This window comes from Thiomicrospira sp. S5 (genome assembly GCF_003991075.1).
Taxonomy (GTDB): domain Bacteria; phylum Pseudomonadota; class Gammaproteobacteria; order Thiomicrospirales; family Thiomicrospiraceae; genus Hydrogenovibrio; species Hydrogenovibrio thermophilus.
Map to the genome: position 1 here is coordinate 284,972 of NZ_CP014470.1, position 115,343 is coordinate 400,314.

Consider the following 115,343-nt stretch of genomic DNA (forward strand, 5'->3'; position numbering starts at 1 on the left):
CCGTTTTAAAAACTTTGCACTATACCCAACCAGACAAGGATGCATATCGAGCGATTGGTAATTACATCGAGCGGTTTTTATTAAAAAAGCCGTTTACCGAAAGAGGCAAAAGCACTGGGAAATCGACTCCTAGGAATCAAAATCCTTTCTTAGGTCATGGCTGGGGGTATGTTGATGAAACGTTTAGAACTCTGCAATTAACGGATAGTTTGGATGAGGATAATATTTCGATATTATCCTTTGATCCAAACCTTTCCCGAACATTGGACAACGAGCCTGTCAAAGCAAGCGACTTTGCTCAACAACGGGTACTGGTTGAACGACACTTCCCGAATTTTGAATCCGTCTTTATCGGCAGAAGAGGGGCTGAAAACTATATCCGACTCTATAACCAGTTTCTTTACGATAATTGCGATGAATCAGAAATCAAACAATTGATAACTTTTTTAAAGAATACCCCAAGAAGTATGCGGTACGAGGAGTTCCGTGCCTGCATTTACATCGTTTTATGTTTAATGACGGGCTTTCCGTTAGATGGTAATGCCAGTATCCATATTCACGAATGCGAATACCAAAAAGAAAAGATACGCATCGGTAATATGAATATCTTCATTCAAACAAATGAAATGGAAATATTTAACTACACGGTGACATTAAGTATCCCCGTACTATCGCCAGGACAATCCAATGCCTATGCCAAAGCCCCATATCTCTATGAGACTGTTGATATCAACCATCTTAAGGTCATCCTGCATAGTGATGTATCCGACCTGATTATTCGCTTTTACAATCAATTTAAGGACAAAGCAAAAACAATCAAGTTTGAAGGTTATCAAAAACCAGCATTAGTCACAGCCTTTAAATCGGTACTGGAAAAGGCTGGTCTAGACCCTAGAGTAACTCCAGCTTACCTTACACATTATGTACAGGGGTTGGCTATCCGGTACAGCCGTGGAGATCTCTGGCAAGGACTGGCGTTATCCAATAAAGACAAGTCGCTAACCATTGCGCAAAAATTCTATTCAACAATTAGGCATAAAACGTTGTATGAATTAGTACAACAGCTTTCATTGAAACATTTTGCCATCCACCATAATCTAGTCGCACATCATCCAAACCTACGAGACTATTATGGAAGTGACTTACTTCCTAAAAAGTCTTATTTGATAAAAATCACGAACGCTTGCTATAGCTTCCTGGCTCGACGACAAGCCCTTGAAAAACTATCCATAAACGATCTTGTCGATGTTATTAATGTCATGGGGTTCTATACACAGTGGATCATTTCATTTTCAACCGCTGCACGAAATAGCAAAGTCTCTAAACCCACATTAAATTGTGTCAGTTCTCAGGGCTATTGTCGATTGAATGACAAAAGTCGACACAATGGTTATCAAGCCAAAATCCTGTATTTATCGATAATCGCGCGTCAACAGATAACTGCCTATGATTTGTTTATTCAAAAGCTCTGTAAACTTGAAAATATTAAGATAGATTTCAAACGTACCGATGAATACTTGCTCGTCGATAAATACACTTCCCGAAATGGTAAATATCGCCTGGTTACCATGCCCTTTTCAATGCGAGTGGCACAGAGCTTAGTGTCCAAAATTGAACAATTAAACTTGCCTTTTTTAAACGAGCTCATCCCCAACGCTGCACGCCATTTCCTTCGTTCCAAAGCCTTAAATGATGGATTGCCGCCTGAAGTCATTGATGCCTTATTGGGACATTGGCATATGGGTTCAGAACCTTGGTCCAGTTATGGACTTTTTGATTTTCAAGGATTTCGCTCAGCCCTTGAGCCCTTCATCGAAAATATCCAAAAAGAACTTAACATCCAATCCACAATGTGGGAGAAGTAATATGGCACATGATGAAACCCTAACGCTTATTCAACAATTTTGGGAAGGTAAAACGACAAAAGGCACACTTTCCAAAGAAGAACTTGACCAGGCTAGACGTCTCATTGAACAGCATTTCCCCAGCGTTAAAAAAGGGAGTACGATGAAATCACATCGCTTACTAAGGCTTTATACCTCACTACTTTTAGGGCAAGTTTTTCCGGACAAGAAAGAACTCAGAAATCAAATTGAACGTCATCGTGTCCTATCAGAGCACTTGAGAAATCATAAAGAACTGACGCCTGAAAACAAAAAACTCATTGCTGATGTGCTTAATCACCTAATAGATTATGGTGTGACTCGTGGAATCTGGAAAAATAAGTACATACTTAACATAGCCATTATTCGTGGAGAAAAGAATCCTTTCGCAACGCAACAACAATGGCAAGACTTTCTGCTCGCTGAGAAACTGGTGCTCGCCTTCCGCCAAGACCAATCTAGCCATGACAATGAAAGCGACAAAATCATTGCCAGGATTATCTTTAGCCTAATGATTGACAGTTTTCTTATCCAAGAAAAACATCTCAAGAGCGTATTGAACGCCTTAACAAATAAATCCAATATCCATTTTCTGGCGGGTCTGCCTTTTGTGGAGTTTCCTTTTGATGGTTTAAACGCCAGAACCAAATGGTTTATTGCACCTCAAACGGTGCGACTATTTGTGCCTCTAGAGGTCATGATGCCTCTAGAGGACAACCAAAAAATCGTGGCACTACTAGCGGATTACTTTGTACCGCTAGTGGCCTTTCCTAAACAACTCCCCACCAGGTTATCGGGCTGGATAAAACTCGCCAGTCAATATCTACGAATGCAACTTCCCCCATTCATTCATGCCATTGCACGTGGACAGTTCGAAAGCCACTCTCTTTTTGCACATGCCTCCAACCGTATTTTCAGAACGGATCTTGAGACACCACAAAGCGGTTTCAAACAGTTTGAAATCGCAAAAGAAAAGCGGCCGGAAAAAAACACTAATCACTTCTGGCGTGAGATTCGCGCTTTCTTTAATCATGCTGCGCGAGACAAACAATTAGACAATATCTATCAAGCAGGAGCAGCATTACTCAATGCACCGTTACCGGATATAGAACAAGATATCGACGTGCCAGGACATCCTTATGACAATTACCTGCTAATGCTGGAATGGGGGTTACACCAATTGCCCTCCTTAAATTCGAAGACTTCATCGCCATCTCCCACTAAAGTACTTAGTTACATGGATGCGATAGCTGGAAAACTTTTTGCCTTGGCGGAAAACGCGCCCATTGAAAAACTCTCATCAGATGCCAGATTTGAACTTTATACAAGTGTCGTCGAACTCGCCTGTTCACCCATAAATCGCAAATCCATTTTGTATTCATTGAAGAAGTTTGATAATTGGCTGGTGTCTCATAAAAATGCCGAGCCGCTAGAGGATGCAGAGGAACTTTTCGCCGAAGCCAAATCAACGCAAAATGCCGTCAACGCAAACTTGATTACCTTTGATGAGTACCAAGCTACTAAAAACCTACTTCTTGAAGCTTCATCAACATGGCCTCAAGGTCATTTTAATTACCCTAAAGCCGCGCTTATTTTCTTAATCTTAGGGTTTAAATTAGGCCTTCGCCGTTCTGAAATCGCTCAAATAAAAATCAATGATTTGATTATCGAGGAACCAGAAAAAGATAAATATGGGTATGAATTAAAGCTAGGATGTGTGAAGCAAATTGCTATTCGAGAAAGTCATCTTCGACAGCTAAAGAACGCTAATGCAAAACGTTTTCTCAATGTTGCTGATTTTTTAGATAAGTCAGAAATTGAGCAAATCACTTCATGGTATAACGAAGCTGCTAGAGGCAATAGAATTGACACAGGCAAAGGGTTTCTGTTTTCTCTTGATGAAAACAAGCAAAGAGCAATATCTAGCAGTTTGGTGACGACACCTTTACTAGATGTTATCCACCAAGTGACGGGAGATAACACTTTAAAGTTTCATCAACTTCGACACTCCTTTGCCAGTTGGTTGATGCTATCGGCTATCGGTGCTGAGAGCAACATCGATTTTTCTGGCTACTTTCAACACTTACCCAAGACAAAAGAATGGCTATTGCCTAAGAACGTCGAAGATCGAAAGAAACAACATTTTGGGCATCATGATTTGTCCAAAAAATACACTTACTGGTTACAAAAAAAGATAGGTCATGCGAGTATTCAAACAACGCTGGTGAATTATATTCACTTCATGGATATTGCCATTTCTGGCTACCAATGCCGTTCATGGCTCAACTCCCTTATCATAGCTGAAGAGCTCATGATGCCTTACAGTACTTTAGCGAAGAAAAAAGGCGTGGCTAGGATTCAAAGCATGCTGAACCATTTTAAAAAACAAGCGAATCATGGGAATTGGTTATTCCAACGTAGTCACTATCACACGCCAAAACGAGATTGGGAAATACCAAAAAATGTCCATTTCCCAAAAGTAGATTTCCTCCTGGAATACCCGTTTATGCAATCCTACCGCATTTATGAAATGATAAAGAATGACGACAAGATAGCGCAGAGAATAGCGCACATAAGTTCATCGCTTAAAATCCCTATGCTTCACATTGAGACCATTCTTGAGGTGTACGAGAATGATGAAAATATCCCTCATATGCGAGGAAAAGTCCCGGATAAGGATTTATTCGAAATTTTACAGAAGATTAATGCTTGCTTTCCTGAAATGTTGGAACTAGATACCAATGTCAACGTCGCAGACGTATTGGGTGAATACCCAGATTGGTATGAGTTTACTTTAATAGTAGCCGATCTCCTTTATTTTGAAAATCGTTCAAATGCGTCAGAATCCAACATGTCTCACCTGTTGCTTTCTTCGGGCAAAGCTAAAGAATATGGCAGACCACTTGTAGAGATACTAAACCAGATGAAGCTACCGTATGAAGTCATTTTGAGGCACTCTACAATAAGGACAAAAAAAGAACTTCGAAATTTTAAGCTGTTTTGGACTACAGCCCTTAATCTCCCCAGTGACAAGATGATTACCCTTCGTCGCGATGGAGAAAAGAAAAAAGGTGAATATGATAGAGTGGAAATCAAGGTTAACAAACATAATGGGCGTCGAAATGCTGCTTTTTACTTTATTTTTATTCAGCTGAATGCTCATTTTGGGGCCATGTACAAAATTCAGGAAAAAGAAGCCGAAATAGCTAAAAAGAACTCTTACTATCTTTGAGGTTACTAGCTTTGTGATCTCTCAATCTACACAAATAAAAATGCCTGCTCATAGCAGGCATTTTAAACAATCTAGTCTTCTTTCTTAAGCGAATCCAATTCTTCTTGGGTTGGCTTGATTTGATAAGCAATCCAAATCCAGAGCGCAAAAAAACCGATTGCAAATAGCAACACCATTAGCTTGATCATTCTCCCTCCTACAACTTAAAGCTTGCTTCATTTTATTCAAATTATCAATATCAGTTTAGCACCTGATTACAAGAAATTTGCTTATTTTTAGATGGGAGATTTACCAACTTTTTCTTATTCATGGTTATGCAAGAGTAAGCACTCAGGATCAAAGTTTAAACTCTCAGCTCGATGCTTTGAATGCAGCTGGCTGTGAACAAATCTTTGAGGAAAAAATTACTGGTAAACAAAAAGACAGGCCAGAATTAAATGTTTGCCTGCGTACTTTGCGAGAAGGTGATGTGCTTGTTGTTTGGAAATTAGATCGACTTGCACGTTCGTTAAAAGACCTTGTGGAAATTATTTCTGATTTAGATGAGTGAATAAAAAATCGTTTATTAAATACAATTTTTATTTGACAGGTCGTAGCTTTTCCTGTTTAATGGAAATCGTACAAACAAAACGAATAATAAATTAAAAGGAGTGGCATTAATGAAAACTCAAATCCAAAACTTATGTACTTTTACCGCAGGCCTACCAAATTCTAAGTTTGATAAGGGTGCTTCAACTGAGCAAGCTTCCACTCTACTTGTCACTGGTTCTGCCATAGGCGCTTTAGGTGAAGTGCTTACAGCGGAGCTTCAGTCTGTAACTGAAAAACCAGACCAAAATTACAATAAGTACTACCTTAAAGCTGGAGATGTATTAATCCTCTCAAGAGGCTCTTCAATTCGTGCTGCATTAGTGACAGATGAACTTGCCTCTTCTCGCTTACTTGCTAATGCAACCATTACGGTTATTAGACCAGACTCAACTAGGTTACTTGGTGAGTTGTTAGTCACGTTTTTTAACTCAGAATTAGGACAAGCCACTTTAACTTCCTTACAACAAGGAGCGGCGATTCCTAGCCTGCCTTTAAAAGACTTAAAGCAACTAGAAATCTCTGTACCAGACTTGAACACTCAAGAAAAGATTCAGCAACTCTTTCATGCCAATATCACCGCTTATCAAGACACGATTGCTTTGGCAGAACAACAAAAGAAAACTTCAACCACCGTTATGCTACAGATGATGCAAGGAGCCTAACCATGAAAGACATTTATCTAAAAACAATTTCGTCAATTATGGAAACGCTTAAAGGTGTTATGACACCAGAGCAAGAACTGGATTTAATTTCGGTTATCGCCTTTGTTAAATCGCAAGATGAAGAAGCCTTTGCAAGATTGTTAAATGTTGGCAAATTTTCATTGGTGGCAGAGTTTAGAGAGCTTATCCATCAACTCTCCAAAGCACATGCTAATTGCCTAGATGCTGTCCATTTTGAAATTGATTCTGAAGCACTCTCGAAACTGCTCATAAAAATGAACGAGCTTTCAACCTTGGATGGCTTTACCGAAGTCTACCGCAATGCAGTGCAAAAAACTCTTGGTATGCGGGGTGGCGACAATGTTTCTAATTCCAATGAGGCACATTTAATTCAAGCACTGCTTGGCGATGTAAAAGATAAAACGATTTATGACGGTGCTGCTGGTCTAGCCAGCACGACATCATTACTAAATGCAAAACAGTTATGGTTACAAGACATTAACATTAATACGGCTCAAGCAGGCTCAAGATTGCTCAAAATGGAGGGTCAAGCTTTTACCTACTCAGTCGGAAACTCACTTGAACACCCTTCTATAAAACGGTCTAGCTGTGATTTAGCGGTCATGTCTCCACCATTTGGTATGCGACTAACATCATTAGAGAAAATAGAAAATCAACCCTATTTACTGCCTGACATTTCTGCCAGAGTACCCACTAGTGGTTCAGACAGTCTTTGGTTGCAGTTAGCACTTTATAGCTTGAACAAAACAGGTAAAGCATTTATTACCCTTGCTCCTGGCTGGTTATTCAGAGGCGGCTACGATGCTAAGGTCCGTGAATATTTAATTGAACACGAATTAATAGAATCGATAATCATGCTGCCACAAGGCTATTTTAGTTATACCCAAATTCAGGGTGCGTTAGTTATTCTGCAAAACAACAAACCAAAAGGCACGCCGATTAGATTGATTGATGCTCGTGATCTAGGAAGACAATCCCGAAAAGAACTTATCTTGGAGCGCAAAGATATTTCTCTGATTGCTGACCTTTATGCTGCAAAAGCCCATAACGAGAATATTTGTAAAGACATTCCGTTATCTGAAATCCGAGCCAAAGACTATAACTTAAGCTTTGGAAGCTATTTTGTGAAAGCAATCGAAGAGATTGAGTTAAACCCTGAAAAAGAGCTTCAAAAACTGGCTGAGTTAACTCTTAAACATCAACAATCACAACAAAAACTGATGCAACTTTTAAATGAGTCAAAAGGTTAGTAAAAATAGAGCGTCCCCCTCCGGAGGGGAAGGCCGGGAGTTCGAATCTTCTCGGGCGCGCCATCTATTTTTCGAACTTAGTTCTCAGTCCTGATTTTTACATCGGTGGCCGTCTTGCGCCAACTTTGGTGACATCAAGTTCAAAAAAAGTGACTGTATCTTTTTGTACTTGCAAATTCTAATTTCTCTTTATTTTCGATATCAGAAGCTGCGGAGCGGCAATAATATAGTGTGCAGACAATGATGGTGTGTATAGCTATAATTCGACACTTAAAAATGAGTCCACAAAAGCTTGTTGGTAGGGGGCGAGAATTCTTTTTTTCAGATATGCGCAGTAGGTTGTCGAATGGCTGAGTTCTTCGCTTAGAAAATGTGATTTCAAGAGTGGTTTGTCGTTTTCCTCCAGCGCCATCTGGGCGATAATTCCGATGCCAAATCCTCGGCGGACATAGGTTTTGATTACATCTGCATCGGAAGCGACGATTTCGAATTCAAATGTAGGATCGATTCGTTTTAATGCATGAGAGACTTTGTCGCTATGGCTGAACCCTTTTCTATAGGAAAGTATGGGGAATTCCAACAAGCTTTTTAAACTAAGGTCGGTTTTCCATACGGGATGAGTTTGAGGGGCGACCAGCAGGTGGGACCATTGATAACCTCTGATAGCTTCAAGTTCTTCTTTATTGGACAGTACTTCGGAGCAGATTGCGATATCGATAATATCTTTTCTGAGCATGTTGTATAGGTTTTCCGGAAAACTCTCTTCAATATGAAATTTTGTTTTTGGATGGTTGCGTTTAAAGATCGAGAGTACATGCGGCAGAATATAGCGTGCTTGAGTATGGGTAGTTCCAAGTCGAATACACCCTTTATCTGGTTCCTTTATAGCTTCACTGATCGTGCGAATGTTTTTCTGAGCCATGCAGATGATTTTTGCCTGTTCGAGAACCTGTTCTCCTGCCATAGTAAAAGATACCAGTTTTTTTGAATGGCGTACAAATAGCGGAAAACCAAGTTCGTCTTCCAGTAGCTTGAGTTGTCTGCTGCCCGCTGACTGGACGATGTGAAGGTTCTGAGAGGCTAGTGAAAGATTTAAACTGGTTTTGTTCAATTCAATCAGAAGTTTAATCTGTGTCAAATTCATTTTTATATCTCTAAATTAGATAGACAGTTCTATTAATATCATTTAATTAAATATGTTGCAATCGATAAAATGACCTTCAAAGTATTTTGGGGGTTTTTATGTTTTTTACTATTTATCATTCCGGTGTGCGAAGCCGGAAAGCCAAAGAATTTGTTGTTGTTTTATTCGTTTTGAGCGGTCTGACCTGGCTTGTAAAATCGGTTGGAAATGTTGGTTTGTTAGGGCTTGGTATTGCTTTAGGACTTGTTTTTCATTATTTCAGTTTTGGCTTTGCAGGTTTTTGGCGGCAGGCAATTCTCGAGAGAAAAACGCGGGGTATGCGTTCGCATCTGCTTTTACTTGCATTTGGAGCTGTGTTGTTTTTCCCTTCGCTTGCTCTCTTGCCGGGGATGGGGTATGACGTAGTCGGAGCGGTGCGGCCTTTGGGGTTGAACGTGTTAATCGGTGCTTTTATTTTTGGGGCGGGAATGACTTTGATTGGCAGTTGTTCTTCTGGGACTTTAAGGCAAATGGGGGCGCTGAACTGGCGTTTCTACTATGTTTTTCTATGGATGGTTGTTGGAGGAACTCTGGCAGCATCGCAGATGAGTTTCTGGCTTGAGCTTCCGGCTTTTGGTACCTTTTCAGCTGCGACCGATATTTCCTGGTACCTTGGCCTGGCGATGCATTTAGCATTTATTCTTTTGCTTTATAGTCTGTTGTTGCGCTGGGAACGAAGCAGTGATGATGTGGTTGAACCGCTGGTCAATCGAAATCGCGTATTGCTATCCTCTCCTTTGGTGTTGGCAGTATTTTTGTTGGCTATTTTGAATTATTTGGTTTTATTGGTCAGTCAATATCCCTGGGCGATTAGTTGGATATTTCCTAAATTAGGTATTCTTGGTATTCAGGCATTTTCATTGCCGGTTGATTGGGAGTTTTGGGAGTTCACTGCGCAAAACGAGGTCGGATTATCTAAAAGTGTACTGAATGATTCGATTATGCTGACTAGCCTGGGAATGGTTATAGGTGTCTCCCTGGCTTTTTGGGGGCAGGCATTCTGGAGTAGAGATGAATCAGCGAAAATTCACGAACCAAAGCCGCTCTGCAGTGGCTGCGAATGGATGAAACGATTGATTTTAACTTCGGTTACCGGAGTTCTGATGGGCTATGGTGCTGTCATTGCATTCGGTTGTAATGTAGGTGGATTCTTCAGTGGGATTATTTCTGGTAGTTTACATGGCTGGTTATGGATGTTTTCTGCTTTGCTGGGAATGAGTTTTACTCTGTTTCTAGGCCGATGTTTTCGCGGTTCTCCAATATTGAACACATAAATATTAATTTTTTCTTTTCGGTTGAAGAAAAATGTTTTTCAGCCGAAATCCAATCTTTATTTATCCCTTCTTGATATCCGTTTCGTACTTTATTTTTAACCGTTCTTTCCGTATCTCTATTATGAAGTCAATTTTGTTCGTTTGCCGTTTGTTGGATATTGTTCAGATGATAAAAAGGCCCGGTTGAAATGATGAGCCTCAAAAGGAGAAGCCGGGCCGAAACGGGGTATTAAATCAGCAGAGTCGATAAGAAGGGTTCAGGGCTTTGAAAAAGTTTGTATTTGAACGAGAAGTAAATTGTTCTGTAAGATGGTTGTCGTTCCGTAATTAACTTTCATCTTTCCAAGTATTTTGTTCAATCTCTCCTTTTTTCATCGGGTAAACCCACATTTGATACAGAGAAGTGAAAAGCATGACTGCTGATGCCATGCTATAGCCGAATCCGCCAATAATGACAAGCCAGGCGAAGTTAGGATTGATTTTGGTCAGCCACCAGGCACTGATGTCCATAATCAGAAACAAAAACGGAAAGATGATCAGTCCTGCTTTAAGCCACCTGTTGAACCCTACACTCATAGAAAAGATAAAACCGACGAAAAAGAAAATGAACGAAATCCCGAAAAGATGAATATGGGATACCCGTGTCAGGTTCTCTATCGAAGCGCCTTTATCGGCTTGTGCCAGTTCTGAGATGGTTTCATATTGGCTGATATTTGGTAGTGTTGGCATATGGGCGTGGCACATGGCACAGCGCTTTTCGACAATGGGTTTTATATTGGCTTGCCATTCTGTTTTATTTGCACCCTCGCGAGCCCATTTAATTAGGGCGAGTCGCTCTTCGGGAGGAGCTTTATCCTTCATTGAACCGTTTAATTTGCTTTCAATTTTTGAACCGGTCGGATTGCCGTAATAGCTGTATACAATGTCGTCGACCGAGATTCCCCATTTGCCGTCGGCCATTCCATGTGTGAGCATAATCTGCAAGCCTGCCATTAGCAGGCCGAGTCCTGCTACCAGAATATAGCCGGTGAACAATGATTTGACGGGAATAGACAGGCTGGGAAGGTTGAACCAGGAAAGTTTTTGTTTCATTGAATTAGAGTTCCTTTTCACTTTTGAACGTTTTACATAAAAAAAGAACATTCATGGCTTAATCGTGTGTTTAAGCCGTGAACGTTCAAGGGGTCGCCGAGGAGGAGGATATCGGGACAACGTAGAAATTGTTTTGAATGGTTTATTTGTGTTATTGGGTCTTGTTATCTTTTGTCTTTAAAGAAACGCCAGCCACTAATCATTGTGCTGACCATCGATTGGCGCGACATTATGTCTTCGCGAATTGCAACATAGACGTGAGCAATGACGAAAACGGTAATGATCCATAATCCTAGTCTGTGCCATGAATGTACGTCCTGGCTTTGCCCGAATAGTGGAATCACCCAACCGAATAGTGCATTTGCCCAGCTTCCCGGACCGGTGCCTTCTCCGTATAGTGCGAAACCTGTAAAGATCATTAGGATCGAGCCAAGGACGAACATAAAGAACATCGCTAGTTGCGCCATAGGGTTGTGACCTTCATGTTTTGCAGGTTCGCTTTTCAGGAAAAGGTACCATTTCAGTTCGTCGATGAAGCCCTGCCACCATGTTGAGCGCCAGACGGGAACATAAAATAATTCGCGGGAGTGATGGTTCCCGAAAAAAGCCCAATAAATGCGACCGGCGAAGCCGATAGCAAAAATATAAGCTGCGCTGAAATGCAAAAAGCGAATGGTTCCCATTAGATAATGGTCGGAAGCTTCTCCGCTCATCGTCGGCAAAGGGTTGCCGATAAAATAGCCAGTTATGCCCAGCACGAGGATGGCAATCATATTAATCCAATGCCAGATTCGTACGGGAGCTTCGTACACATAAACCTTTTCGATACCTGTTAAGTTTGTGTCGCTCATTAGAGTTCTCCTGTTTCGTTATGTGTCTGCGCCCGACGCTTGCATCGAGCGCAGACTTTTTTCCGTTATCGAATTTTAACGGTTGCCATTTCTTCGCCTTCCTCACTCATAACATGCGTCGAGCAAGCTAGGCATGGATCAAAGCTGTGAAGGGTTCGGAGAACTTCAACAGGCTCTTCAGGTCGTTCCATTGGAGTTCCCATAAGAGACGCTTCAAAAGCGCCTATATTTCCTTTGGCATCCCGTGGAGAACCGTTCCAGGTTGTCGGTACGACGCACTGATAGTTTTTAATTTTGCCGTTCTCTATTATGATCCAATGTGCAAGAGCGCCTCGAGGAGCTGCGACGGTTCCTACGCCTTTGGCATGCTCTGGCCAGCTGGAAGGATCCCATTTTTCCGTGTTGGCTGTGCTTGTATCGCCGTTTTTAATATTGCTGATCAGCTGATTGAAATCATCCCGCATCATGTCTCCACAATATTCTGATTCCAATGCACGGGCTAAAGTTCGACCGATTGTCGATCCTAAGAACGCTTTTAGATTTGTTATGTCTTGATGGTTTGGGTCGAGAAGACGACAAACGGCATTGAAGCGTTCTAAGCTGCTGTCTACTTGAGTTCTTACATATTTCACATTTTGTACATATGCGAGGATGTAGCGAGCTAAAGGACCAACCTCAACGGCATGACCGCGCCAGCGAGGTGACTTAATCCATGAGTATTTGGCTGATTCATCGAGTTCACGAATATCTGTCTTAGTTCCCTTGGTTCCTGAACCAAGCTCATAATTCGGTTCGGTAATACCGTCCCACGGATGAAGTCCTTTGGTTTCGTCCGGGTATGTGTACCAGGAGTGGGTAACGAACTCCTGAACCTGATCGGGGTCTTTTGCGTCAACAGGATGAACTTTTGACCAGTCGCCATTAATGATGGCGCCACCAGGAAGTTGATCGGTTGATTTGTCGTAAGGAACTTTTGGATAGGCACCGTAATCCATAACATCAGTAGCCGATAGACCGCCGCCATATAACCAGTCTCGATAGAATGCTGCAATCGCGATAACATCGGGTACATAAACGTTTGTGTTAAAGGCGCGGGCTTCTTCGATGCGAGCTTTGACGAAATTTAGACGTTCCATGTTGATAGGCGCGCCTGCAGACATATCGCCGTCCATGTTAATTGCACAGGGAACCCCTCCAACCATGTAGTTCGGATGCGGGTTTTTACCGCCGAAGATGGTATGAATTTTGACAACTTCCTTTTGGAAGTCGAGAGCTTCTAGATAGTGAGTAACCGCCATAAGATCTGCTTCAGGAGAGAGTTTATAGGCCGGGTTATCCCAGTAACCGTTTTTGAAGATACCAAGTTGTCCCGAGTCAACGAATTTTTGGACTCTCGTCTGAATATCTTTAAAGTAGCCGGGGCTGGATAGAGGGTGGTGTGGTGACACCAGTTTTTGTAATTCCGAAGTTGCTTTTGGATCCGCCTTCAAAGCATTAATCGGGTTGACCCAGTCAAGAGCGTGAAGGTGGTAGAAGTGTACAACGTGATCGTGAACTTGAAGCGTTTTAGCCATTATTTCCCGAATTAAAGTCGCGTTATCGGGGATTTTAATATCAAGAGCGTCTTCAACCGCTCGAACTGATGCTAAAGCGTGACAACCTGTACAGACTCCGCAGATGCGCTCTACGAATGCCCATGCATCGCGTGGATCTCTGCCGCGCAAAATTACTTCCAAACCACGCCACATTGTTCCAGTAGAAACGGCATTTTGGATGACATTGTTTTCGTCGACGTTGATTTCGCAACGCATGTGACCTTCGATACGGGTGACAGGATCAATGACCACACGGCGTCCGGAGTTGTCCATTTTATAGTTGTTTGGTGTATTTAATACGCTCATTGTTATTTATCTCCTTTCTTTTGAGCAGCTTTTACGGCGCTCATTGCAGCGTGGGCGACGGCGGCTGCGCCGACAATGCCGACAGCAGTTTTACCAACATCATCGGCTGTTGCTTCAATACCAAATGCGTTCATATCCGTGTCGCGCGAATAGAAGGATCCTTTGTCCCAGAAACCGTCTTCGGAACAGCCGATACAACCATGTCCAGCCTGAATCGGGAAGGAGGTTCCTTCGTTCCAGCGAACGGTTGAGCAGGCGTTGTAAGTTGTAGGGCCTTTGCAGCCGACTTTATAAAGGCAGTAACCTTTACGAGCGCCTTCGTCGTCCCACTCTTCCACGAATTGACCGGCATCGAAGTGAGGGCGGCGGTAGCATTTGTCGTGAATACGCTGCGAATAGAACATTTTCGGACGACCTTGACGATCCAATTCCGGAATGCGGTCGAAAGTGAGCATGTAAGTAATAACGCCGGTCATAACCTCGGCAATAGGAGGGCATCCCGGTACTTTGATGATTGGTTTGTCGTAACCGCCGCCAAGGAACTTGTGTACCGGAGTGGCTTGCGTTGGGTTTGGCTTTGCTGCTTGAACACATCCCCAAGATGCACATGAACCCCAGGAGATGATCGCTTTGGCATCTTCGGCCATCCATTTCAACTGTTCCGAGAAAGGACGTCCGCCGATGATGCAGGACATTCCGTCCTGATTAAGTGGAGGGTTCCCTTCGACGGCAAGAATGTAATTTCCTTTGTATTTTTCCTTGATCTCTTTCAGGATCGCTTCTGCCTGATGACCTGCGGATGCCATGAGAGTGTCGTCATAATCCAGAGAGATCATTGATAGCACTACGTCTTTTGCCAGAGGGTGGGCTGAACGGATGAATGATTCCGAGCAGCAGGTGCATTCCAAACCGTGTAGCCAGATAACCGGTGTGCGTGGTTTGGTTTCCATCGCATGAGCGATTTTATTCGCATAGGCGGGACCAAACCCCAGTGCTGCCGCGGTGAGGCTGCAGTATTTCAGAAAGCTGCGACGGGTAATTCCCTGACGTCGCATGACTTCGTAGAACGTTTCAACTTGTGATGACATAGAGATCCTCATTATTTTTTAAATTGAAATTGATTAGATCTAACTGACATAAGCCAGAAGCAGATACTTTCTGAGCATATGTTGATTGTTCGTTGTTAGCACCGCTGATGCCAAGGTTGAAAATATTCTTGTTTTTCAAAAGTTAAGCGTAGTTTTTTAGTCAAATTGATGGAGTCTTTTTGGAATCTTTTATTCCGGTTTCATTCTGTTTTGGAAATAAAGTTGCCAAAAAATAAACAGTTAATCGTTTTCTTTTATAAGCGGCTATAAAGGTTGCATAGATTTTTTTGATTTTTTGTTTTTGCGAAAATAGCTATGATTTTAAAAAAGTGAAAATTAAATTACCGATTTGGAATGAAAATGAAAACTTTAGTTTTAGGGATAGGCAATTTGCTATGGGCAGACGAAGGGTTCGGTATTCGTTGTGTTGAATATATGGACGCGGCTTATTCTTTTGATCACTCTGTGGAGCTTATGGACGGAGGAACTCAGGGGATCTACCTGGTTCATCATGTACAGGAAGCCGATAACTTGATTGTTTTTGATGCGATTGATTATGGCATGCAGCCCGGGGAAATCCGCGTCGTCGTAAATGATGCGGTTCCAAACTTTATGGGGTGTAAAAAAATGAGCTTGCACCAAACCGGCTTCCAGGAAGTTTTATCTACAGCCAAATTAATGGGGGGCTACCCTAAGAAACTTGCCTTGATAGGTGTTCAGCCTAAATTACTGGAAGATTTCGGAGGTTCTTTAACTCCTGAAGTCGGCGAGCAGATAGAACCATGCGTAGACATCGCCGTGCAATTTCTCGAAAAATGGGGTGTGAAATACCGGAATAAAGAGAAACTTGAAGAAGGGTTGGTGGCCAAGGAGCTGAATAAAGCGAAGTATGAATCCGAGCGTCCTCCTGAATGGATGGCGAACCGGGTCGGCGATGAAAGAGTTCTATCTAGTGAACGTTATCGTCTGCGAGATGCCCCCCTGTATGAAGGAATCAGCAATGTGAAGCCTGTTCCTGTAGATGGGCGAAAGTTATTTGAAGGATCGGAGTGATGTGTATTGGTGTTCCGATGGAAGTTTTGTCCTGTGACGGTCTTGTTGCGTATTGTCGTAACCAAGAAGAAGGGCGCGAGCAGGAAGTGGATATGTCACTGCTTGGTGAGCAGCCGGCCGGTACTTGGGTGCTGGTTTTTTTAGGTGTTGCCAGAGAGGTGATAGAAGTGGATGTTTTAGATCAGGTTTTGCGGGCGAGAAAGGCGATGAGCGTTGCTCTTGAAGGGGGCAACGTAGATGCCTTTTTTGCCGATTTGATCGATCGAGAGCCCGAATTACCCGATTTTCTAAAAGAAGAGAAGAGAGAAAGCTGTGCCAAGAACCTTAATTAACAAAATTATCGAAGATCAGGGGTTGAAACGCCTGACTGAAGTCGAGTATCAGGATTTCATCGATTCCAAGCCGGTCAGTATGATCGTTTTTATTGGTGATCCGAAGCGTTATCAGGAGGCAAATGATTTGATTGTTGTTGTACCTGAGTTGATCAGAGCTTTTCCCAACGCCTTTGACGTCGGAGTGGTTGACGAGACGAGCGAACGTACACTGGCGCAGAAGTATGGAATCACCATGTGGCCGGCTCTGGTCTTCCTGAAAAACGGGAAATACGTTGACATGATTACCCGAATTCAGGACTGGTCTGATTACATGGATGAAATTCCTAAAATTTTGGATAAGGTGCCGACTTTTGCACCTTCCATTGGTATTGGTATAGAGGTGAAGTGAAATGTCCCAGTATAGAGAGTTAAGCATTCCGGTTTCCGTCGTTGGTCCGGGTTCTCAGCCAGACAGCGAGGATGGGATGGTTCTGGACTATATGCCCATGCCTAATGATATGAGTGTGTTTCATGCTCCGGTAATCATGGACGATAGTTTGCACCACTATCCTCTGGCAGAGAAGGTGATTGAGCAGGTCAAGGCATCTCTGCTGCAGGTTCAGGATACGGGAGAACCCGTATTGTTAGATTTGGGATCTTTGCCGGCAGATGATCTTGATTTTATTAATCGTTTCTTTGGAGAAGGGGAGGTTTCTTTGATTTTCAATCAGAGAGACGGCGAATACCGAATTCAAGAAACCGTTCTAGCCGGAGTCTGGCGAATAGCAGGCAGACATTCAGGGAAGCCGTTTCAAGCGATTGAAATTGGTTTGATTCCCGAAATTGTTTCCAAGCATACATTTGAGGATGCGAAAAGCTCAGCGAATCTCCCTGATGTTTTGCCGGAAGGCATTATTAACGCACCTTCTTTGTTAACCGAGTTGAATGAAAAATCTAGAGAATATGAGGACGGAAATGCAGCACACATCGTCAATTTGACCTTGTTGCCGCAATCCCCCGAAGACTTGCAGTTGTTGGGCGATACTCTTGGTGAAGGTCCGGCGATTTTCCTGAGCAGGGGTTACGGTAGTTGCCGAGTTTCTTCGACGGGCTTGAAATACGTTTGGTGGGTTCAGTATTTCAACTCCGAGGACAAAATGATCCTGAACACACTTGAAGTCGTTGATGTGCCGATTGTGACGCAGGCGTCGCTTGAAGACATCGAGGACAGTCATGAACGAATCGCTGAGATGTTGGAGTCGGTCCGTGTTACACAATAACCCGAAAGGATTTGAAGGTTCTTATCTGGGGGATGATTCCCAGATTAATGAGAACACGAGGATGGAGTGCAAAATCTGTTGGTATATTTACGATCCGGCAATTGGAGACGATTTCTGGCAGGTTCCCCCTGGGACGCCGTTTTCGCAACTGCCTCCTGAGTGGCGCTGTCCGGATTGCGACGGTGATAAAGACCAATTTATGGTCCTGGCTGATGAGGATGCTTGACAATGAATACTCGAAACCTGACGAACAGCAATAGCCAGCCAATTCAATTCTCTCCGACGGAGAGTTTTGATGCCCAGCTTTGGAAAGAGCGGGTCGAGGGACATTTTGAGAAAGTCTATCAGGGAGCAATGAAGGATTTACCAATCGTTAATCCAAGGTTATCTGTCGGTTTTGCAAGTTTAAAAGAGATCTGCACCAATATTTATTTAGGAACGATGGTCTCTCCCTGGTTCGTGAATCTGATTTTTAAAATTGTCGATGAAGAAGGTAAGGACCGGCATCATCAGCTATACGATGCAGGGATGGGAGAATCGGTTCTCGTCAAGTTTCCTTCCGGAGATTATGACTTTATTGTCAATTATGAAGATGAGCTCGGCTATTTTTATACTTGTTCTTTGGTTTCGGATACCCATGTCTTCGAAAATCAGGAGGTAGCGGTATCTCTGGCTGATCAGTGTTTAAAGCTTGTGTTTGACACTGCTGCCAAAGAACCGAATCTGTTTAAACCGCAGAAAGAAGAAAAGCCGGTAAAGCAGAAAAATACAGTCGAAAAACCGGAAGAAAAAAGAGACTCCGTGATTTCCAGACGAAAACTGTTCGGGCTGGATGCATTAGCCGATGAAGCTGCAGAGAGTGTCTGATGCAGGGTGAGGTACATATCAGGAAAGCGCCTTTGAGTGTAGAGTCAAAGAGACCCTTCCAATTGCAGGCAATGTGTGCCAACCGGGAGCCCCAACAAGTGATCCAGTTTGTCGGATTGGTCTACCAGCTATGCAGCCAAGCGCAAACATTCGCTTCGCAATTGGCATTGTTACCTATGAGTTCCCTGTCATTGAATGAGATGCAAAGAGCAGTAACGGTTGAAGCACTGAAAGAGCATTACCTGACATTGATTCAGTTGCTGCGTCATTTTCAGATCTGCGATGCATCCGAGACCGGTCGCTTGCTGCAAGGAGTCGGTCAATGGCAAATCAAACTGGAAAATAAAAAACTGTTGGCCGGTTTGATTGTCGATGCTTATGCAAAATGCGGTATCGACCTTTGTCGAGTTTCCGGTGCGATTGTTTTGCCGGGTTCGTGGGCAGAAAAACTCATGGAACGTTTATTTAGAATAGAGGAATCGACTTTTTGTTTTAATCAGGCAAGTTTGCCGCCGGGGCTGCATGGTTTTCTGTCCGGGGAAAAGGCTAACGGGCTGATTGAGATTGAACGCAGAGAGTGGCAGGAGTGGGTGAAATCCCCGGCCTGCGAGAGAAGAGTATATGAAAACAGCGCCTTCTCCAGAATTGAAGCTGAAAATGAATCGGCTGATTTTATAACCGGTTTGCCAATGACTGATCGAGTTCAAGCTAAATGGTTCGATGCCGCTGCTTTTTGGAGGTCGTTCGAAAGTGAGAAAAATGAGTATGGACGCCTTGTTTTCGGTGTAAATCGGTCTGAAGAGGTTTGCCAAAGCTGGGTCGAAACCGCGCGAGGGCGTCTTTATCATTCGGCATACGTGGTATCTGGAAAGGTAAAGGATTATGCAATTTGCGCTCCGACGGAATGGAATTTCCATCCGGAAGGTTTGGCAAAAAAAATGTTGAGTGAACTTTCAAGTCAGGTCTCCGATGCCGAACTCTGGAAAGAGTGTGCCACTCTGTGTGCTCAGGTGGTTGACCCTTGTGTGCCGGTTCGATTCGTTACGTAGGGATAAAAAAGTATAAAGACAGGGGGGCGATTGTGCATGAAATGTCTATTTGCGAAGGCGTTGTTCTTTCTTTGGAAAGCGAAGCGGAGAAACAGCATTTTCAAAAGGTAAAAAAAGTATGGTTGACGATCGGAGCTTTTTCCGGTGTGGAAGTCGATGCGTTACATTTTGGGTGGGATGTGGTCACCCGAAATTCAATTGCAGACGGAGCCGAATTGATTATTGCTACCGAGCAAGGTCAGGCATGGTGTCTGGGATGTTCTAATCATGTTCAGATCGAAAACCGTTATGATGATTGTCCCGCCTGTGGTAGCCATATGTTGCAAGTTACAGGCGGAGAAACGCTGAGTATCAAAGAGATAGAGGTAGAGTAAATATGTGTACAGTTTGCGGTTGCGGGGACGGAGAAGTTTCCATCGAGGGCGGGCATGCCCATACTCACGAGCATAGCCACGATCACGATCACGAGCATAGCCACGATCACGAGCATGGTGAACATGGCGATCTCCATTACGGTAAAGGCCCGGCGCATGCGCATGCGCCTGGGTTGAGTCAAGGCAGAATGATTGAGATCGAACAGAATATTCTGTCGAAAAATGACAAATATGCTCATGAAAATCGTCATACATTCGGACATAAGGGATTGTTCGTGCTGAATCTGGTTTCTAGTCCGGGATCAGGTAAGACGACTTTGTTGACTCAAACCGTCGAACGTTTGAAGAATAAATTACCAGTCGCAGTGATCGAAGGCGATCAGCAAACGGCTAACGATGCCGACCGAATTAGAGCTACAGGAGTGCCTGCGATTCAGGTCAATACCGGCAAAGGCTGTCACCTGGACGCTCATATGGTCGGGCATGCAGTTTCTCACCTTGATGTAGAAGATTACGGTGTTCTGTTTATCGAAAATGTCGGCAATCTGGTTTGCCCATCGGCATTTGACCTTGGAGAAGATCATAAAGTGGCGATTCTTTCGGTGACTGAAGGGGAAGACAAGCCGATTAAATATCCGGATATGTTTGCGGCTGCAGATTTGATGGTACTCAATAAAGTCGATTTACTGCCTTATTTGGACTTTGATGTCGATGCCTGCATCCAGTACGCGCAAAAAGTGAATCCGAATATCGAGGTCCTTCCGGTTTCTGCGAAAAGCGGTGAAGGAATGGATGAATGGCTAAACTGGCTGGTTTCTCGCCGAAATGGAAAGTTGAACAGTTTTGCCGAACGTATTCAGTCGCAGGTAAGTGCAATCGAGTCAGCATTGGATGTCAGTCTATGATTATGGAAAAACCAAGTGTGTTAGTCGTTGACGACGACGAAAAATCGGTTGCAACCCTAAAGCGAACTTTACGCAAAGATTTTAAGGTTTATACAGCTTTATCGGCAGAGGAAGCGGAAGAAATTCTGCGTTTCGAATATATACAAGTGCTGGTGTGTGATCATCGGATGCCGAAAGAAACAGGCGTGTCGTTTTTAATTAGAGTCAAAGAGCAATGGCCGGATGTTATTCGGGTTTTACTTTCTGGGTATTCCAGTCTTGAAGATACCATTCGTGGCGTGAATGAAGCCGGTATTTACCAGTACATTGAAAAACCGTGGCAGCCGGAACAGTTGATTCATACCTTAAAAAATGCGGTCGAATTGTTTGAGCTACAGCGCGAAAACCGTCTGTTATCGGTTGAATTGAAAGTCGCTCCGAGTGCGCTTGAAAAAGAAGTCAAGCAGAAGAAAGAGCAGTTAAAGAAAACCTACGGTTGCGATGAGATCGTACGAACTCAGGATGGTTTGTTGGATAAGGTGATTCAACGGGTCTGCCAGATTTCGTCTTTCGATTTCCCGGTTTTGATTACCGGTGAATCAGGGACAGGAAAAGAGCTTTTCGCCAGAGCGATCCACTATAACTCGCCGAGATCGGATGGGCCTTTCCTGGCCGAAAATTGCGGTGCCTTGCCGGATCAACTGCTGGAAAGCGAGTTGTTCGGTTATAAGAAAGGTGCTTTTACCGGGGCTTATATGGACCATGTAGGCCTGTTCGAACAGGCCAGCGGGGGGACTTTGTTTCTGGATGAAGTCGGCGAAATTTCCCAATCATTTCAAGTCAAATTGTTACGTGTCCTGCAGGAAGGTGAAATTCGTCCACTTGGCCATTCAAAACCGCGCAAAGTGGATGTCCGTATAGTGGCGGCGACGAACCGAAACCTGGAAGAGGAAGTCAAAGCCGGACGTTTCCGCGAAGACTTGTTTTACCGTCTGGTTGGCTACGTGGTCCAGTTGCCTTCCTTGCATGAACGCAAGGAAGATATCCCGCTGTTGGCGAATGCATTTTTGAAGCATTTGTGTGAACAGTACGCACGTCCTTTCTGCGGCTTTACCGACGAGATGATCCAGTGCCTGATGGACTACCGCTGGCCGGGAAATATTCGTGAATTACAGAACGAGATCGGACGCAGTTTTATGATGACGCCGCAAGGTGAACCACTTCGTGCTGAATTTTGTTCTCCACGTGTTTTACGGGCTGCTCCGGAAGACATGGAAATGGAGTTGGAATGGGTATCGGGTGTGAATGGTTCCCTGAAAGAAAAAGTGGCGCAGATTGAAGAGCAGATTATTCGTGAGGCCTTGATTCGTCTTCGTTGGAATAAGACTAAAGTGGCTGAAGAACTTGGTCTGTCCCGCGTAGGTCTGCGTCAGAAAATGGAACGTTTTGGAATCACCGAAAATCTCTCGGGCGAGGCGGTCAGTGAAAAAGCCGGGTAAATATCGAATTGTGATGTGAAACGGCTGAGTAATCAGAGCTCGTAAATAGAAAACAGAAGAGTGGGAGGAGTTGATATGTGTTTAGGAATTCCCGGACAGGTTGTCGAAATAACCGACCCGGAGCGCCAGCTAGCCATGGTTGATGTTTCTGGAGTCAGACGTGAAGTGAATGTCGCTTGCGTGATCGAACCAGACGCACCGGTGGACAGTTGTGTCGGATATTGGGTTTTGGTTCATGTCGGTTTTGCCATGAGTCGAATCGATGAAGAAGAGGCGGCCAAAACGCTGGCTATCTTGCGTGAGCTTGGAGAAGTCGAAGAAGAGTTGGATGCAATGAAGGAAAGCGAGCAATCGCTCCGTCAAACGCATTCGGGAGCAGAACGTCATGCAGGATAAATCAACCGACAGCATTCTCAGTGGATTTTATCCCTTTACGGGAGACAACGCCGCTGGTCAATCGCCAGCCGACGCTTCGGCCAACATAGACGTCGCTCCTTTTGGTCTGTCTGACGAAACACTTGCCGCTTCCATGCAACAAAAAGTTCAAGAGAGCGTTCAGGTCAAACTTGCCTACTTCAAATCGCAGGAAAGCAAACTGCTGATGGCGGCCAAATGCATTGCCGATGTTTACCGTCACGACAGCAAAATGTTCTCAATGGGGAATGGCGGTTCCAGTTGCGATGCCTCGCATCTTGCCGTGGAATTTCTGCATCCGATCACAGCAGGCCGGCCGGCGCTTCCGGCTATCAACTTGGGCGCGGATTCGACCATGATTACTGCTGCAAGCAACGATCTGGGATTTAACAATGCCTTTGTCAGACAGTTAATTGCACAGGCAAGAAGTGGTGACGTTCTTGTTGGATTTTCCACCAGTGGCTGTTCCGAAAACCTGATGCAGGCCTTTGCTAAAGCGAAAGAGCTGAAAATGCACACCATTGGTTTTGCCGGAATGGATGGTGGTGATATGGCAAAAAGTCCGGATGTGGATATTTGCCTGGTCGTCGAAAGTATGAGCATTCACCGAATCCAGGAAAGCCATCTGACGACGTACCACATTTTATGGGATCTGGTTCATTCGCTTCTGGCTGATGACCGCAAAAAACAGGTTGGGAAATAAGATGAAATATGTCGATGAATTCCGTAATGGCAAGCAGGCGACGGCGATCGCCAAAAGAATCGCCGAACTGGTTAAGACACTGAATGTTTCCAAACAGCGCCCGTTACAATTTATGGAAGTGTGTGGGGGTCATACGCACTCGATCTTCCGCTACGGTCTGGCACAGTTCTTACCCGAAGAAATCGAATTTGTTCACGGGCCGGGCTGTCCGGTGTGTGTGCTGCCGATGGGAGTTGTTGACGATTGCATTTCGATTGCCGAGCAGCCGGGCGTGATTTTCACGACCTTCGGGGACGCCATGCGCGTTCCTGGATCGAAAAAAAGTCTGCTGCAGGCAAAGGCCGAAGGGCACGATGTCAGGATGGTTTACTCGCCGCTGGATGCCTTGCAGATTGCCAAGCAAAACCCGGATAGTGAGGTGGTGTTTTTTGGTTTAGGTTTTGAAACGACCATGCCGAGCACGGCTCTGACCATTCAGCAGGCGGCAAAAGAACGGGTGAAAAATTTTTCCCTTTTCTGCAACCACATCACGATTATTCCGACCATTAAAGCGATGCTGGATTCACCGGATATGAGACTGGACGGTTTTTTAGGACCGGGGCATGTCAGTATGGTGATCGGCTCTCAGCCCTATGAGTTCATTTCCAGAGATTACCATCGTCCGATGGTGATCGCCGGCTTTGAACCGCTGGATATTCTTCAGTCGGTCTACATGCTGGTCAAGCAATTGGTTGACGGGCGTTGTGAAATTGAAAATCAATACGAGCGGATCGTTCCGAAAATGGGGAATGAGGTGGCCTTGCACTCGATTGGTGACGTATTCGAACTTCGCGAGTTTTTCGAGTGGCGCGGCATGGGCTCAATCGATCACTCCGGTGTGAGGATTCGCGAGAAATATGCCGATTTTGATGCCGAACGTAAATTCGCCATGCCGAGACTGAAAATCGCCGATCCGGATGCCGCTCAGTGCGGTGAAGTGGTTACCGGAGTGATTAAGCCTGAACAGTGTAAGTTGTTCGGTAAATCCTGCACGCCGCAAACCCCCATCGGTGCATTGATGGTTTCGACCGAAGGTGCCTGTGCAGCTCATTACCATTACGGACAAATTGAGATTCCTCTTTCCCAGGTTGTAAATCGATGAAAGCTATAGAAACCCTTAAACAGCAGTTGGTCGAACGCTTCGGTGATCAGGTGATTACTTTGGCCCACGGTAGTGGCGGTAAAGCCATGCAACAGTTAATTGATCAGGTGATTTTGCCGTTTTTCGGCAAGCCGTCGAATTCACCTCTGGAGGATCAGGCCAGGTTGCCGCTTCCGGCAAGCGGTCGCCTTTGTATGACGACGGATTCCTATGTGGTGACGCCGATTCGTTTTCCCGGCAGCAGTATCGGGCATCTGGCCATCAACGGAACGGTGAACGATCTTGCTGTATCCGGAGCGAAGCCGTTGTACTTGAGCTGCGGTCTGATCATCGAGGAAGGACTGGCGTTTGCGGAGCTGATTGATATTTTGGCGGACATGGCAATCGCGGCGCAAGTAGCCGATGTGCGGATTGTAACCGGCGATACCAAGGTGGTAGATCGCGGCAGTTGCGACAAATTGTTTATCAATACTGCCGGTGTCGGCATTCTGGATATTGGTATTGAGTCCGGTATCACACATATCCAGGTCGGAGACAAGGTGCTGATCAATGGCGATATTGGCGATCACGGCGTTGCTATTCTGGCGGCGCGCGGCGAATTGGCGCTGGAAACGACGATCGAGTCCGACTGTGCTGCCCTGACAACCCTGATTCAGTCACTGCTTGCAGAAGGCATTCCCGTACATGCAATGCGCGATGTGACCCGCGGTGGCCTGGCGACGGTGTTGAACGAATATGCTCAGGGGGCCGGAGTCGGCATTCTGATTGACGAAGGGCAAATTCCGATTAAACCGGAAGTTCGTGGCGTGTGTGAAGTGCTGGGTCTGGATCCTTTGTATCTCGCTAATGAGGGCAAGGTCGCACTGGTTGTTCCGGCCGATTTTGCCGAGCAGGCGTTGCAATTGATGCGCACCCATCCGGCAGGCATGAATTCGGCGATGGTTGCCGAAATGGTTGCCGATCACCGAGAACGGGTGGTTATGCAGTCCGATTTCGGAGGCAAGCGAGTGGTCGATATGCTGGTCGGTGAGCAGCTTCCGAGAATCTGTTAAATCCGGTCTGGACAGACCGGTTCGATTACCCTTCAGATTGAAAAATCTGTTTAAAAAAAGAGAAACTGAGCATGGAATTCGGTTTACTGATTATTTTTTATTATGGCATTCTGCACGCATTCGGGCCGGATCATCTGATGGCGATCGCCGATTTTTCGATTGGGCAGAATCGCAGAAAAACCCTGATCTATACGGTGGGCTTTGCGGTTGCGCATGGCCTGACCCTGTTCCTGTTTGCGAAAATTCTGCAGCAGATGGACATCCCGGAAGAGATTCTGGCTTATGGTGATGTGATTGCATCGGCAGTGATTATCGGCATCGGAGTGTATCTACTGTTTCTGGTCGCGACCAAACGCATTCAGTTGCATCAGCATCAGCACGAAGGCGTCACTCACACCCATATCTGGTTTGGTCGTTCTCATTCGCACGAGATGCAGGAACAGAGTATCGAACAGAAAACGCGTCTGGCCTCGGCAATCTCACTTGGCACTCTGATGGGAATCGGCGGCATTCGGGGGATGCTGATCACTTTGGCTGCCATCTCTGGCCAGTCGGTTTCTTTGCTCATGGTCGCCAGTTTCTCGTTGGGTGTGTTGCTGGTCTTTCTGGTCTTCGGGCTTTTGATTGCATTTGTGAATGAAAACCTGCTAACGACCAGACGCAATGTCTGTACCGCTTTCTCTATTGCCGGGGTCGGTTCGATTCTGATAGGCAGCAATTCGTTGTTCTTTTAGGCGGGAGCAATTCACGATTCTTTCAAAACGTCTACATAAATAAAAATACCTTAAGGATACTTTATGAAAAGCTTGAATTATGTGCCGATTGCCTGCTTGGCAATCTCGGCTCAGGCTTCTGCGCACGAAATAAAAGAGCCGAAACCTCTGGAACTGGAAGCGATCGAGGTTGACGGTCACTATCAATCCTATATCGGCGAGTCGCTTTCGACCTCGGAAGGGGTGATCGGTGATGGTGAAATCAAAAAGCGTCCGCTGTTGCGAGTCGGAGAGATTCTGGAGTTTGTTCCGGGCATGGCGGTCACCCAACATAGCGGCAGCGGCAAAGCCAATCAGTATTTCTTGCGCGGTTTCAATCTCGATCACGGAACCGACTTCAGCATTACCGTTGATGGCATGCCGCTGAATATGCGTACCCATGGCCACGGTCAGGGGTATATGGACATGAACTTCATCATCCCCGAGATGATCAAGCGCATGGATTACCAGAAAGGGGTCTATTATCCGCAGAACGGCGACTTCTCCAGTGCCGGTGCCGCACATATTTATCTGCCGAATGCATTGGAATCAGGAAGTGCTACAGTTGAAGTTGGCGAGTACGGCTATAAACGCGCCCTGCTGATGGACGACTTCAAAACCGCTTCCGGCAATCTGGTTCTCGGGCTGGAAGGGCAGACTTACGATGGCCCCTGGAGCGATGTCGAAGAGGGCGTCGAGAAAAAGAACTTTCTGGCCCGTTACCATGGTCATACGCCACAGGGAACCTACTCTGTCACCTTTATGGCCTACGACAATCAGTGGGACTCCGCTGACCAGATCCCACAAAGAGCCGTCGATCAGGGAATCATTGATACTTACGGTTCTCTGGATACCAGCGTCGGCGGGAAGTCCAGCCGTTACAGTTTGTCGGGGCAGTGGTCGGGTAACGATGGCTGGTCGGCCAATCTCTATGCGATTCAGTCGAATATGAACTTATGGTCGGATTTTACCTACTATCTGGATAACCCAGCACAGGGCGATCAATTCGAACAGGTCGATAAACGCTGGATTTACGGCGGTGAAGTCAAACGGGTTCTCCTTTTCGGCGGCAACTACTCGGGACAGGCCCAGTACGGAGCACAGTTCCGCTATGACGATATCGGTGAAGTCGCCTTGTATAACACACAGGACCGCACCAGGTTCAACACCATCCGTAAAGACAAGGTATCGGAAAAGTCGATCGGCTTATATGCCATGGCAGATGTTGATCTGACTCCGAAACTGAGTCTGATGGGCGGGGCGCGTTACGATTACTTTGCGGCCGATGTCGAGAGTGATTTGAGTGCCAACAGCGGCAGTGCCGGAGAAGGCATCGCCAGCCTGAAAGGCGGTTTGAGCTATGCCTTTAACGACGCCTGGGAAGCTTATCTGAATGCCGGGCAGGGCTTCCATTCAAACGATGCGCGCGGCGCGACCATCGAAATCGATCCGCAATCCGGAACGCCGGTAGACTCGGTCGATCTGCTGGTTCGCAGTGTGGGTGCCGAAACCGGGGTACGTTTTTCGACTCCGGGATTGTTCAATGCCTCTCTGGCCTTCTGGTGGTTGAAACTGGATTCAGAACTGCTGTTTGTCGGCGATGCCGGGAATACCGAAGCCAGCCGTCCGTCGGAACGCTATGGGGTTGAGTTCGCCGGCTATTATCGCCTGCAAAAAAATGTGAACCTGGACTTTGAAGCCTCCTATACCGAATCGCGCTTTACCGATACGGTTGCCGGGGAAGGAAAATATATCGATGGTGCGCTTCCTGTTGTCGTTAGCGCCGGCATCAGTCATATGCCCGACCTTGGCTGGCGTCAGTCTTTGCGAATTCGCCATCTGGGCGCGAGACCTTTAACCAGCGATAACAGCGTGAAATCCAAAGACAGCACGATTCTGAATGCGGCGATGGGCTATGCCTGGAAGAAGTGGCGCACGGAACTGGAAGTGTTCAATCTGTTGGATAGCCGCGACCACGATATCGATTACTACTACACATCGCGCTTGAGTTTTGAACCGGCGCAAGGTGTTGATGACATCCATTTCCATCCTGTTGAGCCGAGAGCATTGCGCTTTAAAGTCAGTTATCTGTTTTAGAGGTTTAACCGAATGCAAATCCCATTAACTAGAACGTAAACCTAACTAGTTAATGGGCTATTTGAGTTCTTAAAATCAAAGGAGGAAAAAATAGGGTGAGTTGTGTGGTTCCTTTAATGAGAGTAGATGAGGTTCAAGCCGACTTTGTCAGGCGTTTCACGCATTTTAGTCGCTCCAAAGATCGTTATCGCTATTTGATTGATATGGGCAAGCAGTTACAAAATTTGAACGCTTCTTTTTTAACAGAAGAGAATCGAATTCATGGCTGCCAATCGCAAGTCTGGATTCATATCGAAAATAAGAACGGCTTACTTTTTATAAAAGCAAAAAGGGATGCTGCAATTGTTTCCGGGCTAATTGTGTTACTACTCAAAATTTACAATGGTCGATCTCCTGAGGAAATCGTACATACCTCTCTAGATTTTTTAGCTAGAACAGGATTATTACAAGAGCTTTCTCCAAATCGTTCGACTGGGCTATATCACATGATAAAGCGTATCAGAGATGAAGCGAAAATGTATCTATCTATTTGATATTTATGCTATATCATCTTCTTGCCGTCAATCGGGTAATCCCTGCTTCTTTTTATTTAATACCTTGTGTTTTCAATTTTATATCTTTCCTGAAAAGTAACTTTTCCAATCGAAATTCGTTGATTTAGATTAAGTAAAACTTCTAGTAGAAAGCTGGGGAAAAGTGAATATCTCACTATTTTTCTTATGTTTTTATATCTCAAAATTAGATTTAATAATCAATATATATCATTTTATTTAATATTGAATAGAAAGTAATCTGTGCCTCTACAAACAGGAACAACCATTATTTTTTAGGATACACAGGTTATGTCAAATTACACGGACCCGGCTTTATTACTATTTGAGCCGCACGAGAGAGACGGGATTGAAAAACTGGTGAATGGGGCTTCTCCTTTCAAACTGGCATGGTTAAGCGGTTATTTGGCCGCCAGAGGATGGGATGGCTTCAAGCAGGAAAATTTGCCTTCTATGGCGGCTGAAAAATCGTCGGTTTCCGACATACAACCGGTGAGAATCCTGTTTGCTTCGCAAACGGGAAACGCTCAAAGCCTGGCGGAGCAGCTGCATAACAGCCTGTGTCAGGCTGGCCTGGCAGCGGAATTGACAAACATATCCGATTTCAAACTGAGCCAGTTGAAAGAAGAGAGCAGGCTGGTACTGATCACATCCACTCAGGGCGAAGGTGAACCGCCGGAATCGGCGGAAAGCTTTTTCAAACTTCTGTCCGGCAAACGTGCGCCGGATTTAAAGCATCTGTCTTTTGCGGTATTGGGTCTGGGAGACCGTTCTTACGAATTCTTTTGTCAGGCCGCGATTGACGCCGATCGACGTTTTTCCGATCTGGGCGGCAAGGCATTTTTGCCTGTTCAGGCGCTGGATGTCGACTATGAACAAGAGGCAAACGTCTGGAGTGAGCAGCTGGTGAGTGTTTTGAAGGCGCAACAGCCAGAGGAATCTTCCTTTGCGATCGCTTCGGATCGGAATGTACCTGCAAGCACAGAGTACAGCAAACAGACGCCGTTCAAGGCACAGCTGCTGGTGAATCAGGCCATTACGTCACTGGGTTCTGCCAAGGATATTCGCCATTATGAAATTTCTTTAGAGAATTCCGGAATTCAGTATCAGCCGGGCGATGTTCTGGGGGTTTATTTCCGGAACAATGCGGCTTCGGTGGACGAGTTGCTGAAAACCCTCTCTTTGAAAGGGACGGAAACGGTGCAACTTGATGGAGAGGCGGTCGAACTGCGCCACGCATTGCTTGAAACGTTCGAACTGACACAGAGTTATCCGAAGTTTGCCAAGGCCTACGCCGAACACACCGATCAGATGCAAGCAACCAGCCTGTTACGAGAGGCCGTTGCAGACGCCGCAGCTTTGAGAGCCTATCTGGCGGAACGGCAGATCTATGACATTGTTGCCGAATTCCCGTGCCGGCTGGAGGCACAGGATTTGGCGGACATGTTGCGTAAGCAGCAACCGCGTTTTTACTCGATTGCTTCGGCGCAGTCGGAAGTCGGCGAAGAAGTGCATTTGACGATCCGTACCGTGGAATATGACGCTTTCGGCAGTACGCATTACGGTGGCGCCAGCGGTTTCCTCGCTTCTCTCAAAGAGGGCGACGACATTCGCGTGTTTGTCCAGCCTTCGGAATTCAAGTTGCCGCAAGACCCTCAAACGCCGGTGATTATGGTCGGTCCGGGAACCGGTATCGCTCCTTTCCGCAGCTTTTTGCAGCATCGTGAGCAGGTCGGGGCTCAGGGAGAAAACTGGCTGTTTTTCGGCAATAGCCGTTTTTGCGAGGATTTTCTCTATCAGCAGGAGTGGCAGGAATGGCTGCGCAGCGGGCTGCTAACACGAATGAATACCGCTTTCAGCAGAGATCAGGCGACGCGGATTTATGTTCAGCATCGCTTGAAAGAAGAAGGCAAAACACTTTTTGAATGGCTGCAGCGCGGAGCCTTTATCTATGTGTGCGGCGATGCTTCGCGCATGGCAAAGGATGTCCATCAGGCTCTGATCGATGTGATTGCCGAACATGGAAACCGCAGCCGGGAAGAGGCCGAGGCTTACCTTGACCAGTTAAAACAGGAAAAACGCTACCAGAAGGACGTGTATTGATGACTCAATTAAGCGATAACGAACGTATCAAAAGCGAATCGAATTATTTACGCGGCACAATTGCCGAGGCGCTGAACAGTCAAGTGACGGGAGCCTTTTCGGAAGACGATCAGCAGTTGATCAAGTTTCATGGGTTCTATCAGCAGGATGACCGCGATCTGCGCAAGGATCGCAAGGAACGCAAACTGGAACCGCTTTATTCGGCCATGCTGCGGGTGCGGATTCCCGGCGGAATCGTTTCTCCGAAGCAGTGGCTGGCGGCCAATGAACTGGCGCTGCAGCTGACCGAAAGCGGCACCTTGCGTCTGACGACACGCCAGACGTTTCAATATCACGGCATTTTAAAACGCAATATCAAGCCGTTGATTCAGGGGTTGGACAAGATCATGCTGGATTCCATCGCTGCCTGCGGCGACGTGAATCGTCAGGTTTTGTGCAATCCGAACCCTGTCGAGTCGCGCCTGCATCACGAGGCTTATGCCTATGCCGTGCAGATTTCCGAGCATTTGCTGCCGTCGACCCGGGCCTATTATCAGATCTGGATGGATGAACCGAATCCGTCCGGCGCTGAGGACCGGGAACCGATCTATGGCAAAACGTACCTGCCGCGCAAGTTCAAGATTGCCGTTGCGGTTCCGCCGCACAATGACGTCGATGTGCATGCCAACGATCTGAGTTTTGTCGCGATTGCCGAACAAGGCGAGTTGATCGGTTTCAATGTCCTTGTCGGCGGCGGCATGGGCAGCACGCATGGGGATAAACAAACCTATCCGCGCATGGCTTCGAATCTCGGTTTTATCCGCAAGGAACAGGTGCTGGACGTCGCGACGGCAGTGGTTACGGCGCAGCGCGATCACGGTAATCGCAGAGAGCGGCGTTTTGCGCGCCTGAAATATACCGTTGATCGTCTGGGAGTGGATGTTTTCAGGCAAGAGGTTGAAAGCCGTTGCGGAGTGGTCTTTGCAGAAGGTCGCCCTTACGAATTCACTCGGCATACCGATCGTTTCGGGTGGGTTGACGGGGTGGATGGTTTGCGGCATTTGACGCTGTTTATCCCAAACGGACGGATCAAGGATGGCGAACATGGCCGCTTGCAAACCGGCCTGGCGGAAATTGCCAAAATTCATCAGGGGGATTTCCGGATCACCGCCAGTCAGAATTTGATTATTGCCGGGGTGCCGAAAGCCGATTGCGCGCGTATCGAAGCGCTTGCCCGCGAATATGGATTGCTTAAGGATGGGCTGGCACCCCAGCATCTGCATTCCATGGCGTGTGTTGCTTTGCCGACCTGCACGCTGGCAATGGCCGAAGCCGAGCGTTATCTGGGAAGTTTCGTCGAGAAGTTCATCACTCTGCAGCGAAAACACCAACTTGAATCTCAACCGATCGTTCTGCGCATCACCGGTTGCCCTAATGGTTGCGCTCGCCCGTTTCTGGCAGAAATTGCTCTGGTCGGTAAGGCTCCGGGGCGTTACAACCTGTATCTGGGCGGCGATGGTAAAGGAACCCGTTTGAATAAGCTGTACCGGGAAAACATCACCGAAGAGCAGATTTTGGCGCTGCTTGACGCATTGCTCGGAGCCTATGCAGCGGAAAGGATGAACGATGAAGCGTTTGGTGATTTTGTGATTCGTGCGGGGCACATCAAGGCCACGCTCGAAGGACGTGATTTTCACGATCACCTGTCTTAAGGAACCGATGATGGACTATTTGCCGATTTTTGTCGATTTGAAACGCCAGCCGGTATTGGTGGTTGGCGGGGGCGACGTTGCCTTGCGAAAAATTCGTTTATTACGTCAGGCGGGGGCGCAGATCAATCTGGTTGCACCGCAATTGTGTCCCGATCTGGAAATCCTCTGTTCCGAAAAGGAATTGGTGTGGTTTCAGGGAGATTTTCATCCCGATCAGCTTGCCGGCATGCGCCTGGTGATCGCCGCTACGGATCTGAACAGCGTCAATCGGCAGGTTTTTCTCGCTGCCGAATTACAGGGCGTTCCGGTGAATGTGGTGGACGATGCCGAACTGTGTCGTTTTATTTTCCCGGCAATCGTCGATCGCAGCCCGCTGATGCTGGCGGTTTCCAGCGGAGGTCATGCTCCGGTGCTGGCTCGTCAGACTCGTGAGCAACTGGAGCGGATATTACCGCAAAGCCTGTCCGGGCTCGGTCGCTTGGCGCAGCATAACCGAAGCCGGGTGAAATCGGCTTTGCCGGATGTCGGGCAACGCCGGGCTTTTTGGGAACAGACGTTTCGGGGCGAGATCGCTCGTCGAGTGGAAAGCAACGATCAGGAGGGCGCACAGAAGCTTTTGGATCACAAGCTGCAGGCATTTGCAGCGGATCGGGGTTGTGTCTCACTGGTCGGCGCCGGGCCGGGTGATCCTGAGCTGCTGACCATTAAGGCTCTGCAGGCGATGCAGCAAGCGGATGTGATTGTCCATGACGGCCTGGTTTCAGCGGAGATTCTGGAGCTGGCACGCCGTGATGCGGAACGTATCTGCGTGGCCAAAAAGGCCGGTTGTCATTCGATGTCGCAGGAAGAAATCAACCGGTTATTGATTCATCTGGCGCAGCAAGGATTGTCGGTCTGCCGTCTGAAGGGCGGCGATCCGTTTATTTTCGGGCGCGGCGGAGAGGAATGTGAAGCTTTAAAAGCGGCCGGTATTGATTATCGGATTGTCCCGGGAATCAGTGCTGCGGTCGGATGCGCGGCTTATGCCGGTATTCCACTGACACATCGCGATTATTCGCGGACGGTTCAGCTGGTAACCGGGCATTGCAAGCCGGGCGGCGAAACTCCGGATTGGCGCGCTTTGGCTCAATCCGAACAGACGCTGGTGATCTATATGGGGCTGATTCGGAGTTCGGACATTCGTGACGGACTCCTGCAGTTCGGTCGTGAAAAGCAGACGCCGGTGGCGATTATCGAAAACGGCACTTTACCGCAACAGAGGGTGGTGCTGACCTGTTTGGAAGAACTGACCCGCACGGTTGAAGCGGAACAGATCAAGAGCCCGGCTTTGCTGATTGTCGGCGAAGTGTGCGCTCTGGCGGAAAAGCTCGCCTGGCGGGGCACATCGCATGAATTAAACAAGGATATGGAAAATGACGCACTTAGAACAGCTTGAAGCAGAAAGCATTCATATTTTGAGAGAAGTCGCCGCGGAGTTTAAAAAACCGGTGATGTTGTATTCGATCGGCAAGGATTCTTCGGTTCTGCTTCATCTGGCCCGCAAAGCATTTTATCCCGGGAGCATTCCGTTTCCGTTATTGCATGTCGATACGGACTGGAAGTTTCGGGAGATGATCGAATTTCGCGATCGTCAGGCTGAAAAACACGGTTTTGATTTGCTGATTTATCAAAATCCGCAGGGGCTGGAAATCGGCATAAACCCGTTTGTTCACGGCAGTTCGAAGCATACCGATCTGATGAAAACCCAGGCATTGAAGCAGGCTTTGTCTCTGCATGGTTTTGATGCGGCGATCGGTGGAGCCCGCCGAGACGAAGAGAAGTCGAGAGCCAAGGAGCGTATTTATTCGTTTCGCGATCGGCACCATCGCTGGGAACCGAAGGCGCAACGTCCGGAATTGTGGAATATCTACAACGGAGCGCTTGATGAAGGGGAAAGCATTCGCGCGTTTCCTTTGTCCAACTGGACCGAGCTGGACATCTGGCTGTATATCCTGCAGGAACAGATTGAACTGGTTCCTCTGTATTTTGCCAAGCCGCGTCCAGTGGTTCGTCGCGATGGCATGTGGATCATGCGCGACGATGAACGCCTGCCATTGCAGGCAGACGAAGAACCGGAAGAAAAATGGGTTCGATTTCGTACCCTGGGCTGTTATCCGCTGACCGGGGCTATAGCGTCGCGGGCGACGACTTTGGAGGATGTCGTGGCGGAAACGGTGGGAGCTACGACTTCGGAACGGCAGGGACGGGCGATCGATCAGGATCAATCTGGAATGGAACAGAAAAAACGGGAGGGCTATTTCTAATGAACGAATCACAGGCAATCGATATTCGGGATTATCTGCAACAGCATCGCAGTAAATCGCTGATGCGCTTACTTATTTGCGGAAGTGTCGATGACGGAAAAAGCACGCTTCTTGGTCGTTTGCTGTTTGACAGCCATCAGCTGTATGAAGATCAGCTGCAGGGGCTGCATCACGATGTGAAAGGCAAAAATGCCGAAGGCGATCTGGAGCTGGCGATGCTGGTTGATGGCTTGCAGGCCGAGCGTGAGCAAGGGATTACCATCGATGTTGCGTACCGCTTTTTCTCAACCGACAAACGTAAATTCATTATTGCCGATACGCCGGGGCATGAGCAGTACACTCGAAACATGGTGACGGGCGCTTCGACTGCCGAAGCGGCGATTTTATTGGTGGATGCGCGTTATGGCGTGCAGCGCCAGACCCGTCGTCATGCTTTTATCTGCCATGCGCTGGGTATCCGGAACTGGATTGTCGCCATTAATAAAATGGATCTGGTGAACTACGACGAGCAGGTGTTCGATGCGATTCAAAGAGAACTGAAGACCATCGCCCAAACGCTGGGAGGCGTCAGCAGTTACTCGATTCCGGTATCGGCCTTGAAAGGCGAGAATACGTTGGAAAAAAGCGACAAAATGCCCTGGTATCAAGGGGAAGCGCTTTTGCCGTATCTGGAAAATCTCTCGGTTGAAGCTCTGTCTGAAGCGGCTCCGAACCGTTTCTGCGTGCAGTGGGTGAATCGACCGAATGCTGATTTTCGCGGCTACAGCGGTACGGTGCAATCCGGTTGCCTGCAGCTGGGTCAGGCGGTGAAAATCTATCCGGGAGAGCAACGTTCGTGCATCAAACGTCTGGTGACTTTCGATGGCGATCTTGACGTCGCGGAAGCCGGTCAGGCCGTTACCGTCGTTTTACAGGATGAACGCGATATCAGTCGCGGAGACTGGATCATTCCGGAAACCGAAGAGGTCGGGTTTTCAAACCGCTTTGATGCGCATCTGGTCTGGTTTGACGAGCAGGCAATGCAGGAAGGACAGAGTTTCTATATTAAGTTTGCCGCCCGTCAGACCGAGGCTTGCGTGAGCAAAGTCGATCACAAGATCGATATCAATCGATATGAAAGAGAGCCGGCGTCGGGATTACAGATGAATGAAATCGGTCTGGTTTCTATCGAACTGGCCGAATCGACCTTGCTGGATTGTTATCGGAAAGGCATCGGAGCTTTTATTTTGATCGATCGCTTCAGCAATGCGACGGTTGCCGCGGGGATGATTCGCGAAATTCAGCAGGAAAAGCAGCAGCGGTTTTCCGATTTTGAACTGGAACTGAATGCTCTTATGCGCAAGCATTTTCCGCATTGGCATATTCGTGACCTGCCGAGATTGGCGGGTGAATCCGATGATTGAGTGGCAGGCAGGACTGACTCTCGGCATGGTTATTCTGGTGTTACTGGCGATGGCCGTGACGAATATTGCCGCCGACGTATTGATGATGTTCGCGCTGTGTGTACTGCTGGTCAGCGGAATTTTGAGCCCGGTAGAAGCCTTTGCAGGGTTCGCTAACCCCGGAGTAATGACAATCGCACTGCTGTACGTGGTTGCCGCGGGTTTAAGAGAAACCGGTGCCGTTTACTGGCTCGGACACTGGTTGTTGGGGCGGCCGGCTTCCCAGCGTGGAGCCATCGGCAATATGGTCGTTCCGATCGCGGGTCTGAGCGGGTTGATGAATAACACCGCCATCGTGTCGATTTTCATTCCGGTGATTCAGCAGTGGGCGGTCAGATTGCGTATTTCTCCTTCGCAGTTGTTAATGCCTTTGAGTTTTCTGGCGATTATGGGCGGCAGCCTGACGCTGATTGGAACCAGCACCAATCTGGTCGTGGACGGGTTGTTGCAGGCCGACAAGCATTTTTCTCTGGGGATGTTTGACATTGCCTGGGTCGGATTGCCGACCTTGGTGATCGGCAGTCTGTTTCTGTGGCTCTTTTCCGGCAAGCTTTTGCCCAAACGTAAAAATCCGATTGCCATGCCCGCGGATGCGCGGCTTTATCAGGTTCGGGTTGAGATATTGCCGTCGGCGCCCTGTATAGGCAAACCTCTAGCTCTGACCGATCTGAAGCATTTGCAGCATGGAAAGTGGCAGGGAATTCAGCGCAACAGAGAGTGGATTTCCGAAGACCCGGAACAGGTGATTCTACAGGCCGGCGATGTTTTATGGTTGAAAGGTCACCCGCTTGCGAGTCAGAGGTTGCGTCAATATCCCGGGCTGAAACTGCTTGGCGAAGCACCGACGCCGCTTTCGGCGCCGCATACCAGTTTGATTGAGGTGATTCTGAGTTCGGATTTTCCGGGATTGGGTGAACCCTTGAAAACGCTGAAATTCTGGGAGCGATACCAGGCTCGGGTTTTGGCGATTTCCCGGGGCGGCAATCACCTGACTCAAGAACTGGACGAAGTGAAATTGGCGTTGGGGGATGCCATGCTGCTGGAAGCCGGGTCGAGTTTTGTCGAGCAGTATCGTTTCCGCAAAGATTTCCTTCTGGTCAGCACTTTGGCCGACGAGCCGCCGCCGAACTTTCGCAAAGCGCCGTGGGCGATGAGTATTTTGTTTTTGATGCTCTTGTTGACGGCGTTTTCTTTTGTACCGATGCTGGAGGCTGCGCTTCTGGCTGCTGGAGCAATGCTTGCCAGTGGTTGCGTGAACATTGTCAAAGCGCGTCGTTATGTGGATTTGATGACGTTGATTACGATTGCCGCTTCTTTCGCCCTGGCGGTGGCGATGTCGAAAACCGGCGTCAGCCAGTGGCTGGTTGAATCGCTGCTTGGGATCGTTGGTGCGACGCCGTTGCTGGCATTGGTTCTGATTTATCTGATCACGGCGCTTTTGACCGAACTGGTGACCAACAACGCGGCGGCCGTGTTGATGTTTTCGGTGTCCACCGAGCTGGCCGGTCAGCTGGGGGTCAGTTTTCTGCCTTTTGTGATCGCCGTCATGATGGCGGCTTCGGCGAGTTTTCTGACGCCGATCGGCTATCAGACCAACCTGATGGTGGCAGGTCCCGGAGGCTATCGGTTAGTGGATTTTCTGCGTCTGGGCATCCCGCTGAATTTAATTTGTGCAAGTGTGTCGCTGGCGGTCATTCCGCTAGTCTGGCCGTTTTAACAGGGAGTTTGAAGAATGTTTAAAGAACTGAAGCGGGCTTTGGAAGATTTGGAAGCCGATGATATTGAGGGCTATCTCACGCAACTTTGCCGTTTGACGGAAGGACAAAAAATCGTGTTTTCCAGTAGTCTGGGGCTGGAGGATCAGCTGATTACCCATGTGATTTTCCGTTGTGAATTACCGATTGAAGTTTTCACATTGGACACAGGCCGTCTTTTTGCGGAAACCGAGGCATTGATTGCGGCGACGGAGGCGCATTACCAACGCAGGATTTTGCGTTTTGCTCCGCAACCCGATGCGGCAAAGAGCTATGTGGAAGCGCATGGCATGAACGGCTTCTACCATTCGGTCGAGAATCGCAAGTTATGCTGTCATATTCGTAAGGTCGAACCCTTAAATCGGGCTTTAAGTGGAGCGGCGGTCTGGATCACCGGCCTGCGCAGCGAACAATCTCCATTCCGTCAGGGGGTGCCGTTGCTGGAAGAGGATTTGGAGCGCGGGTTGATCAAGTTCAATCCTTTGTTGGCCTGGACATCGCAGCAGGTAAGAGCTTATATCGATGCACAGGGTATTCCTTATAATCCTCTCCACGACAAAGGATTTCCGAGTATCGGCTGTGAACCCTGCACACGAGCGATCAAACCGGGAGAAAACGAACGCGCCGGCCGTTGGTGGTGGGAGCAGCAGGATGCATTGCATCAGGAGTGCGGCCTCCATCTGCGCGAATGAATAGACTGGAAGTCAAGCCATTTCCATCATGACTAGTGAACAGTGCAAACCATACATGGGTCAAACGAACGCACGATATGCTGAACATTGACAGGATCAGTCTCTCCATCGTGCAGCGGAGTGTTTTCCAAAGCTTTTTCTAGAGCGCCGGGCGTGTTTTGTTGATCTCTCGGGGAGAAATTCCAAGTGGTCGGGGCGATGATCTGGTAACTGTAAATTCGGTTGTTTTTGACTTCCAGCCAGTGACCGAGACTACCGCGGGCCGCTTCGATCAATCCTACGCCGCGCTGGTGAACAATGTCGCCCGGTTCGGTGAAAAAATGGCCGGTCTCTGAAAATCCCTGCTGCAACCAGGATTCCACCTGTACGGTCAGTTTAACCAGTTCAAGCGTTCGCGCCAGAATTCGTGAATAAACGCAGCTGCCGTAGCGTTGCATCAGGTTGAGAATCAATGGTTGCTTTGCCATCACTTGGCGGGCCAGCGAACCGGTTTCGGCGACTTCTCCTTTTAAGCGCGGAGCTTTGCACCAGCTGTAGGCATCCGGGTTGTCCAGATGAGGCGTTTGAGCCTGATGCCAAGGCGACGAATGGAGATCACCCTGATAGTTGGCATGACTGATGTCTTCCTGAATATGTGATGGATTCAGGAGCTGGAACTCGCCGTTGCGATAGACTCCAGAGGGGATCAGCCGTTGCCCGCCGGATTCGGGAAAGCTGCCGTAACTCATTAGCAAAGCATCGCTTTTACCCAGTTCGTGCAATGCCAGATCGGCGGCGATGGAGAGGAACAGTCCGAGATCGGAATCAGCGTGCTGCTGTTGCCAGCTTTGCAAATCCGTTTCGTTTTCCAGAGATAGGAAGTTTTCCAGCCGGTCATGGAGCAGAACGGTTTCCAGAAAATGGCGCAGCTTCTGCGCGTAGAGCAACATTTGCATGACTTCCGCATCGTTGAGCGATCGGCTGCAACCGCCGGGTTGAATGGCAAGGGTATGCGGCCAGTGGCCGGCAAGAGTCCCCATCATCTTCAACCAGTGGCTGCGCGCCTCTATTGCTCGGGCAGAGGAAAGTCCCTGCATGGCTTTGAAGCGTTTCTGACTTTCGGCAAACCATGGACGATCTTTGTAGATTCCTCGCGCAAAGTCGGGCATGAAAAACAGATAAAAGTGCGTCAGCAGATCGGCGGCGTTCTCGTTGGCGAGCATTAAATTGATCGCTCTCTGACCGTTTTCCGGCGGTGTGATGCCATAAATCTGGCTCAATGCCTGGGCAGCCGCGACCGATTGAGAAACCGAACAGATGCCGCAAATTCGGGGGGCGTACACTAAAGCATCGCTCGGTGGACGGCCTTGCAGCATGCTTTCAAAGCCTCTGAAAAGCGTGGAGTTCACGCGTGCGGAAGTCACTTTCTGTGCTTCGATTTCCAACTGAACTTCCAGATCGCCTTCAACCCGGTTAAAGGGCCCGACAAGAATCCGGCTCATAGTTTTTTCCTTTTGATTTCCGGGCTGATTTCAATGCGCTCGGCCGTTGCGTTGACTTTTAAGCGTTTCGGAGTGGCGGATTTTGCCAGAGTCGAGAGTGCAATGAACCAGGCTTTCGGCATATCGCTGGGCAATCCGACGGGAATATTACCGATTTTTGGTGTTTCCTGATAGGAGTGATTGAGGTGACCGAAATCCGGGGAGGTGCAATCCACACAGGGGTAACCGCCTTTGGTGCAGGAGCCGTTGCCGTTCCAGGGACGTTCGTTGCAGTCGGCATGCGCGACTGTACCGACGCATCCCATATGTTCCATCATGCAGCCGAGATCGGAGGGTTTGACGGCGCTGGCCTTGTATTCGTAATATTCGTTTCTGGAACAGCCGTGATGCACCAGTTTATCGGCGTAGAAACGGGGGCGGTTGTAAGGATCAAGGTGTTCGGTTTTCAATTTCTGGAAACGGATTAGGCCGATGGTTTCGGCGACCCAGCCGGGATGAACCGGACATCCTGAAATGTTGATCACCGGCAGTCCGGCTCGACTTTTGAAGTTTGCCGGTAACAGGCTTCCGGCGAAATTCTGGTCGTATTGCAGCCCGGTTGCCTCGACGGTATTGGGCGGTGACGCCGTGATACCGCCGAAGGCGGCGCAGGTGCCGATGGCGAGAACATAATCGGCTTTTTCGCTCAAACGCTCGATCAACTCCTTGGCAGGTGTTTCGGTTCCGGCAAGCATATGAAAGCGTCCGCTGCCGTTCGGTCCCATGATAACCGACCCTTCAAGGCAAAAAATATCCAGTTTGATTTCGTCTTTCAACACGGCGTCGAGCATCGCCTGAGTTTCCGAACCGCTGTGTTCGGTCAGAGAGGGATGCCAGAGCCAATTGAGTTGCATGGATCGGGACCATTCGATCAGATCCATCTCTTCCAGACCGAGAAATGAGAGGGTGCAGCCGCTACAGCCGCCGGATTGGAACCAGAGAATATTCATGCTCAAGCCTCCTGGGCGTGATCGGAAGTCAGGGTTTGGATTTCTTCGCTATCGGCTAGGTTTTCGTCGCCGGGAAGCAGGATCTGGAAAGCGGCGCCGCCTTCCGGCCGGTTCCAGACATTGAGTTCGCCGTGCATGGATTGGATGAGTTGATGGCTGATGCTTAATCCCAAGCCGGTTCCTTCGCCGACATCCTTGTCGGTAAAGAAAGGGTCGAAAATTCGTTCGAGCTGTTCTTCCGGGATGCCGGGCCCGTTGTCTTCAATCAGAATTTCCACCCATTGCTGTTTTTTGTCGAGATGAACCGCGATCTGTTTGTTGAGTGGATCTGCAATTTTTTTGCTGCTCAGGGCGTCGAAAGCGTTTTGTACGATATTGATCACGACCTGTTGCAATGCTTGCGGATTACCGTGAATCCAGAGGTTCTCGGAAGCGGAAAAGGTGATGGTCGGCGAAGTGAGTTCCTTGCTGTTGGCCTGCACCCAATTCGTAGCGGTTTTCAGAATCGGTTTGATTTCGATGAGCTGGTTGGCTTTCTCCGAATGCGGCTGGCTGAAGGTTTTCAGGCTTTTGACGATATCGGCGATGTGCTTTAACGCTTGCTGCGAATCGGCAAACAGATCCGGGGTGTCTTCAAGAATCTCTTCGTTTGACGCACGAACAAAGGGTCTGACTTCGTCAAAATAGCTCTTTAACGACCATAGGTTGCCTTTCAATACGCTGATCGGGGTATTTAGCTCATGCGCCACACCGGATACCAGACGCCCGAGTGCAGCCATTTTTTCCGAGTGCACCATCTTTTCTTTGGTTTGGGCCAGTTCCTGGTGGGCTTTCTTGAGAGCCTCATAAGCCGTTAGCAGCTCTCCGATCGGCCTTGCGACGATCACTTTTCCTTTGAAGTCGCACTGATCCGGGTTCAGACAGCTGCAACTCATACTGATCGGGATGTTACCATGCAGAGTGTGTAGGCTGCCTTGTAAGTCCTGCAGACTGATGCCCTGCTTCAGTAGACTGTCTTTGATCGGTTGAGGTGTTTGAACGAAATCGAGTATCGAGTGGTGAATGACGCTGTCTTCGTTCAGGCCGGTTAATTCCAGAAAGGCGGGATTAACCTGCGTAATATTGTGTTCGTTGTCGATGACGATCAGCAAATCCGACATGGAGGAAACGATGCCGAAGATAAACTGGTGGGCCTGGTTAAGCGCCAGATTTTTTTCTTCGATTTCAGTCTGGTATTGCAGGGATTGGGTATAAGCCTCTTCCATTGCCTGTAAAACTTCCAGCCATTCACCTTCTTCGAAGGGAGAGGGTGCCGAAGACTTCAGGGATTCCGAATGAGCAGCTTGAACCAACTTTGTCATGGACTTATCCTAACACAGATTTACTCTGTTGTGCAGCGAGCGCACACAGCTGTCCGACCGCAATGGATTGGTCGTTTGCAGGCAGTCTCCGGTGGGTTAATAAAGTGATTTCCGGCGGTGTCATTTGCCTGAAAATCCAGATCAGCCAGCCATTTTGGCAAACGCCTCCGCTCAGAGCGATCAGTTCGAAAGGATGAGTGTTGCGCAACAGCAGGGCACTCTTGAGCAGAGCTTTGACCAGACCGAGATGGAAACGGGCCGAAACCTGGCTGGCGGATAGATGCTGATTCAAGTCTTTCAGTATTTGAGAAAGCAGAGATGCCGTGTCCAGAAGTTGCCGTCCGCTTTGCGGATCGGTTTCGACTTGCAGGACGTAGGCGTTTTCCCACTCTTGGCGGAGTAATTTTTCACTTAGCAGGCTTTCAAGCTGCATGGCGGCTTCGCCTTCGTAACTCATGCCGTCAAAACAGAGGTCGCAAACCGCTGCGACCGCGTCGAACAGACGGCCTGTCGACGAAGAAAGAGGACTGTTGAGCCCGGATTTTGACATGGAATCCAGTAAACCGGTCGGTTTAGCCTGCAGTTGCCGTAGACTCTGCACTTGCGGATAGCGCTGGATCAGGTTTCCCAAAGAGTCTTGAGTGCGAACGAGTGCATACAGATTCCTCCAGGGTTCTTTATTTGCTTTGTCTCCGCCTAGTAGCGGACGGGGAGCGAGATTGCCCAGACGAATGAAATGATCGTAGGTTCCGTAAAGAATTTCTCCGCCCCAAAATGTACCGTCTTCTCCGAATCCTAATCCGTCCAGAATAATTCCTAAAACTGGCGGAGAACCCAGTGGAATAGCGTTCTCAAACAGGCAGGCGTTCAGGTGGGCATGATGATGCTGAATTTCGGTTAGAGTCGCTGCCGGAGCATGTTTTTCCCTGTAGCGGAGGATTGCTTCTTTAACATAATACCCAGGATGTTTGTCGGTGATAATGTGCTCAGGTTTGAGTTGGTAAAGTTGTTGTAAATCCTGCAATGCCTCGCCGTAAGCTGTTTGGATATCGAAATTTTCCATGTCGCCGAGAAAATGCAAAAGAGTGATTTCGTTGCCTTTCTGAAAGGCGATGCTGTTTTTCAAATCGCCTCCTGATGCTAGGGTATTTAAAGAAGGAAAGCCTTCCGGCATCGTGAAGCGCAACGGGGCAAAACCGCGTGATTGGCGCAGGGCTTCGCAGTCATTTCCCTCAACCGAAGTTTTCATTACCGAATCTTCAAGACGGCGGATGATCGGGCGGTTGTGGGTCAATACTGCATCGGCGAGCTGAATAAGTTCGGCTTCCTTATCATCCCGGTAGATCTGCGGATGTCCGCTCAAATTGGCGGAGGTAAAAACCAGGAGTCTGTCGGGACAGGTCTTCGCCCATGTTGACATCAACATACTGTGTAAGGGGGTATTCGGAAGCATAATTCCCAAGCGTGACTGGTTCGGGGCAACCAGTTCCGATAGTTCGGAGGGGGGTAATTTTCCCAGTTTCGGCAAAAGGACAATCGGGGCTTGCGTCGAAGTCAGTCTCTCTTCGGCCGCTTTACTGACCTTTGCATAGCGTTTAACAACATCCATATCCGAAGCCATTAACGCAAAAGGCTTTTGAGGGCGGGATTTTCTTTGCCGAAGTGTTCGGCAAGCGGAGTCGTTGCCAGCATCACAGACCAGATGAAAACCTCCCAGCCCCTTGATTGCAAGGATCAGTCCTTTTGCCAGATAGTGGCAGACCTGTTCGATCATACGCCAGTTATCCGGTTGCGATAGGCCGTTTTCCTGCGTATGTGATGTTTCCGAGCTTGGATGGAATTGCGTTAATCTCAGCTGAGGGCCGCAGGCAGGACATGCGTTCGGTTGAGCATGGAAGCGTCGATCAGACGGGTTTTGATATTCCCTTTGGCAGACGGGACACATATTAAAACCGGCCATGCTTGTATATTCGCGATCGTACGGCATCGATCGGATAATCGAGTAACGGGGGCCGCAGTGAGTACAGTTGGTGAAGGGGTAGCCGTAACGACGGTTTTCGGGGTCAAAAACGTCCCGCAGGCAGGCGGAGCAGGTGGCGGCATCGGACAAAACGGCAGTTTGCATAAGTCCGGAACGGCTTTTTTGGATCGTAAAGTCGCTGCAAGCTTTTAGTTCGGCAAGTTCGCTGTGCGCAGCGTTTGGGTCGATCCATTCCCAGAGTACCCGGTCAACCTGTGCGAGAGCAGGAGCTTGTCCTCTGAGTGCTTCAACAAATTGCTTCTCGGCTTCGGGGTTGTTTTCTCTGTTAATTTTGAGAAGTATTTCCACGCCGGAAGCATTGTTCAGAACCCAGCCGTTATGACCAAACTGCTTGGCTAGCTGCCAGACAAATGGACGAAATCCGACTCCTTGAACCACTCCGGTAACGGTAATTTGCGCATAGGCATTCATTCACTCTTGTCCTGCCGACACTATTGCCGGGTATTTTGCATGGCTTCAATCATGCCTTTCACCGCTTGGGATTTTTCATCCTGTTGCAGATTTTCCGGAAGTTGTTCAATCAATTGCAATGCCGCCGGGATATTGTTCATCTGAACCAGAATTGCCAGCTCGACCAGCATGGCTTCATCATCGCGCGGATGCTTCTGTCGAAAGACCTCGACCAGCTCCATTGCCATGTCGAACTGTTCGGAACTCAGCAGTAACTCAACCTGTTTCTGCAACAGGCTCAGGCGGTGCTGAGCTTCCGTCAGAACATGTGGTTCAATCAGGCGTTCAAATTGCTGTTTGTCCAGCAAACCTTTGGCCTGGGCAACGATCTGTTTCTGGTGAAAAACTTTAATATCCGGAATGGATTCGACTTTACAATGTTCCAGAATAGGTTCGATTTCCTGATCTTCGACATCCACAACCGCAATATGTAGGCGTTCTTCGTACTCGGGTGCAAGTTCGGTTAATGTCTGCAGAACGCTATCACATGGCACACATCCTTTTGCGGTAAAAAACACGGCTACCGGCGTATGCCAGGAGCTGGTTAAAACCGCCACATCAAAGTCTTTTACGGGTATTTTTTTCAGGCTCATAATCCATATAGCTCTTATGGTTTTTTAAAATGGTTACAAGATTATAAATAGGATGATTTGAGATAACCAGTTCATAAGAAATCGCTAATTTATGATGTCTTTATCAACCATAAAAACTTCCCGCTTTCAGAACGGATTCTATGTTTGGAATTTTCAATGGAGATGGAAGGAAATTTACCTTGTTTCAATAGATATTAAGTAATTTCATTAGTAGAGAAAATATCTGAATGGAGCAGGGGAATCGAGTATTTTTTCTTGCTCTATGGCAAGGTTTCTAATCTGGATTTTCGATTCTTGTTTTCCCTTTTTTTCCTTTTAAAGTTAACCTTGTTTGATCCGTTTCTGGTGTCGGGGGTTTGTCTTTGTGAATTTCATCACGACTTTTTCAGCAGTTTTGCAGTTTGTCCATAAAGTTGGCTTATAAGTAAAGCTTCGAGTCTCTGTATATAAGTAATTGATGTTGAAGATTTTGTTGATCGATATATTCCGCAGAAAATGATGCAGCCATTGGTAATTTATATGAATGTCCTCTCGGTTCTGGGGTAAGCTGGAAGTTATTGCCTTTATTGTGACGAATACTTGCCTATGCGCCGCTTTTTCTCCCCAAAACTCTCGATTGTCTCTCTGGTTTTTATCGCCTTCAGTTTCAGTATTATCCTGTCGGTTTTTATTGTCGATACGTTGCTGTTTTCCGACCGTTCCAAAAGTGCGGCTCTGGATGAAGGAAAGCACGAGCTTTTGCTGCATGAGAGCGTTTTTCAGCAATTTTTTACCGAAAGCAGTAATTCATTGAAGGCTTTGCAATATTCGGAGAGTTTTCATCGTTATCTGAACGGTCAGTCTTCGGATATCAAAAGTGTCTTTTTGGCGTTGATCAACAGTAACTCGCAGATGATGCAGCTGCGCTATATCGACAAAAACGGTGTCGAACGCCTGAGAACCGAACGCTTGAGATTTCCGGGAGAAACCCCGGCGTGGATAGACGGGGCCGATTTACAGAATAAGGCACACCGATATTATTTTTCCGAGTCAAAGAACCGACCTCTAAATAAAGTCTGGTTTTCGGAACTGGATCTGAATATCGAGCACGGTGAAGTTGAAGTGCCGTTCCGCCCGACGGTGCGGGCTATGTTGCCATTGGAGAAAAACGGCCAGTTCGACGGCATTTTGATTATCAATTACTTTGCACAGTTTCTGCTGGATTCCCTGAAAGATGCCTGGGTGTTTGAGCATACTTTAGTGGATTCCAAAGGCTATCCTCTGGTGTATGACAAAGACATGAATCGCCACTAATTTACTAGACACTTCTTTGCCATTAGGAAAATGTCTTTTGCTCATTTTTAGCCAATCGGATTTCCAGTTTTTTATGGGGAATTAGGCAAAATAAGGTAAATTTTCTCCAATTTTCAAATGCGAGAATTGTGAAAAATTTGTTTATTTACGTCGGTTTATCTATGGTAATACAGGAAGAGCAAGGAGTGTGTGAAAAGATTTTCAATCGCTCTACCGACTGAGCTATGTGGCCGTATTTTGATTCGGCGTATTATAGAGAGGGGGTTCCAGGCTGTCAAATCTTATTTCAAAATTCTTCAAAAATATCTTGGGTGCCCAAATGGTGCCCATCCTGTGCCCAGTTTTTTTCGAATACGCAGAAAATGACATAAAGACCATTTTTGCGTATTTATTACTCAATCCTCATTATTCTCACTTTTTTCATAATGAAGAATGTCATTAGGAGTGCAACCAAATAAATCGCAAAGCTGATCTAATAAATCAATATCAATCCTCTTTGATTCATCCTTATATAGTAGATCAATGGCATTACGTTTTATACCTAGCTCTCTGGCGACATCAATCACTTTCATTCGCCTTTCACCCATTAAAACTGACAGTTTAGATTGGATCATAAATAACTCCAAATCAAATAAAGTTTGATAAAAGCATACTTTTTACATAAAAAACATACAAAAACTGTTGCAAATAAACTTTTAAGCACATAAAATCTGTTTTAAACGAACGTTGTTTGTTTTTTGAGCACTAAATTGCTTTTTATTAAACTGGAGATATTAACATGAATTTCACATATTTAACTACTGAAGAATTATCCGAACGCATTAAGTACAACGCAAGAACCATTCGTAATGAATTGAAAGACAGCGTACTTCTCGAAGGACGTCATTACATCCGACCATTTGGACAACGCAAGATTCTATTTATTTGGGAAAACATTGAAGAAGATATGGCCATGGCATCTTCTACTTCAGCTTTCTCTGTACCTATGGCTAGCGGCGGATACTGCATTTCTCATTAATTGAAGGAGTAAAGCATGGGTAGTATTAGAATGCGTAAAGAACAACTATTCTTTGATTTTAGATATCTTGGTATTCGTTGCCGAGAACAAACAACCCTTCCCGACACAAAAGCCAACCGTAAAAAGTTGACGATGATTATGGATCGTATCGAAGCTGAGATTACTTTGGGCACTTTTGTTTATGGCAAGTATTTTCCGAACAGTCCAATGGTGGAGAAGCTGGCTAAGTTGGAAGCTAAACAGGCTGGGAATTATAGGGAAACACCTTTATTCAAGGACTTTTGTGAGGAGTGGTTTTCTGAGATGGAGCCTTCCTGGCGGCAATCGACAGTATTTGGATAAACGGCTAAAACCGCATTTTGGAGAAATGGAGGTCAGCCAAATCACTAAGGCCGATATTCTTAAGTACCGTTCCAGCGTCGCCAAACAATCGGACGGTAGCTTAAAACCCAAAACCATTAATAAGTTCATCAAGTGCTTGAATATGATCATGAGCGAAGCGGCTGACCGTTTCAATTTTACGCCACCTCATTTGAATATCAAACCCCTTAAAGAAGAGAAGGTTCATATTGAACCTTTCTCTATTGATGAAGTGAACCTGATTCTGCAAAAAGTTCGTCCTGATTGGCGGGACTATTTATTGGTGCGGTTCTTTACGGGGATGCGTACCGGTGAGATAGATGGACTTAAGTGGGAGAATGTGGATTTCACTCGTAGTGAGATATTGGTTAGAGAAACCTATTCTTTAGGTAAGTGGGAATACACCAAGAATGATGGTTCAATCCGTTACCGAGGAGGAAGCCCTACTTGAATTAGATAAGTTTGAACAAAAATGGAAGGCTAAGTTTCCAAGTATCAGTAAGTCTTGGAGAAGAAAATGGGATAATGTTGCCACTTTATTCCTGTATCCAGAAGCGATTCGAAAAGTGATTTATACCACCAATACCATTGAATCACTTAACTCAGTAATTCGTAAATCCATTAAAAACCGTAAGATTTTCAATCATGACAATTCGGCATTTAAAATTGTATTTTTGTCGATTGAGTTAACCTCTAAAAAGTGGACAATGCCAATTAGAGATTGGAATTCTGCTATGAACCAGTTTATGATTATTCACGAAGATAGATTAGATAAGTATCTGTAAGAATTATAGCGAAGGAGACTAGTATGAGCTGTTGTTCCACGAGTGACGATTCTTGTTCAAAGCGGGCTGATAAGCTTACATGCCCTGTAAATAATAAGCTGTATCAAAGCGTATCTCCACTTACAGTACTTCATAACCTGCTAGCGCCTTGGAAAAATTTTTCCGCAGAGGTAACTTATTATTTTTGTGATGACCCTGACTGTGAAGTTATTTACTTTTCTGACTCGGGTTCAATTTTCAAAAAACCAGATATTCGAAGTCTGTTCAAGAATACGAAAGCAGATACTAATGATGACTTGATATGCTATTGTTTTGGAGTGTCTAAAACAGACTATTTAGATAACCCAGGAACTAGAGAATTTGTAGTTGAGCAAACTAAATTGAAACATTGCGCTTGCGAAGTTCAAAACCCTTCAGGAAAATGCTGTTTAAAAGATTTTCCTAAAGGAAGCTAGTTTTATTTTTTAACGGTGAGCATTTACACAAAATTATTTACAGGTTCGTATGAAAAACCCCACAATAAAAGGTTTTTAGAATCTTGTTACACTTTTCAATTGTCTTTTTTGATCTTAAAATCATTGTAAAGTGATGTCACTACAGCTGAAAATAAAAACTGGCTGTAATCTTTGTTAATACTCACAAGTGATGAAGTTATTCTGGCAGCTGTATCGGCAACAAACAACTCAATTAACTTACTTTGTTTGTACCTGCTAAGTTTACTTTTTTATAGTGCTATCTTTAAATAATTTTAGTTATCTAGGGCAACCCCGTATTTTTTAGATAAATATAAAAAATAAAACATATTTAAAAAATTAATTAGCATTTATTAGTTTAAACAACTAGAATCAAACCATATTTATCAAATAAGCGTTGCAATAAACATCATGTTTAAACGGTTTTTCCTTATCATTTTTATCTCACAAACTCTGGCATCAACTGCCTGGGGTGGGGTTTCTATGTCGGATTTTACCCATGTTGAAAAAACAAGAATGCAAATCATGCATCAAATGATGGATATAAACCCTGAAACAATGCAAGTTAATGCTGGCAAAATGAGTTCCATTGACAGTAGTATTATGCCTGCACAAATAAACGTTTCTGGAATGGATTGTTCCAATTGTGATGACAGTCAATGTCATAACTTACTTTGTTATTCCATTCACGCTGCGCCAATTTATTATTTTAATAACATTCCACAATGGCAATCTAGCCCCAATATTCAAACCGGTTACCCTACCTTGACAATCGCTGTTCGCGATTACGCAATAAAACCAGAAACCCCACCACCATCCGCTTAATCTCGGCAACTTTATTCACTAGAGCTCTCTTCAAAAATTTGGAAACGTTTATTGTTACGTATTCAATGACATATTGAAAAAACTCAGTCAATGACTTTGCCAAAACACTCAACTGCAAAACAAATCTGTTTTAAATTAATTGAATGTTTTAAGAGGTTAATCATGAATACATCAAATAAAAGCGTACAACCGCAACTGGGCCGACGCCAGTTTGTAAAAGGCATTGCTTTAAGCACCATTTCAGCTGCCATAGGATCTCATCTGCCTTCAGCTTGGGCTAAAGAAGAATTTTCAGCAATCGGTACAGGGAATTTGAACCCTAAACAGCCCGTTTTAATTGGACCTGAATTTGATTTAACTATTTCAGAAACCCCTGTCAATATTACAGGTTCTCCTGTCAAAGCAACCTTAATCAACAACTCTTTACCCGCCCCAACATTGGTTTGGCGTGAGGGAGAGACTGTAACCATTCGCGTAAAAAATACTTTGTCGGTTGATACGTCAATTCACTGGCATGGCATTATTCTTCCCTTTCAAATGGATGGTGTGCCGGGCTTAAGTTATGACGGCATCAAACCTGGTGAAACATTCACCTATCAATTTACTGTGCAGCAACATGGGACCTATTGGTATCACAGTCATTCCGAATTTCAGGAGCAAACCGGATTGTATGGAGCACTGGTTATTTTACCCAAAAAAGCAGACCCACTGGATTACAACCATGATTTCGTGATTCAGCTGTCAGACTGGTCAGACAGTGCGCCCGAGACCCTTTATTCAAACATAAAGAAAATGGGAGACTATTACAATTACAGCCAAAGAACGGTGGGTGACTTTTGGCATGAAGTCAAAACCTACGGCTTCTCCAAAGCATGGGAAAAACGGAAAATGTGGAACCAAATGCGCATGACAGACCGTGATTTATCCGATGTCACGGGAGCAACCTATACCTATTTAATGAATGGACTGTCGCCTAAAGCGCATTGGCGTACCGTCATTGAATCAGGCAAAAAAGTGAGATTACGATTTGTAAACAGCTCTGCAATGACTTTTTTTGATGTCCGTATCCCGGGCTTAAAAATGACAGTGGTTGCAGCAGATGGAAATTTAGTCCAACCGGTTGAAATTGACGAATTCCGTATTGGCGTTGCCGAAACTTATGACGTCATTGTCGAACCGGATACGTCGAAACAGGCTTATGCAATTTTTGCACAAGCAATTGACCGCTCTGGCTTCGCTATGGGTTCGATCACATCGGATCCGACTCAATTAGCCGACACGCCTGAAATGGACCCTTTACCCATCTTAAGCATGACCGATATGGGCATGAAAATGGACATGGGTTCCACGTCACACCCAATGAATATGGATGGTGAAATGGAAGGAATGAACCCTTCATCTCAATCAATGGACATGAGTAACGGTTCCCAGAGTATGAAACATTCTGATCATAATTCGATGAATGGAACGAAGCATGATATGAGTTCCATGCAACAACAAGACTATGGCCATGCTTTGGCTATGGAGAAAAGCCAAATGGGGATGGATGTCAGCAATGTTGACCATTCCAAGCATGCTCATGGAATGGATAACATGAACGTGAATCTGGATGATATTACGATTCCGATGGACATGAACCCTCAGTTACCTCAAATAAAAACACCTTCAGCAGAGGGTGCTCAAATTGGTATGAGAGCAATGGCTCCTCAATATAGGCTGGATGATCCGGGGGTCGGACTTAGAGAAAATGGCCGGAAGGTTTTGACATATGCCGACCTAAAAAATCGCTTCCCGACCCGTCATGACCCGAAACCGACCAAGGAGCTGGTTATGCATTTAACCGGAAATATGGAGCGTTACATGTGGTCGATAAATGGCATTCCTTTTGAAAAGGCCGAACCACTTAACTTTCAATATGGTGATCGAATTCGTATTACCTTTATTAATGACACGATGATGAATCACCCTATGCACCTTCATGGCGTTTGGAGTGACCTTGAAACGGGAGATGAAAACCATATTCCCCGTAAGCACACAGTCATTGTCCAGCCTGGCTCTAAAATAAGTTATCGAGTCACCATGGACGCAAAAGGCGACTGGGCTTATCACTGTCATTTGCTTTATCACATGATGGGAATGTTCAGAAAGGTACAAATCCGATAATCATGTTTAAAGAACCAACCCTATTTGAAGGAAGCATCATGAATACACATATTAAGAAATTACCGATAGTATTATTACTTTTCACATCAACTTACAGCCATTCCTCTTTTGCGCTAAGCGAATACGATCCTTTGTTGGCGGGCTTAAGAGTCAATCAGCTTGAAAAATCCACCCAACAAGGTGAGCCGTTATCCTGGGATGCATCAGCCTGGGCTGGAAAAAACTGGCATAAGGTTTACCTAACCTCGGAAGGGGAATCATCAAATGGTTCGACCGAATCCGAAAATCAGTTGTTATACAGCACCCCTGTTGAAAGGTTTTGGGATTTGCAGGCGGGGATAGGCTATGACGAAACCCCCGAAAACAGCCAAACTTGGGGAGTAGTTGGTTTTCAAGGCTTAGCACCTTACTTTTTTGAAATAAATTCAAGATTACTTGTTAATGACAAGAATGCAGGGTTCCGCTTGGATGCAGAATATGAAGCGCTATTCACACAACGATTGATTTTAACTCCTAGTCTTAAATTGAATGCCTATACATCAGATGATAAAAAAATGGGGATTGGGTCAGGCTTATCGTCTACAGAATTGGGGATGCGGCTACGTTATGAATTTAGTCGAAAGTTTGCACCCTATATTGGTGTGAAATGGAACCAGGCTTATGCAACAACGGCTGATTATAAAAAAGAGGAAGGTGCTAAAACATCAGAGACCAGCCTTGTGGCAGGACTGCGTTTTTGGTTTTAACACTTAACAACAAGAGAAAGTCAAAATAGACTTTCTCTGTTTTAAATCAAGGAATATGACATGAAGTTATTGGTTTTAATATTAACAAGTTTGAACCTATTTGCTTGTTCTTCCAAAGACGATCTCTCTGAAGCCAGCCAAAACACAAAACGTTGGTATTCATCAAGTGATGTCAAAATAGGACAGCACCTCTTCAAACAGCATTGTGCTGTCTGTCATGGAGAAGAAGCTCAAGGGCTGGCCGCCGACTGGAAGCAACCACTCGTTGATGGCAGTTACCCTGCTCCACCTCTCAACGGAACCGCGCACGCATGGCACCATTCTCTCAACGGACTTAACAGAACTATTTTACAAGGTGGAATTCCACTTGGCGGAACAATGCCGGCTTTTAAGAATAAATTAACACCGGAAGAACGGCTACAAGCCATCGCTTATTTTCAAAGTTTCTGGTCGAATAAAATCTACCAGGCCTGGCTAGAAAGAGGAGGGTTAAAAAATGACCGCTAACAATCAATCCTCACAGCGTACGACAGGAGAAAATATGAACAGACGACAATTTATCCAAAAAAGCCTGATTGGGCTGACGCTCCTTCCTCAGGCAGGCAATGCCATGGGAACGTTACTTGGCGGGGTTGGACAGGACGATTTTATCCATCCTGTTTTTCCTAAAGTGGACTTTTACCTTCCGGATTTAGAACAGGGTCAACCTCTTAATGGAAAGCAGCGCTTTACATTAACACTGCAACAGGGAAAAACGAAGATCCTGCCCGATGTCACGACTCAGACCATTGGCATCAATCAAGATTTTTTAGGCCCCGTCATTCGGATCAAAAAAGGCCAAAAGCTTCGCATGGAAGTCACCAATCAACTGAATGAAGTGGCGGCACTTCACTGGCATGGCATGATTTTGCCTGCAACAGAAGATGGCGGGCCTCACCAACCCATCTCCCCCGGAAAAACCTGGATAGCCGAATGGGACGTGATTAATGAACCCTCCACATTATTTTACCATTCACACACGCACCAACATACCGGATCCCAAGTTTGGCGTGGTTTAGGCGGACAGATGCAAGTGGTTGATGAAGAACGCGATGCCGAACTGGGGCTGCCTCATGAATATGGAATGGATGATTTCCCGGTCATACTCATGGATCGCGCTTTTGACGAAACCGGAGAATTCATCTACAGCAATGAACGGATGAACAAAATGCAAGGCATGCACGGCGACACCATGCTGGTGAATGGCCGAGCCAACTCCGTTTTACGTCCTCAAAAAGATCGTATTCGTTTAAGACTGCACAATGCTTCCAATGCACGTTTTTACGATTTGGTGTTTTCAGACAAGCGTTCTTTTCAAGTCATTGCAGGAGACGGCGGTTTATTGGAAACACCACAAACCCTCAACCGCCTTCGATTATCGCCAGCAGAACGCGCCGAAATTCTGGTTGATCTTTCCGATCACCAACCCGTCTCACTAAAAACCCTAGCGGGTTATGGAAACTTATCGATGGGGATGGGCGGCATGATGAGAGATACATCAAAGCTTGATCAAGACTATGATTTATTTCACATCGACCCCAGAAAATCCGAAGCAACTAAACCCTCGATGATTGAGCGTTTAATCCCATTACCTGACTGGTCCAATGTCGAAATAGCGCAAACGCGAACCATGAATTTAGAAATGCAAATGGGACCTAGAATGATGTTTGGTTCAGGTGGTTTTACAATCAATGGACAAGCTATGCAAATGGAGGTAATAAATGAACGTTTAACCGCCAATAGCTTTGAAATATGGCACCTTAAAAACCCATCAATGATGCATCACCCTTTTCACATTCATAACACTCAATTCAAAGTCTTGGATCGAAATGGCCAAGCGCCTTATCCATGGGAACAAGGATTAAAAGATACAGTGACTGTTCATCGCGATGAAACAGTTCGCATATTGTTACCGACTGGTCCTTATTATAACAATCAAGAACCTTATATGTACCACTGTCACATCTTAGAGCATGAAGATGCGGGAATGATGGGACAATTTATCGTAACAACTTAAAAGGAGAACACTATGTTTAATTACGATCATACTTGGGGATTCATGGGAGGCGGAATGTGGTTACTCTGGTTAATTTTCATTATTGTTATATTTTTACTAATAAAAAACTTCAACACATCTTCCAATTCTGCTTCAGAACAAAATGAAACCGCTTTGGATATTTTAAAAAAACGATATGCCAAAGGCGAAATAACAAAAGAGGAATTTGAAGAGCAGAAAAAAACACTGCACTCTTAGAGCGGAATCAAATCCAAATAAAAATCCAGGTCGAATTTAAGCAGGCCTGGTCAATATTTAGATTTCAATCTAATAATCGTTAGTTAAGGTTCAATATTTTATTAGGTACATTTTAGACAAAGGAAGAGATATGTTTTTTCAAGTAGAAAGTCACAAAACATTTGAGCAGGCAGTGGTGGATTTGGAAGCCGCTGTTAAAAATCATAATTTTGGTGTGTTACACATCCATGATTTAGGAGCCACTTTACGAAGTAAGGGTATTGAGTTTAAGGATGAATGCAAAATTTTTGAAGTATGTAACCCTGTTAAGGCCGTGGAGGTTTTAGCAATCGATATGCGTTTGAATATGGCACTCCCCTGCCGTATCTCTGTTTTTACAGAAAACAACAAAACCTTTATTGGCATGATTGAACCCTCCGAAATGCTCGGCTTATTATCAACAGATGAGGCCTTAAATAAAATCGCAAAAGAGGTTGAAAAGCAATTAATCCAAATGATTAATGAAGCGAAATAACATCATTGATTAGAGAGTGTATATCATAGTGGGATAGACACTCTAAATCGATATATTGGAGATAGAATGACAAATCAAGCCTTAAAAGTAACTGAATCGCCACTAATTTAGAGTGCTGCTATAAGTAAAAAATATACGGGGCCTTTAGAGGATACTTTGCCATTGGAGATAAGTCTTTTGCTCATTTTTTACCTTATTAAATTTCCATTTTTTATGGTGAATAAGGTAAATCTAAAGCAATTAATGCAAAACATTAAACGCAAAAAGTCAGTATAAGATGTTGATTTAAGTAAGTTTAAATAAGCTTAGGTAAGGGAGGAAAGGAGTGTGTGAAAAGATTTTCAATCGCTCTACCGACTGAGCTATGTGGCCTGAATTAATTCGGCGTATTATAGAGATGCCCCAAGGCGCTGTCAAACCTTTATTTTAAAATTATCGGTGTTGTTTCGATTATTTGGGTTTTCGGCTGAAACGGCTTGCGGTTTGGGCATTTTTTCAGGCATCGAGTTGCACGAATTGATGGCGGTTGATGGCCAATTTTTTGAGGCGCGATGTCAGGGTGGTGGGTTTCATTTTCAACAATTTGGCGGCGCCGTCATCACCGAACACTTTTCCGTTACAGCACTTCAGGGCTTTGATGATGTTCTGTTTTTCCAGTTCCAATAATTCGTCACGGGTTTGAATGACAATCGGGGCGCCGTCGGAATCGTTCGGAGTGTTGGTCGCGGTGTCGTTCAAGCGCGGTAGGTTGAGTTCCAGTTTCTGGTCGTGACTGAGAATGACGGCGCGTTCAATGACGTTGACCAATTCGCGAATATTGCCAGGCCAGGCGTAACCTTGCATTTTCTGGATGTGCCCCAGTGTTAGCTTGCGTTCCGGTTTGCCGAATTTCTGGCAAGCGATTTTCAAGAAGTGATTGGACAGCAGAGGAATGTCTTCAATCCGGTCGCGCAACGGAATCGATTCGATGGGGAATACATTGAGCCGGAAATAGAGGTCTTCGCGGAACGTCTGGTCTTGAACCGCCTGTTTTAAATCCCGGTTGGTGGCGGCGATGATGCGAACGTCCACGGAGCGAGTTTTGGAATCGCCGACGCGCTCGAATTGCTGTTCTTGCAATACGCGCAACAATTTACTTTGCAGTTCCATCGGGATTTCCCCGACTTCGTCGAGAAACAGTGAACCGCCGTCGGCCAATTCGAAGCGCCCGGCGCGGTCGTTGACGGCACCGGTGAAGGCACCTTTGATGTGGCCGAAAAATTCGCTTTCAAACAGTTCCCGTGGAATGGAAGCGCAATTGACGCGAATCAGCGGACGGTTTTTGCGGCCGCTGGCTTCGTGGATGGCGCGGGCAATCAGTTCCTTGCCGGTACCGGATTCGCCGCTAATCAGGACGTTGGCGTTGGTGGGGGCGACCAGGTCGATTTGCTGGATGATTTTGTGGATGGCGGCGCTTTGGCCGACGATTTCTTTGTAGTTGTGTTCGGCGCGGTACTCTTCCTGTAAATAGGCATTTTCCATTTCCAGGCGCTTTTTCAGGGTTTGCACTTCGTTGAGTGCGGCGTGCAGCTTTTCTTCCGCCAGTTTGCGTTCGCTGATGTCGCGGAAAATCACCACCGCGCCGACCAGGCGGCCATTGTCGATAATCGGCGTACTGGTGTATTCCACCGGAATGGGTTTACCGTCCTTGCGCCAGAAGAATTCGTTTTCGATATGACGCACTTCGCCGTCGCGAAAAGCGGCGTAGATGTGGCAATCCTGACCTTCGTACTGGCTGCCGTCGCTGTGGCTGTGGTGAATCATGGCGTGCATGTTCTTGCCGTTCAGTTCGCTGGCCTTCCAGCCGAGAATGCGCTCGGCGGCCGGGTTGACGAAAGTGGTGTCGCCTTTGGCGTCGACGCCGTAAATGCCTTCCCCGGCGGCTTGTAAAATCAGTTGGTTTTCGCGTTCAAATTCCCGGAAGACATTTTCGATGGTCTTCCATTGCTCCAGGCCTTCACGGTGCAGTTTGTTGGCTTCGGAAAGCTGTTGCTGTTCGCGTTTTTTCTTGCGCAGAATCAAGCTGATGGTGACCGGCGAGTTGTGTCGAATCAGAACGGCGGTGGTTTCCAGGTCCAGGCAGTCTCTCCCGTTGATCAGCAGTTGCAGTTCATCGCTCCAGGCCTGGCCGTTTTCGAGGGTTTCTTCGGTAAAGACCACCAGTTTGGCCAGGCTGGGACGAAACAGTTCGGAAACCGAGGTTTTTTGCAGGGATTGGAAGCTTTGAGCCAATAATTCGGTCGCGGCGCGATTGCTGTGCAGGACACGATTGTTGATGGGGTCAATCAACAGCATGGCATCCGGGCTTTGATGAAACAGGGTCTGGTATAAAAACGGCGAAATCATGGATTCAGCAGTCCAATTGGGTTTGATAAGGGCTTATAAACAATAAACAGACCAAAGTACGAAATATCGTATTTAAGGGTATGAAATCTCGTAATTGAACGAAATTTAATCGCATTTTTTTGTTAGGGAAATGGTGCTAAAAATCTGTTAAAACAACTGGTTATTTCAGTTTTGTGTGAATGGCATGACCGATGCTGTAATAGCGGTAACGTTTCTGGGTCATCTGGGCGACGTTTGTCGGATGCACTAATAAAGAACATTCTTCAACTCAAAATCGTGCGAGGTATTTTGTATGTCATTTAAAAGCTTGAGTGATCCGTTTAACCCGAATAAAAGTTTATTGCATAAGTCCGATTGCGACTGCCCGGTCTGTCAGACGGAAAAGTCTGGTTCGTATCTGTCCGATTACGAAAAACAGGAGATGATCGAACGCCGAGTCGATGAGGAATATGGTGCCAGCACGTCTCACAGTGGCCATGTCGAAGCGCAAGATCCGGCCTTGACGTCGTCCGAAGACATTATCGACCGAGCGGTAGAAAGTGCCGTAGTGCGTGAAGTGTTCGGCCACAACGAATTCAGCCGTCGCTCGTTTTTGAGCATGATCGGCGCCGGTACCGCCGCCGCGGCCTTGAGTTCGGTTTTCCCGATGGAAGAAGCCAAAGCCGCCATGAAAGAAACCATGGGGCTGGGCAAGTTGGAGAAGAAAAAACTCAATATCGGTTTCGTGCCGATTACCTGTGCGACGCCGATTATCATGGCGCATCCGATGGGATTCTATGAGCGTTACGGCTTGGATGTGGATGTCATTAAAACCGCCGGTTGGGCGGTGGCGCGTGACAAGTCTCTGGCCGGGGAATACGACGCTTCCCACATGCTGACGCCGATGCCGTTGGCGATGTCGATGGGGGCCGGTTCAACCGCCAAACCGTTCCTGATGCCGACGGTCGAAAACATCAACGGTCAAGCCATCGTGCTGCACAACGACCACAAAGACAAGCGTGACCCGAAACAGTGGAAAGGGTTCAAATTCGGGGTACCGTTTGAATACTCCATGCATAACTTCCTGCTGCGTTATTACGTGGCCGAATTCGGGTTGGACCCGGATAAAGACATTCAAATCCGTGTGGTGCCACCACCGGAAATGGTGGCGAACCTGCGTGCCGGTAACCTAGACGGTTATTTGTCGCCGGATCCGTTCAACCAGCGTGCGGTTTGGGAGAAAGTCGGCTTTATCCACATGTTGACCAAAGACATTTGGGAAGGGCATCCATGCTGTGCTTTCGCGTGCAGTAAGGAATTCGCAATGGAGAATCCGAATACATACGGCGCTTTGCTGCGCTCCATTGTCGATGCCACCGAGTATTCCGCCAAACCGGAAAACCGTAAGGAAATCGCCGAGGCCATTTCGCCGAAAAACTACCTCAACCAACCGGTGCCGGTGGTGAATCAGGTCTTGACCGGGCGTTATGCCGACGGCCTGGGATCCGTCATGGACGTGCCGGATCGTATCGACTTCGACCCCTTCCCATGGCATTCGATGGGGGTCTGGATTCTGACGCAAATGAAGCGTTGGGGCTACGTCAAAGGCGACATCGATTACAAGAAAATCGCCGAAGAGGTCTATCTGGCGACCGACACCGGTAAGGTCATGAAGGAAATGGGGTATGAGCCGCCAACGGAAACTTATTCCAACTACATGATCATGGGGAAAGAGTTCGACTACAACAGACCTGAAGAGTACATCGAAAGCTTCAAGATCCGTCGAACTTAATTAGAAAGAACAAAGGTGTTTTTATGCTGACTGGATTAAGAGTCAAATCAATACTGTTATCCATCGTGATTTTGGTGGTGTTGCTTGGCATCTGGGAATGGACTAACCAGGCACCAACCGACACCAAGCCACTCACGGAGTACGAACTGCTGATGGGCGGTGCCTCGCAAGAGGCGCGGGTGCCGCCGCCGTCGGAAGTCATTAAGCTGGGCTATGAAGAACTGAGTGACCCGTTCTACGATGCCGGGCCGAATGACAAGGGCATTGGCATTCAGTTGGGGTATTCCATTTACCGGGTGCTGGTCGGCTTCTTTTTTGCGGCCCTTATAGCGATTCCGGTCGGGTTCCTGATCGGGATGTCCCCTTTGATGTACAACGCCTTGAATCCGTTTATTCAAGTTCTTCGACCGATTTCGCCGCTGGCGTGGATGCCTCTGGCGTTGTTTGTGATTAAGGATTCCGAAATCTCGGCGATTTTCGTGATTTTCATTTGTTCCATCTGGCCGATGTTGCTGAACACCGCCTTCGGTGTCGCCAATGTCCGTAAAGACTGGGTAAATGTCGCGAAAACGCATGAACTGAGTCCGCTGAAAACCGCCTGGTTGGTGATTTTGCCGGCCGCCGCGCCGACGATTCTGACGGGGATGCGTATTTCCATCGGGATTGCCTGGTTGGTGATCGTGGCCGCGGAAATGTTGGTCGGTGGGACCGGTATCGGTTACTACGTCTGGAACGAGTGGAATAACCTGGATTTATCCAGCGTGATTTTCTCGATTCTGATGATTGGCGTGGTCGGTATGGTGCTGGATATGATTCTGGCCTATGCCGGACGCTGGATTTCATACCGGGAATAGGAGGACTTAATGGGACATTTTTTAGAAGTACAAGGGTTAAAGAAAAGTTATCCCGGTGAAGGAAAAGCGCCGGATGCGGTGATTTTCGATCACGTCAATTTCAATATTGAAAAGGGTGAGTTCGTTTGCGTCATCGGTCACTCCGGTTGCGGTAAATCGACCATTTTGAACATCCTCGCCGGTCTGGACGAGGCGAGTGACGGTTTTGTGTTCATGAACGGGCGCGAAGTGGCCGGGCCAAGTTTGGACCGCGGCGTTGTGTTTCAGAACTATAGTCTATTGCCGTGGCGCACCGCGCTTCAAAACATTATGTTTGGGGTGCAGGCACGCTGGAAAGACTGGTCGAAAGACAAGGTTGCCGAACACAGTCGTAAATATTTGGAGCTGGTCGGTTTGAAAGGGGCGGAAAACCGTAAACCGGCGGAGTTATCCGGCGGGATGCGTCAGCGGGTCAGTATTGCTCGCGCCTTCGCCACTCAGCCGCAGTTACTGTTGTTGGATGAACCTTTTGGGGCGTTGGATGCTCTGACGCGTGGCGTGATTCAGGAAGAGCTGATCAAGATTTGGAGTGAATCCAAACAGACGGTGTTCATGATTACGCACGACGTGGACGAGGCCATTTTATTGTCGGACCGCATTCTGTTGATGTCGAACGGGCCGAAAGCTCGAGTGGCCGAATCGGTCGAAGTGACGATTCCGCGGCCGCGGAACCGCACCGACATTATCCATCACGACGATTACTATACGATTCGTAACCACCTGGTCGACTTTCTGGTCAACCGTTCCAAGGAACTGTCCGGCGAGAAGGTCGATGCGTCCGAACAGGATCAGCCGACGGTGGTGAATTTAGCCAGTTAAAAGAGGAGAAAACTGATGATGACAAAAATCGAAATGACCGAGGCCATTATTCTGGCCAAAAGCGAAAAAGGGGCTTCCTGGGGCAGTATTGCGGAAGCCGCCGGTTTGAGTGAAGTGTTTGTTACGTCCGCCTGTTTGGGGATGAACAGCTTGAAACCGGACGTTGCGGACAAGGTAGCCGCTTATCTGGGATTGGACGCCAGTGTGTCGGCGGCTTTGCAAGCGTTTCCAATGAAAACCTGGGAAAAGGCGGTGCCGACCGATCCATTGATTTATCGTTTGTATGAAATCGTGGGCGTTTACGGGCCGACTATGAAAGAGTTGATTCACGAAAAATTCGGTGACGGCATCATGAGCGCCATCGACTTTTCCATGGACATCGATAAGGAAGTGAACCCGGCCGGTGATCGCGTGGTGATTACCATGAACGGGAAGTTCTTGCCATATAAGGCTTGGTAAGTTTCGTTTTTACTGTTTGTTTATTCTTTCCATTATAAAAAAGCCCGGAATATCCGGGCTTTTTTCGTTGGCACCAATGTTTTTACAGTTTGATGGCGTTCATGGTTTTTTGCAGTTCTTGCGCTTTGCCGGTCATGGTTGCACTGAGCTGCGCTGACTGGTCGGACAGTGCCGCGTTTTCCTGCGTGAATTGGTCCAATTGCGACACCGCTTGATTAACCTGTTCGACACTGCTCATTTCTTGGTCGGCCGCGGCACTGATTTCGGTGACGATGGTCGCCAACTCGTCAATGGTTTGGTTGATTTCGTTTAACGATTGCGCGGATTGTTCCGAGAGCTGTTGTCCGCGGTTAACCGAGGCCAGGTTTTTCTCCACCAGTTCTTTAATGTCATTGGACGATTGGGAGGCGCGTAACGCCAAAGAACGCACTTCACCCGCCACCACGGCAAAGCCGCGGCCATGCTCACCGGCACGGGCCGATTCCACTGAAGCGTTCAAAGCCAGCAGATTGGTTTGGAAGGATATACCGTCGATGATTTGCACAATGTCGGCGATTTTCTGGCTGGCCGCACTGATTTCATTCATCGCTTCCTGGCTTTGATTGGCAATGTCACTGCCTTGTGCCACGTGTGATTTCACCTGGTTCCCCAGTTGCATCGCGGTTTTGGATTCTTGCGCCGTGTTGCGGATGGTGTGGGTGAGTTCTTCCATGCTTGAAGCGGTTTCTTCCAAGGAAGCCGCTTGCTGTTGGGTGCGGGCATTCAGGTTCTGGTTGTCTTGGCCGAGCGCTTGCATATTATCGACCACCGAGTCGGCGGTTTCGGCGGTTTGAATCAGTATCCGGTGGAGGTTGTCCATCGCCTGGTTGATGCCTTGTTTTAGGCTCTCCAGGTCGCCACTGTACTGGTTTTGAATCTGCTGGGTTAAGTCGCCTTGTGAGAAAGCGTTCATGCTTCGGTTGATGTCGCTGAAAGCCTTGTCCAAAGCGGAGACCGAATCGTTGACTGTGGCTTTCAGTGCTTCTAAATCGCCCGGCAGGGTTTGGTCGACACGATACGAAAATTGCCCATTGGCCATAAAGAACATCACGCGAGTGACTTCGGCCAGCGCGCTTTTCAATGTCATCATCGCTTGAACGCTGTTTTGCACGATTTTTTGATGCTGCGGCATCAGATTGTCGGACAGGGCGTCTAGGTGCTGAGACAAGGAAATGTCGATCCCCACCACCCCGACGACGGTGCCGTTATCGATGATCGGTGTGACCACACTGGTGATGAGGAATTCGTCGTCGCCGACCGGGTACATATAGGGCTCGACAATTTGCGGCTGGCGTGTCTGCAAGGGTTGCAGGTAAAAATCGCCCAGGCCTGAGACTTCGTAATCCACCAGCGGTTCCAACGCCATCTGGTCGCCGGAACGCCCCCAAAACGGCATAAAGCGTCCGGTGGCATCGTGCCAGTCCTTGGATTGAAATTTTGTGTCCTGGCCGTCGTAGGCATTCGGCTCCCAGCCGCTCCAGCAAGCCAGAAACGTCGGGTTGTCTTTCAGGTGTTCCTGAATGCGGTTCAAGGCGGTTTCGCGGTCGGCGCCTTGTTTGTGCAAGGCCAGCAAGTCGTCCGCCATCTTTGCCACCACGGTTTGGGCGGTTTGGATATCTTTTTCCGCTTTTGCCAACGTCAATTGCCCGCCAAAGTCGGCGGATTGGATCGCTTCAATGACGTCGCTCATGACCTGGTCGGCGCGTTGGTTTTGTCGGGTCAGGTCATTCAGTTCGGTGACAACCTTTTCCGGCAAGCCCTGTTCAGCGAGAGTGTCGGTTTGACCCGTCTTGAAAGCTTCCAGCAAGACTTCGTAATCCTGATTGGAACTCGGCACTTCGACGAGCGCGCGTAGCTGGTTCTGCAAACCGCTGGGAAGGTCCGCGGAGGCCTCCCGATCTTTCAGTAAATCAGCGATAAAAGCTTGTTGGTGCGACAGGAGTTTTTGATAAAAGATGGCGACCGACACCAGTCCGACGGCCAAGGCTGCCGGTACCAGTCCCCAGGGGCTGAGGTCAGGATTATTGACATACAAGGCCGATATCAAGGCTCCGAGTAGAAGGTTGATGAAGACGATTCCAACAAACGTTATGCGCATTTCAGTTCCTAATAAAAATGTTAGACAGATTTCAAGAAAGTTCCTATGGGTTAAAACAAGTTCTTTGTAGTATAAAAGCAATTTTTGTTCTGATTAGGAAAAACAGTTAAAAATAAAAGAGATAGTGATGTTATCAAGCAAAATGGATTTTTATTTGTTACAGGGTTGCACCAATTTTGGGTGAACGAATGATGGACGAAAACGGCCAGGCCTGGTCATTTTTCGGAGATGAATTGGTCGGTTTTTGAGGGTGTTTTTAGAAAAAAAGATGCGAAATTTTCTGAATGAGGCCTTAAAAGCGCCCTTAAGATTAGAATACTCTTATATAAGAATATTATTAAATTAAGTTATCTTATGGTGATAAAAAATTAATATTTATTAGTTATATCAATTGGTTAGTTGGTTTTTTTTGAAGCTAGAAAACCTATTAAAAAACGCTTATCTTTCTATTAAAAGTTTTGCTTATGAAAAGTTATTAATTTTATTGCATGGTAAAAGTCCTTACGTTTAAATGGAAAAACGCCGAAATCGGCAGCACTCTAAATTTGACAAAAAATCAAGGAAGATAAATATGTTAGTAAAAACCAATACGTCAAAATCTACGATTGAACAATCATTGAATAAAAAGCTCAAAAAACAAAAAGGCGCTACCATGATTGAATATGCCGTTGTTGTGGCGGCTGTGGCCGGCATCGCGGCCCTAGTCTTTCAAGCTGATACTTCTACAGGCATGGGTAAGGCGGTTAATGATATTGTCACTGAAGCGGCAACACAGGCTAAAAATTCAATGGGCGGCGGCGACTAAGCGGCTTGCATGAAACCGCTTAAATTTCAAAAAGGGGCTTTGATGATTGAGGCGGCTTATCTGCTGCCTTTTATGATGATTGCGTTGTTGGCCGTGGTGGATTTGATCGGCTATGTGGCTGATCGACTGTCGGCCAATGATGTCATGGCCGATGCCTATCAGTTGATGATGAATCAGGCCAATGCGCAGGCGATTGACCCTGATCTCACATTGAATACGGTGACATGCCAAGCTCACAAAGTCGAACTGAATTCAGGTGGGGCCGAAACCTTCATTAAGGATGGCTTTACCGGGCTGTTTGACGGCTTGGATAAAAGCGCTGTGAATGTGGATATTCAAAAGCAACCGGGCGAGTCGCCCTCAACCTATATCTTCAAAGCCCAATTTCCCTCGCAAACGTTATTCCTGCCGGAGGCGTTCGCTCAGAGCTTTCCAGTGAAAGCCAAACTGATTATCAGTTTTGATTTGAGCTGCTAAAAGACATTTGTCTGTCTGATTGAATCGGTTTGAGATTCAAGCGGAGGTCTTTTGGTGCAATACAGAGATTCTAACCATTATGAAAATGCAACGAAGCGATTTCGTGCTGTACGGAACCTCGCTTTTGGCGGCCGTATTGGCGATTGGCCTGGTGTACGGTTACGTTGAAAGCCGGGTTTCGGAAGCGAAATCTCAAGCCAAAGTCAAAACCATTACCGTGGTTGAAAAGCCGGATATGCGCTCGGTCGTCGTGGCGAATCGGGAGCTGTATCGCGGTGAAAAAATCGAAGCCGACGACATTAAAGTGCTGATGGTGCCGACAGAAGGTTTGTTGGTGAATGGCGTGGTCACGCAACCGGAAAATGTGGTCGGACGCGTGGCCAAACAGCACATTTATGTGGGCGAATGGCTTTTGGATCAAAAGGTCGGGTTGGAAGGCCAGTCCGATAAAAGTGTGGAAGCCATTCTGGAGCCGGGACGACGTGCGATACGCTTGCCGGTTTCCGCGGAAAGCGGTCTGCTGGGAATGTTGAACCCCGGCGATCACGTGGATGTCATCAGTGTGTTTGAAAGCGCGGACGGCAAGCGCATGATCAGTCGAACCATTTTGCAAAACATTGAGGTGCTGTCAATTGGGCAAACCAACCGAATGGGGTATCTCAAAGAAGAGCAAGCTCAAAAAGAGCAAAAAAATCATCAAGGTGAGGCATTTGTCAAAGAATCGATGGTGGCCCTGAATGTGGATACGCTCCAAGCGGAACAATTGACGCTCGCCATGAATGTCGGTGCGGTGCATCTCGCTTTGCGGGGCGCGGCAGACGTTAAATTGGTGGAAACCGACGGCGTCAATGTCAAAGTCATCGAGCGCAGTCGTCAGCGTCCGCCTAAGTTTAAACCGAAATCACGCCGTGAAGTCATCCAAATTATGCAGGGTGATCAGGTGCAAGAGGTAATTACACAATGAAACCGAGAAGCGACTATGGCTTTTTGAAGACAGGCGTTTTAGCGGCTTGTTTGGGGATGATGATTTTTCCATCCCAGTCCCAATCTGCAGCCTTGGCTAAGACCTATGATTTAACCGAAACCGACAGTCAGATTATCAAATTTGATAAGAGTTTGAAACGCGCGTTGATTGCCAACCCGGATTTGGCCACCGTTAAGGTGCTTAGCAAAAATGAGTTGCTGATTACCGGACGAGGGGCTGGGCGAACGCAATTAATTGTCACCTATCGGGATACGCCGAAAGTAGACCATAAGGTGGTCTTGAATGTGGCCCCGGATCAATCGCGTCGAGAAGAAATTGAATCCACTTTGACGGGGTTGCTAAAAGATTTGAACCCGGAAGGCGGGGTGCGTTTTCAACTGAAAAATGTCTGGTTGCAACCGGAAACCGCCGTGCGCCGTCAGGTGGATGAAATCGGCACTCAGTTGGACGAGGATGCCTCGGCACCGAATATGCGCCGTCAGGATCAAGAAGTGCTGCAAGCGGCACAAACCGCAGGCAGTTTCGGTGCCCAGCCGTTGGCCGGAAATTATATGGTGCTGTTAAGTGGTGAAGTGCCGAATGACGCACAACGAAGCCGTATTCAATCGGTGGTGTCGGCCTTGGGGTTGAGTGTGGTGAATATGATTAAGGTCACGGGGCCGCAGCAGATTAAGTTGTCGGTGCGTGTGGCTGAAGTGGTGAAGGGCAACCCCTTCCGCAGTGGCGTGGCCATGCGCAGTAAAAAAGATACGTTTGGCTTATTTCCACCCGGTAACCTGGGAACGAATGCCAACTTTCTTCTGAATGTGGATAAGGTGGCTTCCGGCACGCCCGCCAGTTTGGCCTTTCCATTTTCGGATGGTTTTCAAATTGGGATCAACCCACGTAACGGGAATATTTTCGGAGTTTTATCCCTTTTGGAAGGCAATAACCTGGCGCGCGTTCTGGCCAAGCCGGAGCTGATTGTGCAATCGGGTGAAACGGCCGATTTCCTGGTCGGTGGTGAAGTGCCGATTCCGGTGTCCCAAAACGAAAACACCATCACGGTGGAGTATAAAGAGTTTGGGGTGCGGCTACGTTTCAGTCCGGTGATTACCGAGTCTGGCCTGATTCAAATGACGGTGGCACCGGAAGTGAGCAATATCGATGAAAGTGCCGGCTCGCAAAATGGTTCCATTATTGTCCCCGGTTTTCGATCGCGCCGTGCTTCCACAACCATTACGCTGGCGGACGGTCAAAGCTTTGTCATTGGGGGCTTAATTCAAGACAACTTGCGCACGTCCATTAATAAGATTCCGTTATTGGGCGATATTCCGATTCTGGGCGCTTTGTTCCGTTCAACAAGTTACGACAAAGATCAGACGGAGTTGGCGATACTGGTGACACCGGAGTTTGTTCAGCCGATTGAGAAAGGTCAAAAGGTGTCGTTACCGGGCGAGCGTTTAACCCGCCCAAGCGCCACTGACGGTTTCTTTATGGGCAAAGTGGCTGACTTGTTGCCGGAAGGTGAAAGCGCTTTACCGGAATTGGATGTGAAAGTTGGATTGGAGAAGCCCTAATGACAAATTCAATAACAACACACGGCATTGCGCAAAACCAAGCCATTTACATTGGGTCTGATGAGGATATTTTGGAGGCGGTTAAGGTCTCGATTGCCTCGAAATATTCATTGGAGGCGGTCAGCGAAGTGCCGCATGTGTGGCCGGAAGATGTCAGTTTGGCGTTATTGGAATTTGATGGTGATGTGGACGTGGCTTTGGAGCGTATTAATAGCGTATTGACTCTCGGTAAAGGGGTGTCGCTTTATGTGCTGTTAAAGCGTAAAAATGTGGACTTTATCATTGAGGCAAACCACCAGGGCGTGCAAGGGTTTATCGAGTGCCCCGGTGAAGTGTTGCATATTCTGTCCATTCTGCATATGCAGGATCGACGTCGGCAGGGAAAAAACGGCAATGTATCGTCTTTTTTCAGTTTAAAAGGTGGCGTGGGCTGTACGGCACTCGCCACCAATCTGGCGTCGCACTTGACAGAGTTGACTGATGGCCGAACCGTCCTGGTGGACTTGAATATGCCGTTGGGGGATACGTCTTTGTATTTGAATATGGAAAATCAACGTCTCTATTCTTTGACGGACTTTGTCTATAACCTGAATCGTTTTGATGAAAATCTGATTTATAAATCCTTATCCCGTCATGAATCCGGGTTATATGTGTTGTCGTTACCGTCGGAAGTCAGTGAGTTGGATAATCTGAATGGTGAATTAATCAAGACCATCATTCATTCTTTGCGACGCTATTACGACCATGTGGTCATTGATTGCGCCAGTGATTTGTCGGATTTGACACTGAGTTGTTTGGATGAGTCCGATAATATCGTATTGGTTGCAGAGCCGTCACTGTCCTCTTTCCGCGCCGTAAACACCGCCATTAAACTCACTCAGACACTGGGTTATTTAAAAGACTCTTTAAAATTGGTTTTGAACCGGAGTGCCAGCCAGCAGGACGAAATGTTGGAGGAAATGGTTAAAGATATGGATGTGGATACGGTGGTGCGCGTATCCAACGATTATCGCGCTTTTAATGATTCGTTGAAAGAAGGGCGTTTACTTAAGGATTCTCACGCGGATTCGATAGCCAATTTTCAACTGCACAGCTTGGCTAACCTATTACATAATGGTGCGTCTTTACCTGAAATGGAAGCTCAGGCCGAAAATGTCAAACGGTCAAAGCAAAACCGTTGGTGGCCAGTATTGAAACAGCGCATGTTCAAACGAATGGGTGAGCCGAAAACAAACGGTAGCTTAAATGAAAAGTCAGTGGTGTCGTAAATGGGAATTCGAGAGCGTTTACACCAAGCTGAGCAGCACCGGAAGTTGCAGAATGAATTGGCCACCAAGGAATCGTTACCGAAAGTGCGGCCAAGTGGATTGAAAAAAGACACAGACCTTAAACAAAGCAATAGCTTTCAGGAAATTAAACATCGTTGCCAGAAAAAAGCCACCGAAGACGATGCTTTTTATCAGGCGGATAGCCAGGAGACTCGTCAGGAATTGCGCCCGCGTTTGGAAGAGTTGGTGCGTGAAGTGGCGGCGGATATGGGGTATCCCTTATCGGATGTCGAAGTGCGCCAGCTCGGTGTGGAATTGCTGGATGAAATCTATGGTTTGGGGCCAATTGAACCCTTATTGGCGGATAGCTCTGTTTCGGATATTTTAATAAACGGCTATAACCAGATTTATGTGGAACGAAACGGACAGCTGGAACTCACGGATGTGCGTTTTATCAGTGAAGAGCATTTGCGCAACAAGGTGGATCGGATGCTTTATACCACCGGTCGACGTGTGGATGAATCCTCGCCGTTAGTGGATGCCCGTCTACCGGATGGCTCACGTATTAATATCATTATCCCGCCTTTGGCGGTGGACGGCATTAGCGTGTCGATTCGACGTTTCCCCGAAAAGCATTTGCGTGCTAAAGACATGATTGCGTTTGGCGCCATGACGGAGCAGATGTTTCTGTTTTTGGATTATGCCGTTAAAGCGGGTTTGAATGTTTTGGTGTGTGGCGGAACGGGCTCGGGTAAAACCACCACCTTGAATATGCTCTCGGGGTTGATTCCGGAAAATGAACGCACCGTGACCATTGAGGACAGTGCCGAATTGCGTATGCAGCAGTCGCATGTGGTGCGTTTGGAAACGCGTCCACCGAATGCCGAAGGCGCCGGGGAAGTAACACAACGCGAATTGTTGAAAAATGCGCTGCGAATGCGGCCAGACCGGATTGTTCTGGGGGAAGTGCGTGGCGGCGAAGTGCTGGACATGCTTCAGGCGATGAACACCGGGCATGATGGTTCGTTGGCAACCTTGCACGCAAACAGTCCGAGGGACAGCATTGCACGTTTAGAGCTGATGATTAACCTCAGTGGGGTCGATATTCCGGCGCAGTCGATTCGAAAACAGATTGCCAGTGCCATTGATTTGATTATTTATGTTAATCGCGGTAAGGACGGTAAGCGGCGAATGGAATCCGTGACCGAAGTGGTCGGAGTGGAAGAGGATAATGTCGTTCTGCAGGATATTTTTGTCTTTGAAAACCAAATCGATAAAGGAACGAATCAAATCAAAGGCGCTTTCCGTGCCACAGGGTTGCGTCCAGGGTGCGGTAAGAAATGTGAGGCCATGGGCTTGGCTTTACCGGCGGAATGGTTTGAATTCCGTCAAGAGGTGGTGGCATGAGCTGGGGGTTTGTCGGCGTTGCGCTGGTGTTGATGTTGCCGTTTATTTTATTTGTGGTGGCGAAACAGACGGAGCGTCGCCAGGAACATCAACAGGCGCTTAATCGACTTAAGTTTCGGGTTGGATTTGAATTGGCGACCAAAGAGGAACAGAACCTTCCTTGGTGGCAGGCTTCCGACAATGGTTTGTGGCTTTGGTTAAAAAGCCAATTTAAAAAGGCCGGGTTGACGGATCGAAAAGCGTTTATCAGTTTAGTGGCGTTGCAGTTTGTCTTGCTATTTGTCAGTGCCTTTTTCCTGGCGACGCAATATTCGGTGTTAAATGAAAAAACGTTGTTTGTTCTTTTGCTATTGCCGTTTCTGCCGGGAATTTATCTCTTGTTAAAAATACGTCAGCGTCAAAAGCAATTGCGGAGCGACTTCCCTGAAATGTTGGATAACACCGTTCGGGCTTTGCAATCGGGTTACAGCATCGACGGGGCTTTAGCGTCGGTGGCTGAAGACATGAAAGGCCCGTTGGCGGACGAGTTTCAAGAAGTCAACAAGCAACTGCAGTTAGGCATCAGTATGCGGGATATTCTGCGAGAGTTTCAATCTCGTGTGGCCTTGCAGGAAGCGCAGTTTTTTGTGATTACGTTGATTATTCAGCGGGAAACGGGTGGGCAGCTGTCGGCGATTTTGACCGAGTTGTCACGTCTGATGCGCCGGCGGGAGCAATTTCAGGCCAAGCTGAAAACCATGACGGCCGAGTCGCGCTTTACCGCTTGGTTTATCGGTGGCGCTCCGGTCGCATACATTCTTTATAAATATTTGTTTGATCCTGAATCCATGACGTTTTTTTTGCAGGATTCCTTGGGGATTAAATTATTTATTTTGTCGCTGGCGTTGATTGGCACAGGCACCTTGATTTTAAAGCAGATGCTGACCATGAGGTTTTAACGGATGAATTTAGCGATATTGCTGATTTTGGTCGCCACCTTGACGTTTATCGTGACGTTGATGGTGGTGCGTCATTTGTTGCGCGCTCAGAACAGGCAGTTGGCGGTGGAGCACTTAAAGGTACGTGTTGGGCTGATGCAAGTGTTTAAAACGCGCAAAGAAGACGGCTATCAAGGGTGTGGTTGGTGTGCGTTGGGCAGGGCTTTGGGCCCGAAAACGTCGAAAGAAATGGAAGCGGCTCAGCAGCAATTGTCTCGCGCTGGTTTTCGTCAACCCAATGCGTTTGGGGCTTATTTTTTCATTAAATATGCCCTGGTGATTGGGGCGGCTTTGCTGATGGTGGTTTTGTGGAGTTGGTGGGCGATTTCGCCGATTTGGATGCTTGCGGTGCCGGCGGTGATGTTGCTGTTGCCGGAACGGGTGTTGATTTATCTGGGCAATAAACGTTTGGCACGCATTAATATTCAGTTACCGGATTTTTTGGACATGAGCAATATCTGCATGAATGCGGGGTTGAGTTATATGGTGGCGATGAAACGGGTCACTCAGGAATTACGAGAAATTGCGCCCGAAGTGTGCGGCGAGTTTGATTATTTGTTGGACCAAATTCAACTGGGCGTGCCTCGAACCGAAGCATTGCGGCAGTTTGCCGAGCGTAACCCGACCAAGGACATTGAGAGTTTGATTCAAATGTTGATTCAAAATGAAAAACTGGGAAGTTCCATCAGTGAAGCGATTAATGAGTTTTCGCGCCGTATGTATTTGAACCGTGAACAGTTGATGCAGGAAAAAGCCGCGAAAACGTCTGCCAAAATGGCCTTGGTGATTATGCCGTTCTTGATGATTCCGTATTTGATTTTGCTGTTGGCGGAACAAATGGTGCAGTTTGGAAGGAGTTTTTAATGTTAAGAAACACTCGTAACCATTGGACGGGAAGGTTTGTTTTTGTCTTAAGCACCTTTTCGCTATTGGTGCTGCTTTCCGGTTGCAGCAGCTTGGACGTAAATGAACCAACCCGCCTGGATTATGCCAAAAGCGCTCAGGAAGACAAGCCTTTGGCGGAAAACTTGGGGGTCGAAGATGAGTATAAGTTTGCCCTCGATATGGCCAGAATGCAAATCAAGGATGAGCGTTATCAAGCGGCGGAAAACCTGCTGCAAAAAATGCGCAAGTTTCGGCCACAGGATATCGACGTCTATCGTCTGCTAGCGCAAAGTTATGAAGGCCAAAAGAAATATGGACTGGCGTTGTCGGCTTGGAAGCAGGCACAGGGCTTGTCCGGTTTTTCCAGGGATGATGAGGGAGAACTGGCTCGACTGGCGTTAATGAATGATGACTATGCATTGGCGGAAAAAATATACCAATCCTGGCTGGATGATGATGGGGCTTCCAACAGCGAACAAGTCAGTGCGCTGAATAACCTGGGGTTCAGTGCGTTATTGCAAAAACGCTACCCTCAGGCCAAACAGTATTTTCAACAAGCCTTACAAAAAGATCCGCTCAATACCAAAGCGGCCAATAATTTAAACCTGCTCAAAACCGTGGAGGGTGTATGAGACAGCGTCAGAAGTTGCATTCACAAAGAGGCGCGATTTCGATTATCGGAATTGCCATTATGTCCATTGGGTTTACCGGCTTTTATACGGCCTTGGAGTTGGGCAATAAAATGATTATGGATCGTAATTTCGATAATTACGCACAAGCCATCGCACCGGTGGCCCTTCGCACTGAAATGTCTTTAACACGTGAAATGGTGGCCAATGGTCAGGGGGATTTGGTGCGTGAAAAATTATCCGATATGCTCAAGGGTTTGGGGCATCAGGTGGATAGTAATGTGAATTTGACGGTCAAGTTCGGCAATATGGTGCCGCTGGATTCGCCGGTGACTTATACCGATCCTTCCAGCGGTATGGAGTACACTTATCACGAAGAATTCGAGCCGTTGGAACATAATGCGGAGAATCCTAAGTTCGGTTTGGCAGAGGACGAAATGCCGCCGGATTTCAGTGCGGTGAGTATTGAGATTAAAGAAAGCAGTGCTACGTCGCTTTTGCCGTTTTTTCGCCCGACCGGGCGTGCGGTTTACGGTTTATCGGCCAGTGACATTGACTCGCCGGATATGGCCAGTTGTTACTGTGACGCCCGTTACAACGCTTGCTTGGTGGCGGAAGAAACGCAAAGCGTGATGGGCGCACCGAATTCAGGGGATCGGAAACGTTATTGTGAAACCGGGATTGCCCCTTCTGTCGGGGGTGGCATGATGGGGATGTTTTTTGGTGGTGATGCGGAATACTATCAGGCGGATACCGTGCAATTCTCGCCGCAATGGGTGGCGAAGCCTTATGAAGGGATGAATCCGACGGATAAAACCAGCCAGACCTGGCAAGCGGTGTTGGCCGATGAACCCTTAACCATTAACGACGGCGTGAATCCTTTTCCGGAAGCCCATTGGAATGCAGCCGATGCGCAGTGGGTGGCTGGGAATGCTCCGATGCAGTTTACCGGTCGTAAAAAAGTTTCCTCATTTATGATGACTTATCCAAAATATAAGAATCCTTGGGAGTTGGATGGGGATACCTTTTATGTTGGCCGATCCGGCGTATGCGCTTATCCGAATAAAGGCTTTTTTGGCGGTTTTATGAATGTGATACAAGATTTTATGTTTGGTAATACCGATTGTATTCGTTACTCGGCTGACCCGGATTTGAAATACGATTTTGCCTCGCCGATTAAAGGCTTTATGGATGCGATTAATGGTTCCACGGGGGCCAATGAACATTATTACAGCTGCCGAGATTTTTCCGGATTACAGTCCTCCCGAAATGGTTTTTTTCAAGTGATGCGCCGCATTTGGACCTCTCCGCTTTTGGATTGGGAACGTTCCTACCAAGAGACCGATTGTACGGTCAAAAAAATGCACTGGCATGGCTGGTGGGTGTTTGGTGAATGGCGAGAGGCCTAATCGTATTTGTTCCAGAGTTTGAGTACGTTGCTCATGTTTTCGGAATCTGTTTCTGAGACGGATTTCGAACTTTTTCCGATTTTAAAAACACATCTTCTGATATAGTCACTTCATTCTCTTCTTAATGCCTTTGAATTTTAATATAACGGTTTTATGTTGCCTGACTCAGACCCTTTAACCACCTTATTGTCCCAAGTGTCCGAATTGAAACGGAAAGCCCTGCAACCTTTGCCGACGGTGTTTGAAGACAGCAGTCATCAAATTTGGTTTTACGACGACGCTGGACAGCGTGATGTTATTAAGGTTTTGAATTCCGTTACACATGATGCCGGGCCCTTCTGGCAGGGGATGCAAGCGTTATTCTATGTGGATTTACCGCAGCAGATTTCCAGGTTTGAAACCCTGTATCGGATGGTGGCGGACGCGACCGAGTTGCGGATTCCGGCCCTTCGGCAACTGTGGTTAAAACCGTCTGCCGGGCTGTGGGGATTGCGCACGGATTGTTTGCCGGGGCGAGCGGTGACAGCCGAGTCGGTTACTTCGGAAATGGTGGCACAGTTGGCGCGTCATTTGGCGGGGTTGCATCGAGTGTCTTTCGAGGGATTTGGCGACATCACTTGTCCAGAGTTTAATCGGCAAACTCACCAGGCCTGGTCAAACCATTTGAAAACGTGGTTAGAACAACAAGCGACGCCGGAGAAGGGTGTGCCGGCTTCCGAGCGCGACGCTTTGTTGGGTGAATGTGATAAGGTTTTTCAGTCGGATTTCGACGCCGGGCCGTTTGGCATCATTATGCCCGATTTACGGTGGGATCAGTTTTTGCAGCAGGACGGCCGCTTAACCGGTTTGACCGATTTGGATGCGCTGGTGGCCGGGCCGATTGCTTTGGATTGGGTGTTGGTTGAGCTGTTGCTGAACGAAAATCAATTTGATGAATTTTGTAACGAATATCAAAAAGTGGCGGAAATTCCGACGGTTTCAGCCGTTCGAGCGCCTTACCGCGCCGCGTTGTTTCTGATGAATGTCTTTGGGGAATCAAACTACCAGGCCTGGCAGGAACGGCCGGTTTGGCTGGATTGAGCCAAACTGACCGAGTACTTCTTTTTTAAGGTTCGGAGTGCTGACGTTGTGCCCAGTCCTGACGCCATTCCCGATACCCGACAATCGCCAGGCCGAAATACAGCACAAACATCACGATGGTGAAGTAGAAGCCGCTTTGCCAATAAAGCACGATGGCGGCCGAATTGATGACCAACCAGTAGAGCCAGTTTTCCAGCACTTTGCGCGCCATCAGATAGGTGTTCATGACCGAAAACACCATGACCCCCGCATCCAGATACGGAAAGCGTGAATGATCGCCGCTTTCCAGAAAACCGCCCAGCGCGAACGTCAAACTGAACCCCGTCACCAGATACAGCAAGTGGAACCCAAGCGATTTGCGATGCACGGCAATGCCGTTGTCACTTTTTACCGGTTGGCGCCAGAGCCAGAAGCCGTAAATGGCCATCAACAGATAATAGCCGTTCAGCACCGCCTGCAAAGGCAATTGCCCTTGCCAGAACAGCAGGGTGTAGATCAGCGTGCTGAAAAAGGCACAGGGCCAAGCCCAAACCGATTGACGGATGGCAAACAAGATGTAGCCCAAACCGAGTAGCGTGGCGACGATTTCCCAGCCGGATAAGGCCGACATGGACGCCAGAACGCCGTCGGCAAATTGTTCAATCGCCACAGCGTTCAATATCCGCTTCGGAGCGATCCGTGCCGAGCAGTTTCAGCACGAAAACGGTTTTGGGCTGGTCGGCGAGCACGGTTTCAATGTCGTCGGTGAGGGCGGCCATCAAGGTGCGATAATCGCCGAAAATCTGGGTGCTCATCGCATTGCGGGCGATACGAATGTCCGGCCGTTTTTCCAGTGATTCGATGAAGTCGATAATCGGCTGGCAATATTGATCCTGCAATGGGTACATGCTGATGTCGATGGACGCTTGTAATGGCATGAATATCTCCTTAATGCGGCATTGGGTTTGAACGTTTCGCTTTAAACTGGGTCGTTAATAATCGTAAGCGACGGTCACGCCATAGGTTCTGGGTGCGCCCTGTTGAGTGTATAAAGCGGCATCCGTTCTTTTCGGATCGGCATTAAAATAAAACCCTTCCGTGGCATACTTCGTATCGCCCAGGTTTTTGCCCCATACAATGACTGTCCAGTTTTTACGTTGATAGGTCACGGCACTGTTGACTAAGGAGTAAGCTTTGGACTTCTGCGGTTGAGTGCTGGAGAAGTAATAGGCATCTTTCCCTTCGATATTGGCCGACAAGGTCCAGTGATCGGTCAAGTAATATTCGCCGCCGATACTAAAGGTATAGTTGGGCGAACGAGCGGTTTCACGGTCATCTAAAACGAGATCGGGTTGACCTTGTTCCTCATAGGTATAGTCCGTATAGGTACTCTTTAACAACCCTAAAGACCCTAAAAATCTGACGTCATCGACAATCAGCCAATCGACTTGTCCTTCTAATCCGTAATAGGTTGATTTTGGCGCATTCTCGGTATAAAGCATCCAGTTTCCATGGCTATCATAGTAGGACACAGGAATTTGGCGGTCTTGATTTTGCCCGTAGAAAACATTCAAACGGGTGTTGAGGCGGTTATTGAGCATGGATGAGTTGAGGCCCCCTTCCAGGTTCCAAAGTGTCTCGGTATCATAAAGAACCGGTTTGTCACTCGGCAAACGCCCTTCATCATTGACGCCGCCCGCTTTATAACCTCTGGATAAGGTTATAAAGCTGAGATGGTTTGGGGTGATTTGGTAACTGGCACCGAGTTTCCCTCCGTAAAGGACCTCACTGGATTTTTTGCTGAACCCACTGACGGTACCGTCATAATCGTAATGATAGTTTTCAACTCTCAAACCCGCCATCAATATCCATTTATCCGTTAAATGATGGTCTAATTGCCCGTACAGGGATTGGCTGGAGGTTTTGTAATCGTATCCGGAAGGGGTTAAATAGCCGCCGTAATCATAGCCCCCTGTGTAGTCTTCATCTTGTGCCAGATAATAAAAACCGGCCACCCAATCTGTTGTTCCGTTGAAAATACGACCATCTTCAGAGGATAAGAAACGTAAATCTAATGTTTGGTTGTTCCGTTTACGTTCGTTATGATCCGTTTGAGTGACCAGGCTGGGATCGTATCCTGGGTTGGCCCAATCACCGTCATACGAATAAGTGCTTTTGCTATTGATGTGAGTGATGGCCGCGACCATGTCGATGAATGGGTTCACCGCATAATCGGCTTTCAGAGCCACGCCATCCGACTTGAGTGTGTCTTGCCCCGGTTCATCCGAAAGGGTTGTATAGTCATTTGAAAAATTAAACGCGTCATAACCATTATCAACATTGATGTGTAACAATTTCAAATCCAGTGTCAGACGCTCATTGACATTCCATTTCAGGTTCGCTCTGGCGGTCAGTTCATCTCGGTTTTGGGTATTCTTTTTATCCAAATAATCATTTTCCATATACCCATCGGAATTGTATTGGTACACCGCCAAACGCCCCGCTAATTTATCCTTTACGATTGGGCCATTCAGCATCACGCCACCGGCATAGGTATTATGGGAGCCAACTGTGCCTTCCAATCTGGCCGAGGGCTGATAAGAGGCCTCATTGGTTTGTACCTGGATCAAGCCCGCTAATGCGGAAGAGCCAAAACGTGTCCCTTGTGGACCGCGCAATACTTCCACTTGTTTGACATCAAACATTGTGGCGGCGGCGCCCATTTGGCTGTAATCGAAGTCATCGACTAATACTCCAACAGAGGGGTTCACTGGGGTGTAATACTGTTCCGTGATTCCCATGCCGCGAATCTGATAATAGTGCGCGGTGGCGCCACCACTGGAGGCATTCACATTCGGCATTAAACCAATCACATCTTCAATGTTTTGGGCATCGCGCTCTTGCATCTCGACCGGCGTCACCACCGTGACACTGGAGGTACTTTGTTGAATGTCGGCCTCCCGAAAATCGGCTTCGATTTGGACCGGCTTGAGTTTGACGGTTTGGGCCTCGCTGGCGGTTTCCTCGGCCAGAGACGGTGTTGCGTGCCATAAACCGAATGATAAGAATGAGGCCGGAATGACGGCGGATAAAATGGGTTTCAGGTGCATGTTGCTTCCTTTTCAGTTCACCAAAAAGGACAGGTATGCAATTCGGACAGTCGCCTGTGAAGCGGCTAAGATCGAGTGTTGCAGCCTGTTCCTACGCCAGTATTAACTGGATCAGGTTATAAGGGTTCCCTTTCATCAGGATCTCAGGCCTTTCGACCACCCCTCGGCATAAATTCAGAGACGTTAATTGTGTATAAACCACGTCCCTCTAAAAACGTGAGCGCGATTATAAAGCAAAAGCGTCCGGATTTGAATGTTTGATTATTCAAGGCGTTGATATGACATGAATTTCGACCAGGCCTGGCCGAAATTGGGAAACCGTTACGTTACTCGTTTAAATCGACGGGATGTCGTCCGAGTCGTAAGGCAGGCGTTCGTCGCCGTAGATTTCTTCCGAAAAGGATTCGACCCGTTCTTCCGCGATGTCTGTGCGCGCAAATTGCGCGATGTGGAAAAGCGCTTCGCCTTCGTTGACCAATGGCATCACCATTTGGCCGATGACAATGCCGCTGGCATTGGCGTAGACTTCGAATTCCGCTTCACCGAAAGGGTCGGAAATCACACCGAGCAAGGTTTGGTCTTTCTGTACCCGGTCGCCATCCTTGACCAATGCCCGGAAAATACCGCTGTGCGGGGCACGCACCCAATAGCTGGAACGTGCGATGACCGGGCTTTTCGCCGGTTTTTTCGGCACGCGTCCAGGCGCAATCATGCCAAGGTGTTTCATAACGTTCAGCACGCCTTTGACACCGGCACGGATGGCGAACTCGTCGAACCGCAAGGCCTCTCCCGCTTCGTACAGCAGAATGGGGATGTCTTTTTTCACCGCAGAAGCGCGGAGGGAGCCGGGGCGCAAGGTGGCGTTCATCATCAAGGGCGCGCCGAAGGCTTCGGCCATCGCTAGGGTTTCTTCGTTTTCCAGATCGGCGCGAATCTGCGGCAGGTTGGTGCGATTGATGGCGCCGGTGTGCAGGTCGATGCCGTGGCTGCACTGGCCGACGATTTCATTCAGGAACAGGTAAGCCATTCGGCTCGCCAGCGAGCCTTTTGACGACCCCGGAAAGCTGCGGTTGAGATCGCGTCGGTCGGGCAGGTAGCGGCTTTGGTTGATGAAGCCGTGCAGGTTGACGATGGGCACGGCAATGAGCGTGCCTTTCATGCGTTGTAAGGCTTTGACCTTCATCAGGCGGCGAATGATTTCCACACCGTTGAGCTCGTCGCCGTGAATGGCGGCGCAGATGAACAGCGTCGGCCCTTTACGTTTGCCATTGATGACCTGCACCGGCATATTCAGTTCGCCGTGGGTATAAAGTTTGCCCACTTGCAAATCGACGGTTTTACGCTCGCCGGGTTTGATGGTTTCCGAACCGATGGTGATGGCGTGATTGGCCGGTTTTTTCATAGCGGTTTTCCTGTGGCGACGACCATCTAACCCTTACCGCGGGTTTTGGTGCGATGCGGCTTGGCGTTTTTTTCGATGAATTCGATGATTTGGCCCGCCACGTTTTTACCGGTGGCATATTCAATGCCTTCAATGCCAGGGGAGGAGTTGACTTCCATCACCACCGGCCCGTGATTGGAGCGCAGTAAATCGACCCCGCAGACATTCAACCCCATGATTTTCGCCGCGCGTACCGCCGTGGCGCGTTCTTCGGGGGTGATGCGGACCAGCGAAGCGCTGCCGCCCTGGTGCAGGTTGGAACGGAATTCACCTTCCTTGGCCTGACGCTTCATAGCCGCAACCACTTTGCCGCCGATGACAAAACAACGCAAGTCCGCCCCACGGGCTTCTTTGATAAATTCCTGCACCAGAATGTTGGCCTTCAAGCCATTGAAGGCCTGGATGACCGATTCGGCCGCCGAGTGGGTTTCGGCCAACACCACGCCGACGCCTTGCGTGCCTTCCAGCAGCTTGATGACCACCGGCGCGCCGCCAACGGTTTCCAGCAGGTCGTTGACATCATCCGGCGAGTGGGCAAAGCCGGTCACCGGCAGGCCGACACCACGGCGGGATAACAGTTGCAAACTGCGCAGTTTATCGCGCGAACGGGAAATGGCGACCGATTCGTTCAAAGGATAAACGCCCATCATTTCGAACTGACGCAAAACCGCAGTGCCATAGAAGGTAATGGAGGCGCCGATGCGAGGAATGATGGCGTCGAACCCTTCCAGTATTTCGCCTTTGTAATGGATTTGCGGGTGGTTTGCCGAGATGTTCATATAGCAGCGTAGTGCGTCGATGACACGTACTTCGTGTCCGCGCTCCTCGGCCGCTTCAATCAATCGGCGAGTGGAATAAAGGTGTGCGTTTCGCGATAAAATAGCGATTTTCATAAGCGAATCTTTCCGTTGTATTGTGTTGCGGGTGCGGCGTTGTTAACGGGTTTTGAGCTGGGTAGGTGCCGTTTGAGCGTCCGTTGGATGGCTCGATGTTTGGTTTGATATGTCGACACCCTTTAAGTGGAATTCTATGTCAATTTACGGGGAATTCATACTCTTTTTTCATGGCGTTGCAACACCTTGTTATGACAGGCGAAAACCATGATTGGCGCTTTCGTTTCGAGCGTTTTTAAGGTATAAAGAGAGCGGCGTCGGCTAAGCCCCTTTGAGCGTTTTGAAACCGGCCAACCTTTTTAAACCGCATGACGAAAAGAAAATGACTCCATGACCACCAGCGACGAAACCCTCTCCCGTTCCGAAGAAAGATTGCTTGAACTGCAAACCCTATTGAGCGAAGGCGACCAGGAAAAAGTCTGCGAGTTCTTCGCAGAACAGAACGACACCGAAATTGCCCATTTGTTGGAGTCCTTCCCGGCCAGCGCTCGCGAACGCATCTGGATTTGCGTACCGGAAGAGTTGAAAGGGGAAGTGCTGGCGGAGGTCGGCGAAGAGGTGCGGGCGTCTTTGATGTCCGACATGGAGGCCGAAGCGGTTTCCGACCTGACGCGCGATCTGGACGCACAGGACATTGCGGAAATTCTCGATACGGTCGAGCCGTCGGTCAAAGAGGCGGTCATCGACAATCTGGATGACAGTACCCGTGAGCAGGTGCAGGTGTTGCATGCCTATGGCGACAATACGGTGGGGCGTTATATGGACCCGAACACCGTCAACGTCAAGGAAGACGTGACCTTGGAAACCGTGCAACGATACATCCGCATCAAAGGGTTGTTGGACGAGCGTTCTCAGGAATTCATGGTGACGGATAAGGAAAACCGTCTGGTGGGATCTTTGAGTCTGGTCGATTTGGTGAAAAACAACCAGGAAGCGCAGGTGACGGAATTCATGCATCAGTCGGTGTCGTTGCTGGATGAAATGGACGTGCACGAAGCCGCGGTGGTATTGCGTTCCAAGGAATTGCGCTTTGTACCGGTGGTGAATGCCGACGGCATTCTGGTCGGGCAGTTGAACATCGACAACATCATGGAAATCACCCGTGAAGACGCCGACAATACGTTATTGGGGATGTCCCGCGTCAGCGACGACGAGGAACTGTTCGCGCCGGTGATGACCAGTGCGAAAAGCCGGGGTGTCTGGCTCGGCATCAATCTGGCGACGGCGTTTCTGGCGGCTTACGTCATCGGTCAGTTTGAGGCGGTGTTGTCGCAGGTGGTGGCGTTGGCGGTATTGATGCCGGTGGTGGCGAGCATGGGCGGCATTGCCGGCAGTCAGACCTTGACGGTGATTATTCGCGGCTTGGCGATGGGGCAGGTCGGGGGCAACAACCGTTGGTGGTTGTTCAATAAAGAACTTTGGGTCGGGGTGTTGAACGGGCTGGTGTGGGCCTTCGTTGTCGGAGTGATTGCGCAGTTATGGTTTGATAATTGGATCGTGAGTCTGGTGATTACGCTGGCGATTGTCATCAATATGACCGTCGCCAATGTGTCCGGTATCGCGATTCCATTAATATTGAAACGTATGAAAATCGACCCGGCGTTATCCGGCGCGGTGATTCTCACGACCGTGACCGATGTGGTCGGTTTCTTATCCTTCTTGGGCTTGGCGACGGTGCTGATTCTGCACTAAACAACCAAACCCGAAGGCATCTCAAAAACGCCCAGGCCTGGGTGTTTTCATTTATTCGATTACAACAAGGAATCGATACGCGCTTTGGCCGCTTCGATGGATTGGGCGACGGCATCGTCGCCCATCCCCATGCCCGGGGCTTCGATAAAAGTGATGTCTTCGATGCCGATGAAGTTCAAAGCGGTTTTTAAATACGGCTTGACGAAATTCATCGCGTCCATTGGCGGTTGGGTGTAATCCCCGCCGGACGCGAGGAAGACATAGGCTTTTTTCCCTTTCAACAAGCCTTCCGGGCCGTTTTCGCCGTATTGGAAGGTTTCACCCACACGCAGGATATGGTCGAGATACGCTTTCAGCGTTGAAGGAATGGCGAAGTTATACATCGGGCTGGTCAGTACAAGGGTATCTGCGGCACGGATTTGCGCCACGTATTGCTCGGACAGAGCCAGGGCGCTTTTTTGCGCGTCGTCGCGTTCGTTCGGCATGGTGTACATGGCTCCGATCATGGCTTGGTCCATGTGCGGCGGCGGGGTGGCAGCCAGATCGACCGTTTGAATGTGGGCGTCGTGGTTCTGGGCTTGCCATTTCGATAGGAAATAGTCGGCCAGTTCTTTGGAATGCGAACCTTGCGATAAGGCGCTGCTGTCAACACGAAGTAACGTGGTCATAGTGGTTTCTCCAGAAAAAGGTATTTGCTTGGGTTGAGACTATTTTATAAAGAAAGAAAATGTGAATAAACCGGCGATAAAGCAAATAACTGTTGCTTGAATTGCAACAATGGATCCGACGAGACAGGTGGGTTGCCCAGCCGATGACGCGGCTGGACGAGAGGTATGAGCGACTTATTTCAAGCCGGACAGAATGGCGTCTTCCACCTGGTCGATGGCTTGGGTGCCGTCGACTTTGATGTATTTCAACGAAGCGTTTTTGGCCGCTTCATCCGTGTAGTAACCGATCAATGGAGCCGTTTGCTCGTGATACACCTTCAAGCGATCCAACACCACGTCGGCTTTGTCATCGTCACGCTGAATCAAATCTTCACCGGTTTCATCATCCTTGCCCTCCACTTTCGGCGGGTTGTAAGTCAGGTGATAGGTCCGGCCGGAAGCCGGATGCACGCGACGGCCAGCCATGCGGTTGACGATTTCGGAATCCGGCACGTCGATTTCAATGATGGCGTCGATGTCGACACCGGCGGCTTTCAGCGCATCCGCTTGCGGTACGGTTCTTGGGAAACCGTCCAGCAGGAAGCCGTTGGCGCAATCCGGTTCGGTAATGCGGTCTTTGACCAGACCGATGATGATTTCGTCCGTGACCAGTTTACCGGCATCCATGAATTCCTTGGCTTGTTTCCCGAGCGGCGTTTCGGCCTTGATGGCCGCGCGTAGCATGTCGCCGGTGGAGATTTGCGGAATATCGAATTTTTTGGTCAGGAATTGGGCTTGTGTCCCTTTTCCGGCGCCCGGTGCGCCCAGAAGAATAAATTTCATAATCAGTTCTCGCTTAAGGTTGTACGTATTCAGTGGCGGCTATTTTATCAAACTGACGCCAAAAGGGTTTGAATCATTCGCGCCGCCTGTTGCTGATAACCGCCGCCAAACAGGTTGAAATGATTCAACACATGGTAGAGGTTATACAGTTCCTTACGGGTCGCATAGCCTTTGTCCAATGGGAAAACGCTGTTGTAACCGGCATAGAATTCGGGCGAAAAGCCGCCGAAAAGTTCGGTCATCGCCAAGTCGGCTTCACGGTCGCCGTAGTAACTGGCCGGGTCGAAAAACACCGCGTCGCCGTCGGTGGTGAAGGCGCTGTTTCCGCCCCAGAGGTCGCCATGCAAGGGCGAGGCTTCCGGTTGATAGTCGCCGAAAAATTTCGGCAAAGCTTCGATCAGTGCCTGCCCCTGTTCGACCAAGCTGTTCGATGCGCCGTGATCTTGCGCCAGGGTCAGTTGGTGGGCCAGTCGCTGCTGGCCGTAAAATGCCACCCAGTCGTCGGACCAGGTATTGGGTTGCAACGTATGACCGATGTAATTGTCTTCCGGCCAGCCGAAGCGTTTATCCGTATTGACCTGGTGGTGCAACAAGGCCAAATCCTTACCGCGTTGCTCGTCGTCTCCGCGAGACGTCAAGGGCAGGTATTCCAAAACCAGCCAGGCCTGGTCGTTTTCGAGGCCAGTGGCGACGACCTTCGGCACCCGCACGCTCAAGGTTTTGCCTAAGGCATTGAGGCTGTTGGCTTCGGTTTCAAACAAGTGTGACAGATGGCCGTGATTGGTCTTGAGGAAAAACTCGCCTTGCTGAGTGTGCAGATGGTAGGAGCGATGGATGTCGCCGCCCGAGACCGGTGCGGCGCTTTCGATGTCGAACGGGCGCCCGGTGCTCTGGGCGATGGATTCGGAAAGGGCTTGCCAGTTCATAGTCACTCCTTTGCTGTGAAGGTGCGTCGGGAACCGTGACGGTCAGTCGAACAGTTCCTGGGTGATTTGCTCCATTTTGGTCTCGGAGATGTCCGGAATTTCCGGTGCGTTCTGCTCGCGGAAGATTTCGAAGAAAGCGCCCGGAGTGTCCGCCGGCACGGCCAGACCGGTTGAGCGGTCGATGGGCACGTTCACCAGGCCTTCCGGTAAACCGAAGGGGGCGTTCGGATAAGGTTTCAAAGCTTCGCGCATGTAGTCGATCCAAATCGGCAGGGCGGCGCGGCCACCGACTTCCGAACGACCCAATGTGGTTGGGGTGTCGAAGCCGACCCAGACGGTGGTGGCGATGTCCGGGTTGAAGCCTGAGAACCAAGCGTCTTTCTGGTCGTTGGTGGTCCCGGTTTTCCCGGCGATGTCATTGCGTTCCAATACTTTTGCTTTGCGTCCGGAGCCGTGGTTGATGACGTCCTGCATCATCGAGGTCATGATGTAAGCGTTCTGCGGGGTGACGACACGCGGTGCGTTTTGCGGGTCGCCTTCCACACACTGGGCGTTACAGGCGCGCTGCGGCTGGGCCTGATAAATGGTCTGGCCGCTGAAGTCCTGCACCGAATCAATCAGGTAGGGTTCGATTAAATAGCCGGTATTGGCGAAGGTGGCGTAGCCGCGCACCACTTGCAACGGCGTCAACTGCACCGAGCCCAGCGCCAATGACAAGTCGCGGTGCGCGTTCAGCTGATCTTGCGGGAAGCCGAACCGTTCCAGATAATCGACCGCGTAACGGATACCGATTTGCTGCAAAAGACGAATCGATACCAGGTTACGGGAATGGGCCAGCGCCATTCTCAAACGGGTTGGGCCATAGAAGCGCCCGGAGTAGTTTTCCGGACGCCAGGTGTCTTCCAGTGCGCGGTCGTGGAAGACCACCGGCGCATCGTTGATGATGGTGGCGGCGGTCATGCCTTTGTTCAAGCCCGCGGAATACAGGAAGGGTTTGATGTTGGAACCGACCTGACGCACCGCCTGGGTGACGCGGTTGAACTTGCTGCGGAAATAGTCGAATCCGCCGACCAACGAAATGATGCGGCCATTGCTGGGGTCAACAGAGACCAAGGCGGCTTCGGTTTTCGGGTCTTGCGCCAAGCGCCATTGGTCGTCGAGTTTTTGTAGGTAAATGACGTCGCCGCGCTTCAGAACCTCGGCCACCGATTGTGGCTCGGAACCGGTTTTGTTTACGTCGATGTAAGGGGCCGCCCACAGCATGTTTTCCAGCTGCAATTGGGTTTCTTCGCCGTTTGAAACCAGTACATCGGCGGTCTTTTCGGTGACGCGAAGCACCACGCCGGTTTCCAGATAACCGAATTTCTCGATTGGATCGAGGGCTTCCAGCAGTTGTTCTTTGTTGGTCAGCAAGGTCGGCGCGACATGTTTAATCGGTCCGCGGTAGCCGTGGCGACGCTCGTAATCCTGCAAACCGTTACGGACGGACAAATTAGCGGTGCTCTGTAATTGGCTGTCGATGGTGGTGGTGATGGTCAGGCCGTTTTTCAGCGCATCTTCCCCGAAATTGCCGATGGCGAAGCTGCGTGCCATTTCCGCCACGTAACCGGCTTCGATGTCGATGCGGGCACCGGTCAGCTTGGCGTGCACCGGCACGGCCTGTGCCTCTTTCATCTGCTCTTCGGTGATGTAGTGGTTTTCATACATGCGGCGCAAAACATAGTTACGGCGCAACTTGGCTCTTTCCGGATTGTAAATCGGATTGTAACGGGACGGCGCTTTCGGCAGACCGGCAATCATGGCGTATTCGTCAAGGGATAATTGGTCGATGGGCTTGCCGTAATAGGTCTGGGCGGCTGCGGCCACGCCGTAAGAACGGTAACCGAGGAAAATTTTGTTCAGGTAAATGGCGAGGATTTCCTGTTTGGAAATCTGGTGCTCGATTTTGTAGGACAGCACGATTTCATTGAGCTTACGCAAATAGGTTTTCTTTTTGCTCAGGAAGAAGTTCCGTGCTACCTGCATGGTGATGGTTGAGCCGCCGGATTGTTTGCTGCCGGTCGTAATCAGCTCGTAGGCGGCACGCGCCAAGCCTTTGAAGTCGACGCCGCCGTGTTCGAAAAAGTTCTCGTCTTCCGAGGAGATGATGGCTTGCGTCATGCGTTCCGGAATTTCCGAGTAGTCGAGCGGAATGCGCTTTTTGGTGCCGATTTCACTGATGAGCTGTCCGTCGCGGGTGACGATTTTCAGCGGTACTTGATAGGTGACGTCTTTCAGCGCGGAGGCGTCTGGCAGGGTCGGGTAAATGGTCACGGCATAAAGGATGACGACGACCAACGGGGCGACGATGGCACCCAGAAAGGTGGAAATCCAGAAAAAGCGTTTGAAAAATCCGCGCTTCTTTTTCGGTTTCGGCGCCTGCTCGGCGTCCTGTTCAGGTGTGCTGTTCTGTGTTTCGTCGTTCATTATGGTGTCTTATGTCAAAGTTGGGGGTGGTCAACCGATGCGTTTCATCTTTTGATGTTCGTTCTTTTATATATCGTATCGAGCGCTAAAGTCTTGATATTTTGTTGAACTGGGCCAATCGGTTGTGCCATGACGGCTATCACGCGAATTATACGGGAAATCAAATCGATACAAAAGACGGGATTGGAAAACAGGCCTGAAAACAAAAAGCCCGGCAATCGGCCGGGCTTTTCAATCAGCGAAATGAAAACGAGATTATTTCGAGTAACGTTTGGTTTTGATGTCGCTGTAGATCAGGTAAAGGTTACCGACAACAATGGTCACAATCGCCGCAACAACGCCGAACATGCCGATGCCGACCTGTAGAGACTGTGGCAAATAACCTGCCCAGATACCTAGTAAAACGGCGAGTGGAATGACCACAGTGATCAAAAGGACGCCGATCATTTTCATTAAATTGCTCATTTCTTATTCCTCAGATGAGTTGTGAATCCTTACAACAGTTTCGAACTATACTGACGTTAGGGTCAAATTTCAAATAAAAATCTTGATTGAGGTCAAGAAAGAATCCTTATGATCGCAAAAGTTTTTTTGTGGGTTGAACTCGGCTGCCGTTCGGTTCCAGGTGTCCACTATCCCGCACGGATTCATACACTTAGCGCAAAGTAGGTTTTAATGCCTTCCAAAATACTGTTGGTCGCGACGGCGGCGAGAATCAACCCCATGACTCGACTGATGACACTGGCACCTGCATCGCCAATCAATCGGTGGATAAAGGTGGCACCCAGCAACAAAATAAAGGTGATGACTAAGACCAGCAACATCAAGCCGGCAGTGATACTCTGTTCGATGACTTCAAAACGGTTATTGTCTGTGAGCATCACCACGGCCATCATGGCACCAGGCGAGGCAATGGAGGGAATGGCCAACGGAAACACGGCATGATTGACCGGCGAGCCTGAGCGCGCATCCTGTTCGGCGAGCAATTGCTTTTCTTCCTGCGGTTTGCCATCCCCGAAAATCATCGTCAAAGCGAACAGGAACAGTACGATGCCGCCGGCGATTTGAAAGGCCGATAAGGCGATGTTCATCGATTCCAGCAGTAACTGGCCGGCAATGATGAAAAACAATAACACGCCCGCAGAGGTGACGATGGCGAAGAGCGCAAGCTTGCGCTGCTGAACGGCGGTGTAGCCCGCCGCGACCGCGAGGAAGACCGGAATGGTGCCGATGGGGTCAATGACGGCCCAGAGGATAATGAACTGCTGTATCAAATCATGCATAGTGTTGGCTCGATGAGGTTGTTATTCAATATTTTGTACTTGTTCGCGAATCTGTTCAATCAATACTTTCAGTTCCACGCCGATTTGCGCGGTTCGGCTGTCGATGGATTTGGCGCCGAGCGTGTTGGCTTCGCGGTTGAGTTCTTGCATTAGAAAATCCAGTCGTCGCCCGACAAGCCCGGGTTCATGTCGTAATCGCTCGACTTCGTTCAAGTGGGTTTCCAGCCGATCCAATTCTTCGGCGACATCCATTTTCTGAGCCTGGATGGCGATTTCCTGATGAAAACGCCCCTCATCCAAGGTGTCGGTGTGTTCGGCGATGCGTTGTTTCAATTGGTCGGCGTAGTGCTGGCGGATGCCCGGCAACAGTTGGCGTGCCTGGGTGACGTGTTCACGCATCGCTTGCAGTTTTTCGTGGATGACTTGGCTCAGAGCCTCGCCTTCGCGCTGGCGAATCTGGTCGAATTCGCTCAAACCATTGTTGAGTGCGGCGAGAATGTCATCGGTGTGAACGCTGTTCTTCACATCGGTTTCCACCAGGCCTGGCCATTTCAGTAATTCCACCGGATTCACCTGAGTGGCTTCCGGCAAGGCGGTTTGAATCTGGTTGATGGCGTCGGTCAGGCCAGAAAGCAATGGCTGGTTGAGGCTGAAGTTTTGGGTGTTTTGCGTGGGGGGTAGATGTAATTGCAGTTCCACTTTCCCGCGGGCCAGAAACGGTTTGATGGTTTCGCGAATCGCCGGTTCCAGTGCTTTGGCGGTGTCGGGCAGTTTGAGGTGCAGTTCCAGATAACGGTGGTTGACGGAACGCATTTCCCAGCGTAGCGCGCCCCAGTCGAATGACTGTGGATGGATGAAAAAGGCGGTCATGCTTTTCATAGGTATGTCCTTATGGCGGTGCATCGATTGTCGAACCCGGATTTTTTGACGGTTCAGGGAATCGGATTGGTATAATTGCCACCATTTTAAAGATTTATGAACCGTTTTGCAGGTGTCGATGGCGTTGGTCATCGATTCCGTTATGAAATGAAAGGAAGAGACTATGAGACCGAGTGGCAGACAAACCGACCAATTAAGAGCCGTGACCTTGACCAAGGACTTTACCAAACACGCGGAAGGGTCGGTATTGATCGAGTTCGGCGATACCAAAGTCATTTGTAACGCCACGGTGGAAGAAAAAGTGCCGCCGTTTTTGAAAGGCCAGAGCCAGGGCTGGATTACCGCGGAATACGGTATGTTGCCGCGTTCGACCGACAGTCGCATGCGTCGTGAAGCCAATGCCGGTAAACAAGGCGGCCGCACGGTGGAAATCCAGCGTTTGATCGGCCGTTCCTTGCGTGCCGGGGTGGATATGCGAAAACTGGGCGAAAGAACCATTGTGGTGGATTGCGACGTCATTCAAGCCGACGGCGGTACACGCACCGCTTCCATTACCGGTGGTTTTGCGGCCTTGGCGCTGGCGGTGGAGCGGCTGCTGGCGAAAGGCGTGTTGACGGAAAACCCGATTCTGCATCACGTCGGTTCGGTATCGGTGGGCATTTATCAAGGCACGCCGGTATTGGATTTGGATTATGCGGAAGACTCCAATGCCGAAACCGACATGAATCTGGTGATGGCCGAGGACGGCCGTTTTATCGAAGTGCAGGGTACGGCGGAAGCGGAACCTTACTCGTTGGAGGAAATGAATGCGATGATTGCTTTGGGGCAAAAAGGCATTCAGGAATTAATCGGTTTGCAGAAAAACATGCTGGCGGAGGTTTAAAGTGACGATGCCGCATGAACTGGTGCTGGCGACCGGCAATGCCGGTAAGTTGACGGAAATGCGCGAACTTTTGACGCCGTTTGGAATTCAGGTGCGTGCGCAATCCGAATTTTTTGCCGAAGAAGCGGTGGAAGACGGTTTGAGCTTTATCGAAAACGCCATTATCAAAGCCCGCTTCGCCAGCGCGAAAACCGGCTTGCCCGCCATCGCCGACGACTCCGGTTTGGAAGTGGAGGCCTTGCAAGGGCGGCCGGGCATTTATTCGGCGCGTTACGCGGAAGGGTATCATGGTCATCCGGCCTCCGATGCCTTGAATAATCAAAAGTTATTGGATGAAATGGCCGATGTGGAAAATCGCCAGGCCTGCTATTATTGTGCCATGGTGTTTGTGCGTCACAGTGAAGACCCAGTGCCGGTTATTGGACTGGGGCAATGGTGCGGTGAAGTGCTCACCGAACCCCGCGGTGAGGGTGGCTTCGGGTATGATCCCTTGATTTGGATGGCGTCTCATGACTGTGCGGTGGCGGAGCTACCAAAAGCCGTTAAAAATCAGGTTAGTCATCGTTCTCAGGCCATCCGAGCATTGTTGCAGCAGGTGACAGATGTCGTCGATTTTTAAAATGAGGTGCTGTGCGCTGTAATTGTGCCAGTTGTTAATTTTAGCTTGAAAAGGTGATTTTATGAAAGTAGTCGCATTGGTGGTCATTGTGCCGGCAGATTTGGAGTCGGAAGTGAAAAAAGTCGCTAAAGAGGCTGGTGCTATGGGGGCGACGATTTTTAATGCTCGGGGGAGCGGCGCAGAAGATAAGCGTTCGTTTTTATCTTTAACATTTGATGGTAATCAAACGGTATTGTTGTATATTTTGGAAGAAGGTATGTCCAAAAATGTGCTCAAGTCGCTCCGTACTCTTATGGAGGCGGAAACGGATCACGGATTGGCGTTTACCGTGCCGATTAATCATATTATTGGTTTGGATAAAGCGTTGTTACATAAGTTTGAAAAAAACATTCAAGAAGAGGAGAGGTTCTAATGAATGATCGAATGTTAGTGGCGGACGTTATGAAAACGGATGTGGTGACCATTAAAGCACATGCGACCTTGAAAGAAGCTTTGCAACTCATGAAGCAAAAGGGTTTAAAGTCCTTGGTCGTGGATAAGAATTCGCCGGGAGATGCTTACGGTATTATCACCAATTCGCAGATCTTGCAGACTGTTCTGGTAGAAGATGGTGATATCGAGTTGTTTAATGTGTTTGACGTTTATAAAAAGCCGGCCTTTTTTGTGTCGTCGAAAATCGATGTGAAATATGCGGCTAAAACCATGCTGGAGCTGAATATCAAGCGAGTTGTGGTTACAGATGATAATGAACTTAAAGGCATTTTAAGCATAACCGATCTGAGTGATTATGTGTTGTCGTTAGTCGAATCGTGATATGTCAGAAATACTAAAACAATTACAAGAAGCCCTGCTTGATTCCTTTCGCAATATTTTGCCTATTTTGCTGGTGATCATTGGTTTTCAATTGCTGGTTTTTCAAAGTGTGCCCGATGAGTTCTTAACCATTGCAGCAGGGTTTTTGATTGTGATTGTCGGGGTGGCCTTTTTCCTTGTTGGATTGGAGGTAGGGGTTTTCCCGCTGGGCAATTCGTTGTCCAATGAGTTCTTGCAAAAACGTTCTTTGATATTGTTCGTGGTGTTTGGGTTTGCAATTGGCTTTTCGGCTTCTATAGCAGAGCCGGCGATTATTGCTGTGGCCTTGCAAGCACAAGATATTACCAATGGTGCAATTGATGCATTAACGTTACGATTGATTATTGCCTTTTCGGTGGGGGCGATTACGGCATTCGGTATTTTACGTGCGCTCCTGGGGTGGTCGATTTCTAAGATTATTATTGGTGGGTATCTGTTGGTGCTGGTGGTGACTATGATGACTCCGCCAGCGATTATCGGTTTAGCTTACGATTCTGGCGGTGTGGCCACGAATGTGGCGACGGTGCCAATTATTGTCGCCATTGGCATCGGCATCGCTTCTTCCATTCAGGGGCGTAGTGTGTTGCGTGATGGGTTTGGGTTTGTCGCTTTGGCGGCGATTACGCCTATGTTTAGTATTCAGGTTTATGGTATTTTTGTTCTTGGGGATCGTTTTGATCTGCCTTCTGCGAGTATGGTGCCAGATGTAGATGCCATTCAGGAAGCGGCGGCTTTCAATATTTTTACGGTGCTTAACGGGCTATTTGATACTTTCTTGAATATATTGCCGATTTTGGGGACGATTTTGTTGTTCCAGTATCTGGTGTTGCGTAAAAAACTACCAAACTTGACGAATGTAGTTATTGGATTTAGCTTTTTGGTATTGGGGCTTTATGGGTTTATTTTAGGCATCAAGCTGGGGTTATTTCCGATTGGTGAGTCGATTGCCGCTAACCTGGTGGATATGAATAATCATGTTTTCATTTATTTATTCGCTTTTTTGGTTGGTTTTGGTACGACAATGGCGGAACCGGCATTGGTCGCCGTGATTAAACAGGCGGACCGTTATTCTGAGATTCGTTTAAATGTGAGTTTGGTGCGGATTCTAGTGGCACTGGGGGTGGGTTGCGGTATTTTGTTGGGCACTTATAAGATTGTTCAAGGTTGGGATATTTGGCTGTTGATTACCTTGCTGTATAGTTTTGTGGTGGTATTAGTGTTTTTTGCACCCAAAGAAATGCACGGTTTTGCATTTGATTTGGGCGGGGTGACCACCTCGGAAATTACGGTGCCGTTGGTGACGGCATTCGGGATTTACCTCGCCACGAATATTGAGGGGCGCAATATTCTGATGGATGGATTTGGATTGATTGCATTTGCATCCGTGTTCCCGATGATTACGGTTTTGTCTTACAGTATTTTGGCTCAGTTTTTCTCAAAACCTCCCAAAGAGGGCCATTCTGAGGCGGTTTAGGTTCTTAAGTGCGGCTTTGCTCTTCTTTTATAGGCTTTCTTCTTATCTTTCGCGTTTTTCATGTGTAAAACGCGGTTAATATTGTAACTTTAACCTGGATGTTTTTTAAGGCATGAACAAAATCCCGTTTCATGAAGTCGTTCAACATGAGCGTTTCAATACCAAGGTTATCACCTATAACGAACTGACCTATTCGCCGGAAGCGGCTTATCAGAAATACAAAGTCACTCGTACGGATGCGTTTCGATTGTTACGCCCTTATTTGCAATCCAGAGTGCTCGATCAGGCGAAAGCCGTGATGCCATTGACGTTGTATTTGGTGTTGTTTCAAATATTAATTTTGCATCAGCCAATTAAAGAAGCATCGATTATTTTGGGTGGGATGTTGGCGGTGATTGTTGGCCTGATGTTTTTTATGGAAGGTTTGCGCTTGGGATTGATGCCGTTTGGTGAGGCCATCGGTAATAAATTGCCGCAAAAATCCACTTTGCCAGTGGTGTTACTGGTGGCGTTCATCCTGGGAATCGGCGTGACTTTTGCCGAACCAGCCATTGGTGCACTTAAGGCCGCCGGCTCGAATGTGGATCCAAACAATGCGCCTTACTTATATGTGCTGCTCAATCATTGGGCGGATATGTTGGTGCTGGTGGTGGGCGGTGGTGTCGGGCTGGCCGCCGTGCTGGGCACTTTGCGGTTTTTGTATGATTGGAGCCTGAAACCTCTTATTTTTGCGACAGTCATACCAACATTGCTGGTTACGCTCTATTCGATGCAGCATGCTGAGTTGGTCCACCTGATTGGATTAGCGTGGGATAGTGGTGCTGTGACCACTGGGCCTGTGACGGTTCCGTTGGTACTGGCGTTGGGTATTGGCATTGCTTCGGCTGCTGGGAGCGGTAATCAGTCGCTTTCTGGGTTTGGGATTGTGACGTTAGCCTCTTTGTTTCCGGTTGTTGGAGTGCAGTTGCTGGCAATTTATCTTTATCATACTGTTTCAGTGGATGAAATTGTGGCTCTAAGTCATTTTGTGGCCGAAATTGAGCCTTATTGGTATGAAACAACGCCGTTTGTGGAAGTTATCACCGGGGTGCGCGCTATCGTGCCTTTAATGTTGTTTTTAGGTTTGGTGTTGTTGATGCTTCGGGATCGTTTACAGAATGCCCAGGTCGTTTTACTGGGGTTAGCGTTTGCGGTCATTGGGATGATTATTTTTAATCTGGGGTTGACTTATGGGTTGGCGAAACTCGGTGGTCAGGCCGGCGGCATGATTCCTGGAGCCTTTACGGGCATTGAGTCCATTAAAGAATCGCCGCTGTATTGGTTCAGTATGGGGATAGTTATTACGGTCATTTTTGCGTTTGCCCTCGGCTTTGGGGCGACTTTGGCGGAACCGGCCTTGAATGCCTTGGGCATGACGGTGGAACGCCTGACCAACGGGGCTTTCAAAAAACAAACCTTGATGATGGCGGTGTCGCTCGGGGTGGGCGTGGGTATCGCGGTCGGGGTGTCGAAAATCATTTTCGACTGGTCACTGGCCTGGTTGTTGATTCCGGCTTATCTGTTTGCGTTGGTGCTGACGGTGTTGTCGTCGGAGGAGTTTGTGAACGTCGCCTGGGACAGTGCCGGGGTGACCACCGGGCCGGTCACGGTGCCGTTGGTTCTGGCAATGGGGTTGGGACTGGGTCAGGCCGTCGGCGTGGTCGAAGGATTCGGCATTCTGTCGATGGCCTCCATTGGGCCGATCATCACCGTATTATTGACCGGGTTGTGGATTAAATTACGTTGCATGCGCCAGGAAAAGGCCGCGCTGAAAACCGCCATGGACGCTAAGGAGTCGTAGGATGAAATTACAGAAAGAAATGACGATTTTGACCGATGTGTCGCTGATTACCTGCATGGTGCCGCGCGGCAAAGGCGATGCCATTGTGGCGGCGGCCAGGGCGGCCGGTGCGCAGGGCGCGTCCATCCATTACGGTCGAGGCGCCGGGGTGCGTGAACGCTTGGGGCTGTTGAGCATCACCGTGGAGGCGGAAAAGGAAGTCATCCAAATCATGGTGTCCAAACAACAGGAAGAGGAAGTCTTTGCCGAGATGTTCATTGCCGGTCAGTTGGACACGCCGGGCATGGGCATTATGTTTGTTACGCCGTTGGAAAAAGCCGCCGCTTACATTCCGCCGAACATCATCGAACGCATTGAGAAAGAGCGTGCTTTGAAAACCGCCGCGACCACCATCGCCATGCCTGAGCAATAAGCGGAGACGGAATTGTGTTGAATCAAGACCATTGCCTGCAGGCCAAATCCATTGTATGCGTGCTGTCGCGTGGGCACTCCAAAGCCATTTTGGATGACCTGTATCAAAGAGACCACATTCTGGCGACGGAGTATGTGTCGATCCGTAACCAGCATTCGCTGTTGTCGGAAAAAGACTGGCAGGAAATGGACATGTTGCGCGTCATTGTGGCGCCGCAATACGCCGACGAAGTGTTTGAACACCTGTATCATTTATCGGCGGTCGACAGTACCGAGGGCGCGTATATGTATCAGCATAATGTGCCTTGGGTAACGCACTTCGAGTTACCGAAGCTGCCGGAAGAGGGTGTGCACCTGAAAGATTTGGAGCACCCCGAGAAGTGGCCGGAAGGCTTTGACGAGGCGCGCATTGAGGCCTTGAAAAAGCTGGCCAGTGATTGAGCGGAATCGAATCAGTTAAAGGCGTCGGCGGGCAAGCCGGCGGCGATGAAATCGGCTTTGGCGGCTTCCTGCATTGGCCAAGGGCCGCAAAGATAGACGCGGGCATCGCTCAAATCCGGGAAGTCCTTTAAGACTTGGTGGTGCACCAGTTTTTCCGGTGCGCTTTCATTCACCTGTCCAGACAAAACCGTCGTGTAACCCAATGACGGATGACGTTCGGCCAGCGCTTTCATTTCCGCGTCACGGTAAAGATCCGCTTGGATTTGAGCGCCCCAATAAAATTCAATCGGTCGGTCATGACCGCGTTCCAGCAAGCTTTCCAATAACGCAAACATCGGCGCAAAACCGGTGCCGCCAGCCACGAAAATGGTGCGTTGTTTTTGGGCGAGCGCCTCCGGCGCATCCAAACGATACTGGTCGTTTGGCCCTTGAATGTATAGGGTCACACCGGTATCAAGGCCGAACAAGTCCTGCATCCACTCGGAGTTGTCCTGATTGCGAATGTGCAGTTCAATCAAACCGTCGTCTTTCGGTGCGGACGCGATGGAAAAGGGCTTGAGTTCTGTCGGGGTCAAGCCGAGCATGACGTATTGTCCGCTTTGATAATCGAAAGCTGTGGACGGTTTGAGTTTCATCAGCAGCGTGGTGTCGTTCAGCAAGTGCTTTTCGACGAGAGTCATGGGCTGCATTTCGGTATTCGGCATGATGGTTCCTAAAGTTTTCTGTTAAGCGCGTGTCGTGGCATTAAAACTGAAAGTCGGTCCAGACCGGCGCGTGGTCGGACGGCTTTTCCATGGCGCGGATGTCGTAAGCCACGCCGCTGTCGGTGGCTTTCGCCGCCAACGGTTTGGTCGCCAATAAGGTGTCGATGCGCAGTCCGCGTTTCGGATCGTCGGCGAACCCTTTGGAGCGATAATCAAACCAGCTGAAGATACGGTCTTCGTCCGGATGGATTTGACGGAAGGTGTCTTTCAGGCCCCAGTTGATGAGCGTGCCCCACCATTCGCGTTCTTCCGGCAGGAAGCTGGTTTTGCCGTCGCGTAGCCAGCGCTTACGGTTGGGTTCACCGATGCCGATGTCTTTGTCTTCCGGCGAGATATTGAAATCGCCCATCACGATGAGGTTCTGCTCCGGTGAGCACTTTTCGTTCAGGTACTGCATCAAGTCCTGATAAAAGGCTTCTTTGGCCGGAAATTTCGTCGGATGGTTGCGGTTTTCGCCTTGCGGGAAGTAACCGTTGATGACGCGGACTTCATTTCCGTCGGCATCGACGAAATCGCCGATGATCATGCGTTTTTGGGCATCGTCACCATCGTGGTCCCAGCCGAACTGACTGTCTTTTAATGTCAGGTTGTTTTTGAAAAGCAAGGCCACGCCGTAATGGGTTTTTTGCCCCATGAAGATGGCTTGGTAGCCCATGGCTTCGATGTCTTTAATCGGGAACTCATGGTCCTGGACCTTGGTTTCCTGCAATCCGATGATGTCGGGCGCGTATTGGTCGGTTAAAACTTGAAGTTGATGCAGGCGCATGCGCACGCTGTTGACATTAAAAGAAACGATTTTCATAGAATTCCGGCCCGCTCAGGGTAAGGTTTAGCAAAATGGTGGGCACCTCGATTAACTCTCGTTAGGATTCTGCGGGACCTAAAGGCCACTTATTTTAGGCGTGCGGCGCCGACCTTAGTCATTCTAAGGCCAAGGCGTACAACAACAAAGAAGTGGCCTTTAGATCCCGCCCTAGGGGCTTAGCCAAATTTGTTAGCTCTGTGTTGTGAAACTTTACAAGGTCTAGACATTGCTGCAGCTTCACGCCTTGATCTAACAAATTTGGCGTTGCCAGAATTCAACGCGGGTTTATCGAGGTGCCCGATAAATAAAATTAATGGTACAAAAGTATAACAGAAAGGGAATCAAACCCCCATACCCAAGCCTCCAATCGGGGTGAAAAATCGTCAGTCGTAAAACGCCCAGGCCTGGCCGATTTGAGAATAGTTTCTGTTTTCGTGCCGTCGGGCGGCGCTTCTGCTAAAATACCTTTTCTTTTTAACCAGTTAACGAATTAAGAGAGCGTCAAACGAATGAGTCGTGTGTTTCGTTTAATCATTTCCTGTCCGGATCAGGTCGGCATCGTCGCCACCGTGGCCGGGTTTATCGCCGACGAAGGCGGTTCCATTGTGGAAGCCAATCACCATACCGATGCCATGAACAAGTGGTTTTTTATGCGCCACGAGATTCTGGCGGAGTCGTTGAACGACGATTTGGAAGGCTTCAAAACGAAATTCGCCGCCATTGCGGAACGCTTTCAAATGGATTGGCAGGTCACCGATTCGGATAAGCCGAAGCGCATCGCCCTGTTTGCGTCGAAAGAATCGCACTGTTTGGCGGACTTATTGTACCGCTGGCACGAAGGCGATTTGCCGGGTGAAGTGGCCTGCGTTATCGCCAATCACGACGACTTGCGCCGCATGGTGGAGTGGTATGACATTCCGTTTCATCATGTGCCGGTGACGCCGGACACCAAACCGGAAGCCTTCGCAAAATCGCAGGAACTGGTGGCGCAATACGACGCCGATGTCATCGTGCTGGCGCGGTATATGCAAATTCTGCCGCCGCAAATGTGTGTGGATTACGCCGGAAAAGTGATTAATATCCACCACAGCTTTCTGCCGTCCTTTGTCGGGGCTAAGCCGTATCACCAAGCCTATGAGCGCGGCGTGAAATTGATTGGGGCAACCTGCCATTATGTGACCGAAGAGTTGGATGCGGGGCCGATTATCGAACAGGACGTGATTCGCGTCAGCCATTCCCACAGCATTGACGATATGCGCCGTCTTGGCCGAGATGTCGAAAAAACCGTGTTGTCCCGCGGTTTACGTTATCACCTGGAAGACCGGGTATTGATTCACGGCAACAAAACGGTGGTGTTCAGCGCCTGATTCGGGATTCATCCCGCCCTTGTCTTTTTTCGATGCTTCAATCAGTTCAATGAGAAGTTGACCGGCACCGTCAGGTGCCATTGGTTACGTTCGATTTCCTTATAGAAGGGTTTGAAACGCATCCCCATTTTGTCTTTGATGATGCCTACGGCCGCGTCGTTCAAAACGGTGCGACGATCGCCGTCGACAATCTGAAGCTGTTTGATGTCGCCATTACGATAGAGCACGAACTTCAGCACCACTTCGCCTTCCCAGTGACGACGTTTGGCACGTCGCGGATAACTGTCCTGCGCCAGTTGCGCCAGGGTGCGACTCAGTTCGGAAAGATAACGGTCTTCGGCATCGGCGATTTGCGAGGCGCTGTAAGTCGGGGGCGCCGGTTGTTCGGTAATGGTTTTTTCCACCGGTTGCGGTTCAACCACTTTCGGCGTTGCGGCTTTCGCCACTTTTTTCACCGGCTGAGTCGGTGCTTTTTGGGCCGTTTGTTTCGGTTTTTCGACCGGCTTTTTAACGACTTTTTGAACCTCTTTTTTGACCACTTTTTTAGGTTCCGGCTTCGGTTGCTTAGCTGGTTTGGGCTTGGCAATCGGTTCCGGCTTCGGAATTTCCGCAATGGGTTCCGGTTCGGTTACGGTTTCTTCTACCGGCTCGGCAGGCTTAGGCTTCGGTGGTTCAACGGCCTTAACCGGCTTGACCGGTGTTGGCGTCTGATACATGCTGATGTTGATTGGCACTTCGCGGACGTTCGGCGTTTTTTCGCTGTAGGTCAGGCTGTCGAATTGCCAGACGGCGGCGAGGATGGCCGAGCTGTACAGAAACAGAGTCAGCACAAAGGCTTTGAGCGATGTATGGGTACGTTTTGGCATTTTGGCCTCCTATTCGCTCTGCGCTTTTTCGGTTAAAAACGTCAGATTGGTCAGGTTATGGGCTTTCAGGGCGTCCACCAATTGAATGAATCGTCCGAATTCCGCTTTGTCGTCCACTTTAATGACCAGCGGGGTTTTCGGCTTCAGCGGCTTCAAAACGGTCGGCAACGCCGGATATTGGGTCGGTTTTTCATCCATAAACAATTGGCCGTCGGCATCAATGGCGAAATTCACCACCTTCTCTTTCGGCGGCACGTATTCGGTGGTGCTTTCGGTTTCCGGCAGTTTGATGTCCAGCGAGTCCTGCACGATGAAGCTGGCGGAGGTCAGCACCACGGCCAGCAACACCAGCATGACGTCAATCAGCGGAATGACATTGATGTCATCGAAACGTTTCATCCGCGCGCGACTCCGGCTTGGTTCAACGCTTCATAAGCACGGTATTCGGCTTGGTAAACTTCGACGCGGCGCATCAGTAGGTTGTAGGCAATGATGCTTGGAATCGCCAAAGCGATGCCGCCGGCGGTGGCTTTCAGTGCCAGCGCCAATCCGACCATAATGTCGCCGGTGTTCATGGTGCCGGACATGCCCAGCTCGTAAAACGTCACCAAAATGCCCAATACGGTGCCCAGCAGACCGACATAAGGCGCGTTGGCACCGACGGTGGAGATCATCGTCAGGTTACGGGTCAGATCGACCGTCAGTAAATCGATATGGTTGTAAGTGGTGACATCGACTTTTCGGTAAGCGAGCAGGCGTTCCAGCGTGAACCAGGTGGCGATGAACGCCATCAGTCCCAAGAGGCTGAAAACCGTAATGTCGAGATAGAGTTTTAGAATGTCCATATCAATTCAGTGTCCAAATCTGGCCGAAAGCGTCTATGCCGTCTGGCCGGTTTATTGATGGGCGCTTATCGGAAAATGCAGCAGACGAAATTAAGCGCTTAAGTTAATATTAATGATAATGATTATTGTATTCAAATAAATTATTAGAGCAACCCCTAAGTGCCGGATTCGCATGAAATTTATGAATCAGGTGAGATAAAAAGGCTTGAAGATGCCTTGAAGCGGGCGAGAAAAAAGACGACTAAATCGGCGCCAGTTGTTGGGCTAACCAGTTTTTGAAGTGGGCTTCCAGCGCTTTGCGGTGCGGAAAAGGTGATGCGGCAACGACATCCGACCAGGCCTGGTGCTGGACGACTTTTCGAAACCAAAGCGCGAGCGTGTCCGAATCTTCCAGTTGGGTGAGTTGGCCCAGCGTCCATTGACGCAAGGCGAAAGCGACGCTTTCAAAGGGTTGGTCTTGCAGGTAACCGTTTGGAAAATGGCTCGGCAGGGCAGGCGGTTGCCCGCGGAGAATCGCCAGCGCCAAATCGCTTTCCAGGTGCTGGAAGGGCTGAGTCAGGTTCCAGGCGAATTCGGATTGGAATTGTTGTTGGGCTTGTTGAGTCAGTCGCGCCGCCTTTTCCGTCAGTGGATAACACAAGGCGGCGGAATGTTGGCCGCTGGCCTGGTCGCGTTTCAAGCCGAGGTGCAATGGCTGAAAATCCAGTGAGGTCCAGAAACGAATCAATCCGGCGTCGGCGCTGAAACTGACGGACAGGGTGTCGGCCTCGGCTTGATTGGCTTCGATAAAGTGCGCCGTCAACTGGCGCCCTAACCCCAAGCGTTGCACGGACGGCCAGACGGCCAAACGCTGAATGCGCCAGCCTTTCAATGACAACCAGTCCGGATGATGGGTATGACGTTTTAACAGTTGCGGGAACAGGTGGCCTTGAAAGCGGCGGCCGGGTTCATTCGGCAAGCCGCCTTCGCCCACCGCAAACAGCACGGCGACGATTTGACCTTGTGCACGGGCCACCCAAAGCTGTTGGTTGGGAATCTCCAATAACTGCATCAAGTCGTTGGGGCGGGTTTGGTAATGGGCTTGGGTCAGCAGTTGGAACAGGCGTTGCAGGTCGGCGCGGTTGTCCGGTTGGGCCAGCTCGGCCGGGTGGTTGATGTGTTCGAATTGAACTGAATGAACGGCTGAAGCTTTAACGTCATCGGTTGGGTCGGTGTCCAGCAAAAACAGTTGGTTCAGTGTGTTTTCCAGCGGGTCTTTGTCTGCCCAGCGAATCGGCGAGGTCAGGGTGTGGCGTTTCCAGCCCGGATAATGGGTATCAAGATGTTCGGTCAATTTCAGGCGGAAGCCTCGCCCTGAGCCTTCATAGCCCTGTTCGGTGCTGGCGAGGACCGTTCGTGAATGACTTTTCAGCAGCGCAAACAGCATCGGCAGCGGCAAATGGGCGGCTTCGTCCACCAGCAACAATTCGGTGTCGGCCGGTGCGCGGATTAAGTCATCCGGCGCGCGGAAACGAATTTCTGCGACGTCCTGGTCGATGTCGAAAATTACCAGGCCTGGACGTTTTTCCCGTAACACGAAACCGGAGTGCGCCAACTGCGGGAGCGCATTTTCAATCGTATCGAAGGCTTTTTGCACCTGTGGCAAGCGCGCGGCGGAAAGCGTAATACGCCGCTTTCCGGCCAGTAACAACGCGACGCACGCCATTCCCAACGCGGTCGATTTGCCTCGGCCACGGTCGGCGGTGAGGAGTAACGGGCGTTTGCGATGCCCGAAGGCCACATGTTGAATGGCCTGTAATGCGTCGGCCTGGTCCGCGGTTGGTTGGGTGACGTCGCGGTTTAACGGCGGTGTTGAGGGGGCCGACGGCAAGTGATGCAAATTTGGCCAGGCCGGGTCGATTTGGTCTTCTTCCAGCCACAGCGCGTGTTGGTGGAGTTGATGCCACAGATGTGCCTGGAAGCCTTTCAAACTGTCTTCCGGGGTGAGCGGGTAATTGAGAAATGCCGCCAAAGCGGGGTTGGGATGATTGAGAAAATCCGCCTTTGGGGGCAGGCAGACCAGGCACAAACCGCCCGCGCGAATCAATCCGCCGACAATGCCGAGGGCATCGGCTTCCAAACCGGCATCGGCATCAAACACGGCAAAATCGGTTTCTTGCCCGAGCAGGTGGCGGAGTTGTTTGGGGTTTTGGGGCGTCGCTTGCGGGTGTGGGCTGGTTTCGCCAATGAACACGCCTTGCCAGTCGGGACGAATCAATCGTTTTAACCAGGCCTGGTGCCAATCGGCTGAACCGCAAAGCACCAAGCAGGCACGGTGGCGCTGTTGTTCCAGCTGTGTGCATAAGTCATCGGCCCAAATTTGAGCCGGGTTGCTTGGTGCATTGGAAGAAGTCATATCGGCATTTTAACGGAAATCATTACGGACGTCTGCTTTAGATGTGGGGGCATTTAGACGCTAGGAGTCCACTTCAAAGCGGATTTGGATATCGCCCGGCTGATAACGCAGGTTAAAGGCCCCGCCGAATGGGGCGGACTTCAAGGTCACTTGTAATGTTTCGCCGTCCACAAAGCGAGCCTGGGCGTTGATGCCGGGCGGAATCTGGCGTTGCAGGCGAATGCCGTCCGGGTTATGACAAGACTTGGGTGGGAAGTAGAGGGTGAGTGTCTGACCTTCACGGATGCTAAGCGTTTGGCTTTGGCGGATTTCCACCAGGCCTGGCTGTTTTTCGGTAAAGAAGTTCCAACGCATGGTTTTGGTGGTGTGATTTTCCCAATATTGGATTTCCGCCTGATAACGGCTGTTCCAGTTCAAACGCTGTTGCGGGAAAAATGCGATCCACTGGTCTTTATTCGGCGCCGGAGCATCCTCCTGTCGATTTGGATCCTTGCGGTTGCCGAAAATCGCAGCGGCTTTGACCGGGCGGGACTTCTCATCCTCCAATTCGTACAGTTTAAAACTGTCGGCATCGAATTGGATGCGGCCGACAAAAATGGGGTTGATTTGCACGTGCACCGGATAACCGCTGACATTGCACTCCGGTAATGGGTCGGGGCTTTCTTCATAAAACACCGGTGGCACGCTGGCGCCGGATTTGGGCCAGGCCACCAGTTTGGGGTTGGTTTTGGCGACGGCACTCATGGCTTGGGCCACAGCACGCTTCGGAATGGGTGCGCCGGACGGGCAGAGTTGGGTGAATGCCAAGGCCCCCGGTTTGGGGGTTGGCGGTTGCTCGCATAGCGCTTCCAAGGCTTTATTGCCCAGCAGTCCGACCAATGCGGATTTGACCTGGCCTTCGCCGTTACCCGCCACGCCGATGCCGATTTGGTCCTGAGTCATGTTCAGCAGCCCGAGTCGGTGATAGATGGCGGACATCAGGTCGTCCACCATCGGGTAGGGGCTGGCGTGATTGTAGGCGATGACTTCTGCGACCGGGCTTTGGTATCCGGCGGCGTTGGCGCGCAATTGCGGCGTTTCACCCGTGAAACCGGCCAGGCCTGGCTGTTCCGGGTGCGCCTGAATATTGTTCAATGTGGAATAATTGGCGTGATGACGGGCCGCCTCGGCCAGTTTGGCATTGCCGCTGAGCGGGTTGAGCTGCAAGGATTGACGAATGCGGTTGAGGTATCGTAAAGCTTCCGCTTCCTGCGCTTGCGCCATTTGCAGTGTGACCGGGCGAATGGTGGGCGTTTTCTGGTAGGTTTTTTGCAGGGCAGGAATATCCGACAGGTCTTTGGGCGGCGTCATGATACGCTCTAAGCCGACGGTGAAAAACCACACGACGAACAAGCCGACCAGCAGGTAAATCAGAAGCCGTAAAACCATGAGTCCCCCGTTAGAACCAATCCGTCAGCGGCTTGGGTTTGCCGAGGAAATAGCCTTGGCCATAGGTGACGCCGATGTCGGTCAGCGCCCGGACATCCTGCTCGGTCTCAACGTATTCGGCCACGGTTTTTTGGTGGCGTAACGCGCTGATTTCCTGAATGTAGCGAATGACGGCGTGGTCGGTCGGGTCGGAATGCATGTCTTTGACGAAACTGCCGTCGATTTTCACCACATCAAACGGCAGGCTTTTGAGGTATTCGAATGACGACATGCCGGTGCCGAAGTCGTCCAGTGCCAGACCGATGCCTTGCGATTTGCAGTATTCAATGAAGGTGACGGCCTGGTTGAAGTTATCCACCGCCGCGGTTTCGGTGACTTCCAGTTCCAATTTGTGCCAAGGGAAATCACGGGTTTGGATCAGGTGCTTGAGGTTGGACTGGAAGTCCGGATGATTGAGGCTGGAACCGGACAGGTTGACGTGTACGAGACCGAGTTTGTCCAAATGCGCCGGTTGTTGCATCACTGTGTCGACGTAGGTGTTGAGAACGAAGATATCGACTTCGGTCATCAGTTGGTAGCGCTCGGCGGTGGGGAGGAAATTATCCGGTGCAATCAAACGACCTTGATCGTCGTGCATCCGCAGCAGCACTTCGTAACCGAGTTGCGAGGTTTGGGTTTGTAACGGTTTGATAGCCTGGGCGTAGAGCTCGAAACGGGCCGTCCCGGGGCTGGGGTGTGAATCGGGAGTCGCCTTGAGGGCATCCTTTATCCAACCGGCGACCTGAACCTGGTGTTGATGGTTTTCGGTGTAACCTTCGTCGGGCTGATACAGATGCAGTTGGTTGCGGCCGCGTGATTTGGCTTCGGCAAAGGCTGAATCGGTGGCTTTGACCAGTTCGTCGAGAGTGAAGTCGTGCGCCCGGAAACATACTACGCCGAAGGTGGCGGACACCGAATAGGCTGAACCTTCCCAGGTAAAGCGGTAGTCGGCCAGCAACTGCCGTAAATTTTCCGCTTGCTTCAATCCGGTCTCGGCCTCGGTGTCCGGCAACAAAACGTAGAAATCATCGCCGCCGAGGCGAGCCATCACCGCTTTGTCAGGCAATTGTTCCTGACAACTGTGTGCCAGCATTTTCAGGAGTTCATCACCGGCGCGGTAACCGGCTGCGTCATTGATGAGTTTGAAACGGTCGAGGTCGAAACACAGCAGCAGGTGCGGCTTGTCGCTTTCTTGGGTAAGGGCTTGGCGCAAACGATTTTCGATGTAAAAGCGGTTGTATAGGCCGGTCAGGGCATCGTGTTCGGATTGGAAACGGATTTGTCGGGTGGTGGTTTCGATGCGTTCGATCATGTGGTTATAGCCGTCGAACAGGTCGCCGACTTCGTTCTGGGCCTCGGTTTCAACCCGTTTGAAACGGTTGTTGGCGACATCACTGCGTTTCATCGCCTCCACCAACACCGTAAACGGCTGGTTGTAGCTTCGGCTGATCCACCAGGCCAGAATCATCGCCAGCAACAACTCAATCGGCAGCGCCATCACCAAAAAAATCAGGTGTTGTCGAAACTGGGTGGCGAAGGATTTGATATCGACGATAAAGGTCACCGAACCGTATTGCCGTTGTCCATCGGTGAGCGGGTAACGGATATACAGGTCTTCGCCTGAAAAACGCGGCTTGTCGGTGCTTTTCTGCACCAGGTCGTTGTAGTGTTCGTCACTGTGCTGGTAGTTGAAAATGACGTCATCGGAGGTGCTCAATACCAGTACGCGGTCGATTTTCGGGAAGCCTTGCAAGCGCCGTTTGAGGTTAACGAAAAGAGCAGGGTCTTTCTGAGTGAGGCCGTTAATCAAATCCTGATCAAGAGCGTTTTTGACGGTGTTGGTGAGCTCAATGGCGAGAAACTTGCGTTCTTTTATGTCGAGCCAGAAAGCCACGGCAAGCGAACTGAGCGCCACCGTGACGGTGACGGCAATCATCAAAGTCATCAATTGCAGTTGAATGCTGAGTTTACGCCACATAATCGAAAACGTCCGTTTTTTGAAATCGGCCCGACCAATATTACCACAGTGTGCGCCGGCAACCGTTGGTTAAGGTGTCAATATAGAAGGTTGCGCCATAAAATTCAAATACTTAAAGTAAGGTTATTGAGTGGTATTGGGCTTTTATCGGGTTTCCCCTAATGGTTTGTGGGCGGCCGAGCGGTATAATTTGATCAAAACCCGAGTCGATATAACCCTGGGATGGGAAAGAGGTGGATAAGGATGCGATGGATGCCATACTGGATAGTGCCGTGTTTACTGGTGCTGAGCGGGCCGTCAAGCTGGGCGGCCGAAGCGGCGGGCACAGTGTTGGAGGCACGTGCGGAAACCGGATTGGAAGGTGAGCTGGAGTCGTTGGTGTTCGAAGCGGAACAACCGCGAGCGAATGTGTTGTGGGTGCCGTCCGAACATGGCGTGTTGCCGCAGGAACGTCGTCTGGCGGAACGCTTGGCCGATAAAGGGTTGACCGTCACCTTGCCGAATCTGTTCGAAAGCTTTTTCCTGCCCGCCACCACCAGCAGTTTGGAGCAGATTCCGCCGTCCGTCATCGCCGAGGAAATCCAGCGTTTGAAAGCGCAAGGGCGGCCGTTGATTGTCGTCAGTGCCAATCAAGGGGCGGCGTTGGCGGTGAAAGCGCTGGTCGAGGCGATGCAAACGCCGCAATCGGATATCGCGGTGGTTTTGCTTAATCCGAATCTGTATGTCGAAACGCCGCAAGCCGGTCAGAAGGCGCATTATTGGCCGGCGGTGTCGCGATTGGATGCGCCGGTGTATGTGATTCAGGCGGAACTGTCCCCTTGGCGTTGGCATTTACCGGAATTGCAAGAAACCTTGGGAGCGAGCGGCTCGGACGTGTTTTTACGGCTTATGCCGGAGGTGCGCGACCGCTATTACTTCCGCCCCGATGCCTTGGCGGTGGAAAACGCGCAAGCGAAGACCTTGTTGCAGGATGTGCTGTCGGCGATCCACACGTTGATTCCTTATATGGACGCGACGCGTCAAACGGCTTCTGAATCCAACCAAACAGTCGAAACCGATAAAACGACCAGGCCTAACGTTGCGGCAAAACCGGATTCGGTGGGGTTGCAACCTTACACCGGGCCGCAAAACCGTCCGTTGCAATTGGTGGATATGGCGGGGGCGATGCACAACCTCAAAGACTATCGCGGGCAGGTGGTGCTGTTGAACTTCTGGGCCAGTTGGTGCCCGCCTTGTGTGCATGAAATTCCGTCCATGACCCGTTTGAAAACCGCTTTAAAAGGCCAGCCGTTTGAAATTCTCGCTGCCAATCTGGCGGAGGAAAAACCGCAAATCGAGTCGTTTCTGACCGAGCATCCGGTGAACTTTCCCATCCTGTTGGACCCGAAAGGTTCGGCGGTGCAGGCCTGGCGGGTTTTCGCCTATCCAAGCACCTACGTCATCGACAAACAGGGAACCATTCGCTATGCCTTGTTTGGCGGGCACGAATGGGATGATCCGGCCACGCTTCAACAAATCGAGGCCTTGATTCGGGAAAAATAACTTCCACCGGTGTAAAATCCCTGGAATGCAATTTTTCATGGACGTAACACGAGGCCGGATTAGGATGAGACGAAAGGTTATAAAACAGTCTGTTGCAGGCTGGTTGGCGATGGTTTTATTAGCTGGGTTAGGGGTATCGCCGATGACGGCTTGGGCCGATGCTTGGGCGTTGAATCCGGCCGAGGACTTCCAACAACTGGCCAAGCAAGCCAAACAGGATAAACAGCCCATCGCCATTTATTTCAACCGGGTGCGTTGCGGCGCGTGCGAAAAGCTGAAGGACGCCGCCATCTTGCCGATGATTGAAAACGGCTTGCTGGACGGTTACGTGCATATGGTGGAAATCCGTGTCGATGCCAAGGACGAAACCATCCGCGATTTTTACGGCGAGCCGGTCGAGAATGCTTTTTTCCAAGAACTCTATAATGTCACCACCTTCCCGACCATTGTTTTCGTCGATGCCGACGGCAGTGAAATCGGCAAACGCATGGTCAATTCCGGTGCTTACGATTACGTGCCTTATTACCTGAAAGAGCGGATCAACCAAGCGTTAGAAGAGATGGGCAACGACAAGCGGATGGAGTGACGCGATGATTGCCAAGTGGCTCGAACATTTCCGCGTTCGGCGGATTCTCAAACGTTTTCCGATTCCGCATGAAACCTGGCATGCTTTGATGACGGCCGACCCGTTGTTTCACGGTTTGAGTGCGGTGGAAAAAGCGCGGTTGCGGGAGATGGCGACGGTGTTTTTGCATCGCAAATATTTCAAAGGCGCGCAAGGGCAGGTGGTGACGCCGGACATGGGGGCGGCTATTTCCGCTCAGGCGGCGCTCTTGGTGTTGAACCTGGGGTTGGACACCTTGGATGGCTGCAATGACATCATCGTTTATCCGAGTGCCTTTCGCGTCCGGCGCGAAGCGCATGACGAACTCGGTTTGGTGCGGCAGGAGGATAACGTTCTGGCGGGGGAGTCCTGGTCGTACGACGGACCGGTGGTCTTGGCTTGGGACGAAGCCGAAGCCGAGTTGTCGGAAAACCACCCTGGCCACAATGTGGTGTTGCATGAATTTGCGCACAAACTGGATATGTTGAACGGCAAGGCCAATGGCATGCCGCCATTGCATGCGGAGATGAACCGCGAGGTTTGGACGCAAACCTTTAGTCAAGCGTTCGAGCATTTGCAGGCGCAATTGACGCATTACCACAACCCGGACATCAATCCTTATGCCGCCACGTCTCCGGCAGAATTTTTCGCGGTCACCACCGAGTATTTCTTTACTGCGCCGAAGCGGCTCAAACAGCATTTCCCCGGCGTATACGAGCAACTCAAACAGTATTATCGTCAAGATACACTTCGCCGGGCACAGTCCGCCGATTCCGGTTTTTGACCAGGCCTGGGCCTTTTTCGAATTGCGCAATTTCGGTCAGGATGTCGGGTCGAGGCACGGACATAATAGAGGCCGTCAAGAAGAGGGAATTGTTAAGTGAGCCGTGCATCTTATTTTCAGCGTATGAACCGAGTTTGTGATTACATCGAGCAGCATCTCGATGACGATTTATCCTTAGCGGTGTTGTGCGAGGTGGCGCACTTTTCAAAATTCCATTTCCATCGGCAGTTTTCGCAGGCCATGGGCATTAATGTTTTCCGGTTTATCCAGTTAATGCGCATGAAGCGGGCGTCGTATCAGTTGGCGTTTTATCCACAGTTTCGCGTGTTGGATGTGGCGTTGCAGGCCGGATTTGAAAGTTCGGAAGCCTTTTCACGGGCGTTTAAGAAAACGTTCGGGCAGACGCCGTCGCAGTTCCGAAAGCAGCCGAATTGGGTTTCTTGGCATCAACAATATCCAGAAACTTCAAGAAAAGGAAACCAAACGATGCAAACGAAAACCGTGGAAATCATCGATTTCCCCAAAACATTGATTGCGGTGAAAGAGCACCGCGCGTCGCATGAGCAATTGAATGAGTCGATTGCGAGCTTTATCGAATGGCGCAAACAGACAAACCACTCACCGGTGGACATCAGTGACAGCTTCGGCATTTTATACGACGACCCGGCCGCGGTGGCACCGGAGGATTTCCGGTTCGATATCTGCGGCTCTATCAAAGCGCCGATTCCGGACAACCCTCAGGGCGTGATGAATAAAGAACTTCCGCCGGGGCGTTGTGCGCATCTGGTGCATTACGGCTCGCACGATGCTATGGACACCAGCGTGTATTTTCTATATCGCGACTGGTTGCCGGAGAGTGGCGAAAGTTTGCGGGATTTTCCGTGTTTTGTTCGTTATCGGAACCTGTTTCCGGAAGTGGACGAGCATGAACTGGTGACGGATATTTATTTACCGTTACAGTAGGCGCGGCTTCTTTGAAAACAAAAACGCCCGGATGAACCGGGCGTTTTTAGTTGGAACGGAAAGCGGAAGACTTTAGAAATCTTCCCATTCATCGGCGCTTGGCGGTGGAGGTGGCGTAATGGATTTCGCCGTTTCCGTTGGCTTGTCGGCCGGTTTTTCCGCCTGAGCCGGTTTGGCTGGGGCCTCCGTTTTGGGGGCCGCAGGCTTTGGCGCTTCCAGTGTCGGCTTCGGAGCCGATAGCGCGGCCGGTTTATTGGCCTTTGGTTGACCGGCCGTATTGGTTTTGAAGAAAGCCATATTGTGACTCAAATCGGTGGCCTGTTCGCTCATGCTTTCGGCCGCGGCGGATGTCTCTTCCACCAGAGCGGCGTTTTGCTGCGTGGTGGCGTCGATTTCACCGATGGCTTTATGCACTTGTTCCACACCTTGCGCTTGCTCAGTCGAGGCTTGTGCAATCTGGTTAATCATCAACGACATTTCATTGATCATCTGGGTGATGTTGCCGATGACTTCACCGGATTCGCCAGCCAAATGCGTGCCTTCGTCGATGCGTTGTACGCTTTCGGTAATCAGGCTGTTGATTTCCTTGGCGGCGTCGGCCGATTTCTGGGCCAGCGCACGCACTTCCCCGGCCACGACAGCGAAACCGCGCCCGTGATCACCGGCTCGGGCCGCTTCCACCGCGGCGTTCAACGCGAGCAGGTTGGTCTGGAAGGCGATGCTGTCAATCAGGGTGACGATTTCGGAAATCTTGTGACTCGACTCCTGAATGGTGTTCATGGCGGTGATGGTTTGTTGCATCACTTTGGACGCCTGTTCGGATTCGGTCTGCACTTTTTGCGCCACCGACGCGGCTTGTTGCGAGTTGTCGGTGTTGTTCTGAACCGCCGAGTTCATTTCGTCCATGGTGGCCGAAGTTTGCTCGATGGCGGCGGCTTGCTCCTGAACGCGGGAACTCAAGTCCAACGCGCCTTTGGCCACTTCTTCCGAAGCGGTGTTGACCACTTGCGAAGTGATGATGGCCTGGGACACGATGTCCGACAACTTCTGCAAGGATTGGTTGACGGCGTTTTTCAAACGCATCAAATCACCTTGGTATTCGGCATCAATGGTTTGCGTCAAGTCACCTTCGCTTTGCGCGACCACAACGCGGGTGATGTCGGAGACGGCTTCGTCCAGCGTGGACAAGGATTCGTTGATACGCTGTTTCAGGCTTTCCAAATCGCCGCTGGCGTTGACTTGCACACGGTGCTGGAACTCGCCTTGACGCATGTGCTCCATCACCGCATTGATTTCGGTGATGATGCTGTTGGTTTCGGACATCGCCTGTTGGGCGTTGTCCATCATTTTGCGGTATTCACCTTCGCCCTGGTTAGAGAGTGAGACATCAAAACGGCCGTCGCGCATGGCTTGCATCACGCCGGACAGTTCGTTCATCACTTGGTCGATGATGTCGACACTTTCATTGATGCCGGTTTGCAAGGTTTCCAGATCACCTTTGTAATCGCCGTTGAGACGTTTGGAGAAATCGCCCTTGGCGATGGCACCGACGGTTTGGTTGGCTTGGGTCAAGGCTTGCGAGACCTGTTCCAGAAGCTGGTTGATGGCATCGCCCGTGCGACCGACTTCGTCCTGGCTGTTGACCGGCGCGCGTAACGCGAAGTCGCCGCTTTCAATGATTTGCCCGGTGACTTTTTGAACGCGTTTCAGCGGGTTGATGACCATGCGTGTAACGGTAATGATCAGGGCAATCGTCAACACGAGCACGCCCAGAATGACACCGGCCAATGACATCCAAGCGTTGTTCATCGCGGTGTTGATTGGTCCGGTGTATTCGGTTTCCGGCAGAATGAACAGGTGACGCCCCATGACGTCGCCCGACTCGTCGATGGCCGGAATGTCGATGACGACTTTACCTTGGGTGGTGTATAAGTGGCGAGCCATGCCATCCGTCGGTTGATAACTGGCCTTGACCAGCGACACCGCATCTGCATCAAACCAGCGGTTGCTGGCGAGCAGATAATTGTCGGTGATGGTTTCGTTCTTTTCGATGATTGGCATGTTGCCGTATTTCTGGTCGATGTAACGTTTATCGACCAGCAAGACCCATTCGCCGCCTTCATTGGCGCGGAAATCTTTAGCGACGGAAGCCATGCCTTGTACCAGAGTGGTGTAACCCAGAACCGAGTCATCTTCAAAAATCGGCGACACCGCAATAACACCAATGCCGCGCGCGCCGACACCCAGCGCACCATAGGCTTTTTTCTCTTTCATGACTTTCTGGATCAGCGGGTTATTGGAGACGTTTTGACCGTAATTCTCCAAATCCCAGGAACGAATGAGGGAGCGGCCATCGTAGGTAATCAGCTGGGTGGCGATATTCTTGAAGCCGGTCTTGCGGGCAAATCCGGCTTTGATATTGGCGAAAAAGGGTTTCAGCGCATCGCGATCTTCCACCGCGAGGGATTGGATGATGCTGTTTTGCAGGGTAATCATGGTGGCACCGATAATGCCGCCTTTGACTTTCAAGTCGACCTGCGCATCAATGTAGGCGGTCATTTCTTTGAAGATGCGTTTTTCGACCTGTTCAGGCACCGGCTTGACCGTTGTCAGATACATGGTCAGGCCGACTAAAAACGCAATGATGATACCGACCAGCGTCGAAATTCCAATGACTTTGGCCTTGAGTGAACGGCTGAAATCAAACATGATATGGCTCCCCCGGAAACGTCCGATGTTTCTTGTTATGTACTGCGTGCGCTGAGTATTTTAATTTTATTTTAACCTTAAGTTTACTGTGGTTAAACTTTAATTAAAGAAAATTTACTCTGCGAACGCACCTTATCATAAGCCCAGCGATAAACCAAGTGGTTGAGAAATGCTTTTATTTGAGAAACATTTTTAAAGTAGGGTTTTTATCTGTTCCGAAACCGCTTGGCTGAGCTCTTTAATGTCATGATTCAAGATTTGGTTGTTTTCGCTGTAATCCATTGGAATTTCGACTAGATGTACGCCGCCGTCTTCGAAACAGCCTTCCAGGGTCGGAATCAAGTCGTCGGCTTTGTGGATGCGGTGCCCCTTGGCGCCATAACTTTGCGCGTACATTACGAAATCGGCATTGTTCAAGTCCAGCCCGTAATCTTCGAAGCCCATATTGGCCTGTTTCCACTTGATCATGCCGAAAGCGTTGTCGTTAAGCACGACGACGACTAAATCCAGCTTGAGGCGCACGGCAGTATCCATTTCCTGTGAATTCATCATAAAACCACCGTCGCCGCAGATGGCCATGACCCGGCGTTCTGGATACACCAGTTTGGCGGCAATGGCCGACGGTAACCCCGCGCCCATGGTGGCGAGGGCGTTGTCCAATAAAATGGTGTTGTGCATATAGGCCAGGTAGTTACGCGCAAACCAGATTTTATAGATGCCGTTGTCCAGCGTAATCATGCCGTCGTCTGGCATGACTTTGCGGATGTCCGCCACCACGCGTTGCGGATACATCGGAAAACGTCCGTCGTTGGTGCCTTCCAACAGGTTTTTGTCGATTTGGCGCTTGGCTTCCATAAAACAGTCGAAATTCCAGGTGTCCTGGCGTTCGATGCGTTCTTTGATTTGATAAATGCTGTTGGCGATATCGCCCACCACATCGGCTTGCGGGAAATACACCGGATCGACGGACGCATTGGTGAAGTTAATGTGAATCACCTTGAAGCCGTCCTGCTCCATAAAGAACGGCGGTTTTTCCACCACGTCGTGACCGACATTGATGATCAAATCGGTATTGCGGATGGCGCAATGCACGAAATCATTATCGGACAGGGCGGCGCAGCCCAGATACAAATGATGGCGTTCGTCCACCACGCCTTTCCCCATCTGAGTGGTGAAAAACGGAATGCCGGTCTTGTCGACGA

At 48.9% G+C, this 115,343-nt stretch carries 106 protein-coding genes, 1 pseudogene and 1 riboswitch (2 of these 108 running past the window's edge); of the genes and pseudogenes, 72 read left to right on the forward strand and 35 right to left on the reverse strand.

Going from position 1 to position 115,343, the window contains the following annotated elements:
- The 5 genes from AYJ59_RS12910 to AYJ59_RS01340 all read left to right on the forward strand — a co-directional run.
- Nucleotides 1-1,865, forward strand: the 3' portion of a protein-coding gene (locus AYJ59_RS12910; RefSeq protein ID WP_164730716.1) for a hypothetical protein. It extends 667 nt beyond the left edge of the window; the window shows 1,865 of its 2,532 coding nt (coding positions 668-2,532); its start codon lies off the left edge, out of view; its stop codon occupies nucleotides 1,863-1,865.
- A gap of 1 nt (nucleotide 1,866) precedes the next feature.
- Nucleotides 1,867-5,115, forward strand: coding sequence for a hypothetical protein (locus AYJ59_RS01325; protein ID WP_164730717.1), 3,249 nt, complete (start codon nucleotides 1,867-1,869; stop codon nucleotides 5,113-5,115).
- A 265-nt stretch (nucleotides 5,116-5,380) separates the two neighbouring features.
- Nucleotides 5,381-5,665 carry a recombinase family protein gene (locus AYJ59_RS01330; RefSeq protein ID WP_237260353.1) on the forward strand — a complete coding sequence of 95 codons (285 nt, stop codon included), beginning with the start codon at nucleotides 5,381-5,383 and terminating at the stop codon, nucleotides 5,663-5,665.
- Nucleotides 5,666-5,774: 109 nt separating this feature from the next.
- Nucleotides 5,775-6,368: a restriction endonuclease subunit S gene (locus AYJ59_RS01335; protein WP_029939093.1), complete on the forward strand. Its 594-nt coding sequence runs from the start codon at nucleotides 5,775-5,777 to the stop codon at nucleotides 6,366-6,368.
- A gap of 2 nt (nucleotides 6,369-6,370) precedes the next feature.
- The gene (locus tag AYJ59_RS01340; RefSeq protein ID WP_127119110.1) at nucleotides 6,371-7,639 is read left to right on the forward strand and encodes an N-6 DNA methylase; all 1,269 of its coding nucleotides are present in this window, start codon (nucleotides 6,371-6,373) and stop codon (nucleotides 7,637-7,639) included.
- A 256-nt stretch (nucleotides 7,640-7,895) separates the two neighbouring features.
- Here the strand turns inward: AYJ59_RS01340 and AYJ59_RS01345 are convergent, their stop codons facing one another.
- On the reverse strand, nucleotides 7,896-8,783 hold the full coding sequence (locus AYJ59_RS01345) for a LysR substrate-binding domain-containing protein (RefSeq protein WP_029939091.1): 888 nt from the start codon (nucleotides 8,781-8,783) through the stop codon (nucleotides 7,896-7,898).
- A 98-nt stretch (nucleotides 8,784-8,881) separates the two neighbouring features.
- Here AYJ59_RS01345 and AYJ59_RS01350 point away from each other — a divergent pair, with 98 nt between their 5' ends.
- The gene (locus tag AYJ59_RS01350) at nucleotides 8,882-10,096 is read left to right on the forward strand and encodes a YeeE/YedE thiosulfate transporter family protein (protein WP_029939090.1); all 1,215 of its coding nucleotides are present in this window, start codon (nucleotides 8,882-8,884) and stop codon (nucleotides 10,094-10,096) included.
- A 327-nt stretch (nucleotides 10,097-10,423) separates the two neighbouring features.
- Here the strand turns inward: AYJ59_RS01350 and AYJ59_RS01355 are convergent, their stop codons facing one another.
- The 4 genes from AYJ59_RS01355 to AYJ59_RS01370 all read right to left on the reverse strand — a co-directional run bounded on the left by AYJ59_RS01355 (nucleotide 10,424) and on the right by AYJ59_RS01370 (nucleotide 15,028).
- Nucleotides 10,424-11,188 (reverse strand): hypothetical protein, encoded by a 765-nt coding sequence (locus tag AYJ59_RS01355; protein WP_029939089.1) that lies wholly within the window; start codon nucleotides 11,186-11,188, stop codon nucleotides 10,424-10,426.
- A 164-nt stretch (nucleotides 11,189-11,352) separates the two neighbouring features.
- Nucleotides 11,353-12,039 carry a Ni/Fe-hydrogenase, b-type cytochrome subunit gene (gene cybH, locus AYJ59_RS01360; protein WP_029939088.1) on the reverse strand — a complete coding sequence of 229 codons (687 nt, stop codon included), beginning with the start codon at nucleotides 12,037-12,039 and terminating at the stop codon, nucleotides 11,353-11,355.
- A 65-nt stretch (nucleotides 12,040-12,104) separates the two neighbouring features.
- Complete coding sequence (locus AYJ59_RS01365) at nucleotides 12,105-13,940, reverse strand: nickel-dependent hydrogenase large subunit (protein ID WP_029939087.1); 1,836 nt, start codon at nucleotides 13,938-13,940, stop codon at nucleotides 12,105-12,107.
- A gap of 2 nt (nucleotides 13,941-13,942) precedes the next feature.
- Nucleotides 13,943-15,028, reverse strand: coding sequence for a hydrogenase small subunit (locus AYJ59_RS01370; protein WP_029939086.1), 1,086 nt, complete (start codon nucleotides 15,026-15,028; stop codon nucleotides 13,943-13,945).
- A gap of 360 nt (nucleotides 15,029-15,388) precedes the next feature.
- Between AYJ59_RS01370 and AYJ59_RS01375 the strand changes: the two genes are divergently transcribed.
- The 24 genes from AYJ59_RS01375 to AYJ59_RS01490 all read left to right on the forward strand — a co-directional run bounded on the left by AYJ59_RS01375 (nucleotide 15,389) and on the right by AYJ59_RS01490 (nucleotide 39,043).
- The gene (locus AYJ59_RS01375; RefSeq protein WP_029939085.1) at nucleotides 15,389-16,081 is read left to right on the forward strand and encodes a HyaD/HybD family hydrogenase maturation endopeptidase; all 693 of its coding nucleotides are present in this window, start codon (nucleotides 15,389-15,391) and stop codon (nucleotides 16,079-16,081) included.
- Nucleotides 16,081-16,413, forward strand: coding sequence for a HypC/HybG/HupF family hydrogenase formation chaperone (locus AYJ59_RS01380; RefSeq protein WP_029939084.1), 333 nt, complete (start codon nucleotides 16,081-16,083; stop codon nucleotides 16,411-16,413). Before AYJ59_RS01375 ends, AYJ59_RS01380 begins: the two co-directional genes overlap by 1 nt.
- Nucleotides 16,394-16,804 carry a hypothetical protein gene (locus AYJ59_RS01385; RefSeq protein ID WP_051673459.1) on the forward strand — a complete coding sequence of 137 codons (411 nt, stop codon included), beginning with the start codon at nucleotides 16,394-16,396 and terminating at the stop codon, nucleotides 16,802-16,804. The genes AYJ59_RS01380 and AYJ59_RS01385 overlap by 20 nt, the downstream gene beginning before the upstream one ends.
- A 1-nt stretch (nucleotide 16,805) precedes the next feature.
- The gene (locus AYJ59_RS01390) at nucleotides 16,806-17,675 is read left to right on the forward strand and encodes a hydrogenase expression/formation protein (protein WP_029939082.1); all 870 of its coding nucleotides are present in this window, start codon (nucleotides 16,806-16,808) and stop codon (nucleotides 17,673-17,675) included.
- A gap of 61 nt (nucleotides 17,676-17,736) precedes the next feature.
- Nucleotides 17,737-17,901, forward strand: a complete 165-nt coding sequence (locus AYJ59_RS13035) for a rubredoxin (RefSeq protein ID WP_237260404.1) — start codon at nucleotides 17,737-17,739, stop codon at nucleotides 17,899-17,901.
- A 2-nt stretch (nucleotides 17,902-17,903) separates the two neighbouring features.
- Nucleotides 17,904-18,542, forward strand: a complete 639-nt coding sequence (hybE, locus tag AYJ59_RS01400) for a [NiFe]-hydrogenase assembly chaperone HybE (RefSeq protein ID WP_029939080.1) — start codon at nucleotides 17,904-17,906, stop codon at nucleotides 18,540-18,542.
- 32 nt (nucleotides 18,543-18,574) lie between these two features.
- Nucleotides 18,575-19,591, forward strand: a complete 1,017-nt coding sequence (locus tag AYJ59_RS01405; protein ID WP_127119111.1) for a hypothetical protein — start codon at nucleotides 18,575-18,577, stop codon at nucleotides 19,589-19,591.
- A gap of 41 nt (nucleotides 19,592-19,632) precedes the next feature.
- Nucleotides 19,633-19,965 carry a hydrogenase maturation nickel metallochaperone HypA gene (hypA, locus tag AYJ59_RS01410; RefSeq protein ID WP_038151755.1) on the forward strand — a complete coding sequence of 111 codons (333 nt, stop codon included), beginning with the start codon at nucleotides 19,633-19,635 and terminating at the stop codon, nucleotides 19,963-19,965.
- Nucleotides 19,966-19,967: 2 nt separating this feature from the next.
- The gene (gene hypB, locus AYJ59_RS01415; RefSeq protein WP_127119112.1) at nucleotides 19,968-20,870 is read left to right on the forward strand and encodes a hydrogenase nickel incorporation protein HypB; all 903 of its coding nucleotides are present in this window, start codon (nucleotides 19,968-19,970) and stop codon (nucleotides 20,868-20,870) included.
- On the forward strand, nucleotides 20,867-22,348 hold the full coding sequence (locus tag AYJ59_RS01420; protein WP_127119113.1) for a sigma-54-dependent transcriptional regulator: 1,482 nt from the start codon (nucleotides 20,867-20,869) through the stop codon (nucleotides 22,346-22,348). Before hypB ends, AYJ59_RS01420 begins: the two co-directional genes overlap by 4 nt.
- Nucleotides 22,349-22,423: 75 nt before the next feature.
- The gene (locus AYJ59_RS01425; protein ID WP_029939075.1) at nucleotides 22,424-22,744 is read left to right on the forward strand and encodes a HypC/HybG/HupF family hydrogenase formation chaperone; all 321 of its coding nucleotides are present in this window, start codon (nucleotides 22,424-22,426) and stop codon (nucleotides 22,742-22,744) included.
- Entirely contained in the window at nucleotides 22,734-23,465 is a 732-nt protein-coding gene (locus tag AYJ59_RS01430) for a D-sedoheptulose-7-phosphate isomerase (protein WP_127119114.1), read from the forward strand. Before AYJ59_RS01425 ends, AYJ59_RS01430 begins: the two co-directional genes overlap by 11 nt.
- A 1-nt stretch (nucleotide 23,466) precedes the next feature.
- Nucleotides 23,467-24,606 carry a hydrogenase formation protein HypD gene (gene hypD / locus AYJ59_RS01435; RefSeq protein ID WP_029939073.1) on the forward strand — a complete coding sequence of 380 codons (1,140 nt, stop codon included), beginning with the start codon at nucleotides 23,467-23,469 and terminating at the stop codon, nucleotides 24,604-24,606.
- A complete protein-coding gene (gene hypE / locus AYJ59_RS01440; RefSeq protein ID WP_029939072.1) occupies nucleotides 24,603-25,658 on the forward strand; it encodes a hydrogenase expression/formation protein HypE in 1,056 nt (351 codons plus the stop codon). The genes hypD and hypE overlap by 4 nt, the downstream gene beginning before the upstream one ends.
- Nucleotides 25,659-25,729: 71 nt before the next feature.
- Nucleotides 25,730-26,392, forward strand: a complete 663-nt coding sequence (locus tag AYJ59_RS01445; protein ID WP_029939071.1) for a hypothetical protein — start codon at nucleotides 25,730-25,732, stop codon at nucleotides 26,390-26,392.
- Nucleotides 26,393-26,455: 63 nt separating this feature from the next.
- Nucleotides 26,456-28,507, forward strand: a complete 2,052-nt coding sequence (locus AYJ59_RS01450; RefSeq protein ID WP_029939070.1) for a TonB-dependent receptor — start codon at nucleotides 26,456-26,458, stop codon at nucleotides 28,505-28,507.
- 95 nt (nucleotides 28,508-28,602) lie between these two features.
- Nucleotides 28,603-29,040, forward strand: coding sequence for a SufE family protein (locus tag AYJ59_RS01455; protein WP_237260354.1), 438 nt, complete (start codon nucleotides 28,603-28,605; stop codon nucleotides 29,038-29,040).
- 309 nt (nucleotides 29,041-29,349) lie between these two features.
- Nucleotides 29,350-31,161 carry an assimilatory sulfite reductase (NADPH) flavoprotein subunit gene (locus AYJ59_RS01460; protein WP_127119115.1) on the forward strand — a complete coding sequence of 604 codons (1,812 nt, stop codon included), beginning with the start codon at nucleotides 29,350-29,352 and terminating at the stop codon, nucleotides 31,159-31,161.
- Nucleotides 31,161-32,852 carry an assimilatory sulfite reductase (NADPH) hemoprotein subunit gene (cysI, locus tag AYJ59_RS01465; protein ID WP_127119116.1) on the forward strand — a complete coding sequence of 564 codons (1,692 nt, stop codon included), beginning with the start codon at nucleotides 31,161-31,163 and terminating at the stop codon, nucleotides 32,850-32,852. Before AYJ59_RS01460 ends, cysI begins: the two co-directional genes overlap by 1 nt.
- A 7-nt stretch (nucleotides 32,853-32,859) precedes the next feature.
- Entirely contained in the window at nucleotides 32,860-34,287 is a 1,428-nt protein-coding gene (gene cysG / locus AYJ59_RS01470) for a siroheme synthase CysG (RefSeq protein ID WP_206197889.1), read from the forward strand.
- Entirely contained in the window at nucleotides 34,265-35,155 is an 891-nt protein-coding gene (cysD, locus tag AYJ59_RS01475) for a sulfate adenylyltransferase subunit CysD (RefSeq protein WP_127119117.1), read from the forward strand. Before cysG ends, cysD begins: the two co-directional genes overlap by 23 nt.
- Nucleotides 35,155-36,558, forward strand: coding sequence for a sulfate adenylyltransferase subunit CysN (cysN, locus tag AYJ59_RS01480; RefSeq protein ID WP_127119118.1), 1,404 nt, complete (start codon nucleotides 35,155-35,157; stop codon nucleotides 36,556-36,558). The genes cysD and cysN overlap by 1 nt, the downstream gene beginning before the upstream one ends.
- A complete protein-coding gene (locus AYJ59_RS01485; protein WP_237260355.1) occupies nucleotides 36,482-38,314 on the forward strand; it encodes an SLC13 family permease in 1,833 nt (610 codons plus the stop codon). Before cysN ends, AYJ59_RS01485 begins: the two co-directional genes overlap by 77 nt.
- Before the next feature lie 15 nt (nucleotides 38,315-38,329).
- The gene (locus AYJ59_RS01490; protein WP_029939062.1) at nucleotides 38,330-39,043 is read left to right on the forward strand and encodes a phosphoadenylyl-sulfate reductase; all 714 of its coding nucleotides are present in this window, start codon (nucleotides 38,330-38,332) and stop codon (nucleotides 39,041-39,043) included.
- Nucleotides 39,044-39,075: 32 nt separating this feature from the next.
- On the opposite strand, the gene AYJ59_RS01495 is transcribed toward AYJ59_RS01490, so the two are convergent.
- The 5 genes from AYJ59_RS01495 to AYJ59_RS01515 are packed head-to-tail and all read right to left on the reverse strand — an operon-like array spanning nucleotide 39,076 to nucleotide 45,958.
- Nucleotides 39,076-40,524, reverse strand: a complete 1,449-nt coding sequence (locus AYJ59_RS01495; protein WP_029939061.1) for a nickel-dependent hydrogenase large subunit — start codon at nucleotides 40,522-40,524, stop codon at nucleotides 39,076-39,078.
- Nucleotides 40,521-41,513 carry a HupU protein gene (locus tag AYJ59_RS01500; RefSeq protein ID WP_029939060.1) on the reverse strand — a complete coding sequence of 331 codons (993 nt, stop codon included), beginning with the start codon at nucleotides 41,511-41,513 and terminating at the stop codon, nucleotides 40,521-40,523. Before AYJ59_RS01500 ends, AYJ59_RS01495 begins: the two co-directional genes overlap by 4 nt.
- A gap of 2 nt (nucleotides 41,514-41,515) precedes the next feature.
- A complete protein-coding gene (locus tag AYJ59_RS01505; RefSeq protein ID WP_127119119.1) occupies nucleotides 41,516-42,874 on the reverse strand; it encodes an ATP-binding protein in 1,359 nt (452 codons plus the stop codon).
- Between the two features lie 4 nt (nucleotides 42,875-42,878).
- Entirely contained in the window at nucleotides 42,879-45,326 is a 2,448-nt protein-coding gene (hypF, locus tag AYJ59_RS01510; RefSeq protein ID WP_029939058.1) for a carbamoyltransferase HypF, read from the reverse strand.
- Between the two features lie 20 nt (nucleotides 45,327-45,346).
- Entirely contained in the window at nucleotides 45,347-45,958 is a 612-nt protein-coding gene (locus AYJ59_RS01515; protein ID WP_029939057.1) for a thioredoxin family protein, read from the reverse strand.
- 585 nt (nucleotides 45,959-46,543) lie between these two features.
- On the opposite strand from AYJ59_RS01515, the gene AYJ59_RS01520 reads away from it, so the two are divergent.
- Nucleotides 46,544-47,251 (forward strand): cache domain-containing protein, encoded by a 708-nt coding sequence (locus AYJ59_RS01520; protein WP_029939056.1) that lies wholly within the window; start codon nucleotides 46,544-46,546, stop codon nucleotides 47,249-47,251.
- A 395-nt stretch (nucleotides 47,252-47,646) separates the two neighbouring features.
- Here AYJ59_RS01520 and AYJ59_RS01525 read toward each other — a convergent pair whose 3' ends face one another.
- Nucleotides 47,647-47,865, reverse strand: a complete 219-nt coding sequence (locus AYJ59_RS01525; RefSeq protein ID WP_029939055.1) for a helix-turn-helix domain-containing protein — start codon at nucleotides 47,863-47,865, stop codon at nucleotides 47,647-47,649.
- A 164-nt stretch (nucleotides 47,866-48,029) separates the two neighbouring features.
- Here AYJ59_RS01525 and AYJ59_RS01530 point away from each other — a divergent pair, with 164 nt between their 5' ends.
- The 12 genes and pseudogenes from AYJ59_RS01530 to AYJ59_RS01580 all read left to right on the forward strand — a co-directional run bounded on the left by AYJ59_RS01530 (nucleotide 48,030) and on the right by AYJ59_RS01580 (nucleotide 56,428).
- Entirely contained in the window at nucleotides 48,030-48,269 is a 240-nt protein-coding gene (locus tag AYJ59_RS01530) for a hypothetical protein (RefSeq protein WP_081836853.1), read from the forward strand.
- 15 nt (nucleotides 48,270-48,284) lie between these two features.
- A complete protein-coding gene (locus AYJ59_RS13000) occupies nucleotides 48,285-48,611 on the forward strand; it encodes an Arm DNA-binding domain-containing protein (protein ID WP_051673456.1) in 327 nt (108 codons plus the stop codon).
- Nucleotides 48,604-49,080, forward strand: a complete 477-nt coding sequence (locus AYJ59_RS13005) for a site-specific integrase (RefSeq protein WP_051673455.1) — start codon at nucleotides 48,604-48,606, stop codon at nucleotides 49,078-49,080. Before AYJ59_RS13000 ends, AYJ59_RS13005 begins: the two co-directional genes overlap by 8 nt.
- Nucleotides 49,049-49,414, forward strand: a pseudogene (locus tag AYJ59_RS01540) (transposase); the annotation flags it as partial. The gene AYJ59_RS13005 and the pseudogene AYJ59_RS01540, both read left to right, overlap by 32 nt.
- A 23-nt stretch (nucleotides 49,415-49,437) precedes the next feature.
- Entirely contained in the window at nucleotides 49,438-49,869 is a 432-nt protein-coding gene (locus AYJ59_RS01545; protein WP_164730718.1) for a putative iron-sulfur cluster-binding metallochaperone, read from the forward strand.
- Between the two features lie 501 nt (nucleotides 49,870-50,370).
- On the forward strand, nucleotides 50,371-50,712 hold the full coding sequence (locus AYJ59_RS01550; RefSeq protein WP_127119120.1) for a hypothetical protein: 342 nt from the start codon (nucleotides 50,371-50,373) through the stop codon (nucleotides 50,710-50,712).
- A gap of 162 nt (nucleotides 50,713-50,874) precedes the next feature.
- A complete protein-coding gene (locus AYJ59_RS01555; protein ID WP_029939053.1) occupies nucleotides 50,875-52,875 on the forward strand; it encodes a copper resistance system multicopper oxidase in 2,001 nt (666 codons plus the stop codon).
- Nucleotides 52,876-52,913: 38 nt separating this feature from the next.
- Nucleotides 52,914-53,621: a copper resistance protein B gene (locus tag AYJ59_RS01560; protein WP_029939052.1), complete on the forward strand. Its 708-nt coding sequence runs from the start codon at nucleotides 52,914-52,916 to the stop codon at nucleotides 53,619-53,621.
- A gap of 60 nt (nucleotides 53,622-53,681) precedes the next feature.
- Nucleotides 53,682-54,128 carry a c-type cytochrome gene (locus AYJ59_RS01565; RefSeq protein WP_029939051.1) on the forward strand — a complete coding sequence of 149 codons (447 nt, stop codon included), beginning with the start codon at nucleotides 53,682-53,684 and terminating at the stop codon, nucleotides 54,126-54,128.
- Nucleotides 54,118-55,677 (forward strand): multicopper oxidase family protein, encoded by a 1,560-nt coding sequence (locus AYJ59_RS01570; protein WP_011371523.1) that lies wholly within the window; start codon nucleotides 54,118-54,120, stop codon nucleotides 55,675-55,677. Before AYJ59_RS01565 ends, AYJ59_RS01570 begins: the two co-directional genes overlap by 11 nt.
- A gap of 12 nt (nucleotides 55,678-55,689) precedes the next feature.
- Nucleotides 55,690-55,914, forward strand: coding sequence for an SHOCT domain-containing protein (locus tag AYJ59_RS01575; protein WP_011370998.1), 225 nt, complete (start codon nucleotides 55,690-55,692; stop codon nucleotides 55,912-55,914).
- Between the two features lie 130 nt (nucleotides 55,915-56,044).
- The gene (locus tag AYJ59_RS01580) at nucleotides 56,045-56,428 is read left to right on the forward strand and encodes a DUF302 domain-containing protein (protein ID WP_011371522.1); all 384 of its coding nucleotides are present in this window, start codon (nucleotides 56,045-56,047) and stop codon (nucleotides 56,426-56,428) included.
- A 495-nt stretch (nucleotides 56,429-56,923) separates the two neighbouring features.
- Here the strand turns inward: AYJ59_RS01580 and AYJ59_RS01585 are convergent, their stop codons facing one another.
- Entirely contained in the window at nucleotides 56,924-58,813 is a 1,890-nt protein-coding gene (locus AYJ59_RS01585; protein ID WP_051673454.1) for a sigma 54-interacting transcriptional regulator, read from the reverse strand.
- 292 nt (nucleotides 58,814-59,105) lie between these two features.
- Here AYJ59_RS01585 and AYJ59_RS01590 point away from each other — a divergent pair, with 292 nt between their 5' ends.
- Genes AYJ59_RS01590 through cynS form a run of 4 tightly spaced genes read left to right on the forward strand, consistent with a single transcriptional unit; the run spans nucleotide 59,106 to nucleotide 62,755 of the window.
- Nucleotides 59,106-60,584, forward strand: a complete 1,479-nt coding sequence (locus tag AYJ59_RS01590) for an ABC transporter substrate-binding protein (protein ID WP_127119121.1) — start codon at nucleotides 59,106-59,108, stop codon at nucleotides 60,582-60,584.
- Between the two features lie 23 nt (nucleotides 60,585-60,607).
- Nucleotides 60,608-61,438 (forward strand): nitrate ABC transporter permease, encoded by an 831-nt coding sequence (gene ntrB / locus AYJ59_RS01595; protein ID WP_225972333.1) that lies wholly within the window; start codon nucleotides 60,608-60,610, stop codon nucleotides 61,436-61,438.
- A gap of 9 nt (nucleotides 61,439-61,447) precedes the next feature.
- The gene (locus tag AYJ59_RS01600) at nucleotides 61,448-62,296 is read left to right on the forward strand and encodes an ABC transporter ATP-binding protein (protein WP_127119122.1); all 849 of its coding nucleotides are present in this window, start codon (nucleotides 61,448-61,450) and stop codon (nucleotides 62,294-62,296) included.
- 15 nt (nucleotides 62,297-62,311) lie between these two features.
- Nucleotides 62,312-62,755, forward strand: coding sequence for a cyanase (gene cynS, locus AYJ59_RS01605; RefSeq protein ID WP_029939046.1), 444 nt, complete (start codon nucleotides 62,312-62,314; stop codon nucleotides 62,753-62,755).
- 82 nt (nucleotides 62,756-62,837) lie between these two features.
- On the opposite strand, the gene AYJ59_RS01610 is transcribed toward cynS, so the two are convergent.
- On the reverse strand, nucleotides 62,838-64,892 hold the full coding sequence (locus AYJ59_RS01610) for a methyl-accepting chemotaxis protein (protein ID WP_127119123.1): 2,055 nt from the start codon (nucleotides 64,890-64,892) through the stop codon (nucleotides 62,838-62,840).
- 571 nt (nucleotides 64,893-65,463) lie between these two features.
- Here AYJ59_RS01610 and AYJ59_RS01615 point away from each other — a divergent pair.
- The 11 genes from AYJ59_RS01615 to AYJ59_RS01665 all read left to right on the forward strand — a co-directional run bounded on the left by AYJ59_RS01615 (nucleotide 65,464) and on the right by AYJ59_RS01665 (nucleotide 76,373).
- A complete protein-coding gene (locus tag AYJ59_RS01615; RefSeq protein ID WP_127119124.1) occupies nucleotides 65,464-65,697 on the forward strand; it encodes a DUF4244 domain-containing protein in 234 nt (77 codons plus the stop codon).
- A 9-nt stretch (nucleotides 65,698-65,706) separates the two neighbouring features.
- Complete coding sequence (locus AYJ59_RS01620) at nucleotides 65,707-66,174, forward strand: hypothetical protein (protein ID WP_127119125.1); 468 nt, start codon at nucleotides 65,707-65,709, stop codon at nucleotides 66,172-66,174.
- A 79-nt stretch (nucleotides 66,175-66,253) separates the two neighbouring features.
- Nucleotides 66,254-67,138, forward strand: coding sequence for a Flp pilus assembly protein CpaB (gene cpaB / locus AYJ59_RS01625; RefSeq protein ID WP_127119126.1), 885 nt, complete (start codon nucleotides 66,254-66,256; stop codon nucleotides 67,136-67,138).
- On the forward strand, nucleotides 67,135-68,718 hold the full coding sequence (locus AYJ59_RS01630; protein ID WP_237260356.1) for a type II and III secretion system protein family protein: 1,584 nt from the start codon (nucleotides 67,135-67,137) through the stop codon (nucleotides 68,716-68,718). The genes cpaB and AYJ59_RS01630 overlap by 4 nt, the downstream gene beginning before the upstream one ends.
- Nucleotides 68,718-69,986 (forward strand): AAA family ATPase, encoded by a 1,269-nt coding sequence (locus AYJ59_RS01635; RefSeq protein WP_127119127.1) that lies wholly within the window; start codon nucleotides 68,718-68,720, stop codon nucleotides 69,984-69,986. The genes AYJ59_RS01630 and AYJ59_RS01635 overlap by 1 nt, the downstream gene beginning before the upstream one ends.
- Nucleotides 69,987-71,393, forward strand: coding sequence for a CpaF family protein (locus tag AYJ59_RS01640; protein WP_127119128.1), 1,407 nt, complete (start codon nucleotides 69,987-69,989; stop codon nucleotides 71,391-71,393).
- On the forward strand, nucleotides 71,390-72,331 hold the full coding sequence (locus AYJ59_RS01645; protein ID WP_127119129.1) for a type II secretion system F family protein: 942 nt from the start codon (nucleotides 71,390-71,392) through the stop codon (nucleotides 72,329-72,331). The genes AYJ59_RS01640 and AYJ59_RS01645 overlap by 4 nt, the downstream gene beginning before the upstream one ends.
- Before the next feature lie 3 nt (nucleotides 72,332-72,334).
- Entirely contained in the window at nucleotides 72,335-73,234 is a 900-nt protein-coding gene (locus AYJ59_RS01650) for a type II secretion system F family protein (protein WP_127119130.1), read from the forward strand.
- Complete coding sequence (locus AYJ59_RS01655) at nucleotides 73,234-73,887, forward strand: tetratricopeptide repeat protein (protein ID WP_127119131.1); 654 nt, start codon at nucleotides 73,234-73,236, stop codon at nucleotides 73,885-73,887. Before AYJ59_RS01650 ends, AYJ59_RS01655 begins: the two co-directional genes overlap by 1 nt.
- On the forward strand, nucleotides 73,884-75,293 hold the full coding sequence (locus tag AYJ59_RS01660; protein WP_127119132.1) for a hypothetical protein: 1,410 nt from the start codon (nucleotides 73,884-73,886) through the stop codon (nucleotides 75,291-75,293). The genes AYJ59_RS01655 and AYJ59_RS01660 overlap by 4 nt, the downstream gene beginning before the upstream one ends.
- A 153-nt stretch (nucleotides 75,294-75,446) precedes the next feature.
- Nucleotides 75,447-76,373, forward strand: coding sequence for a phosphotransferase (locus tag AYJ59_RS01665; RefSeq protein WP_127119133.1), 927 nt, complete (start codon nucleotides 75,447-75,449; stop codon nucleotides 76,371-76,373).
- A 25-nt stretch (nucleotides 76,374-76,398) separates the two neighbouring features.
- Here AYJ59_RS01665 and pnuC read toward each other — a convergent pair whose 3' ends face one another.
- The 5 genes from pnuC to rimK form a co-directional block, all read right to left on the reverse strand.
- Entirely contained in the window at nucleotides 76,399-76,983 is a 585-nt protein-coding gene (pnuC, locus tag AYJ59_RS01670; RefSeq protein WP_038152328.1) for a nicotinamide riboside transporter PnuC, read from the reverse strand.
- 28 nt (nucleotides 76,984-77,011) lie between these two features.
- Nucleotides 77,012-77,290 carry a hypothetical protein gene (locus AYJ59_RS01675; protein WP_127119134.1) on the reverse strand — a complete coding sequence of 93 codons (279 nt, stop codon included), beginning with the start codon at nucleotides 77,288-77,290 and terminating at the stop codon, nucleotides 77,012-77,014.
- Between the two features lie 54 nt (nucleotides 77,291-77,344).
- The gene (locus tag AYJ59_RS01680) at nucleotides 77,345-79,462 is read right to left on the reverse strand and encodes a TonB-dependent receptor (RefSeq protein WP_127119135.1); all 2,118 of its coding nucleotides are present in this window, start codon (nucleotides 79,460-79,462) and stop codon (nucleotides 77,345-77,347) included.
- 70 nt (nucleotides 79,463-79,532) lie between these two features.
- A riboswitch (TPP riboswitch) is annotated at nucleotides 79,533-79,636 on the reverse strand.
- A 160-nt stretch (nucleotides 79,637-79,796) separates the two neighbouring features.
- Nucleotides 79,797-80,864, reverse strand: a complete 1,068-nt coding sequence (locus AYJ59_RS01685; RefSeq protein WP_127119136.1) for a succinylglutamate desuccinylase/aspartoacylase family protein — start codon at nucleotides 80,862-80,864, stop codon at nucleotides 79,797-79,799.
- Nucleotides 80,865-80,890: 26 nt separating this feature from the next.
- Entirely contained in the window at nucleotides 80,891-81,796 is a 906-nt protein-coding gene (rimK, locus tag AYJ59_RS01690) for a 30S ribosomal protein S6--L-glutamate ligase (protein WP_029939039.1), read from the reverse strand.
- Between the two features lie 330 nt (nucleotides 81,797-82,126).
- On the opposite strand from rimK, the gene mgtE reads away from it, so the two are divergent.
- The gene (mgtE, locus tag AYJ59_RS01695; RefSeq protein ID WP_029939038.1) at nucleotides 82,127-83,488 is read left to right on the forward strand and encodes a magnesium transporter; all 1,362 of its coding nucleotides are present in this window, start codon (nucleotides 82,127-82,129) and stop codon (nucleotides 83,486-83,488) included.
- Nucleotides 83,489-83,547: 59 nt separating this feature from the next.
- Here mgtE and AYJ59_RS01700 read toward each other — a convergent pair whose 3' ends face one another.
- From AYJ59_RS01700 to AYJ59_RS01730, 7 genes are all read right to left on the reverse strand, one after another.
- A complete protein-coding gene (locus tag AYJ59_RS01700) occupies nucleotides 83,548-84,156 on the reverse strand; it encodes an FMN-dependent NADH-azoreductase (RefSeq protein ID WP_029939037.1) in 609 nt (202 codons plus the stop codon).
- A 174-nt stretch (nucleotides 84,157-84,330) separates the two neighbouring features.
- Nucleotides 84,331-84,978, reverse strand: a complete 648-nt coding sequence (adk, locus tag AYJ59_RS01705; RefSeq protein ID WP_029939036.1) for an adenylate kinase — start codon at nucleotides 84,976-84,978, stop codon at nucleotides 84,331-84,333.
- Between the two features lie 47 nt (nucleotides 84,979-85,025).
- The gene (locus AYJ59_RS01710) at nucleotides 85,026-85,904 is read right to left on the reverse strand and encodes a fructosamine kinase family protein (protein WP_029939035.1); all 879 of its coding nucleotides are present in this window, start codon (nucleotides 85,902-85,904) and stop codon (nucleotides 85,026-85,028) included.
- A 42-nt stretch (nucleotides 85,905-85,946) separates the two neighbouring features.
- Nucleotides 85,947-88,370, reverse strand: a complete 2,424-nt coding sequence (locus tag AYJ59_RS01715; protein WP_029939034.1) for a penicillin-binding protein 1A — start codon at nucleotides 88,368-88,370, stop codon at nucleotides 85,947-85,949.
- Between the two features lie 255 nt (nucleotides 88,371-88,625).
- Complete coding sequence (locus AYJ59_RS01720; RefSeq protein WP_029939033.1) at nucleotides 88,626-88,835, reverse strand: hypothetical protein; 210 nt, start codon at nucleotides 88,833-88,835, stop codon at nucleotides 88,626-88,628.
- 182 nt (nucleotides 88,836-89,017) lie between these two features.
- Entirely contained in the window at nucleotides 89,018-89,653 is a 636-nt protein-coding gene (locus AYJ59_RS01725) for a MarC family protein (RefSeq protein WP_029939032.1), read from the reverse strand.
- Between the two features lie 21 nt (nucleotides 89,654-89,674).
- Entirely contained in the window at nucleotides 89,675-90,532 is an 858-nt protein-coding gene (locus AYJ59_RS01730) for a YicC/YloC family endoribonuclease (protein ID WP_127119137.1), read from the reverse strand.
- Nucleotides 90,533-90,695: 163 nt separating this feature from the next.
- Between AYJ59_RS01730 and rph the strand changes: the two genes are divergently transcribed.
- The 8 genes from rph (at nucleotide 90,696) to AYJ59_RS01770 (ending at nucleotide 97,052) form a co-directional block, all read left to right on the forward strand.
- Entirely contained in the window at nucleotides 90,696-91,415 is a 720-nt protein-coding gene (rph, locus tag AYJ59_RS01735) for a ribonuclease PH (RefSeq protein WP_029939030.1), read from the forward strand.
- A 7-nt stretch (nucleotides 91,416-91,422) separates the two neighbouring features.
- The gene (gene rdgB, locus AYJ59_RS01740; protein ID WP_029939029.1) at nucleotides 91,423-92,034 is read left to right on the forward strand and encodes an RdgB/HAM1 family non-canonical purine NTP pyrophosphatase; all 612 of its coding nucleotides are present in this window, start codon (nucleotides 91,423-91,425) and stop codon (nucleotides 92,032-92,034) included.
- 61 nt (nucleotides 92,035-92,095) lie between these two features.
- Nucleotides 92,096-92,446, forward strand: a complete 351-nt coding sequence (locus AYJ59_RS01745; RefSeq protein WP_029939028.1) for a P-II family nitrogen regulator — start codon at nucleotides 92,096-92,098, stop codon at nucleotides 92,444-92,446.
- Nucleotides 92,446-92,847 (forward strand): CBS domain-containing protein, encoded by a 402-nt coding sequence (locus AYJ59_RS01750; RefSeq protein ID WP_206197890.1) that lies wholly within the window; start codon nucleotides 92,446-92,448, stop codon nucleotides 92,845-92,847. The genes AYJ59_RS01745 and AYJ59_RS01750 overlap by 1 nt, the downstream gene beginning before the upstream one ends.
- Nucleotide 92,848: 1 nt before the next feature.
- A complete protein-coding gene (locus tag AYJ59_RS01755; RefSeq protein ID WP_029939026.1) occupies nucleotides 92,849-94,360 on the forward strand; it encodes a DUF1538 domain-containing protein in 1,512 nt (503 codons plus the stop codon).
- A gap of 112 nt (nucleotides 94,361-94,472) precedes the next feature.
- Nucleotides 94,473-96,200, forward strand: a complete 1,728-nt coding sequence (locus AYJ59_RS01760) for a DUF1538 domain-containing protein (protein ID WP_029939025.1) — start codon at nucleotides 94,473-94,475, stop codon at nucleotides 96,198-96,200.
- Nucleotide 96,201: 1 nt separating this feature from the next.
- Entirely contained in the window at nucleotides 96,202-96,612 is a 411-nt protein-coding gene (locus AYJ59_RS01765; RefSeq protein ID WP_051673452.1) for a P-II family nitrogen regulator, read from the forward strand.
- Nucleotides 96,613-96,626: 14 nt separating this feature from the next.
- Entirely contained in the window at nucleotides 96,627-97,052 is a 426-nt protein-coding gene (locus AYJ59_RS01770; protein WP_051673451.1) for a hypothetical protein, read from the forward strand.
- Nucleotides 97,053-97,063: 11 nt separating this feature from the next.
- Here the strand turns inward: AYJ59_RS01770 and AYJ59_RS01775 are convergent, their stop codons facing one another.
- Together AYJ59_RS01775 and xthA are read right to left on the reverse strand one after the other, a co-directional pair.
- Complete coding sequence (locus AYJ59_RS01775; protein ID WP_127119138.1) at nucleotides 97,064-97,756, reverse strand: FAD-binding oxidoreductase; 693 nt, start codon at nucleotides 97,754-97,756, stop codon at nucleotides 97,064-97,066.
- Nucleotides 97,757-97,796: 40 nt separating this feature from the next.
- Nucleotides 97,797-98,618: an exodeoxyribonuclease III gene (gene xthA / locus AYJ59_RS01780; protein WP_127119139.1), complete on the reverse strand. Its 822-nt coding sequence runs from the start codon at nucleotides 98,616-98,618 to the stop codon at nucleotides 97,797-97,799.
- A gap of 512 nt (nucleotides 98,619-99,130) precedes the next feature.
- Here xthA and purU point away from each other — a divergent pair.
- Nucleotides 99,131-99,988: a formyltetrahydrofolate deformylase gene (purU, locus tag AYJ59_RS01785; protein WP_029939021.1), complete on the forward strand. Its 858-nt coding sequence runs from the start codon at nucleotides 99,131-99,133 to the stop codon at nucleotides 99,986-99,988.
- Between the two features lie 41 nt (nucleotides 99,989-100,029).
- Here the strand turns inward: purU and AYJ59_RS01790 are convergent, their stop codons facing one another.
- From AYJ59_RS01790 to AYJ59_RS01815, 6 genes are all read right to left on the reverse strand, one after another.
- The gene (locus tag AYJ59_RS01790) at nucleotides 100,030-100,854 is read right to left on the reverse strand and encodes an energy transducer TonB (protein ID WP_127119140.1); all 825 of its coding nucleotides are present in this window, start codon (nucleotides 100,852-100,854) and stop codon (nucleotides 100,030-100,032) included.
- 9 nt (nucleotides 100,855-100,863) lie between these two features.
- Nucleotides 100,864-101,253, reverse strand: a complete 390-nt coding sequence (locus tag AYJ59_RS01795) for an ExbD/TolR family protein (protein ID WP_127119141.1) — start codon at nucleotides 101,251-101,253, stop codon at nucleotides 100,864-100,866.
- Complete coding sequence (gene exbB / locus AYJ59_RS01800; RefSeq protein WP_127119142.1) at nucleotides 101,250-101,699, reverse strand: TonB-system energizer ExbB; 450 nt, start codon at nucleotides 101,697-101,699, stop codon at nucleotides 101,250-101,252. Before exbB ends, AYJ59_RS01795 begins: the two co-directional genes overlap by 4 nt.
- Before the next feature lie 241 nt (nucleotides 101,700-101,940).
- Entirely contained in the window at nucleotides 101,941-104,094 is a 2,154-nt protein-coding gene (locus AYJ59_RS01805) for a GNAT family N-acetyltransferase (protein WP_127119143.1), read from the reverse strand.
- Between the two features lie 60 nt (nucleotides 104,095-104,154).
- Nucleotides 104,155-105,522, reverse strand: a complete 1,368-nt coding sequence (locus AYJ59_RS01810; RefSeq protein WP_127119144.1) for a CAP domain-containing protein — start codon at nucleotides 105,520-105,522, stop codon at nucleotides 104,155-104,157.
- Nucleotides 105,523-105,532: 10 nt separating this feature from the next.
- Nucleotides 105,533-107,539, reverse strand: coding sequence for an EAL domain-containing protein (locus AYJ59_RS01815; RefSeq protein WP_127119145.1), 2,007 nt, complete (start codon nucleotides 107,537-107,539; stop codon nucleotides 105,533-105,535).
- A gap of 252 nt (nucleotides 107,540-107,791) precedes the next feature.
- Here AYJ59_RS01815 and AYJ59_RS01820 point away from each other — a divergent pair, with 252 nt between their 5' ends.
- The 4 genes from AYJ59_RS01820 (at nucleotide 107,792) to AYJ59_RS01835 (ending at nucleotide 111,432) form a co-directional block, all read left to right on the forward strand.
- Nucleotides 107,792-109,081 carry a TlpA disulfide reductase family protein gene (locus AYJ59_RS01820; protein WP_164730719.1) on the forward strand — a complete coding sequence of 430 codons (1,290 nt, stop codon included), beginning with the start codon at nucleotides 107,792-107,794 and terminating at the stop codon, nucleotides 109,079-109,081.
- A 109-nt stretch (nucleotides 109,082-109,190) separates the two neighbouring features.
- Nucleotides 109,191-109,667, forward strand: coding sequence for a thioredoxin family protein (locus tag AYJ59_RS01825; RefSeq protein WP_164730720.1), 477 nt, complete (start codon nucleotides 109,191-109,193; stop codon nucleotides 109,665-109,667).
- Between the two features lie 4 nt (nucleotides 109,668-109,671).
- The gene (locus AYJ59_RS01830) at nucleotides 109,672-110,469 is read left to right on the forward strand and encodes a zinc-dependent peptidase (RefSeq protein WP_127119148.1); all 798 of its coding nucleotides are present in this window, start codon (nucleotides 109,672-109,674) and stop codon (nucleotides 110,467-110,469) included.
- Nucleotides 110,470-110,565: 96 nt separating this feature from the next.
- Complete coding sequence (locus AYJ59_RS01835) at nucleotides 110,566-111,432, forward strand: AraC family transcriptional regulator (RefSeq protein ID WP_237260357.1); 867 nt, start codon at nucleotides 110,566-110,568, stop codon at nucleotides 111,430-111,432.
- A 72-nt stretch (nucleotides 111,433-111,504) separates the two neighbouring features.
- Here AYJ59_RS01835 and AYJ59_RS01840 read toward each other — a convergent pair whose 3' ends face one another.
- Entirely contained in the window at nucleotides 111,505-114,141 is a 2,637-nt protein-coding gene (locus AYJ59_RS01840) for a methyl-accepting chemotaxis protein (protein WP_127119149.1), read from the reverse strand.
- 192 nt (nucleotides 114,142-114,333) lie between these two features.
- Nucleotides 114,334-115,343, reverse strand: partial view of an acetolactate synthase large subunit gene (locus tag AYJ59_RS01845; RefSeq protein ID WP_127119150.1) — the 3' portion only. It continues 655 nt past the right edge of the window; the window shows 1,010 of its 1,665 coding nt (coding positions 656-1,665); the start codon falls outside the window, past its right edge; the stop codon is at nucleotides 114,334-114,336.

Coding starts and splice junctions, on each gene's coding strand:
- AYJ59_RS01585 (WP_051673454.1), bottom strand. CDS start 58,813: ATGATTTCGCCGTTTTTATACCAGACCCTGTTTCATCAAAGCCCGGAT.
- AYJ59_RS01755 (WP_029939026.1), top strand. CDS start 92,849: ATGTCAGAAATACTAAAACAATTACAAGAAGCCCTGCTTGATTCCTTT.
- hypD (WP_029939073.1), top strand. CDS start 23,467: ATGAAATATGTCGATGAATTCCGTAATGGCAAGCAGGCGACGGCGATC.
- AYJ59_RS01520 (WP_029939056.1), top strand. CDS start 46,544: ATGCGCCGCTTTTTCTCCCCAAAACTCTCGATTGTCTCTCTGGTTTTT.
- AYJ59_RS01350 (WP_029939090.1), top strand. CDS start 8,882: ATGTTTTTTACTATTTATCATTCCGGTGTGCGAAGCCGGAAAGCCAAA.
- cysG (WP_206197889.1), top strand. CDS start 32,860: ATGATGGACTATTTGCCGATTTTTGTCGATTTGAAACGCCAGCCGGTA.
- AYJ59_RS01505 (WP_127119119.1), bottom strand. CDS start 42,874: ATGACAAAGTTGGTTCAAGCTGCTCATTCGGAATCCCTGAAGTCTTCG.
- hypA (WP_038151755.1), top strand. CDS start 19,633: ATGTCTATTTGCGAAGGCGTTGTTCTTTCTTTGGAAAGCGAAGCGGAG.
- cybH (WP_029939088.1), bottom strand. CDS start 12,039: ATGAGCGACACAAACTTAACAGGTATCGAAAAGGTTTATGTGTACGAA.
- AYJ59_RS01615 (WP_127119124.1), top strand. CDS start 65,464: ATGTTAGTAAAAACCAATACGTCAAAATCTACGATTGAACAATCATTG.
- AYJ59_RS01370 (WP_029939086.1), bottom strand. CDS start 15,028: ATGTCATCACAAGTTGAAACGTTCTACGAAGTCATGCGACGTCAGGGA.
- AYJ59_RS01420 (WP_127119113.1), top strand. CDS start 20,867: ATGATTATGGAAAAACCAAGTGTGTTAGTCGTTGACGACGACGAAAAA.
- AYJ59_RS01575 (WP_011370998.1), top strand. CDS start 55,690: ATGTTTAATTACGATCATACTTGGGGATTCATGGGAGGCGGAATGTGG.
- AYJ59_RS01450 (WP_029939070.1), top strand. CDS start 26,456: ATGAAAAGCTTGAATTATGTGCCGATTGCCTGCTTGGCAATCTCGGCT.
- AYJ59_RS01825 (WP_164730720.1), top strand. CDS start 109,191: ATGGTTTTATTAGCTGGGTTAGGGGTATCGCCGATGACGGCTTGGGCC.
- AYJ59_RS01580 (WP_011371522.1), top strand. CDS start 56,045: ATGTTTTTTCAAGTAGAAAGTCACAAAACATTTGAGCAGGCAGTGGTG.
- AYJ59_RS01550 (WP_127119120.1), top strand. CDS start 50,371: ATGTCGGATTTTACCCATGTTGAAAAAACAAGAATGCAAATCATGCAT.
- AYJ59_RS01805 (WP_127119143.1), bottom strand. CDS start 104,094: ATGACTTCTTCCAATGCACCAAGCAACCCGGCTCAAATTTGGGCCGAT.
- AYJ59_RS01500 (WP_029939060.1), bottom strand. CDS start 41,513: ATGAATATTCTCTGGTTCCAATCCGGCGGCTGTAGCGGCTGCACCCTC.
- AYJ59_RS01430 (WP_127119114.1), top strand. CDS start 22,734: ATGCAGGATAAATCAACCGACAGCATTCTCAGTGGATTTTATCCCTTT.
- pnuC (WP_038152328.1), bottom strand. CDS start 76,983: ATGTCGGCCTTATCCGGCTGGGAAATCGTCGCCACGCTACTCGGTTTG.
- AYJ59_RS01655 (WP_127119131.1), top strand. CDS start 73,234: ATGTTAAGAAACACTCGTAACCATTGGACGGGAAGGTTTGTTTTTGTC.
- AYJ59_RS01335 (WP_029939093.1), top strand. CDS start 5,775: ATGAAAACTCAAATCCAAAACTTATGTACTTTTACCGCAGGCCTACCA.
- AYJ59_RS01775 (WP_127119138.1), bottom strand. CDS start 97,756: ATGCCGAATACCGAAATGCAGCCCATGACTCTCGTCGAAAAGCACTTG.
- AYJ59_RS01815 (WP_127119145.1), bottom strand. CDS start 107,539: ATGTGGCGTAAACTCAGCATTCAACTGCAATTGATGACTTTGATGATT.
- AYJ59_RS01650 (WP_127119130.1), top strand. CDS start 72,335: ATGAATTTAGCGATATTGCTGATTTTGGTCGCCACCTTGACGTTTATC.
- AYJ59_RS01820 (WP_164730719.1), top strand. CDS start 107,792: ATGCCATACTGGATAGTGCCGTGTTTACTGGTGCTGAGCGGGCCGTCA.
- purU (WP_029939021.1), top strand. CDS start 99,131: ATGAGTCGTGTGTTTCGTTTAATCATTTCCTGTCCGGATCAGGTCGGC.
- hypF (WP_029939058.1), bottom strand. CDS start 45,326: ATGAATGCCTATGCGCAAATTACCGTTACCGGAGTGGTTCAAGGAGTC.
- AYJ59_RS01600 (WP_127119122.1), top strand. CDS start 61,448: ATGGGACATTTTTTAGAAGTACAAGGGTTAAAGAAAAGTTATCCCGGT.
- AYJ59_RS01830 (WP_127119148.1), top strand. CDS start 109,672: ATGATTGCCAAGTGGCTCGAACATTTCCGCGTTCGGCGGATTCTCAAA.
- cynS (WP_029939046.1), top strand. CDS start 62,312: ATGATGACAAAAATCGAAATGACCGAGGCCATTATTCTGGCCAAAAGC.
- AYJ59_RS01425 (WP_029939075.1), top strand. CDS start 22,424: ATGTGTTTAGGAATTCCCGGACAGGTTGTCGAAATAACCGACCCGGAG.
- AYJ59_RS01325 (WP_164730717.1), top strand. CDS start 1,867: ATGGCACATGATGAAACCCTAACGCTTATTCAACAATTTTGGGAAGGT.
- AYJ59_RS01760 (WP_029939025.1), top strand. CDS start 94,473: ATGAACAAAATCCCGTTTCATGAAGTCGTTCAACATGAGCGTTTCAAT.
- rdgB (WP_029939029.1), top strand. CDS start 91,423: ATGCCGCATGAACTGGTGCTGGCGACCGGCAATGCCGGTAAGTTGACG.
- cpaB (WP_127119126.1), top strand. CDS start 66,254: ATGAAAATGCAACGAAGCGATTTCGTGCTGTACGGAACCTCGCTTTTG.
- AYJ59_RS01660 (WP_127119132.1), top strand. CDS start 73,884: ATGAGACAGCGTCAGAAGTTGCATTCACAAAGAGGCGCGATTTCGATT.
- hypB (WP_127119112.1), top strand. CDS start 19,968: ATGTGTACAGTTTGCGGTTGCGGGGACGGAGAAGTTTCCATCGAGGGC.
- AYJ59_RS01765 (WP_051673452.1), top strand. CDS start 96,202: ATGAAATTACAGAAAGAAATGACGATTTTGACCGATGTGTCGCTGATT.
- AYJ59_RS13035 (WP_237260404.1), top strand. CDS start 17,737: ATGGAGTGCAAAATCTGTTGGTATATTTACGATCCGGCAATTGGAGAC.
- AYJ59_RS01620 (WP_127119125.1), top strand. CDS start 65,707: ATGAAACCGCTTAAATTTCAAAAAGGGGCTTTGATGATTGAGGCGGCT.
- AYJ59_RS01610 (WP_127119123.1), bottom strand. CDS start 64,892: ATGCGCATAACGTTTGTTGGAATCGTCTTCATCAACCTTCTACTCGGA.
- xthA (WP_127119139.1), bottom strand. CDS start 98,618: ATGAAAATCGTTTCTTTTAATGTCAACAGCGTGCGCATGCGCCTGCAT.
- AYJ59_RS01680 (WP_127119135.1), bottom strand. CDS start 79,462: ATGCACCTGAAACCCATTTTATCCGCCGTCATTCCGGCCTCATTCTTA.
- AYJ59_RS01715 (WP_029939034.1), bottom strand. CDS start 88,370: ATGAACGACGAAACACAGAACAGCACACCTGAACAGGACGCCGAGCAG.
- AYJ59_RS01525 (WP_029939055.1), bottom strand. CDS start 47,865: ATGATCCAATCTAAACTGTCAGTTTTAATGGGTGAAAGGCGAATGAAA.
- cysI (WP_127119116.1), top strand. CDS start 31,161: ATGACTCAATTAAGCGATAACGAACGTATCAAAAGCGAATCGAATTAT.
- AYJ59_RS01345 (WP_029939091.1), bottom strand. CDS start 8,783: ATGAATTTGACACAGATTAAACTTCTGATTGAATTGAACAAAACCAGT.
- AYJ59_RS01750 (WP_206197890.1), top strand. CDS start 92,446: ATGAATGATCGAATGTTAGTGGCGGACGTTATGAAAACGGATGTGGTG.
- hypE (WP_029939072.1), top strand. CDS start 24,603: ATGAAAGCTATAGAAACCCTTAAACAGCAGTTGGTCGAACGCTTCGGT.
- AYJ59_RS01560 (WP_029939052.1), top strand. CDS start 52,914: ATGAATACACATATTAAGAAATTACCGATAGTATTATTACTTTTCACA.
- rimK (WP_029939039.1), bottom strand. CDS start 81,796: ATGAAAATCGCTATTTTATCGCGAAACGCACACCTTTATTCCACTCGC.
- AYJ59_RS01445 (WP_029939071.1), top strand. CDS start 25,730: ATGGAATTCGGTTTACTGATTATTTTTTATTATGGCATTCTGCACGCA.
- AYJ59_RS01630 (WP_237260356.1), top strand. CDS start 67,135: ATGAAACCGAGAAGCGACTATGGCTTTTTGAAGACAGGCGTTTTAGCG.
- AYJ59_RS01645 (WP_127119129.1), top strand. CDS start 71,390: ATGAGCTGGGGGTTTGTCGGCGTTGCGCTGGTGTTGATGTTGCCGTTT.
- AYJ59_RS01725 (WP_029939032.1), bottom strand. CDS start 89,653: ATGCATGATTTGATACAGCAGTTCATTATCCTCTGGGCCGTCATTGAC.
- AYJ59_RS01635 (WP_127119127.1), top strand. CDS start 68,718: ATGACAAATTCAATAACAACACACGGCATTGCGCAAAACCAAGCCATT.
- AYJ59_RS13000 (WP_051673456.1), top strand. CDS start 48,285: ATGGGTAGTATTAGAATGCGTAAAGAACAACTATTCTTTGATTTTAGA.
- AYJ59_RS01545 (WP_164730718.1), top strand. CDS start 49,438: ATGAGCTGTTGTTCCACGAGTGACGATTCTTGTTCAAAGCGGGCTGAT.
- AYJ59_RS01490 (WP_029939062.1), top strand. CDS start 38,330: ATGTTTAAAGAACTGAAGCGGGCTTTGGAAGATTTGGAAGCCGATGAT.
- AYJ59_RS01730 (WP_127119137.1), bottom strand. CDS start 90,532: ATGAAAAGCATGACCGCCTTTTTCATCCATCCACAGTCATTCGACTGG.
- adk (WP_029939036.1), bottom strand. CDS start 84,978: ATGAAATTTATTCTTCTGGGCGCACCGGGCGCCGGAAAAGGGACACAA.
- ntrB (WP_225972333.1), top strand. CDS start 60,608: ATGCTGACTGGATTAAGAGTCAAATCAATACTGTTATCCATCGTGATT.
- hybE (WP_029939080.1), top strand. CDS start 17,904: ATGAATACTCGAAACCTGACGAACAGCAATAGCCAGCCAATTCAATTC.
- AYJ59_RS01555 (WP_029939053.1), top strand. CDS start 50,875: ATGAATACATCAAATAAAAGCGTACAACCGCAACTGGGCCGACGCCAG.
- mgtE (WP_029939038.1), top strand. CDS start 82,127: ATGACCACCAGCGACGAAACCCTCTCCCGTTCCGAAGAAAGATTGCTT.
- AYJ59_RS01460 (WP_127119115.1), top strand. CDS start 29,350: ATGTCAAATTACACGGACCCGGCTTTATTACTATTTGAGCCGCACGAG.
- AYJ59_RS01640 (WP_127119128.1), top strand. CDS start 69,987: ATGGGAATTCGAGAGCGTTTACACCAAGCTGAGCAGCACCGGAAGTTG.
- AYJ59_RS01340 (WP_127119110.1), top strand. CDS start 6,371: ATGAAAGACATTTATCTAAAAACAATTTCGTCAATTATGGAAACGCTT.
- AYJ59_RS01745 (WP_029939028.1), top strand. CDS start 92,096: ATGAAAGTAGTCGCATTGGTGGTCATTGTGCCGGCAGATTTGGAGTCG.
- AYJ59_RS01530 (WP_081836853.1), top strand. CDS start 48,030: ATGAATTTCACATATTTAACTACTGAAGAATTATCCGAACGCATTAAG.
- AYJ59_RS01570 (WP_011371523.1), top strand. CDS start 54,118: ATGACCGCTAACAATCAATCCTCACAGCGTACGACAGGAGAAAATATG.
- AYJ59_RS01380 (WP_029939084.1), top strand. CDS start 16,081: ATGTGTATTGGTGTTCCGATGGAAGTTTTGTCCTGTGACGGTCTTGTT.
- AYJ59_RS01485 (WP_237260355.1), top strand. CDS start 36,482: ATGCTCTTATGCGCAAGCATTTTCCGCATTGGCATATTCGTGACCTGC.
- AYJ59_RS01840 (WP_127119149.1), bottom strand. CDS start 114,141: ATGTTTGATTTCAGCCGTTCACTCAAGGCCAAAGTCATTGGAATTTCG.
- AYJ59_RS01365 (WP_029939087.1), bottom strand. CDS start 13,940: ATGAGCGTATTAAATACACCAAACAACTATAAAATGGACAACTCCGGA.
- AYJ59_RS01790 (WP_127119140.1), bottom strand. CDS start 100,854: ATGCCAAAACGTACCCATACATCGCTCAAAGCCTTTGTGCTGACTCTG.
- exbB (WP_127119142.1), bottom strand. CDS start 101,699: ATGGACATTCTAAAACTCTATCTCGACATTACGGTTTTCAGCCTCTTG.
- AYJ59_RS01795 (WP_127119141.1), bottom strand. CDS start 101,253: ATGAAACGTTTCGATGACATCAATGTCATTCCGCTGATTGACGTCATG.
- AYJ59_RS01685 (WP_127119136.1), bottom strand. CDS start 80,864: ATGAAAAAACCGGCCAATCACGCCATCACCATCGGTTCGGAAACCATC.
- AYJ59_RS01590 (WP_127119121.1), top strand. CDS start 59,106: ATGTCATTTAAAAGCTTGAGTGATCCGTTTAACCCGAATAAAAGTTTA.
- AYJ59_RS01390 (WP_029939082.1), top strand. CDS start 16,806: ATGTCCCAGTATAGAGAGTTAAGCATTCCGGTTTCCGTCGTTGGTCCG.
- cysN (WP_127119118.1), top strand. CDS start 35,155: ATGAACGAATCACAGGCAATCGATATTCGGGATTATCTGCAACAGCAT.
- AYJ59_RS01665 (WP_127119133.1), top strand. CDS start 75,447: ATGTTGCCTGACTCAGACCCTTTAACCACCTTATTGTCCCAAGTGTCC.
- cysD (WP_127119117.1), top strand. CDS start 34,265: ATGACGCACTTAGAACAGCTTGAAGCAGAAAGCATTCATATTTTGAGA.
- rph (WP_029939030.1), top strand. CDS start 90,696: ATGAGACCGAGTGGCAGACAAACCGACCAATTAAGAGCCGTGACCTTG.
- AYJ59_RS01710 (WP_029939035.1), bottom strand. CDS start 85,904: ATGAACTGGCAAGCCCTTTCCGAATCCATCGCCCAGAGCACCGGGCGC.
- AYJ59_RS01675 (WP_127119134.1), bottom strand. CDS start 77,290: ATGCCATTACAAGCGTCCATCGACATCAGCATGTACCCATTGCAGGAT.
- AYJ59_RS01565 (WP_029939051.1), top strand. CDS start 53,682: ATGAAGTTATTGGTTTTAATATTAACAAGTTTGAACCTATTTGCTTGT.
- AYJ59_RS01810 (WP_127119144.1), bottom strand. CDS start 105,522: ATGGTTTTACGGCTTCTGATTTACCTGCTGGTCGGCTTGTTCGTCGTG.
- AYJ59_RS01720 (WP_029939033.1), bottom strand. CDS start 88,835: ATGAGCAATTTAATGAAAATGATCGGCGTCCTTTTGATCACTGTGGTC.
- AYJ59_RS01515 (WP_029939057.1), bottom strand. CDS start 45,958: ATGAGCCTGAAAAAAATACCCGTAAAAGACTTTGATGTGGCGGTTTTA.
- AYJ59_RS01355 (WP_029939089.1), bottom strand. CDS start 11,188: ATGAAACAAAAACTTTCCTGGTTCAACCTTCCCAGCCTGTCTATTCCC.
- AYJ59_RS01495 (WP_029939061.1), bottom strand. CDS start 40,524: ATGAGCCGGATTCTTGTCGGGCCCTTTAACCGGGTTGAAGGCGATCTG.
- AYJ59_RS01700 (WP_029939037.1), bottom strand. CDS start 84,156: ATGACCACGTTACTTCGTGTTGACAGCAGCGCCTTATCGCAAGGTTCG.
- AYJ59_RS01375 (WP_029939085.1), top strand. CDS start 15,389: ATGAAAACTTTAGTTTTAGGGATAGGCAATTTGCTATGGGCAGACGAA.